Origin of the sequence: Marinobacter lipolyticus (assembly GCF_018424605.1) — a bacterium.
GTDB classification, from domain to species: domain Bacteria; phylum Pseudomonadota; class Gammaproteobacteria; order Pseudomonadales; family Oleiphilaceae; genus Marinobacter; species Marinobacter lipolyticus_B.
On the sequence record NZ_QTKT01000007.1, the window covers coordinates 57,672 to 169,982 of the forward strand.

Sequence of the window (112,311 nt, forward strand, 5' to 3'; positions counted from 1 at the left end):
ATCAACCTCCCCGCGTTCCTGCCCGGGCCGCGCCCCCAGCAGTATTTTCATGCCAAACGCTTTGGCCCGCTCAGCCACGCCCTGCCCCAGGTCACCATAGCCGATAATGCCCAGCGTGCGGCGTTCCAGTTCCATGATGGGGTGGTCCATCAGGCAGAACATGGGGCTGGTTGCCCAGCGCCCGGCTCTCACATCCCGGTCGTAGTCCAGCAGCCGGGTTGCCAGTGCCAGCATCAGCGCCATGGTATGCTGCGCCACCGTCGAGCGGCCATAGTGGGTGACGTTCATGACCCGGATACCGTGTTCTTTCGCCGCCGCCTGATCAACGTTGTTGAGGCCCGTCGCCACCACCGCGATGGTGTTCAGTTCCGGGCAGGCTTCAAAATGCTCCCGCTTGAGGACCACCTTGTTGACGACCACGGTATCAAAGCCACGAATCCGCTCCTGCACCTGATCCGGAGCCGTTCGATCGTGCTTGACCAGACCGCCGGTCACCTTTTCAAGCGACGACAGGTCGACGTCACTTCCGAGTGTATCTGCATCCAGGAACACCGCTTTCATTCGTTTCTCCTTCACCAAGACCGTCACAGATTAGGGTAGACTGAAACAAACCGCCAACAGAAGGATGGGCTGACGATGGAACACGAATTCTGGCACGAGCGCTGGGCGAAGAAGGAAATCGGCTTCCACGAGGGCACGATCAACCAGTACCTTTACGAGCACTGGCCGGAACTGGCCGGCAACGGCAAGGAGGCGGTACTGGTCCCGCTGTGCGGCAAGGCCCACGATATGTGGTGGCTGCACGACCGGGGCCACCCCATCATCGGCGTGGAACTCAGCGACATCGCCTGCAAGGATTTCTTCGAGGAAGCCGGCGAGAAAGCCATGGTGCGCCCGGGGGAGCCCTTCACCCGCTTCAAACACGACGACCTCGAGATCTGGTGTGGCGACTTTTTCCAGCTGGTGCCCGATGACCTCAAACACGTCCGCCTGGTTTACGACCGCGCTGCCCTCATCGCCCTACCGCCGCATATGCGCAAAGGGTATGTGGAACATCTGACGGCGGTGATCCCCGACGGCACCCGCATCCTGCTGATCACCCTCGACTACGACACCGAAATCAAGGGCCCGCCGTTCAATGTCAGCGACGACGAGGTGCGCGAGCTATATTCCGACGACTTCGAAATTGAACATATTCTGACCAACACTCTCGCCAAAGATCATCCTTTTACCAAGCGCAAGGGGCTTTCTGGGGCTACTGAGAGTGTGTTTCGTCTGGTCAAGAAGTAGCCTGGTCGGTTTGGGGGATCGGCGACTACGAGGGGATCCTTTTTTGAAAATGGCCGCTTAAACTCGCTGCGCTCAGACAGGCGGTCATTTTAAAAAAAGGATCCCCACATATCCGCCTCGTCTGACCAACTACGGTTACCTAGCAAAGACGACTACCACTAAGATTCTCCTTGGCTTTTTGTGGCCCCAGCCCTTTCCGATTTCAGAGTTTCCTACCCCCTACCTTTTGGTCTTTAAGTTGGCCTACCTGATTGAGTTTGCAGGAGTGTGGGGGTGGTCCTTTGTGCAAAACACCGCCTGTCTGAGCGCAGCGAGTTTAAGCGGAGTTTTGCACAAAGGACCACCCCCACGCTCCCTCCCCCTCAAACCGAAGCAACAGAATTTAATGAACCTTAACCGTAAAACCACTGTCGAAGTTCCCGAGCCTGAACTAAGCTCAAAATAACCAGACCGAGATCAAGCGCCCAGCGTACATCAGTCTGGAGTATCCAATTCTTCCAACCATAACTACTTACACCGCCCAGATTGGCGGAGCCAACTGCAACGGGGAAATTGCGTGAACTGAAAGCTGAAGAACAGCGAGCGAGGGGCCATCTATGAGCATACTGCAGCACTTCAAAGACCGGTATGAAGCGACTCAGGAAGAGGAATACTCTCTTGAGGAATACCTGGAGATCTGCAAACAGGACCCAACGGCATACGCCACTGCCGCGGAGAGGATGTTACTGGCGATCGGCGAGCCAGAGTTGATTGATACTTCCCGTGACTCCCGGCTGTCACGCATTTTTTCCAACAAAGTCATCAAACGTTACCCTGAATTCTCCGAGTTCTACGGCATGGAAGACGCCGTGGAAAACATCGTTTCCTTCTTCCGCCACGCCGCCCAGGGGCTCGAGGAAAAGAAACAGATTCTCTATTTGCTGGGCCCGGTGGGCGGCGGCAAGTCCTCCCTCGCTGAAAAGCTCAAGTTCCTCATGCAGAAGGTGCCCTTTTACGCCATCAAGGGCTCGCCGGTGAACGAATCGCCGCTGGGGCTGTTTGATCCGGCGGAGGATGCGAAGATTCTGGAAGAGGAATATGGCATCCCCTCCCGCTACCTGAAATCCATCATGTCCCCCTGGGCGGTCAAGCGCCTGCACGAATACGGCGGTGATATCAGCCAGTTCCGGGTGGTGAAGAAGTATCCTTCGGTGCTGGATCAGGTCGGCGTATCCAAGACCGAACCCGGGGACGACAACAACCAGGACATCTCCGCCCTGGTGGGTAAGGTCAACATCCGCATGCTGGAGGACTATTCCCAGGACGATCCGGACGCCTACAGTTTCAGCGGCGGCCTGTGCAAGGCCAACCAGGGGCTGATGGAATTCGTGGAGATGTTCAAGGCCCCCATCAAGGTGCTGCATCCTTTGCTGACCGCCACCCAGGAAGGCAACTACAACACCACCGAGGGCATGGGCTCGGTGCCGTTTGACGGCATCATTCTCGCCCACTCCAACGAGTCGGAATGGCAGACTTTCCGCAACAACAAGCACAACGAGGCGTTCCTTGACCGGGTCTACATCGTCAAGGTGCCCTACTGTGTGCGGGTAACCGAAGAGATCGAGATCTACAAGAAACTGCTCAAGCACAGCTCCCTGTTCGGCGCGCCCTGCGCCCCGGATACCCTGGACATGCTGGCGCAGTTCTCGGTGCTGTCGCGGATCAAGGAACCGGAAAACTCCAGCGTGTTCTCCAAGATGCGGGTGTACGACGGCCAGAACATCAAGGACACCGATCCCAAGGCGAAATCCATTCAGGAGTACCGCGACGCCGCCGGGGTCAACGAGGGCATGGACGGGCTTTCAACCCGCTTTGCCTTCAAGATTCTCTCCAAGGTGTTCAACTTCGATACCGCGGAAGTGGCCGCCAACCCGGTGCACCTGCTGTATGTGATCGAGAAACAGATCGAACAGGAGCAGTTCCCGCCGGAAACCCAGGAGCGCTACCTGCGCTTCATCAAGGAATTCCTGGCGCCGCACTACGTCCAATTTATTGGCAAGGAAATCCAGACCGCGTATCTGGAGAGCTACAGCGAATACGGCCAGAACCTGTTCGATCGCTACGTGACCTATGCCGACTTCTGGATTCAGGATCAGGAGTACCGGGACCCGGAGACCGGCGAAATCCTCGACCGCTCGTCCATCAACGACGAGCTGGAGAAAATCGAGAAGCCCGCCGGTATCAGTAATCCCAAGGATTTCCGCAACGAAGTGGTCAACTTCGTACTGCGGGCCCGGGCGAACAATCAGGGCCGCAATCCGTCCTGGCTCAGTTATGAAAAACTGCGCAGTGTGATCGAGAAGAAAATGTTCTCCAACACCGAGGACCTGTTGCCGGTTATCTCCTTCAATCCGAAGGCCAGCCAGGAAGATCAGAAGAAACACAAGCAGTTCGTCGAGCGTATGGTCGATCGAGGCTACACGGAGAAACAGGTACGGCTTCTGGCCGAATGGTATCTGCGCGTCCGCAAGTCTCACTAAGTCAGTGAAGGTTCACTGAACTGGAGTAAAGCTATGGGTATGACCCACATAGTCGACCGTCGGCTGAACGGCAAAAACAAGAGCGCAGTGAACCGGGAACGGTTCCTGCGCCGGTACCGCCATCACATCAAGAAAGCCGTGGCCGACGCGGTACAGCGCCGGTCCATCACCGACATCGAGCGCGGCGAGAAGGTCAGCATTCCCTCCCGCGATATCGAGGAACCCATTTTCCACCACGGCCAGGGCGGCAATCGCGAGGTGGTTCATCCCGGCAACAAGGAGTTCGTGACCGGAGACACCGTGCCCAAGCCACCCGGCGGTGGCGGCAAGGGTCAGGGCCAGGGACAGGCCAGCCCGGATGGCGAGGGTATGGACGAATTCGCCTTCCAGATCACCCAGGAGGAATTCCTGGAATTCCTGTTTGATGACCTGGAGCTACCCAACCTTGCCCGAAAGAAGCTCAAGGACACCGAGGCCTTCAAGTACGTACGCTCCGGGTTCTCCACCCAGGGTGTGCCGGCCAAACTGGATGTGGTGCGCTCATTGCGGGGGGCCCACGCGCGGCGGCTGGGCCTGGGTGGCGCCCGCAAGAAAAAAATCCGCGAACTGGAAGAGCAACTGGCTGCCCTGAAGTCCGCACCGGACGACCTTGACCCCGCCTTCAGCCACGAAGACCAGATTCAGATTCTGGAAGAGGAAATCACGCGGCTGAAAGCCAACGTGAAACGCATTCCATTCATTGACGAGATCGATCTGCGCTACCGCCAGCACCTGAAGCAGCCCAAGCCGGCCACCAGCGCGGTGATGTTCTGCCTGATGGACGTGTCCGGCTCGATGACCCAGATGCACAAGGACATCGCCAAGCGCTTCTTCATCCTGCTGTATCTGTTCCTGAAGAAGAACTACAAGAAGATCGATGTGGTCTTCATCCGCCACCACACCAGCGCCAAGGAAGTGGATGAGGAGGAGTTTTTCTATTCTCGGGAAACCGGCGGCACCATTGTCTCCAGCGCCCTGAAGCTGATGCACAAGATCATCGAATCCCGCTACTCCCCGGCAGAATGGAACATCTACGCGGCCCAGGCCTCCGACGGCGACAACTGGAACGACGATTCCCCGGTGTGCGGCAAGCTGCTGGCCGATAACATCCTGCCGCTGGTGCAGTACTTCGCCTATGTGGAGATTACCCCGCAGGACCATCAGATGCTCTGGTACGAGTACGAGAAAATACAGGAGCAGTACCCCCAGAGCTTTGCCCTGCAACAGATTGCCGATCCCGGAGAGATCTACCCGGTGTTCCGCCAGTTGTTCGAGAGGAAAGCCGCATGACTGACATCATCGACCGTCCCAACGCCCCGGACTTTGAGCCGCCCGGTACCCGGGAGCCCATTTCCACCAGTTCGGAATGGACCTTCGACCTGATCCGGCAATACGATGAAGAGATCGCCAAATGCGCGGCTGAGTTCGGTCTCGACACCTACCCCAACCAGGTCGAGGTGATCAGTGCCGAACAGATGATGGATGCCTACAGCTCCGTGGGCATGCCAGTGGGCTACAACCATTGGTCCTTCGGCAAACAGTTCCTCAGCACCTCCAAGGGCTACCAGCGGGGACAGATGGGCCTGGCCTACGAGATCGTGATCAACTCCAACCCCTGCATTGCCTACCTGATGGAGGAAAACACCCTGCCGATGCAGGCGCTGGTGATTGCCCACGCCTCCTACGGCCACAACTCTTTTTTCAAGAATAACTACCTGTTCCGCACCTGGACCGACGCCAGTGCCATCATCGATTACCTGGTGTTTGCCCGTCACTACGTGGCGGAGTGCGAAGAACGCCACGGTGTGGACGCGGTGGAAGAAATACTGGATTCCTGCCACGCGTTGATGAACTACGGCGTGGACCGCTACAAGCGCCCCGCACCGATCTCCGCTTCGGAAGAACTTCGCCGCCAGAAGGAGCGGGAAGAGTACCAGCAACGTCGGCTGAACGATCTGTGGCGCACCATTCCGAAGATGGGCGATGACGACGACCCGATCCACCGCAAGAAGCGTTTTCCGGATGAGCCGCAGGAGAACATTCTGTACTTTATCGAGAAGAACGCGCCGCTGCTGGAAACCTGGCAGCGGGAAATCATCCGCATCGTGCGCAAGCTCGCGCAGTATTTCTACCCGCAGCGGCAGACCCAGGTGATGAACGAGGGCTGGGCCACCTTCTGGCACTACACCCTGATTCACCGCATGTACGAGAAAGGCCTGGTGAACGATGGCTTCATGCTCGAGTTCCTGCAGAGCCACACCGCCGTGGTGTACCAGCCGCCGTTCGACAGCCCCTGGTACTCCGGCATCAACCCCTACACCCTGGGCTTCTCCATCTTCACCGACCTGCGGCGGATCTGCGAAAACCCGACCGAGGAAGACCGCCACTGGTTCCCGGATTTCGCCGACACCAACTGGGTGGAATCCCTGCATTTCGCCATGAAGAACTTCAAGGATGAAAGTTTCATCCAGCAGTTTCTGTCTCCCAAGGTGATGCGCGACCTCAAGCTGTTCTCGATCCAGAACGACGACCAGGAAGATTTCTATCGCATTACCGCGATCCACGATGACCCCGGCTACCGCATACTGCGTGAGAAGCTGGCGCGCCAGTACAACCTCAGCTATCGGGAACCCAACATTCAGGTGTGGAACGTGGACGTTCGGGGCGACCGTTCACTGACACTGCGACACATCCCCGTGGACCGGGTGCCGCTGGGCCAGGAAACCGAGGAAGTGCTGAGGCATGCCCATCGGCTGTGGGGCTTCGACGTGCATCTGGAAAGCGTTGATGAAGGGGTTGTGGTGGAGGAATACCACTGCCCGCCCCATGAGATCGAAGACGACTGAGCCATCGTCAGGCGTGGTTCAAAACTGCCACTCCAGCCCCGCATACACTGTCCGACCCGGTCCCGGCTCGAAGTAACCGCGCTGGTCGACCGGGCGGTCAGCGTTGGCGTTAATGCGAACGTTGGCAAAATAGTCTTCATCCAGCAGATTGCGGATGCCGGCGTACAAGCTGAGGTTCTGGTCCGCCAGCCGCAGGCTGTCGCCGGCGCGCACGCCCACCAGCCAGTAATCGCTGACCCGGGTCTGGTTACTGTTTTCCGCGTACAGGTCGCCCACATACTGCCACTCCAGCGCCGCAAAGCGACGGCCCTGCCCCCGCCACTCCAGTTCGGTGACCCAGTTCTCCCGCGGCAATCCGGGCAGGCGATTGCCACTGGCATCGTTGCCCTGTTCGTCGGTGAACTCGTCGAGCTGGTAATCAGCGATGGTCAGCGCCGAGGTCACCCGCCACGTGTAGGAAATGTCCCAGCCCAGCCCCAACTCGACCCCATCCCGGCTGGTACGGCCGGCATTCTCGTAAAAGGTGCGCCCGTCCTGCTCGAACGGCAGGATCTCGTCGTCCACGCGGATGGAGAACAGCGCCAAGTCGTAAGTTACGCCGCCACCGATCACACCCCGAAGCCCCACCTCGCGGTTGAGGGCTTGCTGGGGCTCGATATCCGGGTTGAAGCCGCCGCTGCCATCCGGATTGGCGAACTCGGTGAACGTCGGGGATTCGAACGCCGTCCCCACCGAGCCGTAGATCTGCTCACGCGGAGCCAACCGATAACTGACCCCGGCCACGCCACTGACCTCGCGGAACGTGCGGCTGCCGGAATCATCGCCATCTTCCAGCCGGTGATCGTCAATGGAGAGTCTGAGGCGGTCGATCCGGCTGCCCAGGGACACGCTTAGCCGGTCCGTCAGCGCCAGGTCGCCCTGGGCGAACACGGCGGCAGTGGTGGCGTTCTGGGTTTCATCCTGGGTCTGGCCCGTTACCTGGCCTTCAAAGGACACCTGATAGCGGCGGCGCTCATCGCGCTGCCGTTGCAGATCCGCGCCTACCATCCAAACCAACGGCAACCCTGCCAGCGTGGCCTCCTGCTGATAGGTGGAACCGATTCCGTAGAACTGCCGGTCGTAGGCCACCCGACTGGCGCCGGGAAACGGTAGCTGCTGGGCAAAGTCACGGCGGCTGAAGAAGGTATTAACGGTCAGTTGGCCCGGAACGGCGACCGCTTCCTCAAGCTGAAGTCCCAGTGTCTGCTGATCGACACTCTGGCCCGCATCCAGCTGCTTTGCCAGAAAGGTGGCCTGGTTGCGGTCCTCTTCCACCTGGGCCCGGGTCAGGCCGCCGGGGTCTTCGGATTCTGGGTTGTGCAGGGCGTTCAAAGTGGCCGTCAGACGCCTGCCGGGGGCCAACTCGTGGCTCAGCCGCCCGTTGAACAAACCCTTCTCCGCAGCACTCTGCTCGCGATGGCCATTGACGTTAAGCCACGACAGGGTGGCGATGGCACTGGTAGCAGCGTCTGCGCCATTGGCCTGGACAGCGGCCTTGCGATAATCGTCACTGCCACCGTCAAGGCGCAGGCGGGTACCCGGCGGCAGCTCATCGCCGCGCGCGGTGGTCACGTCCAGCACGCCGCCAGCGGCATTGCCATACTGCACCGACGACGGCCCGCGAACGACCTCGATACGCTGGGCCGAATCGAGATCCACCGCATCAATCTGCGACTGGCCATCCGGCAAGGTGTAGGGAATGCCGTCCACCTGCAGCCGTATGCCGCGAATACCGAAGGGCGCCCGGGCACCAAAGCCGCGGGTGGAGAGCCTGAGGTTCTGGGCAAAATTGTAGCGATTCTGGAAGAACAGGCCGGGCACGGTATTGAGGGATTCGTCCAGTTGCAGACGCTGCTGGCCCCGGCGAATAGCAGGCGCATCCACCACGGTGACGGCCGCCGGCGTTTCGTACAGATCGCGAACCAGCCGCGACGACGTCACCTCCAGCACCATGTCGTCAGGGTCTGCCCCGTTGCCCACCTCCTGGGCCACCACACTGCCCACCGACGAGGCGCCCAGCAGTATGGTGAACGCTCGCCTCGTGTGGCCCCGGTAACGGTCACGACTTTTTATCAAACTAGCCCCCAGCCAACCCTTGCATCATATCCACCAGCCACGGCACCACCAGCGCGGTGGCAAATGCGGACAACGCCATCGCCAGCCCGGAAAAAGCGCCCATGCGCGGGCTCACCTGGAACGCCCGGGCAGTGCCGATTCCGTGGGCCGCAACGCCCATGGCAATGCCCCGGGCGGTATCGTCTTTCACACCGATCCATTCGAACAGCTTGGTGCCAAGCACCGCGCCGGTGATGCCGGTGATCACCACCAGCACCGCCGTCAATGACGGCAGACCGCCGATTTTCTCGGCTATGCCCATGGCGACCGGTGCGGTGGCGGATTTGGGCGCAAGCGACATCTGGATCTCGGGCGAGCCGCCCAATAGCCAGGCCAGCCCAATGGAACTGGCGGCGGCAATCACCACGCCACAGACCAGCGAGAGGGTGATCGGCAACCACAGTTGTCGCAGCCGGGAAAACTGCTGATACAACGGAACTGCCAAGGCCACCGTGGCCGGCCCCAGCAGAAAGTGCACGAACTGCCCGCCTTCAAAGTACTCGTCGTAGGTCGTACCGGTCACCAGCAACGCCGCAATCAGCAGGGCAACCGAGGTCACCACCGGGTTGGCCAGCGGGTTTGAGCGGGTCCGCAGGTAAAGTCGATACGCCAGTCCGTAAGCAACCAGCGTCATGGTCAGCCCCAACAGGGGTGAAGCCGAGAGATAGACCCAGATATCCTTCAGGCCAGGCTCAGTCATCCCCCGGCCCTCCGTTTTCCAGCGGCCCGGCGAACCAGCGGCTGGTCACCTGCATGATCAGCGCGGTGGCAACCATGGTGATGATGGTGCTGAGCAACAGCGCCAGGGTAATCGGCAGCCATTCCTCGGCAATGCGACCGAAGTGCACCATCATTCCGACACCAGCGGGTACGAACAGCAGGGACAGATGGCTCAGCAGCGCCGATGAGGCCTGGTCCACCGCCGCCGGGGCGCGGCCGCGGATCAGCAGGGTCAGAAACAGCATGACCATGCCCAGCACCGGGCCTGGAATCGGCAGGCCAGCGAGCCGCACCGCCACCTCACCTACCAGTTGATAGACCAGTAACAGGGTAATGCCGTTAAGAAAATTCATGCCTGCACTCCGACGAATTCACCAGCGTTCCAGCCAGAGCATAGTCACTAACCCGCTGACTGGATACCCAACATCAGTCGGAAACCGCCGTCCCACAGGGCGGGCAAGTAGGTAACCGCGATCAGTGTCGTGCCCATCACCAGCACCGGCAGAATGAATCGGAAATTTCGTTGCCAGAAGGAGCCGTACAGGCTCTCCGGCGAGGTTGGCACCCCCACCACCTGACGGGTCAGCAGATGATTGAGCGCCACCGGCGGGGTCAGGTATCCCATTTCAAACGCCAGCACCGTCATCACCCAGAAATGCAGGGGGTTAATGCCGTTATTGAGGGCAATGGGCGCCAGTGTGGCGTTCACCAGCAGCACCGCGCCATAGGGGTCCATGATCATGCCGATGAATACCAGCAAGCCCATCAGCAGCGTCAGCGTCAGCCACACCGAGCCCAATTGTTCGGGGAACATCTCCAGCAGACCGGAGCGTTCGATCAGCCCCCCGACACTCACCGACAGCGCCATCAGCATCAGCAACGCACCGATCAGGGCGCTGGATTCGCGGGTGGCGCGCAGCACCGACGATACGAACCCGGTTGGCAGCGGCATACCGGCAGCCTGCAGCGCTTCATCGGCATCGGGATCCGCGGACCTGAGCACCCGACGCTCAAACGCCAGCACCAGCAGCAGGATCAACGGCAAAATCGCTGGCGCGGAGAACTCGTCCAGCCCCCGGTCCAGCAACACATTCCACAGCAGTATCACCCCGGCGAAAATGGCCACGTAAGGCATCAGCGGCACCAGCGCGCGCAGCATGCCGGGCACTGCCTCCCGCAACGGGGCGATGCGCCCTTGCGACGGGCCGCCGATCAGAAATACGTAAACCGCATACACCGAGGCCGTCAGCAGCAGTACCCTGGCGCCGGCGCTGAACAGTTCATCGGTGGTCACGCTGTTGTTGAGGGTGGCCACGATCACCACCAGCAGACAGGGGCGCAGCATGGTGCCCATGGACCCGGAGATGGCCGTGGTGGCCAGCGCCAGTTGCTCCGACGTCCCGGCGCGCCGCAGCTCCCGGTAAAGCGTGAGGCCCGCCGCCAGAATAAAAATACCGGACGCGCCACTGTAGGCGGTGGGCAAGGCCGTCAAAAGCAACACCGTCACACCCAGCCATTTCGGCGGCAATCGCCAGGGCCGCAGCACGTCAAATACCTTGCGGGGGAGATGCGTGCGGGCGAGCAACATACCCACCCACACATACAGGCCAAGATTCAGAAACAGCGCCGACAACTCCGCCATCATGGTCAGATAGACCGCAATGCCGTGGTAGAAGCCGTGAAATGCAAACTGGATTGAGGCAGAAATGCACATGACGCTGTACAGCGGCACGCTCAGCAAGGCCCTTGGCCAGCTTCCGCCTGGAGGCAGCTCGCCCCGCGGCTGACGTAGCTGCAACAGGGAGATCAGGGTGAGGATGCCGAACCCCGTCACCCAGATATCGTGCATGAACAGGTGCGCAAGGGGCATGCCCGCGTCGGCCTGGGCCAGCTCCTGCTGCCGGTAGATCCAGGTGGACGCGGTCAACAACCCGTTGGCCACCAGCTGTGACACCGTGGCCACCCGGTCATCGCGGCGGCTTTCCACGGGCCGCAGGGCAATGTGCTGGCGCCCCAGGGTTGCGGCGGCCGCGCAGAACAGCAGCATCAGCCCCAGCAGCACCCGGCGGTTGCCGGTTACCAGCAACACCGCCTGCGCCAGGCCGGTCTCCATCAGGGCGAACGCCTGAACGCCGGGGCCATTGAGCGACTGAAGTCGCTCCCACTTTTCCAGCTGTCTTTCGCAGGCGCGTGAGGTGGCCATCACCGAGGCACGGATCTGCTCCCGATCGATCTGGTCACCGAACACATCGGCAAAGGGATCGGCGGATTTTTCCGCCTGTTTGGCGGCAACGGCCAGGTCCACGGCGGCGTCCGGGTCAACCACCACCTGACAGTCCGGCGCACCAACCTGATCGATCACCCGCAGGTTGAAGTACTCAGGCCAGGTGGCACCGCCAATTTCCAGCAGGCGCGAGTGCAGGGTCTCGCCCACCGAGGCCAGCAGGGTGAGCACGAGAATGACCAGCATCGGCAGGCTGGCCAGTGTCTGCGGCCACACGCCGCTTCGCGACACCGGCTGAACACGGGATTCGGCGGTCATGGCTTATTCCACCGGATTGCTGCACTCCTCACGACTACCGTCAGTACGGCATCGGATTTTGCGCTGCAGAGTGAGCATATCGGCGCTGTAATACCCCTGTTCGCGCAGTTCCAGCCGTGCCTGCTGCATCAGGGCGTCGTATTCGCGGCGGTCCTGCGGGGGAATTTCAATCCACCATTTGTCCGGCACCTTGTCCTCTTCCATGCGGATACGGCTGATGATCTCATCGAAACCCTGATAGAAAGCCTCCCGCACGAACTGCGCCAACTCATTGGGAATAACTTCTTCGCGGCCGATCAGCTGCATGGTGATGTGGGTCAGCGGCAGATCAATAATGCCGCCATCGGGCTCCAGACCTTTGTGCAGCTCCAGCACTTCGTAGGCCGCGAGCGGCGCAGCCAGCACATCCACCACACCGGTGTTGAACATGTTGGGAGCATTGACGATGTCCGCCACCACCGGTGTTGCACCCACACCGGCGATCATTTCCGCCTGGGTGGGGTCGTAATCCAGCACCACCACCCGTTTGCCGGAGGCCTTGGCCAGGGTGTTGATGCTGCGATCATTGACAAACACATGGGCGGCGCCGCCGGGCGCAATGCCCATCACCACGTAACCGTTACTGACCATGCGGTCGGCACTTCGGGGGTCAGCCATCAGCTGCAGGCCCAGCCGCATCTGCTGCCGCTCGGGGAAACCACCAATGGAATCGAGGGTGCCGGTGTACTGGTTGAACAGCCGCGCTCGCAGCCCACTCATCAGGGCCGCGTCGCAGGTGCCGGATTTAAGCTCTTCCACCATCACCGATTCACTGGTGTAGGGCACCATGTCCACGTTGATGCCGTACTGCAGGATCTTGCGGCGCTGATCCTGGGCCGCCGCGTAAATGGGCCCGGAGCGGCCAAAAATGTCCCAGATGCACACCCGGTAGACCCGTTCTGCGTCCGGCTCCAGGCCGGTCAGTTCCTGCATGGCCTCAATCCGCTCGGCCAGCGGCAGGCTCTGGTCGTAGATCGTTTCCCGTAAACGGCTGTCGGACCAGGCCAACACCGGCACCAGCATCAGCATCAGCAGCAACAGGGCGAACCATGGCCGGCGCGCGGCAAAGTGACGATGAAATACGAAGGGAGATGGGGCGAGCGATGTCATTGTTATTATCCTGAGTTCGATGTTTCAGAAGCTCAGGGTATCAGCGATCGTTGCCCGCCCCTCTGTCTCTGGTGGCAGAGGGGCACGGGCATTTCTGTCAATCCGCGTGGGGCGACGCCGGCGCTTTCACCGAGGACTGGGGGATGATACTGCGACCATACATGGCCAGTACAAAGCCGATCGGGAACATCAGCACACCATAGACCGCGGCCGGAATGGACATGGCACTGGATTCCAGCAACGTCAGCGTGACCATCAGCGCGATGGTGCCGTTTTTTACCCCGAGTTCTACGGCCACCGCGAGAGACTCCCGCTGGGTCAGCCCGGCCACGCGACCGGCCAGCAATCCCAGCGCAATGCCGGCAACGTTGAGCAGGATCGTCGCTGGCCCGGCCTGTTTGAGCAGATCCCAGATCTGGTCGCGCACCCCGACGATCAGCCCGACAATCAGGATGGCCAGCACCACGCCACCGAAGATACTGACCACGCTTTCCGCTTTTTTGGCGAGCACCGGGTTGCGGGTGCGAACCACCATGCCCAGCGCGACCGGAAACAATACGATACCGACCAGCATGCCCACTGTCTTCCACACCGGCAGCACGATGGTTTCCTGGGTTCCCATGTAGAATTCCAGTGCTATGTTGGTGAACAGTGGCAGGGTCAGGATGGTGATCAGGCTGGCGCTGACGGTCAGCACAATGGACAGGGCAATATTGCCCCGCGACAGCAGCACGAACAGGTTCGACGTGGTGCCCCCCGGGCAGGCGGCAATGATCACCAGCCCCACCGCGATCGCCGGCGGCACCGCCAGCAGTGTAGCCAGCGCGAACGCGATCAGCGGCATCAGCAGAATCTGCGCCACGGTTCCCACAATCATGCCTTTCGGATACACCGCCACCAGGCGGAAATCCCGAACCGTCAGGGTCATGCCGATACCGATCATGATAATGAACAGGGCAATCGGTAACCCGGCAGAAATCAGCGGACTCGACTCCACAGTGCCTCCACATTGTTGTTTTAATGAAGTTAGTCGGCCAGCGAAGGTAGCACAAGGCCGCGATAAGTCGTGACAGAGATTTCGCAACAACATGTAACACGCCGGCCACGAAAGTATGAGGTAGCCTTCACGACATGCACATTCCTGCTACGCTGTAAAAAAACCGAACCATTGCACGGCTCAGATGTGTGTTTGGCTGTTGTAGTTGCGTATACTTGCGCTCCTCAACTAATAACAAAGCAAGCTTTTATTACGTTGACTGAACGCAAGGACGATCAAGAGGACACTGAATGAAACGCCTGGGCACACTGGATGCATCCTGGTTGGCGGTAGAGTCGGAAGACACGCCGATGCATGTGGGCAACCTGCAGATTTTCTCCCTTCCCGAGGGCGCTCCCGACACCTTTCTCAGGGACATGCTGGCACGCATGAAAGAGGATGGTGAGCTGGAGCCACCCTGGTGCTACAAACTGGGATATTCCGGCTTTCTGGGGCGCCTGGTGGCCCCCATGTGGAAGGCCGACAAACACCTGGACCTGGATTACCACGTTCGCCACTCTGCCCTGCCGCGGCCGGGCAGTGAGCGGGAACTGGGCATTCTGGTCTCGCGACTGCATTCCAACCCTCTGGATTTCTCCCGCCCGCTCTGGGAGTGCCACATTATCGAGGGCCTGGAAAACAACCGGTTTGCGCTGTACACCAAGATGCACCATTCGATGATCGATGGCATCAGCGGCGTCCGGCTCATGCAGCGGGTACTCAGCACCGACCCCAACGAAACCAACATGCTGCCGCCCTGGTCCGTACGCCCGGAACGCACCCGTGGCAGCAAGACCGACAGCGAGGCCAGCATCCCGGCCGCTTTCTCCCAGGCCATGGAAGCCCTCAAACTGCAGGCGGATATGGCCCCGCGGCTGTGGAACGCCATGTCGCGACTGATCCAGTCCGCCCGCCATCCGGAAGACGGTCTGACAGCGCCATTCACCGGCCCGGTGTCGGTACTGAACCATCGGGTCACTGGCCAACGCCGGTTTGCCACCCAGCATTATCAGCTTGAGAAGCTCAAGACGCTGGCACACGCGGCCCAGGGCTCCCTCAACGACATCGTGCTGTACCTGTGTGGCACCGCCCTCCGCCGTTTTCTTATCGAGCAGGACAATCTGCCGGACACCCCGCTGACCGCCGGCATTCCGGTCAACATCCGCCCGGCGGATGATCAGGGCACCGGCACCCAGATCAGCTTCATGATCGCCTCGCTGGCCACCGACCAGGCGGACCCGCTGACCCGCCTGTCACACATCAAACAGTCGACCCGACGGGCCAAGGAGCATCTGCAGAAACTGCCCCGCAAGGCGCTGACCCAGTACACCATGCTGCTGATGTCGCCCTACATTCTGCAGCTCATGTCTGGAATGGGCGGGCGCATGCGGCCGGTGTTCAATGTCACCATCTCCAACGTGCCGGGGCCGGAAGAGACGCTCTACTACGAGGGGGCAAAGCTGGAGGCGATGTACCCGGTGTCGTTGATTGCCCACGGCGGCGCGCTCAACATCACCTGCCTGAGCTACGCGGGGTCGCTGAACTTCGGCTTCACCGGCTGCCGCGACACCTTGCCCAGCATGCAGAAACTGGCGGTGTACACCGGCGAGGCACTGGAAGAGCTGGAAAGCCTGCTGTTGCCGCCGGCAGCCAAACCGGCACCGAAACCCCGCCGGGCACCCCGCAAAAAAACCACGCCCAAGAGCTGACCGCCTCCGCTCCCCCTACGGGGCCAGGCTAGTCAATGGTGGCCAGGTGTCGCTGCAAAGCGGCCGGATCGTTCAGCACGATCCGGCCATACCCCAAGGTCAGCAGCCCCCGCCTCTCGAAATCCTTGATCCATTTATGCACCCCCTGGCGGGTCATGCCCATCATGTTGGCAATGTGCTCGCGGGTAATCCAGATGGTCACCGGATCCGCCCCTGCCTCCCCGTTGCCCTGAATTTCCGCCAGAAACAGCAAACGGCGACCGATGCGAGCGGCAATGCCCCGCAAGGCATCGTCTTCGATGATAGACATGGCCGCCCATAACCGGCGGCTGACCATATCGAGGATAACCGGGTAGCACTGGGGATAGGTTGCCATGAGCTGACGGAAGGCATCGCCGGGTATCTCGATCAGCGTGGCGGTTTCGTGGGCCGTGGCGCCGTAAACCCGTTTCATGCCCGGAGAGAACACCGAATCCCCGAACCAGGTTCCGGCACTGAACATAATCAGCGTGGCCTCCCGACCGGCCGGGTTGACCGAACTGATTCGCACCACGCCGGAGGCGATCACGTTGAGGGTGGAGGTCGCCGAACCCCGACTGTATATCAGCTCGTCGGCGTCGAACCGGCGAATGCGGGCAATCGCCGCAAGATCCTCAAAAGCCTTCGCGGGAAAGCCGGAAAACAACGGGCAGTTGGTCAGCACAGTCTTGGTATCGGTCATGGGGCAATTGTAAACCAATTGACAGTCTTCACCGATCACTCTTACCTACACTCACAGAAAGCAAGGCATCGACCACAACAACATCCGACCGGAAATTTGCATCGTTTGCAGGAGAGGCACGCCATGTCAGCACAGCTTTCGATTCCCTCGAAAAAAGAGTCCGTCAGCGCCGAGGAATGGCAGCTGCGGGTGGATCTCGCCGCGGCCTACCGGCTGGTAGCCCTCTATGGATGGGACGATCTGGTATTCACCCATATTTCTGCCCGGATACCCGGGGACGAGCACCATTTCCTGATCAACCCCTACGGCATGATGTTCGAGGAGATCACCGCCTCGAGCCTGGTCCGCGTGGACCAGGACGCCAACAAGATCGATCCTGACGATTTCGACATCAACCCCGCCGGCTTTACCATTCACAGCGCCATTCACGCCGTACGGGAAGACGCCGCCTGCGTCATGCATCTGCACACCACCGACGGCATTGCCGTGTCGGCCCAGCAGGAAGGCCTGATGCCGCTGTCACAGCAGAGCCTGTTCGCGCTCGCCAGCCTGGCGTATCACGATTACGAGGGTGTGGCGTTGCGGGAGGACGAGAAAGCGCGGCTGCAAAAAGACCTCGGCAACGCCAGTTTCATGATCCTGCGCAATCACGGCCTGCTGACCACCGGCACCAGCATTGCCGATGCGTTCCTGGCCATGTACATCCTGCAAACCTCCTGCGAGATCCAGGTACGGGCGCTGTCCGGCAATCGTCCGCTGACGCCGATTCCTGGCGGGATTGTCGACACCATCAAACAGCAGGCGGATCAGGTCACCAAAGGGCTCGGCGGCAAACTGGCCTGGCCCGGGCTACTGCGCAAACTGGATCGCATTGACCCCAGCTTCCGCGACTGAGAGGAGATCCCCATGAGTCATCACACCGAGCCTCAGGCCAGCTTTACCCACATGAAGGATGGCAAACCCGAGGACTGGAAAATCATCGCCTCGTCTTTCGGAGAATTCGCCAAGGGCCTGCCAGAGCGCATTCTGGAACACCTGAAACTGCTGGAAGGGGATTGTGGTGGGTTTCCCGTGGATCGGCTGACCCACTGCCTGCAGACCGCAACCCTGGCGCACCGCGACGGAAAAGACGACGAGTATGTGGTGTGCGCGCTGCTGCACGACATTGGCGACACCCTCGGCTCCTACAATCACGCCGATGTGGCCGCTGTGCTGTTGGAGCCCTTTGTCAGCGAGGCCAATCACTGGATGGTGAAACATCACGCCATCTTCCAGGGTTATTTCTTCTTCCACTACCTCGGCATGGACCGGGACATGAGGGAGCAGTACCGGGACCATCCGCATTTCGAGCAGACCATCGAGTTCGTTCACAAATACGATTCACCGGCGTTCGACCCGGAAGCAGAAACACTGCCGCTGTCTTACTTCGAGCCGATGGTTCGGAAGGTGTTCGCCCGCCCGGTGCGCTCGCTCTACAAGGAAGCCGAAGGGGTCATGTGACCGCCGGGATCAGGCGCCCTCACTCTTCCAGTGGGCGGCGCCTACAAAGATGAGTTGCAGGAAGCGGGTGGTCCGCCGGCGGATCTGGTCGATCTGATAGTCATCGTCCGGTGACACCCCCAGCAGATCGGTCAGGCTGAACGCCACGCTGCGGACCACCAGGTCGCAGGTCAGTTCCAGGTCTCCGTCACTGAGATGTTCTGCCAGGCGTAGCCGGCGCAGATCGTTGGCCAGCTCGCTGGCGAAGAAGCGCATTTCGCTGCGAATGCCTTCCTGCACCGCGCGGCTCTCACCGGCCAGGCCCTGGGCCATAAAGAAGAAGAAACTGCGGTTGGCCTGCACGTGGTTGATGAAAATGCCCACCGACTCTTCCATCAACTTGTCGGCCTGCAGCACATTGTTGCGGGCCTCCCGCATCATGCGCCTGAGCACCAGGCCGAGTTCGTCCACCAGCTGTAAGCCCAGATCGTCCATGTTGCGGAAGTGGCGGTAGAAAGACGTGGGTACCACGCCCGCCTGACGGGTGACCTCGCGGATTCCAAGGCTGGCAAAATGACGGCCCTTGCCGACCAGCGTTAATGCCGCGCTCATCAATTTTTCCCGCGTCTCTCCCGGCTTGCGTCGCTGTTTTTCTGCCATGCCCTCACCGTACAGCCGTTTCCGTTATATCAGGTACACAAGTGTACACATTTCGGAAAAATAAAGTACACGATGCTTGTCATTTTGCGCCAACAACAAAATTACCAATTGCTCGCCAACAGCACCCTGTGTACAGTCGTACACATAAGTGAACAACTGTACACAACGGTACAGATGGAGAGAGCGATATGTTATCCAGAATCGAACGATCATCCGCACTGCAATGGCTGGGGAAGCAGCTTTTTAACCGGGAAGACCCGACTGCCTTCTTCGACCCGCTGTTGGAGCGCATCAACCCCATGTGGGTACAACAGTACACTCCTGCGCGTGTGGAGCGCGTTATTGACGAAACCGCAGACACCAAAACCTTTGTGCTCAAACCGGCGAAACGCTGGTCCGGTTTCGAAGCCGGTCAGCATGTGAACATCTGTATTGATATTGACGGTGTTCGCCGCAACCGCACCTTCAGCCTGTCCAGTGCCCCGGCGCAGTGGAACGACCAAAGCACCGTGACCCTGACCATCAAACGCCTGCCCGGTGGCCTGGTCACCAACTGGATGCACGATCATCTGCAAGCGGGGGATACCCTGGGTCTGGGCGAGGCCTTTGGCGACTTCCTGGTACCTGAGGCCAGCGAACCCCTGCTGTACATTGCCGGCGGCAGCGGCATTACACCGGTACTGAGTCAGCTGGAAACACTGGCCGCCTCTGATTATCGGGCGCCGGTCACCCTGCTGTACTTCGTGCGCACCCAGGCCGACATCATCGGCGCTGAAAAGCTCTACAGCCTGCGCCAGAACTGGCCCGCCTTCACCCTGAACGTGGTGGCGACCAACGAAAGCGAGCAACCGCGCTTCCTGCGTGAAAGCGATCTCGAAGAAGTGCCGGGCATCAAGGCACGGCGCTGCTACCTGTGCGGCCCCAAGGGCCTGATGGATCTGGCCGGCGATCTCCTGGACCGCCAGGGTATTGCCGAAGACCGCAGGCACAGCACCTTCTTTGCTGCGGCTCGGGCCGCGCTGGATACCGACAGCCTCGGCGGCGCCGTCCACTTCAGCCGCAGTGATCTGAACGTGTCGTCCGAAGGCGATGCCGTACTGCTGGACATTGCCGAGGCGGCAAAACTGTCACCCCGTTACGGGTGTCGCATGGGCATCTGCCATCAATGCAGCTGCAAGAAAACCAGCGGCACCGTTGTGAATCGTTTAACCGGAAAAAGCTCCGGGCCCGGAGAGGAGAACATTCAATTGTGCATATCCGTTCCCCAGGGCCCCGTCACCGTCGAGCTTTAAGTCAGCAAGTACAGGAGCACCATCATGAAACAGATGACCGAAGCACAGCTGAACGAACTGGAACAGGATCTCAACGCCATCCGCGACGAAGTGCTCGCCGATCTGGGGGAGCGCGACGCCAATTACATCCGCCGCGTGGTGCGTCTGCATCGGGCACTGGAAGTGGGCGGCCGGGTGATGATGCCATTCGGCTTCATTCCGCCGGTGTTCGTGGCGGCCACCGCCGCACTGGGCCTTTCCAAGATCATTGAAAACATGGAGATCGGGCACAACGTCATGCACGGCCAGTACGACTGGATGAACGACCCGTCATTGCACTCGCAGACCTATGAGTGGGATACGGCGTGCGACAGCGATTCCTGGCGGTTGACTCACAACTATGAGCACCACACTTACACCAACATCATCGGCAAGGACCGGGACTACGGTTACGCCCTGCTCCGCTTGAGCGACGATGAGAAATGGCGCCCGGCTCATAGCCTGCAGTTCGTTAATTACATCCTGTTGAGCGTGTTTTTCCAGTGGGGCGTGGCGCTTCACGAAATGGAGTTCGAGCGGGTTCGCCGTGGCGAAGTCAGCCTGAAGGAAAAGCTGCCGTTCTTTAAGGGCTTCCTGCGCAAGGGTGGCCGCCAGGCGTTCAAGGACTACGTGTTCTTCCCGCTGATCACCTTCCCGGTGGCGCCGATCGTGCTGGCGGGCAACGTGGGGGCCAACCTGATCCGTAACCTGTGGTCATCCACGGTGATCTTCTGCGGCCACTTCACCCAGGACGCGGAAACCTTTACCGAGGAAGAATGCGAAGGTGAGAGCAAGGGCCACTGGTACCTGCGCCAGCTGTCCGGGTCGTCGAACTTCTCGGGCAACCGCTTTGTGCACTTGCTCAGCGGCCACCTGAGCTACCAGATGGAGCACCATGTGTTCCCGGATCTGCCGGCCCATCGCTATCCGGAAATTTCCGAAAAAGTGCAGGCGGTGTGCAAGAAGCATGGCATTCACTACAACACCGGCAGCTTCGCCAAGCAATACGGCACCGTACTCAAGCGTATTTTCAGCTACTCGCTACCGGACCGAGTGCGCCAGCGCATTGCACCGCAAATGGCCTAATGCTGGCTCTGGCCGCCATCGGAGGTTTCCGGTGGCGGCCGGTTTCCTTCCGCACCATCGCAGGCAAGAAAACACACGGTATTGCGACCGGCAGACTTGGCCTGGTAAAGCGCCTCATCCGCCAGCGCCACCAGATTTTCAGGAACGACCCGGCGGCCCCCACTGGCCGTCGTCACGCCGACGCTGACGGAGACCGGTACCGGCCTGCCGCGCCAGTGGAAATTCAGTGATCGGCACACGGCCAGTCGGATGGACTCGGCCACCACAGTAGCGCCGCGACTGTCGGTGGCCGGCAGTATCAGTGCAAACTCCTCACCGCCATATCGGGCCACCGCGTCAGTATCCCGCCTTACCGCAGACTCCAGCGCTCGGGCTATCCGCTGCAGGCAGGCGTCTCCGGCCTGGTGGCCCAGGCTGTCGTTCAGGCGTTTGAAGTGGTCCACGTCAATCATCAGCAATGACAGCGGTCCCTGGCGACTGCAACGACTGGCTTCTTCCGCCAGCCGCTTATCGAAGTACCGGCGATTATAGACACCGGTGAGTCCGTCGGTGGAGCTGAGCGCCGCCAGTTGACGGTTTACCACTTCCAGTTCGGACGTGCGCGCCGCCACCCGTTGTTCCAGCTGCGTGGTCATGTCCTTCTGGATCTGCTGGTTCTCCAGCATCAGATGGCGCATGCGATCGGCCAGGGCGATGGACAGCAGCACCACCTCGAAGGCCGAGCCGATCTGGATCGCGTACTCGGTGATGAAGTTAGCCGGTATCAGACCAAACGTTTTGAAGGTGTACAGCATCATTCCCGCCAGCAGAGCGGTCCAGGCGATCATGAAGTAACGGGCCGGCTTGAAGCGACGGTACAGACACAAGGCACCGGCGACGAGAATGAACAGCACCGACACCGCCGCCATAAACGTCGTCACACGAATGACCGGCGCGTATGCGGGATAGACCAGCGCCGCCACTGCCATGACGGGAAAGAACAACAACAGGGCGCGAAACACCCGCTCCAGCCCCGGAGCATTCTGCTTAAGCGCCAGGAACGAGCGGGAAAAGCCAAGAATGCTGAACATCCCCATGGCAATCAGGAAGGACACCGCGCGGTTGTTCCACCAGGTGCTTTCCGGCCAGAGATGCTCGAACGCCAAGCCATTGAGCGTAAACTGCAGCAGACCGTAAAAACCGATGTAGGAAACGTACCACAGGTAGTTAACGTCTCGGATCGAAAGGAAAATCAGCAAATTGAACAGTGCCATGCACACCAGCAGACCGTAGTAGAGCCCCAGCACAAAACGCTCCTGATGGTCCGCGGCGCTGAAGTCGTCACTGCCCCAGAGCAACAACCGCATTTGTACAGCGCCACTGGTCTGCACCCGGAAGAACACATCCAGGCTCTCACCTTGAGGCAGCTCAAAATAGAAGTTGATGTTGTGGTGGTCCCGGGGGCGGGAGGTGAACGGCACCGAATCGCCGGCAATCTGCCGCTCTATGACGCCGTTTGGCTTCACAAAGAAGACTTCCATCTTATCTATAATCGGGTAGAGGCCCTCGATCACCCAGCGGTCATTGGCGCTGGCATGGTTTTCAATTCGGGTCTGGAACCAGTACACCGAGTCCGAGAAACCGAAATTGTAGGCCTCGTCCGGAGTTCCCGAGGAGGCAATCTCCGGCCATTGACGAATGATCGACGCGATATTGAGTGTGCCGGCGGCATCTTCGTAATAGGAAAGGTGGCGGGAAATATCGATCCGGCTGGCGTTCTCATCCAGAATCACCAGGAAGTCGTGCTCAAGGTCGGCTGATGCGGGCCCCACGAACATCAGCAGAACCAACACCAGCAGCGCGGTCAGTAGATGCAAAGCTGGCTCTCTTCTTGTTTTTTGATCCGCGGAACATCGGCGCCCCCGGATTCGCAAACTCGCGTCTATTTTAACGGATTTCGGGCCGCGTCAGGTTACGTGTTAGCGGAAGATTGTAACGGTTTACAGCTGCCGGTTCAGGCAATCTGCAAGAGCCGCAGCAGCTGCGGACGATGCTGATCCTGAATCACGTCCGCCAGGCTGTAGTTGTCCAGCGTCGCGAGAAAGGCGCCTAATGCCTCGGCAAAAATCGACTTGAGCCCACACACCGGCGTAATGCGGCAGGCGTTCTTCGACGAAAAGCACTCGACAATACTGAGATCCTGCTCGGTTTCACGTAACAGAATTCCCATATTGATATCGGCCGGCGCCATGTGCAGCCGCATGCCGCCCTTCTTGCCGCGAATGGTTTCAATGTAGCCTTTCTTGTTGAGCTGATGGACCACCTTCATCAGGTGGTTCTTGGAGATCTCGTAGCTGTCCGCAATTTCCTGGATGGTGGTCAGACGATCACCCTGCACCGCCAGATAGATCAATACGCGAATCGAGTAATCTGTGTAACGGGTGATATGCATTCAAACGCTCCGAGAGAAAAAGGTTGATACCACGAACCAGCAAACATATACGCAATAAACGTGAATACGGTTCTCCACCCGGTTAACAGCATCCGGACACCGCAGCGGTATCGAACCCGGTAACGAATCTGCGATACTCCCTCTATGCTGTCAAAGAACGATCCAGCCAGGGAAACCTGCCAATGACACACCCCAAGCTGACTGACCGTTTCGGCCGCACCGTCGATTACGTTCGCCTGTCCGTTACCGATCGCTGCGATTTTCGCTGTGTTTATTGCATGGCGGAGGAAATGACGTTTCTGCCTCGCCAGCAGATACTGAGCCTGGAAGAGATCGCCCGTGTTGCAAGAGCCTTTGTCTCCCTGGGCACGGAAAAGATCCGGCTTACCGGGGGGGAGCCCCTGGTGCGCAGAGACATACTTGAACTGGTCAAGGAAATTGGCGCTTACAACCTGCGCGATTTTGCCATGACGACCAATGGGAGCCAACTGCCGACCATGGCGGAGCCGTTGCGCAAAGCCGGGCTCAAACGGCTGAATATCAGCCTGGATTCCCTGGACCCAGAAAAATTCAGTCGCATTACCCGCACGGGTAGTCTGTCCCGGGTCCTTGAGGGCATTGATGCCGCCAAAGCCGCCGGCTTTGAGGGTATAAAGCTCAATACCGTGGTCATGAAAGGTGGCAACGATCAGGAGGTGCCGGACCTGGTGGAGTTTGCCCGCCGCAAAAACGTGGACATCACGTTTATCGAAGAAATGCCATTGGGCGAGATTTCAGAACATGACCGGGGGTTGGTGCTTTGCACCAGTGATGAAGTTCGCGGCATTATCGGCCGGTGCCATCAACTGACCCCCACTCCCGAGGACTCTGGCGGACCTGCCCGTTACTACCGCATGGCGGACAGCGATATCCGGGTCGGTTTCATATCGCCCCATTCCCACAATTTCTGCGCCACCTGTAACCGGGTCCGGGTGACGGTGGAAGGCCGCCTGTTACTCTGCCTCGGCAACGAGCATTCGGTGGACTTGCGCCACGTGCTTCGCGCTCATCCGGAGTCGGACCAGCCTCTGCGCCAGGCCATCATTGACGCCATGGACCTGAAGCCGGAGCGCCATCATTTTTCCAGCAATGGCGACGTTCAGATTCTGCGTTTCATGAACATGACCGGAGGCTGAGCTACGTCAGGCCCCGACCTCTCAGAAGCCGACGAAGCCAGCTTCAGCCCAATGGCGCCAGTGCGCTCTGCCCAGACTATAAAGAAAGTTTACAGCGCGTCGGTCAATTCGGTGTGGTCCGTGTGCTCCCAGTCGGTCTGGGCGATGTCGGCGTCGTCTTTCGCCACTCCCCGCGGCCAGATACGGTCGACCAGTATGCGAGGGCCGTCTGAGCGGGCGGCGCTGTCGTAGGCTCGTTTCAGGCGAATTTCCATAAATGCTCTCCCTTGCGTCAACAGATTACTAACCGTGAAACAAAATCCGCTTACATCCGCCACCCTAGCAAACCGCCGGCGAAAAGCCACAAGGCCTATTTATCTGGATCAACTCCCTGTAAGCCCCATGCCCGGCTTCCCATACCAGTAACCTTTCCAGGGCAGTGCTTCCACCAGCCGCAAGATGGAGCACCCAGGCGCGCCATATCCGGCAATTCCCACATCAGATCGTAACGCGAGCGGATAACGTGATGGTGCCGCTAAAGCGATACAGCTCGACGCCGCTCGGGTGTGCCAGGCCGCGAAACTCGCAGTTACCCGTAGGCAGACCCTAAAGCCAGACGGTAAATCAGGAGGGCGACCAGGTGCCGGGCTTTCAAAGCTTAAGCGTTTAAGCTCAGCGTTTCAGATCAGATGAGATCTTCATCCGCTTTTTTGGCCTTGCGGACATCCCGGGCAACGGCCCCGCAAATCACACCCAGCACCACCAGCGTGATCGCGGGCCAGATCAGTATGTAGGCTCCGTAAACCAGTTCGTTGGTCATTTTGCACCCTCCGGAATCATGGCGGAATCGTCGTCTACAGCGCCGCCGTCGTAGTCACCGACCCGCTGTTTGATCAGGTCGAAATCGAAACGCTCGTTGCTGGCCAGCGACATGACAGTGCAGACCAGCGCACTCGCGCCGTAGGCGGTCAAGGACGCCACCAGTACCATGTAGTCCCGCAGGAAACCGGTGGCGAAAACCAGCATGGCGATCAGCGTGAGCAACCCGGCCGCAAGCCCGACTGTCTTGCCCAGGAAGCCAAACACCATCATGCCGATCACAACCGCACCGCCAACGGACGCCAAGGCCTCAAACGTCAGCACTGTGAGCCCGGTCATTTCCAGCAACTCGAAACGGGCGACGCAGAACAGCGCCATGGCCACCACCACGGACCAGGTAAAGGCCGCATTGGTGACCCGTTCCCAGTAACAGCTGACGATCACCGGGAACACAATCGCGCCCCACAGCGCACCCACAAAGACCAGCATCACCAGAATATCGAGAGAGAAACTGGCGAACACCAGTCCCGCCACCGTGGCGACGATCATGGTGATACGCCCCACCAGCATCATCACTTTCGGATTGGGATTATTCCGGGCGATGTTCTTGCCATACACATCCGCCATCATGATGGTCGACAGTGCCGACAAGTCGGAGTCAGCGGTCGACGACAGCGATCCGATGACCAGTACGAAGAATAGCGCCACAAAGAAGGGCGACAGATAGGTGGAGACCATCTGTGGGATCAGATTGTTCATGTTGCCATCGATAGGCTCCATGCCCACCGACAGTGCCATCAGGCCAATCATGCCAAGGCCGATCACAATGGCGCCATAGCCAATGGTGGCCGTTACAAACGTCGATTTGATGTGCTTTTCGCGCACCGCGAACAGACGCTGGGAGATGGTCTGGTTACCGATAGCGTAAGCCAGCACCGCCACAAAGAACGGCGCGCCCTGATTCATGATGGCGTCTACCGAGAACAGGCTCGCCTGCTCATCCGTCATCCGGCTCAGACCCTCGACCATCACCCCGGTACCGCCGGCTGAAAACAGGACGGCAGGTATGATAATGATCGCGATGGCCATCAATGCCACCAGCTGGGCAAAATCCGTAAACACCGAGGCCCGGAAACCCGAGGTCAAAGTGTAGGCCAGCACACCGATACCGGCGACGATGACACCGGTCTCGAAGGAAAGTGGCGAAAGCACGGACACCAGTGCACCAGCGGCCGTGAAGTTCACCATCAGGCTGATGACACTGCCCAGAATATTGGAGCCCGCCAGAATCAGTTGGCTGGAGGCCCCATGGCGGGCGTGGATCAGCTCACCCAGGGTGTGGCCATTGGGCGCCAGTTTGCGGAACCGGCGACCGAAAGGATAAATAAACAGAATCATCAGGGCACCCCAGAGCCCGTAGTGAATAGGCCCGGACACGCCATAGGTATAGCCGGAGGTGGCCGCCGCATAGAAGGAAGCCGCCCAGATCCAGGTGGCGGTCATGCTGGCTGCGCCCATGCCAAAACCGACATGGTGCCCGGCAACCATGAAGCCGGAGGTGTCTTCCCTGTCTTTCCGGATCAGGAGCGTAAGCAGATAGGTACCGCCGTAAAAGGCGGCCAGAAGCAACAATACCGTGATTGTTGAAAATTGGGTAAAGCCAGTGTCGTTCAAATCACAACCTCGTTTTCGAAACAACAAACGTCCGCCGCGGCCCGAAGCGTAAAGCTTGGCCAGCAGGGGGGCGGGTGCAAGAAAATGTCGCGTTCAGGCAGCGATGCGGCCCCTGAGAGGGTCGGCTGAAACAGGTGCCCTGGCGAAGAATTGGAAGTTGCTAAGGAAAGCTGAGGTGGGGCAAAAGCCCGCCGAGATCTTTAGATGTCATCGTATTTTTCATCCTCTTAACCAGAAGCCATGCAAGCCAGATGAGAGAGCGCAAGACCATACGCAAAAACCCACCCGGAGTCCAGTCATTAGAGGACGTAAGATTAGCATGCAACACAGGTTGCACTTAATGTGCGGAATCAGATAATCCGCGAGAACCGCTGGCTCGCGCCTTCCTTCCGGTAAAGGTCGAAGATCTGGCAAATGGCGCGGATCAGCAGGCGGCCTGCCGGCAGAACCTGCAGCGTCTGACCATCGTCGGCGATCAGCTCGTCGCGAATCATCGGCTTCAGGCGCCGAAGCTCGTCGGTGAAATAGCAGTCCAGGTTTTCGCCCCGCTCATTGGCAAACTGCTGGCGATCGAGGCGGAACTGACAAATCAACTGGCCAATAACCCACCGCCGGATGCGGTCATCCCGGGTCAGGTTCACGCCCTTGGTGATGGCCAGCTGACCGGCATCGATGGCCGCTTCCCAGGACGGCAGATCATGATTGTTCTGGAAATAGGCATCGTCGGTCTGGCCAATGGCAGACACGCCGAGCGACACCAGGTCGCAATCGGAATGGGTGGTGTATCCCTGAAAATTGCGGTGCAGGCGACCTTGCCGCTGGGCGACCGCGAGACTGTCATCCGGTTTGGCAAAGTGGTCCATGCCAATGTATTCGTAACCCGCCTCCAGCAAACGGTTGATGGTGTTGTGGAGAATGGTCAGTTTCTGCTGCGGACTCGGCAGCGTATCGGCCTGAATGCGGGTCTGGGGGTAGAACCGATCCGGCAAGTGCGCGTAACTGAACACCGAAAGCCGGTCGGGCGACATCGCAATGACCGCCTCCAGAGTTTGCGCGAAACTTTCCGGAGTCTGGTGTGGCAGGCCGTAGATCAGATCCAGGTTGATGGAGCGGAAGCCAAGGCGACGGGCCTCCTCCAGTACGGCTTCGGTCATGGCCCGGGGCTGAATCCGGTTGACCGCTTTCTGCACCTGGGGATTCACATCCTGCACCCCGAGGCTGATCCGATTGAAACCCAGATCCCAGAGGGTTGACAGCGTGTCCTGATCCACCTCACGGGGGTCAATCTCCACGCTGTAATCCCGCTCTTCGTCCCGCTGCAGCCGGAACAGGTCAGCGTATCCAGCCATCAGATGCTCCATGACATCCTTCGGCAGGAAGGTCGGCGTACCGCCGCCCCAGTGCAGCTGCTTGACGGGCCGGTCGGTGCCGAATAACCGGGACTGGATGGCGGCTTCTTTCAGAACTCGCTCTACATAGGGCATTGCCTTGTCGCGCTTTTTGGTGATGACCTTGTTGCAGGCGCAGTAGTAACAGAGGTGCGCACAAAAAGGCAGGTGGGTATACAGCGACAACGGGCGGGCGCTGGCCTTGCTGCGGGCTGCCGCCTGCACCATGTCTTCGATCGGGTAATGCTGGTGGAACTCTACCGCTGTGGGGTAAGAGGTGTAACGCGGACCACTCAGATCGTAGCGACGGATCAGCGCGTCGTCCCAGGCAAACTGCGGGAGGGTTGAGGCGCGTGGGGAACTGGAAAGCATAGTCGGAGCCCTGAACGTTGGAAGCATGGTCATAGCGGAATTGCCGGGCATGGTATGGCAATCGGGCCGGCCGCTTCTTGATGCGGATCAGATCTTTGCGCACTGGACGTGATCAACACCTGACCTGAACCACCCCAGTGCCTTTGGCGTACTCTGATTACCCCTTTTGGGGAATCCTCGGTGTGGCCGCCAACCTCACTGCCCTGCATGCCCGCAATCAAAACGGAGCTCTGTTTCTGCCATGGCAAACCTGATCCTGATCCTCGGCGACCAGCTGACCACCGACATCAGCGCCCTCGATAATGCGGACCGCAAACACGACACGGTGGTGATGGCCGAAGTCCACGATGAGGCCAGTTACACCAATCACCACAAGAAAAAGCTGGTGCTGCTGTTCAGTGCCATGCGCCATTTCGCCCGTGCACTGCAAGCGGATGGCTGGCAGGTTCACTACCACCGGTACGATCCGGACAACGACGCCAGAAATCTGGAAGCGGTTGTCGCAGGCCAGCTCGCGCGCACCGGGGCTGACCGGGTGATCACCACCGAATGTGGCGAGTGGCGTCTGCACGAGCAGATCAGCCAGTGGCATGAACGGCTGGGGGTTGCGGTGGAAATACGCCCGGATCGCCGCTTTATAGCCAGCAAGCAGGAATTCGCCGACTGGGCCGAAGGCCGCAAACAGTTACGGATGGAATTCTTCTACCGCGAGATGCGCAAAAAAACCGGTTTGCTGATGACCGCCGAGGGCGGCCCCGAGGGTGGTCACTGGAACTTTGACGCGGACAATCGCCGTAAGTGGACCGGCAAGCCATCCGCTCCGGCGCCCTTTCGAGTGGAGCCGGACACGGTGACGAGGGAGGTGATCGACCTGGTGGACGAGCATTTTGGCGACCATTTCGGCACCACGGCGGATTTCCACTTTGCGGTGACCCATGAAGAGGCCGAGCAGGCGCTGCAGTATTTCATCGATTTCGCACTGCCGTGCTTCGGTGATTTTCAGGATGCCATGTCTGATGACGAGGACTGGCTGTTCCACTCCATTCTCTCTCCCTACATCAATTGCGGCCTGCTGGACCCGTTGGCGGTGTGCGAGGCGGCCGCACAGGCCTGGTACGCCGGGCGCGCACCCATCAATGCGGTGGAGGGGTTTATCCGCCAGATCCTGGGTTGGCGGGAATTTGTACGGGGTATCTACTGGTTGCACATGCCGGATTACGCCAGCGAGAACCGACTTGGCAACACCCGGGCCCTGCCCTGGTTCTACTGGACCGGGGATACAAAGATGCGGTGCATGCACAAGGCCATTGATGCCACCCGCCGCAACGCCTATGCCCACCACATCCAGCGGCTGATGGTAACCGGCAACTTCGCCCTGCTGGCCGGCGTCAAACCCGAGGAAATCTGCGACTGGTACCTCGCGGTCTACGCCGATGCCTATGACTGGGTGGAACTGCCCAACGTTCTGGGCATGGTCATGCACGCGGACGGCGGCTACCTGGGCTCCAAGCCCTACGCCGCCAGTGGCAAGTACATCAATCGCATGTCGGATCACTGCAAGCACTGCCACTACAACGTCAACAAATCCACTGACGAAGACGCCTGCCCGTTTAATGCCCTGTACTGGCATTTTATTGACCGCCACCGGGAGGATTTCGCCAGCAACCCCCGCATGGGCATGATGTACCGCAACTGGGAGCGACAGAAGCCTGCCCAGCGCTCCGCCTTGCTGCAACGGGCGGAGCGTTTGTTGGGGAACATTGAAAAGCTGTAACCTTAAGCGGTTCAGGCCCTGCTAAACTGAGTCCCATTATCATCCACTTATCGGATGCAGTCTGTGGATCTGGCATGCAAGGACTCCTGAAACCCTTATACACCGCCGCATTGCTTCTGGCCGCCTGGCCGACCGCAGCGGACCTTCACCTCTACACCTTTAACGCGCCGCCCTACCAGATTGTTGAGAGCGACAGCGCACTGGGCACCATCGTGCGTGGTGAAACCGTGGACACGGTGGTCTGCAGCGCCGGGCTGGCCGGGTCGGTGGTCATCATCAAGGCGGCGCCCCAGAACCGGTCGGTACACTCCCTTCGCCGCAACCTGATTGACGGTTACTTCGCCATCGATTCCTCTGATGAGCTGGACAAAGTCGGCACCCGCACGGCGCCCATCGCCCTTGAGAAGTGGTACTTTTTCTCCGCGGAACAGGGCGTCGATCCCCACACCGCACGGATCGGGGTGGTCAGCGGCAGTAACGAGGAGCTGTGGCTGAAAAACAACGGCTACGACGTCTTTCTCAGTGTCTCGAACGTCGAGCAACTGAACGCCCTGCTGCGCCGCGGGCGAATCGACACGGCGCTATTGGACAGCCGCGTTATGGAAACGCTGAACAGTGGGGCCGCGCAGCTGACCCTGCATCGCCAGTTCCTGCGCTACGCCCCCCTGCATATGTATTTCAGCGAAGCCTTTGCTGCCAACCACGCCGAATTTGTGGCCGACTTCAACCGCTTCATTCCGGATTGCGTGGAGAGTGGGTTCGCCCTGAATCCCCATGAAACCGAACTGATCGGTGGCCAGGCCAAGCTGCTGTTCGATGACCTGCGATCGCGGCTCAATCTGCGGGAGGCCATACGGCTGGGACCGCGGGTTGATTCGTTTGCGGACATTCTGACCCTCGATACCAAATGGCAGGCCTTGTCGCCTCAGGCAGCGCCGGCACTGGCCGAAGACATCCTGCGCCTGACAGCATCGGAGCAACTGGCGGCCTGGCAGGCGCGGCAGGAGGGCCTGGTAACGGAGGCCATGGTCATCAACAATCTCGGTACACTGGTTGCCATGAGCCGGCTGACGTCGGATTACTGGCAGGGCGACGAACCCAAGTTCCAGCAGATGGCGGATGGCAGCGGTCGTACGTTGTACCTCTCCCCCATTCGCTATGACACCTCTACCCGACGGTTCCAAGTGATCGCCAGCACGCCAATCCTTTCGGCTGAAACCGGTAAGCTGGAGGGTGTTCTCGCGGTCGGCCTGGATGTGGAAGAAGCGCTGTCGCGCCTCGATCGGAACTAGCCGGACACCCGTCAGGGCGGGCCGATCTCGCAGGCCAGCACCAGCGCCCAGAATTCGGAAAAGTCGTTCACCACCACATCCGGCTTGTCCGGGTGCTTATGGGTACCCGGGAAAATCTTGTTCAACCAGGGCTGGTCCCACTGGGCGCCGTTAAAGAAGACCGAGGTCATGCCCGCCCGCTTGCCGGCAATCACATCCGTGGTGCTGTCCCCCACGTACCAGACACTGGGATCGGGCGGATAATCCAGTTTCTGCACCGCCAGCAGCAACTGATCCGGGTGAGGCTTACGCAGCGGCGTGTCATCGCCGCACACGTCCACCTCGAACAGCTCGGTCCAGCCGGTGTCTTCCACCGCATCCAGCTCATGCTCGAAAAACTCGCGATCCCGGTTGGTGATCACCCCCACCTGGATGCCCATCCGCCTCAGCCCCTCCAGCACGTCCCGCACTTTCGGTTCAAAAGCTTTTACCGTGCCGTAATGGGTGCGGTAATGGTGGTTGAACGCCTTGTGGGCAAGCTGCTTGGCTTCCTGATCGTCGCCAAACAGCACCTCAAAGATGTCGGTGCGGGAAATTTTGCGGTCGGCCTTCACTTTCGGGTGCAATCGCGCGAACTCCCGCACGTAGGCCACCAGCTTCACGTCCTCCGGCGTCTTGCTGTCCTCCGGCGCCACCATCCGGTCCATCAGCTGCAGCTTGTGGAAATCCGGCAGCATGTCGTCTACCGCGTGGTACATGGCGTCGAGGGTGTCCACCAGTGTGGCGTGCCAGTCGAACAACACCACCGACGGCCGGATGAGTTTTACCACCGCCGGGTGCCAGTCCGCCTCGATACGCGGCTGGGGACGTTCCGGTGGCGGGAACGGTCGCGGGCGCACCTCGGCCGGTGCCTGGCGAAAGGCCGCCGGTGCCGATCGTTCCAGTAGCGCCAACAAATCCATCAGATCCTCAAAGCTGTCGAGAATGGCTTCCGGTGCATCCCGGTAGGAAAACCAGCTATCAATGCGCGCCGATTCCCAGCAGGCGCCGTTATAGAACACGCCGGCCACCCCGGCATGGCTGGCCGTCAGCATGTCCACATAGCTGTCACCCACGTACCAGGCGCGGCGGTCGGCCGGCAATCCGGCCTTTTCCAGCGCCTTGAGAATGACTTCCGGGTCCGGCTTGTATTCGGTGACATCGTCTGCGCAGACGGTGACGTCGAACAGATGCTGCCAGCGGCCCTCGTCCACGGTGCGCAGCTCCTTGTCGAGGAACTCCCGGTTGCGGTTGGTGGAAACCGCCAGGCGGATGCCCATGGCTTTCAGCGCGCTGAGGTACTCGTAGGCGCCGGGCTGAAACGGTTTGACCTGGCCGAAGTACTTGCGGTAGCAGGCGTTATAGGCCTTGTGGGCAATCAGCTTGGCGTCTTTGTCGTCGCCGAAAATGGCGTTGAAGATATCGGTGCGGGAGACCCGGCGCTCCGCCAGAATCCGCGGGTGCAGGCGCCGGAAAATGCGAATGTAGCGCACCAGGCGGGCATCATCGGCGGTGCGGCAGCGATGCTCCGGCAACAGCCTTTCCACCAGCCCCAGTTCTTCCAGCTGTGGCAGCATGTCTTCCATGGCGCTGAACATGGCGTCGTGGGTGTCGACCAGCGTACCGTGCCAGTCGAATATCAGTATCGATGGCGGCTGGATGTCGTCACTGAATCGGGCCATTAACAATCCCTCAGGGCATGAAAAACGTAAGACAGCGTATCTTCAGTAAAAACCATTTGAGCCTGATGCACAAAAAACCCCACTTGCCCGAGAAGACCTGCCCGGTCTGCAACCGCCCCTTTAGCTGGCGCAAAAAATGGGCCAGAGACTGGCACCGCGTGCGCTATTGCAGTGAACGTTGCCGCCGCAGCCGGGGTGAGACGTTATGACTACGGTGGTCTGGTTCAAGCGCGACCTGCGCACCCGCGATCACGCCCCACTGGTGGCCGCAGCCGCCCTCGGCAGGCCAGTGATCCCGCTGTATGTGATCGAGGACGACTACTGGCAGCAGCCCGATACCAGCGAGCGCCAGTGGGCCTTCATCCGCGAATCCCTTGAGGATCTGGACCGGCAATTACGGCGCGCCGGCAGCCGGCTTGTGGTGATGCGCGGGTCGGTACCCGAAGTGTTGCAGCGGCTGCGGTCTCGCCATGCCATAGCGCGGGTTTTCTGTCATCAGGAGACCGGAGGCCACTGGACCTTCGAGCGGGACCGGGCGGTGATCCATTGGTGCGCGGAGCACGGGGTTGAGTTTCGGGAATGGGCCCAGTTCGGCGTGGTACGGCGCCTGCAAAACCGGGATGTCTGGGACCAGGCCTGGAGCTCGCTGATGCAACGCCCGGTGCTGCAAGCGCCCGACACCCTGCCCGGCCTGGACGGCGACCCCGCCTTGGCCTGGGACGATGCCGCACCTGCCACAGCCCTCAGCGGCAGTTGCCCCGACCGCCAGTCGGGCGGCAGCGGCCGGGGCGAAAAGCTGCTCGCGTCGTTTCTTGAACGCCGCTGCGTTGGCTATCAGTACAATATGTCCAGTCCGCTGACCGCGGCTCGCGCCTGTTCCCGCCTCAGCCCGCACCTGGCCTATGGCACCGTCAGCCTGAGGGAAGTCTACCAACAGGCAAAAACCACCGGAGACCACCGCAACACCGTGCCGCGGAAAAAGAAAAGCCTGACCAGCTTTCGCGCTCGCCTGCACTGGCATTGCCATTTCATTCAAAAGCTCGAAGACGAGCCGGAACTGGAATTCCGCGCCATGCACCGGGACCTGGAAGGCCTGAAAACCGGCCCGGACGATTCCGAACGTCTGCAACGCTGGCAGGAGGGCCAGACCGGATGGCCTTTGGTGGATGCCTGCATGCGCGCCCTGCACCATACCGGCTGGATCAATTTCCGCATGCGCGCGATGCTGATGGCGGTGGCCGGCTATCAGTTATGGCTGCACTGGCGGGATCCGGCTCTGCACCTGGCGCGGCTGTTCACCGATTTCGAGCCGGGCATTCACTACCCTCAGGCCCAGATGCAATCCGGCCTGACCGGCATCAACGCGCTGCGCATCTACAACCCGGTGCTCCAAAGCCGAAAGCTGGACCCACAGGGCGAGTTCATTCGCCGCTGGCTTCCGGAACTGGCCGGGGTGCCGACCGAGATGATCCACACCCCCTGGCTGATGACACGCCCACAGCAAGCGCGGTTCGGCGGCAACACCTACATAGCCCCGGTGTGCGATCACGAACAGGCGGCTCGCGCGGCGCGCAAGGCGGTCGGCGACTTCCGCCGGCAACACGTCAGTGAGCGCGAAACCAGCCGGGTATTGGAGCGCCATGGCAGCCGCAAGGGGCCCGTACAGAGACGGCCCGGGCCTGCGAAAAGCCGTAACGTTGGCGGTAACCAGCAGCTATCGCTTTTTGACTGACCGGGATACCAGAAGTGCTCCGGCCGCCAGTATGAAGGCGACAAGCATGGGCCACAGCAGCGCCCACAGCTGATACATTTTCGGTAGCCACACCGGCGCCTTCACCAGGCCATCCACCTGCCAGGGCATCCACCAGAACGCGACCAGACTCATGCCGGTGGCCGCCAGCCAGCCCGCGGCCAGCGCAGGCGGATTCCGTCCGGTTTTTTGGGTGCGGGCTAATGTCCACAGGTAACGTAACACCAGCAACAGGGTTGCCACAGCCCCGGCCGTCATCAGCGGAGACAGATAGCCCGACAGCGCAAAATCCAGTTTATCCGCGGACAGCCCTTCCTTCATCGCCAGTTTCGCGAGCGCGCCGCTGGTGAAGGGCAGCCCGGCCAGAGACAGGCCCGGCAAGGCAATCAGCAGCCAGGTGACAGCCCTGGCCCCAGCGGCAGTGGGCATCGACACGCCAGCGGAGAGAAACAGACTGCCCTTGGCCAGGCCATGGTGCAGGGTATACAGGGCGATGACCGGAAACAGCACGGCGGCACGGCCGGGATCAGCCAGGGCGCCCCCCACCATCAGCACCATCAGCCCCATCTGGCTGATACTGGAATAGGCCAGTACCGTCTTTGGCCGACGCTGGCAGACGCCCAGCAACGCCGCACCAAGCGCAGCCACAGCCCCGGCCACCACCATCAGCGCGCCCCATCCGGGTAACGCCGCCTCGCCAAACGGCAGGGTGACCAGCCAGCCCAGCAACCCGGCCTTGATCATGGCACCGCTGAGCACCGCACTGGCCGGTGTGGGCGCAACCGGGTGGGCCAGCGGCAACCAGAAATGCAACAGTGGCAGGCCAGCCTTGACACCGAAACCGGCCACCAGCAGGCCAATCACCAGATTCTTCTGGGGCGCCGCTGCAATGGCGGCAGGCAGATCCGCCAGCATCTGGCTGTCGGCGGCGGCAGAGGCCAGTAACAGCCCGGCGAGAATCGCCATTTCACCGAATACCGCCATCACCAGATACACCCGGCCGGCGCGCAGCGCCTCACCGCTCCCCTCATGCACGATCAGGCCGTATCCCGCGAACGTCATCAACGCGAAAAAGCTGTAGAAGCTGGCAATATCCACCGCCAGTGTGAGGCCGATATTGCCGGCCAGTGTCAGCCCCCAGCACACACAGAACCGCCGCAGGTGATCGGCCTTCAGGTAACCCACCGCATACAGCCCCGCCACGGCCCATAACACGGCCGTCAGCAACAGGAACAGCCGCCGCAATTCATCCATCGCCCACAGGCCACCATTGAGCAGCCAGGGCATGTCCAGTTGCCAGCCGGGGTCGGAAAACACCGCCAGCAGCAGCGCCGGCAGTGGCAGCAGCGGAAGCGCAAAACGCATCACCCGCGCCCGGGTTGACGGCAACAGCGCCATGGCCGGATAGAGCAACGGCAAACAGACGGCCACGACGGCCGCCAAGGCTTCCGGGGGCATCACGGTGAGTACTCCCGCAGCACGATCAGTTCAGCCCACGACAACGGGCTGAACGGCAGCGACGCCAGCACGCCCGCCAGGATCGTCACAACGGCTGTCACCAACGTCGGCCAGTAAAGCCAGGCACTGGTTTCCAGCCGTCCCCAGCGGCGCTCATGGGGCCACTGCCGCGGGGGATCGCGGAACCACAGCCGGTGCAATATCGGCAGAAAGTAAGCGGCGTTAAGCAGGCTGCTGAGTACCAGTACGGCGATCACCCAGTCCATGCCTGCGTCCAGCGCGCCGGTGCCCATGGTCCACTTGGTGATAAAGCCCGCCAGCGGTGGCGCCCCGATCATCCCGAAGGCGCCGACGGTGAAGGCGAAGGAGGTCGCCGGCATTCGGCGCCCGGCGCCATCCATCTCATCGAGGCGGTGAATACCCAGGGTTTCGGCGTAATTGCCGGCACAGAAGAACAGGGTAATCTTCATGATGCCCTGGTGCAGCAGATGCACCAGCCCACCGGCGGCGCCGACCGGTCCGAACAGGCAGATTCCGAGAATGATGTACGACACCTGACTCACCGTGGAGAACGCCAGCAGACGCTTCAGGTCCACCTGCCACAAGGCCCGCACAGAGCCGTACAGGATGGTGAAGGCGGCCAGCCAGGCCAGCGGCTCCAGCACGCCCAAAACAGAGGAAGCCTCCACGCCATAGATGTTGTACACCACCCGCACAATGCCGAATGCCCCGGCCTTGACCACCGCCACCGCGTGCAACAGCGCGCTGACCGGGGCCGGCGCCACCATCGCCTGAGGCAGCCAGCCATGGAGCGGAAACACCGCCGCCTTTACCCCCAGCCCGGCCACCAGCAGCACGAAAATACCGATCAACGAAGTGTGCAATGCGGGATCATTCTCGGTGAAATGCCCGCCTTCGCGAAAGGGCAAGTCGCCGGCCACGCCCTGCAACCAGGCAATCGCCAGCAGCAGAACCGCACCCCCGGTCAGCGTATAGATCAGGTAGGTGCGCCCTGCTTTCAGGGCCTGTTCGGTCCCCCGGTGCACCACCAGTGGATAGGTGGAGAGGGTGAGCATTTCGTAAAACAGGAAAAACGTGAACAGATTACCCGCCAGGGCAATGCCCATGGTGCTGGCGACGCACAGGCTGAAGAAGCCGAAGAAGCGACTGCGGTTGGGGGAGTCCTCAAGATATCCGACGGCGTAAACGGTGGTCAGCAGCCAGAGCACGGCAGACAGGCCGGCAAACATCATCGACAGGGCATCGGCCTTGAGCACGAACGCCACACCGGGCGCCATGGTGAAGCTGACGCCATAATCCACGCCCCGGAACACACCCCACACCATCACCACCACCAACCCCAGCTTCACCAGGGCGGCGCCGAGGTTAACCGCCGTGCGCAGTCGATAGCCCTGTTCTGGCAGGGCAAAAATCACCACCGCAGCCAACAGCGACGTCATAAGCGCGAGGACCGGCAGCCATACACTCAGCATCATGGCGCCCCCGCCTCTTCGAAGGGCAGCGCCATCACCGACAACACCTGTTCAGAAGCCAGCCCCAACCCCAGTGACAGCAGCGCCAGAATCAGGGGTATCACTTCCAGGCTGCGAGGCGGGTGATAGAATCGGTCCGTCTCCGGGCGCTCCAGAAACGAGGCGCGGTAGATTCTGAAAACATAAGCCGCCGACAGCAGGCCTCCGGCCAGCAACACCGCGACCCACCACCACTGCCCGCTGCCCAGACTCGCCTGTAACAACAGCCATTTGGCGGTAAAGCCCCCGGTAGGCGGCAGGCTCATCAGCGACACCCCCGCCAGGCCGAAGGAGAACAGGGAAAACGGCAGGAAGCGGCTGACGCCGGCAAGCGCCTCAATGCGGCCGCTGCCAACCGAAAGGATCAGATTCCCGGCCGCCAGGAACATCGCAGCCTTGGCCAGCCCATGACTGATCACCTGCAGGGTGATGCCCTGCTGGGCCTGCAGCGACACCGCCTCCGAGACCGAGTAGGTCAGCGGAAATAACAGAAACAGATAACCAATCTGCGCCACGGAGGAGTACGCGACCACCTGCTTCAACTGCTGCTGCCGAAAGGCCAGCCAGCTGCCCCAGACCACTGCGGCACTGCCCAGCAGGCCCACCAGCTGAGCCGCTGCAAAGCTACCGATGGTCGCGCCAAATTCCAGCCATAGCCGGGCGGCGATGTAGAACGACGCCTTGACCACCAGCGCTGACAACAAGGCACTGACCGGTGACTTGGCGATACCATGAGCCGGCGGTAGCCATTGATGAAGGGGGAACAAGGCGGTTTTCAGCGACAGCCCGGTGACCATCAAAGCCAGCGCCAGGCCGGAGCCTGCCGGTGCGGGATTGTCGGCCAGCAGGGTCGCCACCCCGGCAATCGACAGCGAGCCGAACTGGCCATACAACAGGGCGACACCCAGCAGGTAAGCCAGTGACCCCAGCAATGCCGCCAGCAGGTAGCGCAAGGAGGCCCGCAGCGCGGCGGCCTTGCCTCCCAACGCCACCAACCCGACCGCGGAGAGACTGATCAGCTCCAGCCCGACGTAGAGATTGAACAGGTCGCCCCCCAGCCAGACCGCATTCAGCCCGGACCACAGGAACCAGAACAGCGGCCAGAAATAGCGGTGCCAGGCTTTATCCGGGTCAATATAAACGCCGGCGTGCCAGCCACAGGCGCTGGCCACCACCGCGGTGAGCAGAACGAACGTGACTGCAAGCCCATCCACCCGCAGCTCGATACCCAGCGGGGCGTCCCAGCCACCGAGACCGTAATAGAAACCGCCGTCGCGGGCGATGGTCAGCCACAGCCCCAACGAGACCAGCACCTGCACCAGAATGCCGAAGCTGGTCACCCACCGGCCCCAGCGGAAATCGGTCAGCAAGGTCAGCACCGCCCAGGCCAGCGGTGTAAACAGCAAACCCGCCATCAACCACAACGTCATCGCCGACCACCCGGCCGTTGCTCCGGCGACGGTTCTTCAAGCGTGGTCATTCCGGAGAGATGGTAATAACGCCGCATCAACACCACGGCGAGCGCGGTGGCGGCAATCGCGACGACAATGCCGGTGAGCACCAGGGCCTGGGGAATCGGGTCCGCACCACCCCGGTGCTGGGGTAGCCCCACCATCACCAGAAACACACCGGAGCCCATGATATTGAAGGCCAGCAGTTTGCGCAGCAGATGCGGCAACCGCAGCAGTCCGTACAGCCCCATGCCGAACAGCACGGCCCCCGCCAGGGCATACAGCAGCGATGCGGTCATGCGGGCCCGCCCTCTTCCGGATCTTCGGCGTCGTTGACCGGGGCCGAAACAAACAGCGCCAGCAACACCATGGCAATAGACAACGTCAGCACCGATTCGATCACCACAATCAGGGCCTTGGTCAGGCCCGGCGGGTACGCCAGAAACGCTTCGCCACCGATCGCACTGGCCACCGCCACCACCAGGAAAACCGAGAACCCCAAACCCAGGCCCAGGCGCAACAGCAACCCGGGGCGCAGAAAGTCCATGGGAATGCCGCCAAGACGCATCAGCACGCCGGTGGCCGCCACCACGGCCCCGGCCTGGAAGGCACCGCCGGGGCGCTCTGCTCCGGCCCACAGCAGATAGCCGGCCAACACCAGCATCAGCGGCACGAACCAGCGTTGAAGTGCGTAGAGCAACGTGTCCGACGTGCGCAGTTCCGGGTCTTCCAGGGAGGCGGTTTTCGCCATCGAAATACCTGCAATGCCGGCAATCACCAGCACGCCAATCTCGAGCAGGGTGTCGTAACTGCGGAAATTCAGCAGCACCGCGGTTACCGGATGCGCCACACCGCTGCGGTCCATGTTTTCCGACAGCAATCGAGGCAGATCTACCGGTGTCGGGTTGCCGGCAATGGCCCAGATGCTGGCCGCCAACGCACCCGACAGCGTCAGGCATAACAGCGTGGTGATCAGGGTGCGGACCCATCCAGCCATCATTCGCGTCCCCCGCGATTACGATCCCCAGGGCGAATGCCGCCAAGGTGACTGACCGCATCGAGCAACAGCACGCCGGTGAGCCCGGCGCCAATGGCGGCCTCGGCCAGGGCTATGTCCGGCGCCTGCAACCTTACCCAGGCAACCGCCATCAGCAGGCCAAAGGCGATGAACACCACCACGGCGCGGAACAGGTTGTGGGAAAACAGCGCGGCGCCGGCCGTCACCAGCAGGGCAAACACCAGCAAACCGTCCAGCAACCACTCAGTCATGGGGCTCCCTCGTCGCCGCCCGATCCTGCTCCTGGGCGCGCACGGCACGGGCAACCAGATGCGCGGACGTGGCGCTCGCCGCCAGCGCCACCACCCAGATCAGCGCGATTTTCATGGCTACCGCCAGCGACGGCGCAGAAAACAACAGGGCCAGCGCAATGAACCCCAGCCCCAGGTTATCGACTTTGGTGAGCGCGTGGATTCGCGTCAACGTATCGGTAAAACGGAACAGACCGAAGGTACCGATGGCAAAGAACGCGCACCCGATCATCAGCAGTATGCCCTGAACCCACGGCACCACGGCGTCCATCAGACGTTGCTCCGGTCAATACGCACCACCCGCGTGACGAATCCGACAACGGCCAGTACCGACAGCAGCGCCAGCACCAGGGCCACGTCCCGCAAGGGCGCTGCCGCCTGCGCCTCAGCAAGCACCAGCAACAGTGCCACGCCGGTGGTGGCAAACAGCTGCGAGGCCAGCATGCGATCCGAAGGCGTGGGCCCGCGCCAGATCCGTATCAGCGCGATCAGCAAGGTCAGCAGCAGGAACGCCGCCACGCCGTTCAGCAGCACCGTCATCCGACCTCACCCCCTTTCTCCCGCCAGTTGTCCGCCGGCAGACCGAATACGCCCGCAACTCTTCGCTCCACGGCGCGAACCTCCTCTTCGACCGGATCACGGGTATCCAGACAGTGCAAATCAAGCCGCGCGCCGTCCAGCGTCACACTGAGTGTGCCCGGCGTCAGCGAGAGCGCATTGGCGAGCAGCCAGCGCGGCCCGCCCTCGGGCAGCTCCAGGTCAAAGGTGAGATAGCCGGGGTTTGCCGGCAATGAGGGCGACAGCAGCCGGCGGGCAACATCGATGCCGGCGACGACAGAGCGGCCAAGAAAAAACAGTACAAACAGGAGAAACGGCACGATACGAATCCGGCGGGCGCCGGGGGGGAACAGATATACCGACACCATCGCGACCGGAACGACAACCGCCAGGCCAAATGCCAGACCAGACAGGTTCCCCTCGGTGAGCACCCACCACACCAGGAGAAGCAGAATCATCCGGGCAGGAATCGCTGTGACTGTCCGCATTGGTGCTCCTTGCCATGACCTGGAAACAAGCGGCCTTAAATTCCCACTGACGATCAAAAGACTACCACATCAGAGGCGGATGCGAATTCAGCAGCAAAGAATACGTGCCGGTAGACTGCCGTGACAACGCCCAGCAGCCCGTTTACATATGATCGATCTTCAACCTCGTAATGGTTGAAAAACCACATGTGATCTATAACTGTCTATCTGTGGCTCGACAGAAAAGGAGGACACACATGTCACGCCCACAAGACCTCTTTCCGACTCGACTTGAACGCAAACTGGGAATGTTTGAGCGACTGGACCCTGTAGTACATACCCCCCCTGAGCGCCTATCCGACGGCCCGCTGACTGCCGATCAGGTAAAAGAATTCGATGACCGGGGCTTTCTGTTCTTCGATTCGTTTTTTTCCAAAGACGACATGGATGGGTTTATCAAGGAGCTCAAGGATTACGAGGACGATGAAGACCTCAAGCTTTCGGAAGGCACGGTTCTCGAACCCGGCAAGGAAGAAATCCGCTCTATCTTTGGTATCCACGAAATTTCAGAACGTTTTGACCGGCTAACCCGCGACCCACAGTTGCTGGACATGACACGCCAGTTACTGGACAGCGAAGTGTACATTCACCAATCGCGGATCAATTACAAACCGGGCTTCAAGGGCAAGGGATTCAACTGGCATTCCGATTTCGAAACCTGGCACAGTGAGGACGGCATGCCGCGGATGCGCTGCCTGAGCTGCTCCATCGTAATGACGGACAACAACGAGTTCAACGGCCCGCTGATGCTTATTCCCGGATCCCAGAAATACTTCATTCCCTGTGTCGGGCTCACCCCGCAGGACAACTACAAGGAATCGCTCAAGTCCCAGTATCTCGGCGTACCCGACGCCGCCAGCCTGACCCGGCTGATGAACGAAAACTCCATTGAGGCACCCAAGGGGCCGCCGGGGTCACTGATCATTTTCGAGTGCAACACCCTTCATGGCTCCAACGTGAACATGTCCTGCTGGCCACGCAGCAACCTGTTTTTTGTTTATAACAGCGTACATAACACGCTGGAAGATCCCTACTGCGGCAACAAACCCCGGCCGAATTTTCTCGCCAACAGGAAGAACACTGACCCCCTTAAGCCGCTGTGACCGGGCCAAGGTGGCGCCCGGGTCTTGAGCACTGCTGTCTGGTCAGAGCAGTATCCTGACCAGCGCGCCCCGGCGTTGCTTCAGCGATCGCTCCGGGTTTCAGCCTGGTGTTCCAGCATCTGCTCCATCATCAGCTGCATCTGGTTCATACGCTGTTCTATCATCTTTAGCCGCTGCTCACTGTCCATGCCAGCACCACCAGACCGGTTACCCTGAGTTTTGTCCGGCTTGTTTTTACTCCGACCATTCATCATGCCGTGGCCATTCATCATGTCCTGGCCATCACCCATCTTCATGCCCTGGCCCATCATGCTGCCACGCATCATGCCCATATGCTCCTGCATGGACTCCATATGCTGCTCCCGGATGCGCTGGCGCTCGGCATCCGACGTGGCGTTTCCCATTTCCTGCATCATTCCCTGCATACGAGACATATTTTCATTCATTTGCTGCATTTGTTCCTGATTCATCATGCCCCCACCGGGCATTTGATCAGAATTGCCCTGCGCGAGGGCTGTGGCAGGTGCCGCCATGAGAACGGAGCACGCGACTATCCGCATAAATCTGTTCATGAGATCCCCCTTATCCGATACTTTTACCGGCGTCGTATTCAGTAAAGACCATGAAACTGAATCGAAGCTGACAAAAAGGCTTCTGGACCCCTTATCTGCCCATGAATTGACCTAAATCATCAGGCCGCGCAGGCCCTCACATGCCGGATCACAAAAGAACGATACCGAACCGCTTGACGACGGCCGCGAGTAAAACAAAACAGACGACCGTGACCGCGGCGCTGATGATCAGAGAAGCCCAGAAGCCAAACCGTGGCAGCAGGAACGGAAACGCCAGAAACATCGGCAACGTGGGGAGCACATACCAAAAGGTGTACCAGGCATGGTTACTGATTTTGGCCTCCGGCTGGTGCTCCAGATAAAGCCAGATCATGGCCAGAACGGTCACCATCGGCAAAGCCGCAATGAGCGCACCGATCTTGTCACTGCGCTTTGCTATTTCGGATATCAGAACCACCAGGGCGGCGGTGATGGCGTACTTGGTTATCAGCCATGCCATTGCGTTTTCCTTTTTTGCGGTTCGGGCGGCGAACATTTACCCATTTTAATTCCTCTCGTTGTGCTCAACGATGCTATCCTCCTGCAGGTAATTACACCAACACCTCGAATCGTGTTGATGTTCACCCTGTAACGCCGGATTCAAAACCTGAAAGCCATGATTACGGCCGTCCACCGCACCAGACTGCTCACCATTATCGTCATGTTATTTTCACTGGCAGGCATGTCATTGTCGGCGATCGGCGAGGCGTCGTCCCACGGCATCGCGGAGCTGACGGGTGCACCGGACACAGACCATGGCGACCACACTCACAGCCATGGGGAGGATGAGAGGCCCGACAGCCATTTACATCACGATTCCGGCAACCATACCCACGAATCCGCCGATCAGTTTGCGATTAATCTGATGTCCGAACAGGACACCTCTTTCCGGCAAGCGATTCCCTTCGCCGGAGAGTCTCCCCGCAGTGTTCGTTACCGCCTCGACCGCCCGCCAAAAACGTCTCCGATTAGCTGAGTCTCGCTGCACTGCAGCTGTCTTAAAATGAATAATTGGAGTCATCATGCTGTCAACTGTACCTGACGGTCGGGGGCGTGCGCGCACAGCCGTCCGCGGACACCGTCTTCTACAACTTTTCGCGGGCCTTGTTCTGCTCGGGATGAGCGCCGATGTACTGGCCCATGCCGTCGCACAGGGCGACAAAGGGTATATTCAGGAAATTACGGGCGTAAACCTGATCGCGTTTATCTACCTTGGGGCCAAGCACATGGTCACCGGCTATGACCACCTGCTGTTTTTGCTGGGGGTCATCTTCTTCCTCTATCGCATGCAACACATAGCCCTCTACGTGAGCCTGTTCGCGCTGGGGCACTCCACCACGATGCTGCTGGGTGTGTACTTCAATGTTGGCATCAACAGCTACCTCATTGACGCCATTATCGGCCTGTCCATCGTGTACAAGGCGCTGGACAACATCGGCGCCTACCAGCGCTGGTTTGGCTTCCAGCCCGACACCAGGGCCGCCACGCTCATTTTCGGACTCTTCCATGGCTTCGGCCTGTCCACCAAGATCATCGAATACGACATCTCGCCCGACGGGCTGATTCCGAACCTCCTCGCATTCAATGTGGGCGTAGAAATCGGACAGCTGATTGCGCTTGCCATGATTCTTATCGTGATGAGCTTCTGGCGTAAAACCGATGGCTTTCTCCGCCACGCCTACACTGCCAACGTAGCCATGATGAGTGCAGGCTTCCTGCTCTTTGGCTATCAGCTCACCGGTTACTTTGTCGCTTAATTCTGGAGACCTGCTATGTACAACACCGATATGCCCAGCCGTGAAGAATTGCCCAGCACTGCGAAGCTGCTGCGCTCGACCTTCATCGCCGCCATCGTGGCACTGATCCTGCTCGTTACCGTGGTGATGCCCGCGGAATACGCCATCGACCCCACCGGCGCCGGCCAGTTTCTGGGGTTGACGGAAATGGGTGAGATCAAGGAGCAGTTGGCAGAGGAAGCCACCGCTGACGAGAATGCCCAGATGGTTGCGGTTCAGTCCCCTGCCAGCCAGCCTGCTCCCGCGGTTGCAGAGCCGATCGCGGAGCCTGCTGCCGAACCGGAAGTCGCTGCGCAGCCAGAACCGGCCCCCGTGGAAGAAACGGCCTCCGCACCCGCGGAACCCCAGTGGCAGGATGAAGTCCGCGTGGTACTCACACCGGGCGAGGGCACTGAATTCAAGCTCACCATGGAAGAAGGCGCTGTTGCCCGGTTTTCCTGGGTATCCGAAGGCGGCCCCATCAACTTCGACACCCACGGCGACGGCAGTGGCCAATCCATTTCCTATGAAAAGGGGCGCGGCGTACCGGAAGACGAAGGCGAGCTGGAAGCCGCCTTCACCGGCAACCACGGCTGGTTTTTCCGCAACCGGAACGACCAGGACATTACATTGGTGCTTCGCACGGGCGGTGACTACGGTGAGCTGAAAAAGCTGCTGTGAGGACAGCCCCTCCCCGGAGAGAGCTTCCTTACGGCAAGCTCTCTCCGGGTGTTCCGGCTTGAAAATCCACCAAACCAGTATTATTCCCCAAGGTTCGTTACCCTCAGACGCAGCGCATTCACAATGACGCTGACCGATGAAAGCGACATGGCCGCTGCGGCAAAAATCGGGGACAGCAGAATGCCAAAAAACGGGTAGAGCACGCCCGCCGCGATGGGGACACCGGCAGCGTTGTAAACGAACGCAAAAAACAGGTTTTGCCGGATATTACGCATGGTTGCCAACGACAACCGCCGCGCCTCTACAATACCCATCAGGTCCCCGCGCAACAGGGTGATACCCGCGCTTTCAATGGCCACGTCGGTTCCGGTACCCATAGCCACACCGACATCCGCCGTTGCCAGGGCAGGCGCATCGTTAACGCCGTCACCCGCCATCACCACAACACGGCCTTCGTCTTTCAGGCGCTGAACGATCTCGCCCTTGTCTTCCGGAAGAACTTCCGCTTCCACTTCATCAATATGCAGTTTGCGGGCAACGGCCTCGGCGGATGTGCGGTTGTCGCCCGTCAGCATAACCACCCGGATGCCGTCTTTCTGCAGCGCCGAAATGGCCGCTTCGGTGGTTTCCTTGACCGGATCGGCGATGGCCAGCAAACCGGCGACTTTGCCATCGACGGCTGCGAAAATCACCGTGGCTCCATCCTTGCGAAGCTGCTCGGCTTCGGTCTCAAAATCCGCCGTATCGATCTTTTCGGATTCCATTAGCAAGCGATTGCCAATCAGTACCTGCTTGCCCTCGACCTTGCCGGTCACGCCCTTTCCGTTCGGGGAGTCAAAGCCTTCAGCATCCGGCAGCTGTAACTCCATCTCTTTGGCTTTGTCGAGAATCGCGCGGGCCAGCGGGTGCTCACTGCCTTTTTCAAGGGCACCGGCCAGGCGCATCAGTTCTTGCTCGCTGAGCCCGTCAGCCGGAACCAGCCTGGTCACCTGTGGCTTTCCCTCGGTCAGTGTGCCGGTTTTGTCCACCACCACGGTGTCGACCTTTTCCATACGCTCAAGCGCTTCGGCATCACGGATCAGAACGCCGCTCTGGGCGCCCCGCCCGACACCGACCATGATGGACATGGGTGTGGCCAGCCCCAGCGCGCAAGGGCAGGCGATGATCAGCACGCTCACCGCGGCAATCAGCCCGAACGCCATCGGCGGTGTTGGTCCGAAAAACGACCACGCAATAAAGGCAACAATGGCGATCACGATCACCGCGGGCACAAACCACCCCGCCACTTTGTCTGCAAGACCCTGAATCGGCGCGCGGCTGCGTTGGGCGCTGGCCACCATCTGCACAATCTGCGACAGCATGGTATCCCGCCCGACCTTGTCGGCCCGCATGATGAAACTGCCCTGCTGGTTGATGCTGCCGCCGATGACCTTATCCCCGGCTTTCTTGCTGACCGCCATGGGCTCACCGGTCACCATCGACTCATCGACATTGGAATTGCCTTCAAGCAATTCACCGTCCAGAGGCACCTTATCCCCCGGGCGAACCCGCAGGCGGTCTCCAACCTTGACCTGATCCAGCGACACATCCGATTCGCTGCCGTCATCGTCCAGTTTGCGCGCGGTCGCCGGAGCCAGGTCCAGCAATGCTTTGATGGCGCCGGAGGTTTTTTCCCGGGCTCGCAGTTCCAGCACCTGCCCCAGTAACACCAGCACCACGATGACCGCAGCCGCCTCGAAATACACGGCGACCGAGCCGTCGTCCTGCTGGAAAGCATCCGGGAAGATCTGGGGTGCCAGTGTCGCCACCAGGCTGTAGATCAATGCCACCCCGGTACCAATTGAGATGAGCGTGAACATATTCAGGTTACGACTGACCACTGACTTCCAGCCCCGGAAGAAGAAGGGCCAGCCGCACCAGAGCACCACAGGCGTTGCAAGTACCAGCTGGATCCAGTTTGAGGTTTGCGGCGCCATAATTTGATGCAGGCCAATAAGGTGCCCGCCCATTTCGAGCAAAAACACTGGCAAGGTCAGAACAAGACCAATCCAGAACCGGCGGGTCATGTCCGTGAGCTCCTCGGAGGGCCCGTCATCCAGGCTTACTTCTTCTGGCTCCAGCGCCATACCGCAAATTGGACAGTCCCCGGGCCCCTGCTGGCGAATCTCCGGGTGCATGGGGCAGGTATACACGGCACCCGGCGCTACCGGCTCTTCCTTTTTCTGCGCCTCACCGAGGTATGGTTCCGGATCCTCGTCGAACCGGGACTGGCAGCGTGATGAGCAGAAGTACCAGGTTTTACCCTGGTGTTGGCTCAGGTGCTCCGCTGTGTGCGGGTCCACTGACATGCCACAGACTGGATCCTTGACCGTGTGCTCGCCAGAATCCTTGTGTTGGTGTTCAGCCATACTGATCTCCCGTTTTGTCTGCCGGCCACGTCGAATACCGGTTAATGGTGATGATGGGCGTGAGAATCCCCACGGCCCAATTCCCGTGCCTGTTTCAGAAAAATCAGCTCTGCCACTGCAATAACGAGCATCGCTCCAACCGCTACGCCGATGACAAGAGGATCGGTATTCAGTTTGACCCAGACAAAACCGCCAAGGGCCAGCAAATCGAGCAGGATAGCCACGGTTGGCACCCAGACGTTGGCCTTGATGTCTTTGCGCAGATAACGCAGAACGCCCCAGTGAATGGCAATATCCATAATCAGATAGAACACGATACCCAGCGCAGCAATGCGGGAGAGATCGAAGAAGGCGGTCAGTGTCACCCCCAGCACCACGGTGTAGACCAGCGTGTGCTTCTGGATGCTGCCTGGCATGCCGAAGTGTTTGTGGGGGACCAGTTTCATTTCGGTGAGCATGGCCAGCATCCGCGATACCGCGAAAATACTGGCAAGAATGCCGCCCGCAGTGGCCATCATGGCAAGGGCAATTGTGAACCAGACGGCATATTCCCCCAGTGCCGGGCGCGCGGCAGCGGCGAGGGAGTAGTCCCGGGTTTCGATGATTTCGGCGAGCGACAGATTGCTGGCGACGGCAAAACCCACCAGGGTATAGATCACCACACAGGCAGCAATAGAAATAACAATAGCCCGCCCGACGTTTCGCTTGGGGTCTTTTACTTCAGAGCCGCTGTTGGTAATCGTGGTGAAACCTTTGAAAGCCAGTATCCCGAGTGCAGTTGCACCCAGAAAGTTGCCCATGGTTCCGGCTTCTCCCGGGCTGGAGAAATCCACCGAGATGCTGTCAGCGACCCAGATACCGACCAGTCCGAAAATCAGAATGCCACCGATCTTCAGAATGCCGATAAAGGAAGCCACACCCTGTACCATTCGGTTGCCCAGCAGGTTGACCAGAAACGCGGCAATGATCAGTGCCACACCGAGAATGGGCACCATGTGCCCGCTTTCGTCACCACCAAACAACTGCATGGTGTAGGAGCCGAAGGTCCTGGCCAGAAAACTCTGGGCGATCACCATGGAAAAATACATCAGCAAAGCATTAAACGCGGTTGGCAGTCGGTTACCGTATGCTTTGTGAAGGTACATACCGATGCCGCCCGCAGACGGCCAGGCATTGGAAATCTTAATATAGGAATAGGCGCTGAAGCTGGTAACCACCGCTGCGACAAGAAATGCCAGCGGGAATAGCGCACCGGTCATCTGCGCCATTTGCCCGGTCAGGGCAAAAATGCCAGCACCGATCATGACGCCGGTGCCCAGCATAACGGTTCCTGGCAGCGTGAGACTGCCCTCTTGATAGCGAGTTGCCCTGTCTTGCTCCCTGCTCATTGAGCCTCCCTTCAATGCTTTACAATAAAATTAATGGATCTCCATTACATCAAATCATAGACAAAAAGCGGGTCGCGGGAGCTACCCCGACCCGCTGCGAACCGCAATACAGTCAGAACATGACCCTGGCACCAACCACGGCAAACCAATCTTCGGTACTGCCGCCAGAATCTCTGGCCAAATCGGCGGTGTCGCTGAATTTGCGCTCATGCACCACACCGACGTAAGGCGAGAATGCACGGTCAAACAGGTCATAGCTCAGGCGCAAACCGACCTCGGTGGAATTCAGGCCCTTACCCACACCGATTTCCCGGTCTTCCGAAAAGGCCACCAGGCTTTCAAACGTGGCAGACACGATCCAATAGTTGGTGATCAGCAACTCGTACTCCGCCTCGAAATCCACCGACGCATCACCCTCATCGCTGACGTACAGGTTGGTGTCGATCTCGAACCAGTAAGGCGCCAGGCCGGTGAGCCCGAGCACACCATACACCCGGTCCTTTCCTTCCGGGGTATCCACGCGAATCCCCGCCTTGGCGTCCCAGAAATCGTCTACCGGCGTTTGGGCTACGAACTGGTTCTCCAGGGTTTCCCAGGCGTTGTGGGCTTCTTCCCACTCGCCCTCGAACAACCAGCGGAACTTGAGATCGTCGGTACCGTAGAAGGCATCGCCCTCAATCACTGCCAGTTCCTCATCGGAGTCGCTGTAGCGGTACTCCAGCTTTTCCGCCGACACGCCCCAGAAGGTTTTGGCGGTCTGGGTTTTCTTGGCCGGATCCTCCTGGGCAATCGCGGGCCCGGTCAGCACGGCCATTGCCAAGGACAGGCCGCACAGGGGTAGCGACAGACGCTTCATGATTCGCCTCCCTGTTGTCCGTTTTTCTTGCCGTCCGCCACCGTTCTGTCCGGACCGCCCTCAACCACGATCTTGCGAAACATGCCAGACGCGGCGTGGTACGACAGGTGGCAATGGAACGCCCACTCACCCGGCGCGTCCACTTCGGTTTCCATATATACCGTGGTGGCGGGTGCCACGCTGATCACATGCTTCAACGGGTTCCACTTGCCCTCACCCACGTCGAGAATCGACCACATACCGTGCAGGTGCATGGGGTGAGTCATCATGGTTTCGTTGACGAACTTGAAGCGAACCCGCTCACCGTATTGCAACACGATGGGGTCGGCGTCTTCGTACTTGATGCCGTTGATGCTCCATTCGTAGCGCTCCATGTTGCCGGTCAGCCGAAGCTCGATTTCGCGGGTTGGTTCGCGGTCTTCATACAGGGGCTTCTGAGCCTTCATATCGGCGTAGGAGAGAAACTTGCCACCGTTGCTGGCGGTAGGAATCAGGCCACTGCCCTTGGCATAGAACGGATCTTCCGGCAGGGAACTGTCACCGCCGTGATCCTTACCACCGTGGCCCATGGCACTGTGATCCATGCCGTTGTCCTTGCCCATGTCATCTTGGTTCATCTCGCCGTGATCCATGCCAGCCATGTCACCATGATCCATGCTGCCGTGATCCATGTGCCCGGCCATATCGGCCATGGTCAACAGCGGGGCCTCTCGCAGGTCAGGCACGTCAGCGGTCATGCCTTCCTCTGGAGCCAGGGTGCCGCGGGCGAAGCCGGAGCGCCCCATGGACTCGGCAAAAATGGTGTAGGCCTGCTCATCCTTGATGCGCACAATCACATCGTAGGTCTCCGCCACGCCAATCCGGAATTCATCCACGGTGACCGGCTGCACGTTATTGCCGTCGGCCTGCACCACGGTCATTTCCAGACCGGGAATGCGGATGTCGAAATAGGTCATGGCCGAGGAGTTGATGAAGCGCAGACGAAGGCGCTCACCCGGCTTGAACAGCCCCGTCCAGTTCTGTTCCGGCCCCTTGCCGTTGATCAGGCCGGTGAAGCCCTGCACGTCTTCGATATCCGCCTTCATCATGCGCATATCACCCCACATCATCCGGTCCATCAGCGTGGCCATGAAGCCCTTTTCACCGGACTCTTCGACGAAATCCCCCACGGTCTGCTGCTGACGGTTGTAGTAGTCCGCCGACATTTTCAGGTTGCGCATGATGCGGTCGCCGGAGTGCGGATGCTTATCGGTCAGCTGCACCACGTACTCCCGGTCGTAACGGAAGGGTTCACGGCCCTCCGGCTCGATCACAATCGCGCCGTAGGCACCGTTCGGCTCCTGGAAGCCGGAGTGGCTGTGGAACCAGTAGGTGCCGGCCTGCACAATCGGGAACTTGTAGGTGAAGGTTTCGCCGGGCTTGATACCCGGGAAACTGATACCGGGCACGCCATCCTGCTCAAACGGCAGAATCAGGCCGTGCCAGTGGATGGATGTCATTTCATCCAGATTGTTGGTGACATTGATGGTCACCTCCTCGCCTTCCTTGAACCGCAACACCGGCCCCGGAGACGCCCCGTTGTAGCCAATGCCTTCCTTGACGAAATCACCGGTGTCTATCTCGACCCGGTCAACGGAAATATCGTATTCGCCGGCGTTGGCCGCCATGGTGGCAAAACCCGCCAGCACCGCTATCAACAATGATTTCTTCATGGAGAACACCCGTTTATTCAACATCAAGATCGCCGACCATGCCTGCCTGGTAGTGGCCCGGCACGTTGCAGGCAAACTCAAGACTGGAGGCTTCACTGAAGGTCCAGATGATCTCCTTGCTCTCACCGGGCTCCATCAGCACGCTGTTGGGGTCGTCGTGTTTCATGGAATGGCCGTCGCCCATGTCCATTTCCATCATCTCGTGATCAATACGATCCCCTTTGATCACACCATGCTCTACCATCATCTGCATTTCGTCCTGATGGGCCTCGTGCATGTCTGCGGTGCCGATGTTGAATTCGTGCACCAGGGCCCCCTCGTTCTTCACGCGGAAGCGAACGGTTTCACCCGCTTTCACTGAGATGGATTCCGGCTCGTAATAGTTGTCCCGCATAGTCACTTCAATGGTGCGGGACACGTTCTCGGCCGTGCCGGGTTCGCCGACTGCACCACCACCGTGGTGGCCACCGTGTTCGCCGGCAGCGTGAACGCCGGAGGAAAACGCCAGAGCGAAGGCCGGCAGCAGCGCCTGTTTAAGAGTCGGATTCATCGGTATCTCCCTGGGGTTTTAAGCAAAGGGTTTTGAGTAATGGCCAATACTCTGCCCCAGCAACCTGAATCCTTGCTGAATTTTCCGGTGCACCGGTTTTCAGGTTACATTCAGCCAATGGCTCTACACTCAGGCAACTTCACGACGCGGGAACCTTCATGCGATTGCTTCTGGTGGAAGACGACACTCTGATTGCCGACAGCCTGAACCGCCAGCTGACGGCCGCTGGCTTCACGGTGGATCAGGCACCAACAGCGAAACAGGCAGAACAGCTGGGCAAACAGGAAGACTACCGTGCGGTGGTACTGGACCTGGGGCTGCCTGATGGCAACGGCCTGAGCGTGCTCAAGAACTGGCGCGCCGACAAGCTGGCCATGCCGGTGCTGATTCTGACCGCGCGGGGCGACTGGCAGGACAAGGTCAACGGCCTCAAGGCCGGCGCCGATGATTACCTGGCAAAACCCTTCCAGACCGAAGAGCTGCTGGCGCGGCTGAACGCCCTGATTCGCCGCAGCGAAGGCCGGGTAGAGGCCAAACTGGCCGCCGGTGGTTTCGAGCTGGATGAGTACCGACAGTGCCTGCAGACCCCGGACGGCCAGGAACATTCTCTCACCGGCACCGAGTTCCGCCTGCTGCGCTGCCTGATGAGCCGCCCCGGCCAACTGTTCTCCAAGGAGCAACTGCTGGAGCAGCTGTACAACCTGAACGACAGTCCCAGTGACAACACCATCGAGGCCTACGTGCGGCGGCTGCGGAAAATCACCGGCACCGACGTCATCACCACCCGCCGCGGCCAGGGGTATATTTTCAATGCCATGGATTAATCCCCGCGGCTCCATCCGCAAAAGCCTGCTCACGCTGCTATTGCCGGCCGCCATTGCGCTGATGGTTGCCGCCTGGATTGTTCACGGCCTGCTGCTGGAACGCATGGCCCGGGGATTTGTGGAAGACCGGCTGCAGGACGAGGTCGCATTTCTGGAGCACCAGTTACGTCAGTCCGGTTCTGACGAGATTCGTAATATCTCCGCCGGTGATTATTTTGAAGAGGTCTTCCATCACGCCTTTGCGATACGAGTCGGGGAACAGGTTCACAGCTCGCCCGAGCTTTGGGCGCCGGCATTACAACCACTGCTGGCTGAGGCGCGTAGCGGGTTCGTTCGCCAGACCCACACCGAGGCCAGCGCCGCGATCACGGATTTCCTGGCGTACCGAAAGGCCCTGAACCTGGAGGGGGAACCCGTAGTCATTGTGGTAGCAGAGGATCTGACGACCCTACAGCACAGTCAGCAGGAGCTGCATATCTGGACCGCCGTCGTCTCCGGTATATTGTTAATATTGCTGTTGCTGGCGATCTGGCAGGCCATCCGACTCTCCCTGCGTTCTGTCGCCCAGCTCCAACAGGGCCTGAAATCTCTGCAAACCGGTGACCGCCATCGACTCAATATGGACGCGCCGGCGGAGTTCCAGCCACTGATCCGCCAGCTCAATCTACTTATGGATACGTTGGATCAAAGGCTGACGCGATCCCGCGATGCGCTCGCGAACCTATCTCACAGCGTAAAGACCCCGGTGTCGGCCGTACGTCAGGTTCTGGAAGACGACACCCGCGCCCTGGACCCGGAAATGCGGCAGCACCTTGCCCAACGGCTGTCCGACATCGACCACCAGCTTGAGAGCGAGATGCGCCGCGGCCGTTTCGCCGGACCGCAGGCGGGCAAGGCGGCACAACCCGTCAGTCAGGCGCGAGACCTGCTGTGGATGATGGGACGACTGTATACTGATAAAAACTTTGAACTGGAAAGCACCCTGGGCCCGGACACTCGATGGCCAATTGAAGAGCATGACCTGAACGAGATCCTCGGCAACCTCCTGGACAACGCAGGCAAATGGGCCGCACGAAGTTCAGTGCTCACTCTGGAAGACAGCGGGAACCAACTGATGATCACGGTGGAAGACGACGGTCCGGGCGTCGATCCCAAGGAACTCCCATCCCTGGGCACCCGGGGTGTAAGGCTGGACGAACAGACACCCGGACACGGCTTGAGCCTGGCCATCGCCAGGGAAATCACAGAACGTTACGATGGGCGCCTGCGGTTCAGCAATCGCGCAACTGGCGGGTTAAGTGTTTGCGCCACCATGCCCAGAGAACGCCACGGGTAATCGACCATGAAAATCGGAGAAATCTCGAAAGCGACCGGAATTCCGGTGGAATCCATCCGTTACTACGAGAAAATCGGCCTGCTACCGGAGCCGGCGCGGCTGGACAGCGGCTACCGCGACTACCGCCAGAGCCACCTCGACCGGCTGCTGTTCATCCGGCGCTGTCGCAACCTCGACATGGCGCAGGATGAAATCCGCGAGCTGATCCGCTTTGCTGACCAGCCCGACGCCGATTGCAGCCAGGTGGATGCGCTGTTGGCACGCCACCTGAACCATGTACGAGAGCGCCTGCGGGAGCTGGCGAGCCTGGAGGAAACGCTGGAGCAGTTGCAGCAAGCCTGTTCGCAGGGCCGCACGGTCAGTGAGTGCGGCATCCTGGGCGGATTGACCGCCGAGTCCGGTGAGCAGTCTCCCGCTGACCATCACAACCACGTGCCGGGCACCCACGGAACCCGCTGAAGATTTCTGCTATCCGTGGTTGACTCTGTAGCAGCTACAGGGTTTTCAATGAGTACAATCTGATAACAGGAGGTATTCATGGCTTGTAGCTGCTCAGCTCCCGAACCCAAATCCCCCGCCCCGGGCTTTCGCAAAGCCCTGTGGGTCGCATTGTGGGTTAACCTGATCATGTTCCTGGTGGAGGGTGTTGCCAGCCTTCAGTCCGGATCGGTGTCGCTGATGGCCGATGCCATCGACTTCTTCGGCGACAGTGCCAACTATCTGCTTTCACTGTCTGTGCTGTCCATGGGTATGCTGTGGCGGGGCCGCGCGGCACTGGTGAAAGGCATGACCATGACCGTATTCGGCGTCGCCGTTCTGGGCCGCGCCGTGTGGGTGGCCCAGAGTGGCATCACACCGGAACCCCTGACCATGGGCGCCGTAGGCCTGCTGGCCCTGGCCGCCAATATGGCGGTTGCCATTCTGCTGTTCCGATTCCGCGAGGGCGATTCCGACATGCGTTCGGTGTGGCTGTGCAGCCGCAATGACGCCATCGGCAATGTGGCGGTGATGGTGGCCGCGCTGGGCGTATTCGGCACCGGTACCGCCTGGCCGGATCTGGCGGTGGCCGCGGTGATGGGTGGCCTGGCGATCACCTCGGGCATCAGTGTGGTGCGCCACGCCCGCAGCGACATCCGGGAAGCCCGCGGCGCTCAGGCTTCGGGCTTTACGGGAGAACCAGCGCCACCATCACCGGAATGAACGCCAGCGCGAACAGGGTACTGAGCAGCGCGGTGCCCGCTGCCTGCCTTGGTGCGGTATCCAGCAGCGTGGCGATTACCACGGTGTTGGCGGCAATCGGGGTGATGGAAATGAGGAAGATGGCCTGGTAGACCGCCAGGTCATAGATGCCGAACAGGTTAGCGTCCAGCCACCAGAACAGCAGGGCCACCACCGGCCAGGTCACGAACTTGCCGAGGAACGCCAGGCCGGTGAACCGCAGGTTGCCGGCCAGGCCGCGGAAACTGAGGATGCCCATGCCGATGATCATCATGCCGAGAATGCTGTAGGCGCCCCGCAGGTTATCGAACAGCGGGGTAAACACCTCTGGTATGGACAGGCCGGAAAGATTCAGCACCACCGCCAGCATGAACGCGTAAACCGACGGCAGGCGCGCCACCCGCACCAGGGAATCCTTCAAGCTGTAGCGCCCTCTGGCCGCCAGGTAAAACCCCACTGAATTCTCGAACAGGGTGGTGCCGAGCATGCACACAATGTACAGGGCCAGGCCCTCCTGCCCGAACAGCAACAGCGCCACCGGGATACCGAAGTAACCGGTATTGCCGGTGCCCACGGAGAGCGGCATCAGGCTGGCGCTGCCGTCGCGGATAAAGCGGCGGGCCAGCCAGTGGTGCGCCACGCCAATGACCGAGCACAGGCCGAAGGTGAGCAGCGGCAACAGGATGACTTCCGGAGACAGGGGCGCCGCCATTACTCCCGAGAACACCACCGACGGGGTCATGATGTACAGCATGATGCCGGCGATATGCTTACCGCTGGCTTCCAGGTAACGGCCGGAAAGCCAGCCCAGGATCACGGTGACATACAGGGGAAGCAGTTTGTAGAAAAGGGCCAGCGCGGCTGCCATGGCTACTCCGATCAGGGCGGTGTCAGAATCCGGGCGGGCAGTCTATCATCACCGGGGGAGCCGCGCTTTTATTGACCCGGCCAATAACGCTTAATGATTCAAGTCATTTAACATGTTTTTGACTTACTGGAATACTGTCCTTTTCTGAACAGAAGCGAGTTCACGTGCGATGAAACTCCCTACCGGATCCTCTCTGTCGTCCGCCCCCTGCTACCTGGGCAAGCGTAACCCGGACATCATTGAAACCCCCTCCGCCCCGGCGCGGCAGGCACTGATCAATGGCTTGAGCCGGGTATTCGGCATCCATCTGAACGACGAAGCCAGCACCCCGGACCAACGTTTTCTGCGAGAACTGTCGCAGCTGTTCCAGCAACAGCGCGTAGAAGCAGAACACAAGCTGGAACGCCACGACCAGCCCTGGGGCCACGTGTATCTTATTCAGTACGGCATCCTGCGCCTGTTCCGGGAAGCTCCAAACGGCCAAACCGCCATTCACCATTTTTTCGCCGAAGGCGACATGGTCTGGCCGGTCTTCGGCCGCAGCCGCACGGCGCGAAATACCCTGTGCCTGACTTCAGTGACACCGGCAACGCTCTGGGTCGCTGACTTTTCCGCCTTCCGCTCCGCGTTGCAGGCCCAGGGAGACGGCGCCTGGTCCGGGTTTGCACTGGCGCTGACGGAAGAACTGGCGGAACTCACCAGCATGCGGGAATTTCGCAAACAGACGATGTCCGCGCGGGAGCGCTATCTGTTGCTGCTGGATGAGTATCCCGAGCTGATCAAGCGGGTTCCTGATAATCAGCTGGCGTCGTGGCTGGGCGTGGTGCCCGCCACCTTTTCACGGATCAAGAGTGCATTGAAAGCGGGTCAGAAATAAAAAAAGGGCAGGCCTGAACGGCCTGCCCTTGCTGCATCGCGCCAAGCGGATCAGCCGTGCAGTTTCACTGCCAGCTCGGCCACATGCTTGCCCTGATAGCGAGCGATGTTCAGCTCCTTCTCGCTGGGCTGACGTGAGCCGTCTCCGCCGGCAATGGTGGAAGCGCCATAGGGCGTGCCGCCGTTCATTTCAGAGATATCAAAGAAGTCCGGAATACCGTAGCCCAGCGGCACGATGACCATGCCGTGATGTGCCAGGGTGGTCCAGAACGAACTGATGGTGTGCTCCTGTCCACCGCCGGTGCCGGTGGAGGTGAACACGCTGGCTACCTTGCCGTGGAGTTTGCCTTCAGCCCACAGGCCGCCGGTCTGATCCAGGAAGGTGCGCATCTGCCCCGCCATGTTGCCGAAGCGGGTTGGCGTGCCGAAAATGATCGCATCGTAGTCGGCCAGCTCTTTCGGATCGGCTACCGGCGCTGACTGGTCGGCCTTGCCACCGGCATTGAGAAACGCCTGATCCGCCATGGTTTCCGGCACACGTTTTACCGTCACCTCCGCCCCGGACACCGATTTAGCGCCTGCGGCGATGGTGTCCGCCATGGTTTCGATGTGGCCGTACATTGAATAATACAGAACAAGAACTTTAGCCATGACCTGAGACCTCCTGCGTCTTCAGTAAGTGATGCAGGCAGGTTACCGCGGCCCTTGCGCCACGAAAACCGGAAGATTTCCGCAGGGATGTTCAGTTTTTTCGAACAATTTCACAGAACCGTCATCCGACAGCCGTTGTGTACAGGTGTACGCTCAAGTACCTTAGAGCTCATTACACACAGGAATTCCATCGGAACCCCATCGCAATGAGCAACCCCGACACTGCCGCCCCGAATATTCACCATCGGATTGAAGAGTGGCTCAACAGTGCAACTCACGGGCTGGGTGCCGTACTTAGCGTGATCGGCACCGTGGCGCTGATCGTTGCCGCCAGCCAGCTTGGTGATGTCTGGAAAATCGTCAGCTTCAGCATCTTCGGCGCGTCACTGATCCTGCTCTACCTGGCGTCGGCGCTGTATCACGGCGCTCGTCATCCGGAGCTCCGCGCACTGTTTAAAACCCTAGATCACTGCGCCATTTTTTTGCTGATCGCCGGAACCTACACCCCTTTCCTGCTGGTCAACATGCGCGGCACCACCGGCTGGACGCTGTTCGCCGTCATCTGGTCACTGGCCATTACCGGCGTGGTGCTCAAGGTAATCTTCAGGAACCGTTTCAAGCTGGCGCGGGTCGGCATATACCTCGCCATGGGCTGGCTGATCACCTTTGCCTCGTCGGACCTTGTCGCCAGCCTGAGTGAGACCGCACTCCACCTGACTATCGCCGGCGGCGTGGTCTACACCGCGGGGGTCATCTTCTACCTGGCCGACCGCATCCCGTACATGCATGCCATCTGGCACCTGTTCGTGATTGGCGGCAGCGCCCTGCACTTCAGCGCGATTTATTACGGGGTATTGCCCCACGCAGCTCCGGTCTGAAATAGCCGCGCAGGGCCTCCCTGATCACTCGTCGTGGGGAATCGGGTCCGGGCTGCGATCCCAACCCACCAGCGCCAGTGTCGCCACCACTCCCAGAAGCAGGCCCTGCCAGGGTTCGAAGAAGGCCAGGGCCGCGCCAATCAGCACCACGGTCCCCCGCGACGCGTTATCCCGGGGGATGGACATGGCGATGTAGGCACAGGCGAAACCGGTCAGCACCAGGGTCAACGACAGCGCCACCCCCAGCAGGGGTTTTAGCCCCGTCAGCAGCGGCAACAGGAAATAGATAAAGGGCAACCCCATCAGGTAGTAAGACGCCAGACCACTGTGCAGACTGCCGACGGCATTGGGGCCCTGCTTCCAGCGCTGAACCACAATCACATGCACCCCGGTCCAGACCGCCCCCTGGGTGGGGAAGAACGGCGCGAAGATGCCCATGATGGCGTTGCGGATCGACAGCGAGAAATGGGTACGATTGAGGTTGATATCAATGTGCTCGTCCTTGCGCGCCTTCAGGCCATCACGCAGCACCTCATTACCGGTGACCAGGTCACCGAACAGGATGATGTAGGCGATCAGCGCCAGTGGAATGCTTTGCAGAAACATCTCCTGGGAAGGCCAGCCGATCATCAATGGCGATGCCTTTGCCAGCGCCTCGCCCAACGGCGGCACCAGAATCCCCCACTGGATATCGAAATTGACCTCGCCCACCAGCGGGCCGACGATGGCCGCGGCCAGAAACCCCGGCAACAATCCGAGCGCGCCCAGCAGGAAGAAGAAGCGGTTGCGCTCCTTGAGCCTCTGCATCGGGACGGAGAAGGTGAAGATCAGACAAATGGCACAGGCAAGCCCGGTCGCGATGGGCTGCTCCAGCAGAAAGCGCTCGGCATCGTCGACGAACACCCGCTTGAGGGCGGCAATGGCAGCCCCCAGAATGATGCCGGCCTTGAGGGTATCCGGCAGCCAGATCACAAATCGTCGCCCCAGCCCGGTGATACCGAGCACCAGCACCAGGCTGGCAAACACCAGACTCAACGCGGTCATCGCCTGAAAGCGACTCGCCGGGTCTTCGTAGCCACCGATCACGAAGGCCAGAATCAGTGGCAACGCGGGTGTAATCCACCCGGCGGCGTAGGGTTCGCCGAACACAATCACCGCCGAGGCGATCAGGCTGGCGTGGATGAATGATAGCGCCACGGCTTCTTCAAAGCTCAGGCCAAAGAACGCGGTCATCACCGGAATCAGTGCCAGGCCGGTGGCGGCAGAGACAAACAGCCCCTGCAGGAATTCCGGCCAGCACAGCCGCGTGTGGTAAAACGGAAGACGGAAGGTAAACGGACCCCACCGCCAGCCTGCTAGTTCTGGTCTGTCTGCCATGCCGGGTACTCGCTTGTTGGTTTTGTTATTGGTGACTTGATTATGGAAAGGGGGCACCCATTGCGCGAATGAATCTTTCTGATCAGGCCGAATAAGCAGGATTTATTGAGCGCCCGTCGCGGGAGCTACCTCCAATGCCCCCAACGTTCGCAGCCACCTACCTCCTATTGATTACAACCTATAAGAGACTGTTTTAAATAGCTTTTATTTAGCTCAACGGTGGAAAAGAAGGCCGACGGTGATCGCCTTCCGATGGGAAGCAGGGTTTTTGATTATTCTCAATTTTCGCCGCGCACACGGCGACTACAGTCACTCCATATCCCAATATCCATGATATGGAGAGCATTATGGACACACCCACCATCGCCACCCGCGGGGAACAAAACCGGGCCCTGGGGCTGTCGACCCTGGCGTTCACCCTGTGCTTTGCCGTGTGGACGATTTTTTCCATCATTGGCATCCGGCTAAAGCAGGAATTCGGGCTCAGCGATACCCAGCTCGGCCTGCTGATGGCCACCCCCATCCTCACCGGCTCCATCAGCCGGCTGTTCCTCGGCATCTGGACCGATCGCTTTGGCGGCCGCCTGGTGTTCAGCGTGCTGATGCTGGTGACCGCCGCCTGTGTCTACGCGCTCACCCTGGCCAACAGCTACAACATGCTGCTCGCTGGCGCGCTTGGCGTTGGCCTTGCGGGCGGTGCGTTCATTGTCGGCGTCACCTACACCTCGGCATGGTTTGAGCCCGGCAAGCAAGGTACGGCCCTGGGTATTTTCGGCGCCGGCAACGTGGGCGCGGCCGTCACCAATTTCGGTGCGCCTTTCCTGCTGGTAGCGTTCGGCTGGGAACAGACCGCCCAGATCTACGCCACCATTCTGGCCATCATGGGCATTCTCTTTCCGCTGATTGCCAAAGAGGACCCACTTGCGTCCCAGCGGGCCGCCCGTCGTTCCCAGTCGTTTTTCCAGCAGCTCAGCCCGCTGGCCGACCTGCGGGTATGGCGCTTCTCGTTGTACTACTTCTTCGTGTTCGGGGCCTTCGTCGCCCTCGCGCTGTGGCTGCCCCACTACCTGATCGAAGTGTACGGCCTGGACATCAAGACCGCCGGCATCGTGGCCGCGCTCTACACCATTCCGGCATCACTGTTCCGCATACTGGGGGGCTGGATGTCTGACCGTTATGGCGCGCGACGGGTCATGTACTGGACGTTTATTGCCTCTACCGTCTGCACCTTCCTGCTCAGCTACCCGCCCACGGAATACCGGATCCAGGGCATCGACAGCACCATCAGCTTCAGCCTTGAGCTGAACCTGATCGGCTTTATCCTGCTGACGTTCGTGCTCGGCTTTTTCATGTCGCTGGGCAAGGCCGCGGTGTTCAAACACATACCGGCCTATTACCCGAACAGCGTCGGCGCCGTGGGCGGCGTGGTCGGCATGATCGGCGGGCTCGGTGGTTTCCTGCTGCCGCTGACCTTCGGCATGCTCAATGACGTTATTGGCATCTGGCAAAGCAGCTTCATGCTGCTGTTTGTGATCGTTGGCTGTGCCCTGGCCTGGATGCATTACGCCATCCGCAGTGCAGAGCGGGTTGAATGGAGTGCACAGGAAGAAAAGACCGACCTGCCCGAACTGTCCACCCCCAGCGCTTTTGTGCTGGAGGAATGGAAGCCGGAAGATAAGACCTTCTGGGAAACCAAGGGCAAAAAAATCGCCACACGCAACCTGTGGATTTCCATTCCCAACCTGTTCCTGGCCTTCGCCGTGTGGACCATCTGGAGCATCCTGGTCGTCAAGATGCCCAGCCTGGGCTTCACCTACAGTTCCAACCAGCTGTTCTGGCTGGCTGCGCTGCCGGCGCTGTCCGGCGCCACTCTGCGGATCTTTTACAGCTTCATGGTGCCCATTTTCGGCGGGCGACGCTGGACGGCCATTTCCACCGCCTCGCTGCTGGTGCCCTGCCTGTGGATCGGCGTCGCGGTGCAGGATACCGACACACCCTATCTGATCATGCTGATCCTCGCCCTGCTGTGCGGTTTCGGCGGCGGCAACTTCGCCTCCAGCATGGCCAATATCAGCTTTTTCTTCCCCCAGGCACAAAAAGGCGGTGCTATGGGCCTCAATGCCGGCCTCGGCAACCTTGGGGTATCCGGCATGCAGTTGCTGGCGCCGCTGATCATCGCCACCAACGCATTTGGACCGATGGTGGGTGACCCGCTGATCATTCAGGACGGCACCCGTGCGGGGGAACCCCTGTGGCTCCAGAACGCCGCGTTTCTGTGGGTACCGCTGATTGTTATTGCCGCGGTGGCAGCCTGGTTCGGCATGAACGACATCGCCGATGCCAAAGCCAGCTTCCGCGAACAGGCAGTGATCTTCCGGCGCAGGGACAACTGGCTGATGTGCTGGCTGTATCTGGGCATGTTCGGCAGTTTCATCGGATTTGCCGCCGGCTTCCCGCTCCTTTCAGGCATGCAATTTCCGAACGTGGATCCGGTCAAGTACGCTTTCCTGGGCCCCCTGGTCGGCGCTCTGGCACGGCCAGTGGGAGGAATGCTGGCGGACAAGCTCGGCGGCGCGAAAGTCACGCTCTGGACCTTTGCGGTAATGATTGCCGGCGTGTTCGGCGTCATGTCGTTCCTGCCGGGCAAGGTCAGTGACGGCAACTTCTGGGGCTTCTTCGGCTGCTTCCTGCTACTGTTTGTCGCCACCGGCATTGGCAACGGCTCCACCTTCCGCATGGTACCGGTGATTTTCCGCAACCTGCTGATGAGCGAACTGCCGGGCCGTCCCGAGGACGCCGGCAAAGCCGCCAATCGCGAGTCCGCTGCGGTCCTGGGCTTTATTTCCGCCTTTGCCGCCTACGGAGGCTTCTTCATTCCCAAGGCTTATGGCACGTCCATCGACCTGACCGGCGGCGTCTTCGCGGCACTGCTCGCCTTCGTGGCCTTCTACGCCAGCTGTCTGGTGGTGACCTGGTGGTATTACGCCAGAAAGAACGCCCCCTCGCCCTGTTGAGCGCCCACCGACGACTCCCTCGCTGCCTGTCGGGGGAGTCGGTCTCGGGTATAATGCACCACCTCAACAGAAGGAGAGCCTGATGACCCGCTGGCTGGTAAAAACCGAACCGTCCGAATGCAGCATTGCTGACTTTGCGGCTGCCGACAACCAGACCATTCCCTGGGACGGCGTGCGCAATTACCAGGCCCGCAACTTCCTGGCACAGATGCAGGAGGGCGACGAGGTGCTGGTCTACCACTCCAGCTGCAAACGCATTGGTATTGCCGGCATTGTCCGGGTGGTTCGCTCGGCCTACCCGGACCCATCGCAGTTTGATCCGGATTCCCCCTATCACGACTCGAAAAGCACGCCCGAGAAGCCTCGCTGGCAGGCGGTCGATCTGGCCTATGTGCGCACGCTGCCGCACCTGCTGCCGCTGGACACGATCAAAGCCATGCCGGGGCTGGACGGATTTCCGCTGATCCGGCGAGGCAACCGGCTGTCAGTCATGCCGGTCACCGACGAGCAATGGCACATTCTGCTGGCCAACGCCTGAGTAAAATCCAGACTACCCAATCCCCGCCCAGCCCTTTAGAATTCCGCACCTGCGAATTATCTGGAGCCGTTGTTTGCCATGTCATCCGAATTAAGCCCTGCCTCCGGTTTCGAGCAACTGCGCCGCATTGAATCCAGCAAGATTTTTCAGGGCGTGGTTATTGCCATCATTATCCTGTCAGCGCTGACCATCGGCGCCAAGACCTACGATGTGCCGCCGCTGGTCGAGCAGAGCCTCAGCGTTCTTGATAACGCCATCACCCTGTTCTTCCTGATCGAGATCCTGTTCCGCTTCGGTGTGTGCAATGACAAGAAGCGCTTTCTGTTCGACGGCTGGAACCTGTTCGACACCCTGGTGGTGATCGGCAGCCTGATCCCGCTGGACAACTCCGAAGCGGTGCTGCTGGGACGCCTGCTGAGAGTATTCCGCGTGTTGCGCCTGGTGTCGGTGGTGCCGGAGCTGCGCTTCCTGATCAACTCCCTGCTCAAGGCCATCCCGCGCATGGGCTACATTGCGCTGCTGATGTTCATCATCTTCTACATCTACGCCGCCATGGGCTCGATGTTCTTCGCCAAGGTTGATGAGGAACTGTGGGGTGACGTCGCCATTGCCATGCTGACCCTGTTCCGGGTCGCCACCTTCGAAGACTGGACCGACGTCATGTACGCCACCATGGACGTCTACCCACTGAGCTGGATTTTCTACCTGACCTTCATCTTCCTCACCGCGTTCGTATTCCTCAACATGATGATTGGCGCCATTCTTGAGGTGATGAGCGAGGAGCAGAACGCCCAGCAGGCGCAGAAGGCCCATGATGAGCGGGATGAGATTGCCCGCCAGCTCAGGGGTGTGCAGGAACAGCTGCAGGCGTTGACGAAGCAGGTATCGGAACGTTCCGGGGACCGCTAGGCCCCCGAAGCGCCTGGCTCAGGACTGAAACTCAGAACGGCTTGGTCATCGCCAGATGGAAAATCGCCATCACCTGGACCAGTGCCAGCACCGTTGCCACCAATCGCACCGGCAGGCTTTTGGTCTGCTTCAGCGCAAACACCCCCGCCACGATGTAACCGATCAGCAGGAAAACCTTGGCGGTCAGCCAGCCGTGCACAAACGGCATCCAGGGCGTTACGAACAGCAGGCTGATGGCCGCCGCCAGCAGTACCGTGTCATTGGCGTGGGGAATCCAGCGTAGCGGTGTTTGCCGCCAGTCAGGTTTGCCAACCGCATCCAGTAACAGACGCAGGGCAAGAAGTACCACCGTCAGGTAGGCGGTGGTCATGTGCAGGTGCTTGAGAATCAGGTACGCGCTCATAGGTCATTCCATTGTTAATCAAAACGATAGCCGCATTGTACGCAAAGATACCGCTTACTGGGTATGTTCTTCTCTTAAACATACATTTATTATGATTTTTATTGTCACACCCTCAGTGGAGTTGCAGTCATGCAGGCCATCCCGACCACCGAACCCGTCGCTGCCACCGCGAGTGTCGGCCAGCTTTTCGGCTACCCGTTTCGCATTTTCTTCCTGTCGATGACCTTGCTGGCGCTGCTCGCCATACCGCTCTGGGTGTTACAGGTCAGCGGCGTGGTCACCCTGCCTCTGGCGATGCCGGGGCTGTTCTGGCACCAGCATGAAATGCTGTTCGGGTTTCTCTCGGCTGCCATCGCCGGCTTCCTGCTGACCGCAGTGTGCGTGTGGACGCAGACCGAGCGCACACACGGCCCGCGGCTGGTGCTGCTGTGGTCTGTGTGGCTGGCCGGCCGCCTGCTTCTTGCGCTCGGAGCGGAACTTCCGGAGTGGCTGGTACACGGCGTTAATCTTGCGTTCCTGCCACTGGTAATGATTGATGCGGGCTGGCGCATCTGGCGGGTACGACAGAAACGCCAGCTGATGATATTGGTTATCCTCGGCCTGCTCTGGCTGATGCAGATCGGATTTGTAACGCGGCTCGACCCCACCTACAGCCACGGCGCGCTGATCATGGCCCTGGCGCTGATCAGCGTGATTGGCGGTCGCATTACCCCGGCTTTCACCAGCGGGTGGCTGCGACAGCAGGGGCGCGATGGCGCTGCCGTAAAAACCAATCCGGCCCTGGACATGGCCACTTTGCTCAGCATGGTTCTGTTGCTGGCCGCTCTGGTCACCGGCTGGCAGACGGCCACCGCGATGCTGGCATTGATATCATCAGGGCTGATGCTGGTGCGCCTGGCGCGCTGGAAAGGCTGGCTGGCCCGCAAGGAACCGCTGCTGTGGATTCTGCACCTGTCGATCCTGTGGGTACCGATGGCGCTGTTGCTGTTGGCCGGCTCCGTTCTCGCTGGCTGGCCCACCTCGGCCTGGACCCACGCCGCGGGCACCGGTGCGGTCGGCTGCCTGATTCTGGGGGTGATTGCTCGCGTCTCTCTTGGTCACACGGGACGCCCCCTGGCATTGCCGGGGGGCATGGTGGCCGCGTTTTTCGCCATCCATCTGGCGGCCCTGATCCGGGTGATGACAGCATTTGACGTCCTGCCCTGGCACGCCGGCATCGGCATCAGTACCCTCGTTTGGCTGCTGGCCTATGGCATGTTCCTACTCCGTTATACCCGCATTCTCGCCAGCCCCCGGCCAGACGGCCGCCCTGGCTGACGCTCGACTCCTTTCATTTTTCCGCCCGCTTTCCACCAGCGTTCCGCACCGGAGGCGTTTGACCTCCGGCTGCAGACGCTTCTCCGGAACAGGCAATCATCAACTAATGGTCAATAGCCAACACTGAAATTCCCGCTACAGTATAAGAAACCATTTTGTAACAGGGATAACCGCACAATGCCCCCAGAACAGTACCCGGACCACTTCGATAAAGAAGACCTGATCAAATGTGGTCATGGCCAGTTGTTTCCCGGCGCCATGCGCCTGCCCATCGACGAGATGCTGATGGTGGATCGCATCACCCACGTGGGCACCGATGACGGCCTTTACGGCAAAGGCAGCCTGGTAGCCGAACTGGATATCGATCCGGAGCTGTGGTTCTTCAAGGTGCACTTCGAAGGCGACCCGGTCATGCCCGGCTGCCTGGGGCTCGACGCCATGTGGCAGCTGGTCGGGTTCTACCTGGCCTGGACCGGCGGCGAAGGCAAGGGCCGGGCGCTGGGCGCCGGAGAAGTGAAGTTTTTTGGCCAGGTGCTGCCCACCAACAAAAAGGTGCGCTATTACCTGGACATCAAACGCCTGATCAAGCGCAAACTGACGATGGCCATTGCTGATGGCCGCATGGAAGTGGATGGCAAGGAAATCTACACCGCCAAAGACCTGCGGGTGGGTCTCTTCACCTCCACCGATGATTTTTAGGAGCTAACAAGATGCGTCGCGTTGTCGTTACCGGCATGGGGATTGTCTCCAGCCTTGGCACCAACCAGAAAGAAGTCACCCGGTCGCTGAAAGAGTCCCGCTCGGGCATCGGTTTCAGCGAGGAGGCGAGAGATAACGGCCTTCGCAGCCACGTCTGCGGCCAGATCAACCTGGACCTCAAGGAGCTGATTGATCGCAAACTCTGGCGCTTCATGTGCCCGGCTTCCGGCTACACCTACCTGGCCATGCTCGAGGCCATCGCGCAGGCGGGGCTGACCGATGAACACATCAAGGCCGACACCACCGGCATTATCTTTGGCCAGGGTGGCGCTTCCACCGTCGAGCTGCTCGACTCCATTGATACCCACCGCGACCGGGGCATTCGTCGCGTCGGACCCTATCGCGTACCACGCACCATGGGCAGTGCCATCAACGCATCCATCGCCACCGGCTTCGGCATCCGCGGCATCAACTACGGTATCACCTCCGCCTGCGCCACCAGCGCTCACTCCATTGGCCATGCTGCCGACCTGATCGCCCTCGGCCGTCAGGACGTCATGTTTGCCGGCGGCGGCGAGGATATTCACTGGACCCTGAGCCTGCTGTTCGACGCCATGGGCGCGTTGTCGACCAAGTACAACGACACGCCGGAGCTGGCGTCGCGCACCTACGATGCCGACCGCGATGGCTTTGTCATTTCCGGCGGCGGGGGCGTGCTGGCACTGGAGGCACTGGAGCATGCAGAAGCCAGGGGCGCCAACATTCTCGGCGAGCTCGTCGGCTTCGGCGCCACATCCGATGGCGCCGACATGGTCGCCCCCAGCGGTGAAGGTGCGGTGCGCTGCATGAAGCAGGCGATGAAAAACCTGGACGGCGAGATCAGCTACATCAACACCCACGGCACCAGCACACCGGCCGGGGACGTCACCGAACTGAAAGCCCTGCGGGAAACCTTCGGCGACAGGATTCCGCCCGTGAGCTCCACAAAACCCCTGTGCGGCCATGCCCTGGGCGCCGCCGGCGTGCACGAGGCCATTTACAGTCTGATCATGCAGCGGGAGGGCTTTATCGCCCCGTCGGCCAACATCCAGACTCTGGATAAAGGCGCGGAAGGCTACCCGATTGTGCGCGAGCGCATGGACAACCAGAAGCTGGACCTGGTCATGAGCAACAGCTTCGGCTTTGGCGGCACCAACGCCACGCTGGTGTTCAAGAAGTTCGAAGGCTGATCAGGACAGCCTGACAGAGCGATATTCAGCCGGGGAGGTACCCATCCAGCGCTTGAACGCCCGGCTGAATGCGCTCAGTTCCGAGAATCCGAGCTGCTCGGCAATCTCTACCAGCGGCTTGGTTCTGTCCTGCATGTAGGTAAGTGCCTGCTTGCGGCGCACCTCCTCCAGCAGACGGGCAAACGTTCGCCCCTCACGACGCAGTTTCTTATGCAGCGTATAGCGGCTCATATGCAGCTGGGACGCCACCACCTCAACACCCACCTTGCCCCGGGCAAGTTGGTTACTGATTAGCGAGCTCACCCTCATACTCAATGTCGCCCTCGCCACCTCTGCCTCAAGAGGCTTCGATGCCATGCGTTGTACCTCCTGAACCGGGCTCGTGGCCCAATAAGCCAAAGAAACAGCGTACACATGTTAGCCGAAAACATTCAATACGACCTTTGCGCAGGATCAAATGAACATCGTCTAATTGCAAAGCATAGGCCACGCCGGTTGCATTGAGGTTGCAGCGCCCTTAGTGCCCCATGGGTCGATTAAGGTATAATCACCGCCGCGCACAATTTAATACCTGACTATTTTACTCTGGTATTGTATAATCGCTCGCCAGAAGCATCGGATTCAGCCCGCCTGAACAACCACCGGGCACCAGAAATCCGACATCCAAAAAGCGATTGCAGGGCGTACTCACTGGATGAGCGACCACTGCAACACCCGAACCGATGACATCCGCCCGGCGCATCCGAAGCGACGGAGCCGGCGACACCAAGGGCCTCGGGCCCACGATGAGAGAATACGGAGCGACGATCATGGCGACCACCGATAAAGAGGTGAACGAGCTGATCAAACGGGAATACGAACACGGTTTCGTGACTGAAATCGAATCCGACACGTTCGAACCCGGCCTGAACGAAGACGTAATCGCCCGCCTTTCTGCGATCAAGAAAGAGCCGCAGTGGATGCTGGACTGGCGCCTGAAAGCCTATCGTCGCTGGCTTGAAATGGACGAGCCCGACTGGGCCCACGTTGGCTATCCCAAGGTGGATTACAACTCCATTTCCTACTATTCCGCGCCCAAGCGCAAAGAAGACATGCCCCAGAGCCTCGATGAAGTGGACCCTGAGCTGCTGAAAACCTACGAGAAGCTGGGCATTCCGCTGCACGAGCGCGAAAAGCTGGCGGGCGTGGCCGTTGACGCGGTGTTCGACTCTGTTTCTGTGGCAACCACCTTCAAGGAACCGCTGGCCAAGGCCGGCGTGATTTTCTGCTCCATATCCGAAGCCATCCAGGATTATCCGGAACTGGTGCAGAAATACCTGGGCACCGTGGTGCCCCACGGCGACAACTTCTTCGCCGCCCTGAACTCCGCAGTGTTCTCCGACGGCACCTTTGTGTATGTGCCCAAGGGCGTGCGCTGCCCGATGGAGCTGTCCACCTACTTCCGTATCAACGCCGCCAACACTGGTCAGTTCGAGCGCACTCTGATCATCGCTGAGGACAGCAGCTACGTCAGCTACCTGGAAGGCTGCACCGCGCCGATGCGCGATGAGAATCAGCTACATGCGGCGGTGGTCGAGCTGGTGGCGCTGGACGACGCCCAGATCAAATATTCCACCGTGCAGAACTGGTATCCGGGCGATGAAAACGGCAAGGGTGGCATTTTCAACTTTGTTACCAAACGCGGCGCCTGCATTGGCAAGAATTCCAAGATCTCCTGGACCCAGGTGGAAACCGGTTCCGCGGTCACCTGGAAATACCCGAGCTGCGTGCTGCGGGGCGACAACAGCGTAGGCGAGTTTTATTCCGTGGCGCTGACCAACAATTTCCAGCAGGCTGACACCGGCACCAAGATGGTTCACCTGGGCAAGAATACCTCCAGCACCATCATCTCCAAGGGTATCTCGGCGGGTAAGAGCTCCAACGCCTACCGCGGGCTGGTGAAGTTCGGCCCCGGCGCGGAAGGTGCCCGCAACTTCACCCAGTGCGATTCGCTGCTGATCGGTGATCGCTGCGGCGCCCACACCTTCCCGTACATCGAGAGCAAGAATAAGTCCGCCATCGTCGAGCACGAGGCCACCACCTCCAAGGTCAGCGATGAGCAGATGTTCCTTTGCCGCCAGCGCGGCATCGAGCCGGAACAGGCGGTGTCGATGATCGTGAACGGCTTCTGCAAGGAAGTCTTCAAGGAGCTGCCGATGGAATTTGCCGTGGAAGCCGGCAAGCTGCTGGAAGTCAGCCTCGAAGGCTCCGTTGGTTAAACGCGGACAACCGAATTCATACTGTTTAAAGAAGAGAGAACCCGACAAATGCTCAGCATCAAGAACCTGCACGCCTCCGTCGAGGGCAAAGAAATCCTCAAGGGCATCAACCTGGAGATCAAGGCCGGGGAAGTTCACGCCATCATGGGCCCCAACGGCTCCGGCAAGAGCACCCTGTCCCAGGTACTGGCGGGCAACGAGGCATTTGAGGTAACCGAGGGTGAAGTCACCCTGAACGGCGAGAACCTGCTGGAACTGGAAACCGAAGAGCGCGCCCGCGAAGGCATCTTCCTGGCGTTTCAGTACCCGGTGGAGATCCCCGGCGTCAGCAATCTGCAGTTCCTGCGCACCGCGGTGAATGCCATGCGTCAGCACAAGGGCGAAGGTGAAATGAACGCGGCGGAATTCATGAAGTTGGCGAAAGAGGTGTCCAAGCAGGTGGATCTGGACCCGGCGTTCCTCAAGCGCGGCGTCAACGAAGGCTTCTCCGGCGGCGAGAAGAAGCGTAACGAGATCATGCAGGCACTGCTGCTTCAACCAAAGCTGGCGATTCTGGACGAAACCGACTCCGGCCTCGACATCGACGCCCTGCAGGTGGTGTCCAACGGCGTGAACGCGCTGCGGGCCGAAGATCGCGCCATTTTGATGGTGACCCACTACCAGCGCCTGCTGAACCACATTGTGCCGGACTACGTGCACGTGCTGGCCGGCGGCAAGATCGTCAAATCCGGCGGCCGTGAGCTGGCCCTTGAGCTGGAAGAGCGCGGTTACGGCTGGCTCGGCATCAAAGACGAAGAAGCAGCCAACTCAGCCAACTGAGGGAGAGCGGAATGAAACCAGCACCAACTTTATCCGCCGCGTTCCTTCACCCGGCCGGGCAATTACTGCCTGAGCCGTTGCTGGCGCTGCGTAAACAACGGGGTACGGCGTTGGTGGATATGCCACTGCCCACTCGCAAAACTGAAAACTGGAAATACTCCAGCAAGTACCTGAAGCTCACGGACGACATGGCCATTTCGCTGCCTGCCGACGGCAAGTCCGGCAGCAGCCTCGCGGTACCGGGCTACAGGGTGGTATTTCTCAACGGCGTCATGATGCCGGAAGCCAGTGATTATCCGGACCTCAACGGCATCACCATCGAGCGCTTCGGCGATCTCGACGACGACACCGCCGCTACCCTCGCCGACCGCATGGACAGCACGCTCGACAACAACGCCGTGCAAATGGCCCGCCTGAATTCCGCGCGCTTCGAGGACGGCCTGCTGATCCGCCTGGCACCGGATGCCGTGCTGGACCAGCCGCTGTTCATCGTTCATGAAGTCACCGCCGACGCCAGCGGCTCGGCGTATCCGCGCATCTTTGTAGAGGCCGGGCGCCACAGCCAGATCACCCTGGTGGAGGAATACATCTCCAGCGGCGGCGAATCGGTCATGGTTAACACCGTAACCGAGTTCACCCTGGCCGATGGCGCCAATGTGACCAGCATCCGCCTCAACACCGAGGGCGACAATGTGCAGCACATCGGCGCTACCGGCGTCCGCCAGCAGCGCAGCTCCCGTTTCGAGAGCCATTGTGTCGGCTTTGGCGGGCCGCTGCGTCGGCACGATCTGCAGGTGCGCCTGGAAGGCGAAGGAGCCGAGTGCAAGCTCAATGGCGTGGTGGTCACCCAGGGCAAGCAGCATTACGACAACCACACCACCATCGAACACGTCGCCGCCCACTGCAACAGCGAGGAAACCTACCGCAACATTGCAGCGGATCAGTCCCACGCCGTGTTCAATGGCCGCATCCACATTCATCAGGATGCCCAGAAGTCCAACGCGGACATGAACAACAAGAACCTGCTGCTGTCCAATGGAGCAGAGATCGACACCAAGCCGGAGCTGGAAATTTACGCCGATGACGTCAAGTGTGCCCACGGCGCCACCATCGGCCAGCTCGACGAGGTTTCGTTGTTCTATCTGGTATCCCGTGGTATCGGCCGGCGGGAAGCGAATGTGCTGCTGACCATGGCCTTTATCAATGAACTGGTAGAGCAGATACCGGTGGAACAGGTGCGGGAGACCGCCCATAGCCGGCTGAACCAGTTCTTCGACCAGACCTTCGAGGGGGCGTAAGCGGTTATGACCGATCTGTCCGTGGCAAGAACAGCGCAGCAGTCCGCGTTTGACGTGGACGCCATTCGCCGGGACTTTCCAATCCTGTCGCAGCAGGTCAACGGCAAGCCGCTGGTGTACCTGGATAATGGCGCTTCCGCCCAGAAGCCGGTGGCGGTGCTGAATGCCATGGATCGCTATTACCGGGAAATGCACTCCAATGTGCACCGGGGCGCCCACACCCTGGGCGACCGGGCAACGGCCGCGTTTGAAGGTGCTCGGGAAACCGTCCGTGACTTCCTGAACGCCGGCAGCACCCGGGAGATCATCTGGACCCGCGGTACCACCGAAGCCATTAACCTGGTGGCCAATGGCCTCGCGCCACGGCTGAAAGCCGGCGACGAGATCCTGGTCAGCCACATGGAACACCACGCCAACATCGTGCCCTGGCAGATGATTGCCGAGCGCACCGGCGCAAAAGTGGTGCCCATTCAGGTGACGCCGGAAGGCGAGCTGGATCTGGACTCCTTCAACAGCCTGCTCAACGAGCGCACCCGCATTCTGGCCATCACCCACGTGTCGAACGTGCTGGGCACGGTAAACCCGGTCGCCCCGCTGATTGAACAGGCGAAAGCCCGTGGCGTGCTGACCCTGCTGGATGGTGCCCAGGCGGTGCCCCATTACCGCCCGGATGTGCAGGCGCTGGGCTGTGATTTTTACGTGTTCTCGTCCCACAAACTGTTCGGACCGACCGGCATCGGCGTGCTCTACGGCAAGGCGCAGCTGTTGGAAGAGATGCCGCCGTACCAGGGTGGTGGCGAAATGATCGAGCGGGTGTCGTTCGACCGCACCACCTGGAACACCCTGCCCTACAAGTTCGAAGCGGGCACCCCGGCGATTGCCGAAGCCGTTGGCCTGGGCGCCGCGATTGAGTACCTCGGCCGCCTCAACCGGCCCGCGATGGAAGCGGCAGAAGCCGCCCTGCTGGCTCGTGCCAACGAACTGGTGGCCACCGTCCCGGGCATGGAGGTGATCGGCACCGCGAAACACAAAGTGCCGGTGATGTCCTTTAAAATTGCCGGCCTGCACCCCAGCGATATTGGTACGTTGCTGGATCAGCAGGGCATCGCTATTCGCACCGGCCACCACTGCGCCATGCCGTTAATGGATTTCTACGGAGTTCCCGGTACTGCCCGGGCCTCCTTTGCGTTTTACAATACGCTGGACGAGGTGGACCAGTTGTTCACCGCACTGCAGAAAGTCCAGCGCCTGTTTGCCTGATGGAGGTGGAATAATGACAGCCGAAGTCTTCACCCCGACCGTCGCCGTCACCATGACGCCCAGCGCGGTCAGACACGTGCGCAAACAACTGGACAAGAAGCCGGAGGCCAAAGGTATCCGGCTCGCCATCCGTAAAAGTGGCTGCTCCGGTTTCAAGTATGAAACCCAGTGGGTCGAGGAAGTCGCCACTGACGACAAGGTGTTTCACATTGATGGCGTCGACGTGTTCGTGAAAGAGGAACACCTGCCACTGGTGAACGGGATCGAGATTGATTTCGTCACCGAAGGCGTGAACTCCATGTTCCAGTTCCGTAATCCCAACGCCACCGCCGAGTGCGGATGCGGTGAGAGCTTCACCGTCGCGTAATCCGACGTCACAGATCAAAACAGCGAGGCCAGTACAGGCATGCAAGAACGGGAAGTTGTCCTGACCAAACGCGAGGTGGAAGCCCGCCTTGTCCCCGCCGGAACCGAGATCATGATTCCGTCGGACACCTTTGTGACCATCACACAGTCACTGGGCGGCACCTTCACCGTGGCGGTCAACGGCAACCTTGCCCGCATCGAGGGCCACGACGCCGATGCGCTCGGCAAACAACCGCTGGAAAGCAGCTTCGACACGCCGGAAGACGGTACCGTCAACGAGAATCAGGTGTGGGAATCCATGCGCAACTGCTACGACCCGGAGATCCCGGTCAACGTGGTGGACCTGGGCCTTATCTACGAGTGCAAGATCGAGAATGGCACGGACGACGGCAATCATGTCTACGTAAAAATGACGCTTACCGCCGCTGGCTGTGGTATGGGACCGGTGATCACCGAAGACGTCAGGCGCAAGCTTGAACATGTGCCCAATGTCGATAAGGTCACCGTAGACCTGACCTTCGATCCGCCGTGGAGCAACGACATGCTCACCGACGAAGCCAAGCTTGAACTGGGAATGCTGTAATGACTGCCAGCGAACAGACTTTTCTAGACAACCCGCTGGGGAAAGACACCACCCTGGAAGACGTTCTCGACGGCTTCGAGTTTCTCGATGACTGGGAAGAGCGTTATGCGTTTATCATCGACCTGGGCAAACAGCTGCCCTCATTTCCCGACGATGCCCGCATTGAAGAGAACTACGTGCACGGATGCCAGAGCCAGGTCTGGCTGATTCACCACTACGACGAGGACAGCGGCAAGCTGTTCCTGCTGATCGATTCAGACGCGATGATTGTGCGCGGGCTGGCCGCCATCATCCTGGTGGCCCTGAACGGCAAGACCCCGCGGGACCTGCTGGCCACCGACATCGACGAACTGTTCGAGAAACTGGATCTGTTCCGCCATATCTCCCCGACCCGGGGCAACGGCCTGCGGGCCATGGTGGGCAAGATCCGTGATACCGCTGCCCGGGTGGCCGCCGCCTGATTACCAGATGATGGCCACATCATCCCGCTGAATATTGATCTCGCCGCCCGACAGCGGCATCTCGCCATTGCTGAAATCCGGATGCACATTGCGCAGGGTCACGCGGGTCTGGCTGTCTGACAGCTCGGGCGTGCCGCCCAGGGAATCGAAAAACTGCTGGCTGCGATACAGGTTCAGTTCGTCTCCGGGGCGCAGACCGGCGGTTGCACCGGACGCGAGCGTGACGCGATTGCCATCCACGCGAGTGACGCGGGTGATAAACGGCTGACACGCCAGCGCTTCCTGAACCGCAGAACTCATTTCCGCCATCACCTCGCCCACGGCCTGACCATAGGCCGTTTCCTGAAAGCCGGCGGAAGCAAAACCGGACGACGCGCCCGGACCGGCGTTCCATTGCGCTTCGGTGGCAAACCGCTTCTGGTAGACCGGTGCGCCGCTGAAGCCGTCGAAGACCGTCATGTCCGCCACAAAGCGCCGATTCTGGTTGGCCATGCCAATACCACGCTGCATCCGGTCCAGCACCGACGTACCCCAGGCCGAGGGATCGGAAACCCCGAGGTCACGAATAACGCCGGCAACCACGAACTGGACATCCATCTCCCTCGCAACCTGCATCACATTGGTCAGACTATTATCAAAATTCTGCTGCGTCGGTGCGTTCAGAAGATCCTGAAACAGCCGCGAAGTGGTGGCACCAAACACTTGCAAGCGGCCGGTCTCCCGCAGGTCCGACTGCAGCTGCTGCGGCAAGATTTCGCCGGCATCGTCGATGCGACCCACGCGCGCCTGATCCGGATACAGAATTGGGAAACCGGTCACCGCCACCCGTTTCTTCAGATCCGCCGCACGGCCGACACCACAGCTCGGGCCCTCTGACACGTCGGCGCGAACGGTGACCCGCAGCAGGTCACCGCGCCGGTATTCATCAACAATGCGGGCATCCCGCGCCCGGGCCGATGAAGCCACCTCCAGCCGGGACTCGGTCAGCACACCGTTCTCCATGGTGTCGTGGCTTTGGATGTTCGCTTGGTATTGAAGCGCCACATCCCTCAGGGCTGCCTCGCGCGCTTTTTCACGGGCCGCCTCCAGATCGCCGTTGTAGATGGTGGCGTGTCCGATGCCTTCCAGCACCACGGCCTGTGCCGCCGGAGTCGCCACCACGGCGACCAGCAGGATCAGGATAAGCGCCAGAAACGGCAGAAAACGCACACTGGTCATGGGCTGTCGGTCACTCATTCAGACATTCGTTCGGTCAAGGTTCATTCAGGCTTCAATCAAGATAGTAAAGGGAATCAACGTTGCGGCTCTGAACATCGCCCACGCTGTCGTTGCCCGGCGGCATGGGAATCGGGCACAGATCCCGCACCTTTTCATCGGACACTTTTGCCGCACAGGCCAGAAAGCGGGGGGCCAGTTTCAGTTCCATCACGGTCTCGAACACGCCATCGCTGTGTTCTTCGACCGCAATTGTCTCGGCACCACGAATATAACTGTCCACATAGGTCCGGAACATATCATTGCGGAGCACGAAATCGTTCACCGTGGAGCTGCCGAAAATCACCGTGCCATACACCCGTTCGGCGAGGTTGCGATAGGCATCGAGCTGTGAGGCACGCCGTGCCAGCAGACGTTTACGGGTGTCCACCGAATCTGCTGCAGCATTTTCGTAGGTTCCGAAGCCACTCACTCGCACCGTGATCGGCTCCGGATGCCGCTCGAGCTCGTCGTCCTGATGAATCGACACCGGCGCACAGGCGGCTACCGCCAAGGCAAGCACAGGCATCATCATCCAGCGCAAGGTCATGAGCACTCTTTGCATAAAATCGTGTTCCTGCCGCATACAATCGTGGTCCCGGGATTCCGGGGTCATGGTTTCTCTGAGGAGTTCCTATGAAAAAATCACGCCATGTTTTCTAACCCTTTGATTAGCTGAAACTCAGCCTGCTCACCGGCAATTCTCCCTCGCCCGGGCGGCAAAAAACCACCGCTATTTACATCAGGAAAACAAACCGTTACCGCTTCACTCATGAGAAACCATTGGAACTTCTCTAACCTGACAGGCGTGTAATAAATGACGTGCTGAACCAACACAAAAAACAGGAAACCCTATGTCCGGAAATCGCCTGACCAAGCTGTCGCTCGCCATTGGTCTGTCTGTTACCACCACCGCCGCTCTTGCCAGTCCACAGGCGTTTATGTCCTCCCGCTCATTTGCCATGGGCGGAACCGGCGTGGCCGTTGCGCACCCCGCAGCGGCCGGCATGTCCAACCCCGCCATGCTGGCGGCTGATCACCACCAGTGGTCCGATGATTTCGGCCTGATCCTTCCGTCGGTGAACGCTCGCATGGCAGACGAAGAGGAAACCATCGATCAGATCGATGATATCCAGGACACCATCGACCGCTTTGAGGACCTGGACCGCGGCTCCAACCCGGCTGAGGCCCAGAACGCCGCCGGAGAGCTGCGCCGGCAGCTCAACGAGTTTGACCGCGACACCGTGCGTACCGACGTTGGCCTGGGCCTGGCTGTCGCCATTCCCACCGACTCCTACTCGGTTGGCTTTTTCACCAGCGCCAATTTGCAGGCGACCGTGCGCGGGGAATTCGATGAAGACGACGACGCCTTCCTGGCGGCCCTTGAGAACGCCGATGCCGCCACACTTGAGGCCGCCGACCTTGACCGTGACCTGCAATCCCGTGGGCGGGTGCTGGCGTCCGCTGTGGTGGAAGCCGGGGTGAGCTTTGCCCGCTCGCTGGAACTGGACAATGGCAACTCACTCCAGCTGGGCGTGTCGCCCAAATACGTCCAGCTGCGCACGTTTCAGTACACTGAAACCGTCGCCGGCTTCGAGGACGACGACTTCGACGAAGACGACAACGAAACCACCAAGAGCGGTTTCAACGTGGATTTTGGCGCCGCCTATGCCTTTGGTGAAGAGCAGCGGTGGAACGCCGGCGTGGTGGTCCGAAACCTGATTCCCATGGAGCTGGACTCCGCCGCCAGCGACGACCCGCGCAAGATGGAAGAGGAGTACACCCTGGAGCTGAACCCGATGGTCACCGCCGGCATCGCTCACAAAGGCCAGTTCCATGTGCTGACCGCTGAAGTCGATCTGACGAAGAAAGAAGGGTTCGGGTACGCCGACGACACCCAGTGGCTGGCCGTGGGCGCCGAGTTTGACGCGTTCCGCTACGCCCAGCTGCGCGCAGGTGTGCGCCAGAACCTGGCGAGCAACGACGACAACGACGGCATCGAGGAAAAAACCCAGTTCACCGCCGGTATCGGCCTGTCGCCCTTCGGTGCCCGCCTGGACATCGGCGCACTGATCAGCGATGCCGACGTGGGTGCCGCCATCGAGCTCGGCGCCGCGTTCTGACGCCCTGCCCGGCGTTGCCGGGCAAACTGGCAGCCTACAAAGCCCGGTTCGCAGGAACCGGGCTTTTTTTGCACCGGTTTGCCTCTACCGCCGCCAGCGCCGATAATCCCGGAACATTTCCGGCATTGGAGCATTCCCGGGCATATGGAAACCTTTCTGGTGGGCGGCGCAGTACGCGATGAACTTCTTGGTCTTTCCGTCAAAGACCGGGACTGGGTCGTTGTGGGGGCCACTCCAGACGAGATGCTCCGGCGCGGCTTCAAGCAGGTGGGGGCGGATTTTCCGGTCTTCCTGCACCCGCAAACCCGGGAAGAATACGCCCTCGCCCGCACCGAACGGAAAGCCGGCCGCGGCTACCATGGCTTCACGGTGTACAGCGCACCGGATGTCACCCTGGAGGACGACCTGCGCCGCCGGGACCTGACCATCAACGCCATGGCGCGTTCCGAATCCGGGGAGCTTGTCGATCCTTTCCACGGACAGGCCGACCTCCAGGCCCGCCAGTTGCGTCACGTGTCCGAGGCCTTTGCCGAAGACCCGCTGCGCATCCTGCGCACCGCCCGCTTTGCCGCCCGCCTCGCCCCGATGGGCTTTCGCGTGGCCGACGACACCATGGACCTGATGAGGCAGATGGTCGCCGACGATGAGGTCGACCACCTCGTCGCCGAGCGGGTGTGGCAGGAAATCCAGCGCGCCCTCCATGAAAACGAGCCCGGCACCTTCTTCCAGGTACTGTTCGACTGCGGCGCCCTTGCCGTTCTCATCCCCGAGCTCGCCGATCGCGAGACGTTTAACCGTTCCCTCGCCGCCCTTCGCTGTGCGGGCGAACAGAGCGAAGACACCGACGTACGCTTTGCCGCGTTACTGTCGCCACTGCAACAGGCGCAGGCCAGCGCCCGCGCCAAAGCTCTGAAAGCGCCCAACGAATGCCAGGATCTTGTGCGCCTGACCAACTTGCTGAGCAATCGGATTAGCCACCAGAGCGCAATCGGTACCGACGAGGAAGCCCTGCTCGGCGCCCTTGACGACACCGATGCCTGGCGACGCCCAGAGCGGTTCCAGCGCCTGCTGAAGGCTCTGTTCTGCGCCCTGCCAGAAGAGTGTCACGACGCCGTCTGTCGGCTCAGAGACGCCGAACAGGCCGCCACCGGCGTGGAAGCCAAAGCGTTGATGGCGCAGGGTTACAAAGGCAAAGCGCTGGGCGAAGCAATCCGGCAGGAGCGCCGGCAACGTATAGCCAGACTCATTCAACAGCAGCAGGCCTGAGCCATGAGCAGATCCCCCGTCGCCCTGATAACCGGCGCCGCCCACCGCCTGGGCGCCCGCACCGCAGAGGTGATGCATGCCCGCGGGTGGAACGTGGTAATCCATTACCGCTCCCGCGGTGAGCAGGCGCAAACCCTGGCGGACCGGCTTAACGGCGAACGCCCGGGCTCTGCAACGACAGTGCAGGCGGATCTGAGCAAACCCGAGCAAGTGACCGCCCTGGCCGGCGCGGCGATCTCCGCCTGGGGCCGGCTGGATGGCCTGGTCAACAACGCCTCAGTGTTCTACCCCAACCCCACCGAGGCCGCGACCTTGGACGACTGGCACACCATCATGAGCGCCAACCTGCAGGCGCCCTTCTTTCTTGGCCAGGCCTGCCTGACGGCGCTGCGTGAGACCGGGGGGGCCATTATCAACCTCATCGACATTTACAGCGAGAAGCCCCTGGCCGACCACCCGCTGTATTGCAGCAGCAAGGCCGGCCTCGCGGCCCTGACCCGCTCCTGGGCGAAAGACCTGGCGCCGGCGATTCGCGTCAACGGTGTTTCCCCCGGCGCCATTCTCTGGCCGGAAGGCGAAGGCGAGGTGGATGAGGAACACCAGCAGGCCATCCTGTCCAAAACCCCCTTGGCCAGAACCGGAAACCCCGACGACATCGCGGCCACCATTGCTTTCCTGATCTGCGATGCGCCCTTTATCACTGGCCAGATTATTGCCGTCGACGGTGGCCGTAGTTTGAACATGTAGTGCTTGGCCGCCCGGGCGAAGTTGGGCGGATTGGCCCAAAACACGCTGTGAATACCTCCCTGTACGCTCGGCTCCGCCATCCATGGCTCCGCACGGTTTTGGGCCAATCCCCCCAACCCCGCCCTGATTTGGAAGGCATCCTCTACCACTTTCATCGCTTTGGTCGCTTTCCTCCTTTCCGATACAATGTCGGTAATGACTTCCCTGCAGGCGCGGAGCATTGTCACCGCGCCTCCCGAACCGGAGAAAAATTATGCGTGATGTCGTCATTGTTGCCGCCAAACGGACTGCCGTGGGCAGTTTCGGCGGAGGCCTGTCGAGCCTGCGTGCCGACCAGCTCGGCTCAGCCGTTATCAAGGCCCTGTTGGATGAGACCGGTATACCCGCCGAGCAAATCAACGAAGTGGTACTGGGGCAGGTGCTGACCGCGGGTGTCGGCCAGAACCCCGCCCGTCAGGCGTCGATCAACGCCGGCGTACCCGCGTCTGTGCCGGCCATGACCATCAACAAGGTGTGCGGCTCCGGCCTGAAAGCTGTTCACATGGCGGTGCAGGCAATTCGTACCGGCGATGCCGAACTGATGATTGCCGGCGGCCAGGAGAGTATGAGCCAGGCACCACACGTGCTGCCGAATAGTCGCAACGGTCAGCGCATGGGTGACTGGAGCATGGTCGACACCATGATCAAAGACGGACTGTGGGATGCCTTCAACGACTACCATATGGGCATCACCGCCGAGAACATTGTCGAGAAATACGGCATCAGCCGGGACGAGCAGGACGAGTTTGCCGCCGCCTCCCAGCAGAAAGCCGTGGCGGCCCGTAACGCCGGTTATTTCGACAGCCAGATCGTGCCGATCAGCATCCCCCAGCGCAAAGGCGACCCGCTGGTTATCGACAAGGACGAGAATCCCCGTGACGGGGTGACCGCTGATGGCCTTGGCAAGCTGCGACCGGCCTTCAAGAAAGATGGCACGGTGACCGCCGGCAACGCATCTTCACTGAACGATGGCGCCGCGGCGGTCATCGTCTGCAGTGCCGAAAAGGCACAGGAGCTGGGCCTGACGCCGCTGGCGACCATCAAAGCCCACGCCAATGCCGGCGTGGATCCGACCATCATGGGCACCGGCCCGATCCCGGCGAGTCAGCGCTGCCTCAAGCTTGCGGGCTGGAGCGTGGACGACCTGGATCTCATGGAGGCCAACGAAGCCTTTGCGGCACAGGCCATCTCGGTGAACCGGGATCTCGGCTGGGATACCAGCAAGGTCAATGTGAACGGCGGCGCCATCGCCATCGGCCACCCCATCGGCGCGTCCGGCTGCCGCATACTGGTCACCCTGCTGCATGAGATGCAGCGACGTGACGCGAAAAAAGGACTGGCCACGCTGTGCATCGGCGGCGGTATGGGCGTAGCCCTCGCCGTCGAGCGCTGAGCCCATGCTGCATGTGGTGCTGTACGAGCCGGAGATACCGCCGAATACCGGCAACATCATCCGTCTCTGTGCCAACACCGGCTGTCAGCTGCATCTGATTGAGCCTCTGGGGTTTACCCTGGAGGACAAGCAGATGCGTCGGGCGGGGCTGGACTACAGCGAATACGCCACGGTGAAAGTGCACCGGAATTACCCGGCGTTTCTGGACAGTGAGCGCCCTGCACGGCTGTTCGGCCTGACCACCAAGGGCAGCAACCCGTATCACCAGGCCAGGTTCCGGGACGGGGATTACCTGATGTTCGGCCCGGAAACCCGGGGGCTGCCGGCAGATATTCGCGAATCGCTGCCCGCGGAACAGCGCCTGAGAGTGCCCATGCGACCGCAAAGCCGCAGCCTCAATCTGTCCAACACCGCCGCCCTGGTGGTCTACGAAGCCTGGCGCCAGATGGAGTTCGAAGGCGCCGTCTGAGCCGCAGTCGCCAGGCATAAAAAAACCGGCATTCGCCGGTTTTTTAGTTCGCAGCTAACTGAGGCGGTCTCAGTGCGTCTGCTCTTCTTTCGCGTCACCCGCGCCTTCTTCCTGCTTGCGCTTGAGCGCCTGGGCATAGATGGCGTCGAAGTTCACCGGCGCCAGCATCAGGGCCGGGAAGCTGCCTTTGTTCACCACGCCGTCGATGGCTTCGCGGGCATAGGGAAACAGAATGGTCGGGCAGTAGGCGCCGAGCATCTGGCCCAACTGCGGCCCTTCAATGCCCTGCAGCAGGAATACACCGGCCTGCTGAATCTCGACAATGTAGGCCACCTTCTCACCCATCTTGGCGGTCACCGTCAGGGAAAGCACCACTTCGTACTGGTTGTCGCTGACCTTGTTGTGAGAGGTGTTCAGGTCCAGATTCACCTGCGGCTTCCACTGCTCCTGGAACACCACCGGGGAGTTCGGTGATTCGAAGGACAGATCCTTCACGTAGATACGCTGCAGCGCGAATTGCGGCTGGTTCTGGTTTTCGCTGCCCGCGGCGCCTTGCTGGTTCTCAGCCATGTTCAATCCTTTTCGTATTATTCAGTGTTTTACTTCTTGGTCAGGGGAAGGTTACTGCTTTTCCAGTCTGCAATGCCACCATTGAGACGGACCACGTTCTCATATCCTTCCGCTTTCAGCTGTTTGACCGCCATGGCCGAGTGCTGGCCCATCTTGTCGGCCACAATGATCTGCTTACCCTTGTACTTTTTCAGCTCGTTGGCGCGGCTCTTAATGGCGTTCAGCGGGATATTCACCGAGCCGGTAATACGGCCCTCGCCGAAATCCTTGCGGTCACGGATATCCACCACTACGGCTTCATCCCGGTTGATCAGGCTTACCGCACCCTGCGCTGAAATTTTCTGCCCGCCACGGCGGGACTCCAGCACCAGAATCGCCAGCAGAAACGCTACAAACAGCGACACCAGAATGTAGTGGTTGACGGCAAATTCAATAAACCTGTCCATGAAAACACCCAGTTAATTAGTTTGGCGGGATTATACACACCCTGTTGCGGTGACAGAAGGCAGACCTACGTGGCCTGACGGAATGAAAACGGTTAGAATCTGCACGTCTCTTTTCAAACTTCAAAACCATACCGGATCAAGTGATGACTGCGACGCGTAAGCCGACTGCACTGATAATTCTGGACGGCTGGGGCCACCGTGACCCGGCTGACGACAATGCCATCAGCAACGCCAATACCCCGTTCTGGGACCAGCTCTGGCAGCACCAGCCGAAAACCCTGATCAACACCTCCGGTATGTTCGTGGGCCTGCCCCAGGGCCAGATGGGCAACTCCGAAGTGGGTCACATGAACCTCGGCGCCGGCCGTGTGGTTTACCAGAGCCTGACGCGCATCGACAAGGATCTGGAAGACGGCACCTTTGCAGAGAATCCTGTACTGTGCACCGCCATCGACAAGGCCGTGGGCAGCGGCCGGGCGGTTCACCTGATGGGCCTGCTGTCGCCGGGCGGCGTACACAGCCATGAAGAACACATTCTGGCTGCTGCGGAAATGGCTGCGGCCCGCGGGGCAAAAGAAGTCTACATTCACGCCTTCCTGGATGGCCGCGACATGCCGCCGCGCAGCGCCAGGCCATCGCTGGAAAAGGCCGCCGCCAAGCTGAAGAGCCTGGGCGTCGGGCGTGTCGCCTCCATCGTCGGCCGCTATTACGCCATGGACCGCGACAACCGCTGGGACCGGGTCGAAGCCGCCTACAACCTGATGACCCTGGGCGAGGCCGAGTTCACCGCGGCGGACCCGGTCTCCGCCCTGGAGCAGGCCTACGAGCGCGGCGAGAACGACGAGTTCGTCAAGCCCACCCGAATTCACAGCGCCGGCGAAGCGGAAGGCACCATCAACGACGGCGACGCCGTCCTGTTCATGAATTTCCGCGCCGACCGTGCCCGCGAGATGACCCGCACCTTTGTGGAGCGGAACTTCGAGGGTTTCGATCGCCGCAAGCACCCGGAGCTGGCGGATTTTGTCATGCTCACCGAGTACGCCGCCGACATCAAAACCTCCTGCGCCTACCCGCCGGAGCAGCTGGTGAACGGCCTGGGGGAATATGTCTCGAGCCTGGGCAAAACCCAGCTGCGGATTTCCGAAACTGAGAAATACGCCCACGTTACCTTCTTCTTCAACGGCGGGCTGGAAACGCCCTTCGAAGGGGAGGACCGCATTCTGGTGCCGTCACCCAAAGTCGCCACCTACGACCTGCAGCCGGAGATGAGCGCACCGGAGGTCACTGACAAACTGGTCGAAGCGATCAAGAGCGGCAAGTACGACCTGGTGATCTGTAACTACGCCAATGGCGACATGGTCGGCCACACCGGCAAGCTCGACGCTGCCATCAAGGCCGCCGAGTGTCTGGATCACTGCGTCAAACGCATCGTCGAAGCACTCGACGAAGTCGGTGGCGAGGCACTGATTACCGCCGACCACGGTAACTGCGAACAGATGACCGATCCGAACTCCGGCCAGGTCCATACCGCCCATACCATTGGCCCGGTGCCTCTGGTTTACACCGGCCCCCGCCATGTTCACCTGAAAGACGACGGCAGCCTGAGCGATGTGGCTCCGACCCTGCTCAACCTGATGGGGCTTGACCAGCCAGCGGAAATGACCGGGCACAGCCTGGTAGATATCGATTGACTGAGCGGTGCCTGCCCCGTTGGCTGCTGACAGCGGCACTGCTTTGCGGTGCCCTGCCGGCACTGGCCGAGGAAGAAGTGACGCCGGCTCAGATCAAGGCGCTGAAGGAACAGATCGCCGATATTGATGAGTGGCTGGCAGACGCCGAAGACGATCGCTCGTCCCTGGAACAACAGCTGGCCGATATCGAACGGGATATCGGCCGGCTGACCCGGGAACGGCGAGACCTTCGCCGCCAGGCAGAAGAACAGCTGCAACGCCTGAAGACGCTGGAGAAGCAGGAAACCACCCTTACCCGCACCCTTGAAAGCCAGCGCGAAAGCCTGAAAAAGCAGATCCGCGCCGCCTGGATGGAGGGGGACGCCCCTGCGGTGAAAGTCCTGCTCAACGAGATTGATCCGGACAAAATCGCCCGCACCATGACCTACTACGAGTATCTGAGCCGCGACACCGTGCGGCGGCTCGAGGTGTTCAATGAGAATCTCCGCCAGTTGCGCGCCACCCGCCAGGATGTTCAGGCCACCCGGGTTCGCCTGAGCAAGCTGGAGCAGGACGTCGAGCAACGCCAGCAACAGCTGGGCGCGAACAAATCGAAGCGGGAAGAAACCCTGGCAGCACTGAATGCCCAGATCAGCAATCGCCGGGGGGAACGGCAGGAACTGGTCTCTGACCGCGAGCGCCTGGAAAAGCTGTTGCGGGAAGTGGAGGAAGCCATTGCCAGCATTCCCGCTCCCAACGAGTCAAAACCGTTCAGGTCACTGCGGCAAAAACTGCCATGGCCAGCCCGGGGCCGCGTGTTCAGTGACTTTGGAACCCCCTACGCCGAAGGCAAACTGCGCCGCAACGGGCTGCTGATGAACACCGCCGAAGGGGCGGACATCCGCGCCGTGCATTACGGCCGGGTGGTGTTTGCCAACTGGCTGCGGGGCTTTGGACTGATCACCATTGTGGATCATGGCGACGGCTACATGACCCTGTACGGCCACAGCAGCAGCCTGTTCACCAGCCCCGGTGACTGGGTAGACGCAGGCCAGCCCATTGCCGCCGCAGGCCGAACCGGTGGCACCAACGATCCGGCGCTGTATTTCGAAATCCGACACAACGGCAAGCCGGTCAATCCGCGCTCGTGGCTGGCCAGGTGAGCCCGGTCTCGTCCGGCACGGCCAAGGGCTGACAAACCCCGACAGTACCGCCATACTGTCCGAACGGGCAGAAAACTGTTCAACCATCGGAATAAACACAGGATAAGTGAATGAGACGGGCCAGAAGTACACAACACGCCGCAACCATCCGCGCACTGACTCTGATTACCTGCTTTATTGCACTTCCGGGCCTTGTCCAGGGTCAGGAAGCCGATGACCGGACAGAAGAACTGCTGCAGGGCGTGCAGAATGGCGAGCGGGTGCAGATCCAGCTGCCCGATCCGGAAGAACAGCTTCCGCTGGAGGACCTGCGCAAGTTCACGGAAGTGTTCGCCCGCATCAAGGATGCCTACGTTGAGGAAGTGGACGACCGGACATTGCTGGAGAGCGCCATCAAGGGCATGTTGTCCGAACTTGACCCGCACTCAACCTACCTGGCTCCGAAAGATTACGAACAGCTCGAAGAAAGTACCTCCGGTGAATTTGGCGGCCTGGGCATCGAAGTCGGTATGGAAGACGGGTTCGTCAAAGTGATTGCGCCGATCGACGACACCCCCGCACAGAAAGCCGGCGTTCAGGCCGGCGACCTGATCATCAAGCTCGGCGACAAGCCGGTCAAGGGTATGTCCCTTGAGGAAGCCGTCAAACTCATGCGGGGCAAACCCGGCACGGTGCTGAGCCTGACCATCATGCGCGAGGGCGAAAGCGCGCCCATCGTCATCGATGTGGAGCGAGCCATCATCAAGGTTACCAGCATCAAGTCCCGGCTGATTGATAACGGTTATGGCTATGTGCGCATCACCCAGTTCCAGGCAGACACCGGCACCCAGTTTGTCGATGCGCTGACCGCCCTGGAGGAAGACTATGGCAAGGACCTCGACGGTCTGGTGATCGACCTGCGCAACAACCCGGGCGGCATTCTGCAGGCCGCGGTAGAAGCGGCTGATGCCCTGCTCGACGAAGGCCTGATTGTCTATACCGAAGGTCGTATCCAGAGCTCCCGCCTGCGCTTCAACGCCAAGGCCGGCGACCTGATGGAAGGCACCCCGATTGTGGTGTTGATCAACGGCGGCTCGGCCTCGGCGTCGGAAATTCTGGCCGGTGCGCTGCAGGATCATCAGCGCGCGGTGGTGATGGGCACCCAGTCCTTCGGCAAGGGCAGCGTACAGACCGTTATTCCTCTGGACGAGACCCATGCCATCAAGATGACGACCGCCCGCTATTACACGCCAGATGGCCGTTCCATCCAGGCCAAGGGCATCAAGCCTGACATCGAAGTCAAACCCGCCGAACTCCAGGAACTCGATGGCCAGCCCTTCTTCACCGAAGCGGATCTCAGTGGCCACCTGGAAGGCCAGGGCGAAGGCGAAGAGACCACGGCCGAGGAACAGCAGAACGCCTCGGCTGCCGAACGGGATTACCAGCTGCGTTCAGCACTGAACCTGCTCAAGGGACTGCGGATCCTGGACAGACGCGAGAACGGATCGGATCAGGCCAGCAGCACGGATTAATGCCCTTGAACAAGCTCCTTACCCTGGTTGCCACCGCAGTGCTGGCAACCTCCGTCAGTGCGCAAACGCCCGTCGAGCAGAACGACGGGCAGATGCCACCCACCATTGCCATCATCATCGATGACATGGGGCACAACCTGCACGAGGGCACACGGCTGGTGAACCTGGAACAGCCGATCACCCTCGCCTTTCTGCCCTATCGCCGACATACCGAGACGCTGGCAAAGCTTGCCCACCAGCGGCACAAGGAAATCATGTTGCACGCCCCCATGGCCAACACCCGCAATTTCGGGCTGGGCCCGGGCGGGCTAACGCCCGACATGGACGCGCAAAGCCTGAAAACCACGCTGCGCCGGGCGCTGCAGTCGATTCCCCACGTCAAGGGCGTGAACAACCACATGGGCAGCCTGCTTACCCAACAGCTGGCGCCCATGGACTGGGTTATGTCCGAGCTGGACCGCTACCCGGTCTATTTCGTCGACAGCCGCACCATTGCCTCCTCCATCGCCGGTGAGGTTGCCGACGCCTACCGCATCCCCACCCTCACCCGGGACGTGTTTCTGGACCATGAACAGACCGAGGAATACGTGGACAGGCAGTTCAGACTGCTGATCAAGCGGGCGAAGGAGAACGGAAGCGCCGTTGGCATCGGCCACCCACACACGGTGACCGTGGACTATCTGGAGAAGCATCTGCCGCTGCTGGATGAGCAGGGAATTGCGGTGGCCACCGTAAGCGGCCTGTGGGCGATGAGGAACAACAACCGCCCGATGTTTGCGGAAGGCGAAAAGCAGACCATTCGGCCCGCTTACGCTAAAAGTGAGTAATGTTTCGATGCCTGGTCTTGGCTTGTCGGATTACGGCGTAGCCTAATCCGACCTACGGTTTACTCGCGAACTTCAATACCTTGCGCTTTCATAAAAGCCTTCGCTTCCGGAATCGTGTGCTGGCCGAAATGAAAGATCGACGCCGCCAGCACCGCATCCGCCCCGCCCTCGGTTACACCGTCAGCCAGATGCTGTAACTCGCCTACGCCGCCGGAGGCAATCACCGGTACCGACACCGCATCGCTGACCGCACGGGTGAGCCCGAGATCAAAACCGATCTTGGTGCCATCCCGGTCCATACTGGTCAGCAACAACTCGCCGGCGCCCAGCTCGGTCATTTTCCTGGCCCATTCCACCGCGTCCAGGCCGGTAGGCTTACGGCCGCCGTGAGTAAAGATTTCCCAGCGCGGGGCCTCCCCCTCCGCCGACACTCGTTTGGCGTCGATGGCTACCACAATGCACTGGCGCCCGAAGCGTTCGGCCGCCTCGCGGACAAACTCCGGATTGAACACAGCCGCGGTGTTGATGGAGACCTTGTCAGCGCCGGCGTTCAGCAGCTTGCGGATATCGTCTACGGTGCGCACGCCACCGCCCACGGTCAACGGAATGAACACCTGGCTGGCCATGCGCTCCACGGTTTCGTAGGTGGTGTCGCGGCTTTCGTGGCTGGCGGTTATGTCCAGGAAGGTGATCTCGTCTGCGCCCTGCTCGTTGTACTTGCGGGCCACTTCCACCGGGTCGCCGGCGTCGCGGATATCCACGAAGTTTACGCCTTTGACCACGCGGCCCTTGTCCACGTCGAGGCAGGGAATGATGCGTTTGGCCAGTGCCATCGTCGGTATCCTTATGCCTTGAGGCTGTCGCAGTAGGCCTGGGCCTCTGCCACATCCAGCGTGCCCTCGTAGATGGCGCGACCGGTGATGGCGCCAAGGATGCCCTTGTCAGCCACGGTGGCCAGGCGCTTGAGGTCGTCCATGTTGGTAACGCCACCAGAGGCGATTACCGGAATGCCGCCGGCTTCCGCCAGCGCCGCCGTGGCTTCCACGTTCACGCCCTGCATCATGCCGTCGCGGCTGATGTCGGTGTAGACGATGGAATCCACGCCGTCGTTGGCAAAGCGCTTGGCCAGATCGGTGGCCATCACTTCCGACACTTCGGCCCAGCCGTCGGTGGCAACGCGACCGTCTTTGGCGTCCAACCCCACGATGATGTGGCCCGGGAATTTCTTGCACATCTCGGTGACGAACTCGGGCTCTTTCACGGCTTTGGTACCGATAATGACCCACTGCACGCCGGCCTTCAGATAGGCCTCAATGGTTTCGGCAGAACGGATGCCGCCGCCGATCTGGATCGGCAGGTCCGGATACTTGCGGGCGATGGCCTGAACAATTTCGCCGTTCACCGGCTCACCGGCGAACGCGCCGTTCAGATCCACCAGGTGCAGGCGGCGGGCGCCGGCTTCCACCCAGCGGGTCGCCATATCAACCGGGTCGTCACCAAATACGGTGGAATCGTCCATGCGACCCTGGCGCAGGCGAACGCATTTGCCGTCTTTCAGATCAATGGCGGGGATAATCAGCATGTTCCGGTCCAGTCAGTAAAGTTTTTCAGTAACTGCAGCCCCGCCCGGGCGCTTTTCTCCGGGTGGAACTGCGCTGCAAAAATATTGTCTTTCGCCACCGCAGCGGCCAGATCCACACCGTAGTGGCTGCGGCCGGCAATCTCGGCGTTGCCCTCGGCCTCGGCGTAGTAGCTGTGCACGAAGTAGAAACGGTCGCCGTCTGGAATGCCGTGCCAGAGCGGATGATCGATGGTCTGGTAGACCTCATTCCACCCCATGTGAGGCACCTTCAGGCGCTCACCGCGCTCGGTCAGGTTGTCGCCGAAATAGCGCACCTGTGAGGGGAACAGCCCGATGCAGTCAACGCCACCGTTCTCTTCGCTGCGGGACATCAGTGCCTGCATGCCCACGCAGATGCCCAGGAACGGACGGTCCTGCGACACTTCACGCACCAGGGTATCGACACCCAGGCGGCGAATCTCGGCCATGCAGTCGCGGATGGCGCCAACCCCGGGCAAGATAACCCGGTCGGCTTCGCGGATGGTGTCGGCGTTGTCAGTGACCAGTACGGTGGCGTCAGGGGCAACGTGCTCGACCGCCTTTTTGGCAGAGTGCAGGTTGCCCATGCCGTAGTCGATGATGGCAACGGTTTTCATGATTGATGCGGTGTCCTTGGATGACCGTTTACAGAGAGCCTTTGGTCGACGGGGTAATGCCCGCCATGCGCTCGTCCATCTCGATAGCCATGCGCAGTGCACGGCCGAAAGCCTTGAATACCGTTTCGATCTGGTGGTGGGTATTCTTGCCCTTCAGGTTATCGATGTGCAGGGTCACCATGGAATGGTTCACGAAGCCGTGGAAGAATTCCTCAAACAGGTCCACATCAAAACCGCCGACGGCACCACGGGTATAAGGAACGTCCATCATCAGGCCAGGACGGCCGGAAAGGTCGATCACCACTCGGGACAGCGCCTCGTCCAGCGGCACATAGGCATGGCCGTAGCGACGGATGCCTTTCTTGTCACCCACCGCCTGCTTGAAGGCCTGCCCCAAGGTGATACCGATGTCTTCCACGGTGTGGTGGTCATCGATGTGCAGGTCACCTTTGGAGACAATGTTCAGATCCACCAGCCCGTGGCGGGCGATCTGGTCCATCATGTGCTCCAGAAACGGCACACCGGTGTCGAAGGACGACTGTCCGGTACCGTCCAGATTGATCTCAACGGTGATCTGGGTTTCGAGGGTATTTCTTTCTACCCGAGCCTTGCGTTCGGCCATGGGGACTCCAAGTCATGAATGGGCAAAATGCCGGAAACTGATGATTCGCGGATTATACCTTTTCTGAATCCCGGAGTCCCACAATGGGCTTTATGGCGTTGATAGCCGACTCGCTCAGAAGGCTTTCTTCAGGTTGTTCATGTAGGTGTCCACCAGGCTGTTGAACTCATGCTTGATGACCGGGCTGATGGCCAGCTTCAGCAGGCTCGGCAGCGGCACGGTAAGCTCGGCGCTGGTCTGGAATTTCACCGCGGTGGCCTTGTCGCCTGCGGCTTTCACCGTCCACGACCCACGCACCACACCATTACCCTCGCCTTTCACCGGCTCCCAGGTAATCCTGCCGTTGTCTTTGTCGGCGGCGTATTTACAGGCGTACACGGACTGGATGGCGTGCTTGTCGACGCCCACTTTTTCCATTTCCCAGCGGTAGGTGTTGTCGCCCAGGTCGACCAGCTTGTCCACTTTCGGGAAGTGACTTGCAGAACGGGGCACATCGGCCAACAGATCGAACACTTCGTCGTAACCGCCCGGTATTTCGAGTTCCCGGTTCAGCTCGATCGATACGGTGATAGCCACAGCCAGCTCCTTTTTATCGTTGTAACGTAGTCATGATGACAGTGTGAAAATCAGAGCGCCTATTTTGGCCTATCACTAACGTATTGTCATACATCGGCGCTTTTATTTTGTTACCCCTGCGTTATCCTTAGGTCAGTTTACATTGCGGCGCCCGAACGCATAAAAAATGGAAGGAAGCCTGAATTATGAAAGCTGTTCGCTATATTGCCCTCGGTATTGTTGGCCTTATTGTGCTGGCGATTGCCGCCGTGGCGATCGCCGTCATGGTGATCGATCCCAACACCTACAAGCCGCAAATCGAGAAAGCCGCTGAAGATGCCACCAATCTTGACCTGATCCTCGAGGGCGACATCGGCTGGTCGTTCATTCCCCTGGGCCTCGAGCTCAATGACGTGGAAGCCACCCTGGAAGGCGAACGCTTTGTGCGCCTGGATCAACTGGTGGCCCAGGTGAATTTCTGGTCACTGATCACCATGTCGCCGCAGGTGAACACCTTCCTGCTTGACGGCCTCGATGCCCGCCTGAACGTGGACAAGGACGGCAACGGCAACTGGACACGGGTCATGCCGGAAGGCGATGCAGCGCCGGAAGAAGAAACCGCAGCTGCTGAAGAAGAGCCGGCCGCGCCCGAGACAACCGACGATGCCGCCGCGGACCGCGAACCGCTGAACTTCAACGTCGAGAACGTGCAGATCAGCAACGCCCAGATTCACTACAATGACGAGAGCACCGGCCAGTCTGTCACCCTCGAGGACTTCACGGTCAACGCCAGCGAAATTACCCTTGGCAGCAGCTTCCCCCTGGATGTCAGCTTCCACTTCGAAACCAACCAGCCCCAGTTCGCCGTGGACGGCCGGCTCAATGCCCGCCTTGCCGCCAACGAAGCCCTCAACGAATTCGGCATCTCGGATCTGGAAGCGGTGTTCGACATGAATGGCGAACCCTTTGGCGGCAATGCCGTTACCGCCGAACTGGCTGGCGCCATCGAAGCCAATCTGGAGAACGAAACCGCCACCATCAATGGTTTCACCGCCAGCCTCGCGGACCTGACCCTGAATACCGATCTGGCGGTCAACGGCTTCGGTGACAACCCGGAGCTCAAGGGCACCGTAAGCATCGACCAGTTCTCCCTGAAGAAGCTGCTGGCGGCACTGGGACAGCCCGCCATTGAAACCGAAGATCCAGAGGTGCTCGAAGCCGTCGCGCTCTCCACCAACATTGGCGGCCCGGCGGGCACCGTGGAACTGAGCGACCTGTCGATCACGCTGGACGACACCACCTTCACCGGCGGCGGCAGCTACACTTTGAGCAACAGCGCGGTGGCCCTCAACCTTCAGGGTGATGCCATCAATGCTGACCGCTATCTGCCGCCAACCGCGGAAGAAGGTGAATCCGGCGCGGGTGAGTCGTCCCAGGACGACGAAAGCAGTGGGCAAACCAGCTCGGCGCCCGCCACCGCAAGCGCCGCAGAGGAATCCGACCTGTTGCCTTTGGAAACGCTGCGCACCCTGCTGCTGGACATCGACCTTGGCCTGGGCGAACTGATCATCAGCAACCTCAACATCCAGGAGATCAAATCCTCGATTACCGCCAAAGAAGGCCTGATGAAAGTGGACGAATTCAGCGGCAAGCTCTACTACGGCAGCTTCGATGCCAACGTGACCCTGGATGCCCGCAGCAACAACCCGAGCTGGGCCATCGGCTCCAAGGTAACAAACGTGCAGACGCTGCCGCTGCTTACCGATCTGGCCGAAATCGATATGCTTTCCGGTGGCGCCAACCTCAATGTCGACATCAAAACCACCGGCAACCGGGTGTCCACCCTGAGAGAGAACGCCAACGGCGAGATCAGCTTCAACCTCGCCGAGGGCGAGTTCCGCCAGATGAACCTGACCCGCATGGCCTGCCAGGGCATTGCACTGGCCAACCAGGAAAGCCTGAGCGCCACCGACTGGGGTACCACCACGCCGTTTAACGACATGAAGGGCACTCTGATCATCGACGGCAACACCCTCAACAACACGGATCTGGTTGCGGCCCTTGCCGGCATGCGCTTGGAGGGCGATGGCACTGTCGATCTGCAACAAACGGAACTGGACTACGAAATCGGCCTGAGAGTCGTTGGTGAGATTCACCGCGACGAAGCCTGCCGCGTCACCGAGTATGTCAAAGACGTGGTCATCCCCGTGGAGTGCCGCGGCAACTTCTCTGAAGACCCAGCGGGACTGTGCTCCTTCGATGGCTCGCGTTTCCGTGACACCCTGAAGGACATTGCAGCCAACGCCGCACGAGCGAAGGTGCAGGAGGAAACCGAACGCGCCAAGGCCAAGGCGGAAGAGAAGGTTCGCGAGAAAATCGACGAGCAGCTGGGCGAGGAAGGCGAAAAGCTTAAAGACGCCGTGAAAGGCCTGTTCAACCGATGAGCGACCGCTTTGCCCGGGACCTACTGGCATGGTATGACCAGCACGGCAGGCACGACCTGCCGTGGCATCACAACCGCAATGCCTACCGGGTGTGGGTGTCGGAAATCATGCTGCAGCAAACCCAGGTGACAACCGTCATTCCCTACTTCGAAGCCTTTATGCAGCGCTTTCCGGATGTGCAGGCGCTGGCCGCTGCGCCCGAAGACGACGTGCTCAGCCACTGGTCCGGCCTTGGCTACTATGCCCGCGCCCGCAACCTGCAAAAAGCCGCCAGAACGGTAGTAGACGAGTTCGGCGGTGAATTTCCCGCGGATCAGGGCCAACTGGAGTCCCTCACCGGTATTGGCCGCTCCACGGCCGCCGCCATTCTGGCCCAGGCCTTCGGCAAACGCGCGGCGATTCTCGATGGCAACGTCAAACGGGTACTGGCCCGCTACCATGCGGTGCCGGGCTGGCCCGGGCAAACCAGCGTGCTGAATGCGCTGTGGACCCACGCCGAGCACCACACCCCCGACAGCCGCGTGCGCGACTACACCCAGGCCATCATGGATCTCGGCGCCATGGTGTGCACCCGCTCCCGACCGAAATGCGAGCAATGCCCGCTGCAAGACGGCTGCACCGCCTACGCGAAGAGTGAGGTCAGCCTGTACCCCGGCGCCAAGCCCAAGAAAGCCAAGCCGGAGAAGACCACCTGGATGCTCATCCTTGAAGACGATCAGGGCCGCATACTGCTGGAAAGACGCCCGCCCAGCGGCATCTGGGGCGGCCTGTGGAGCCTGCCGGAACTGGACCCGGCACTGGGTGCGGACGAACTGCCGGAGGCCTGCGGGCAAACCTTCGGCTTCGACTGCGGCGACGCCGAACTGATGAGCGGCTTCCGCCACACCTTCAGTCACTACCACCTGCACATCCAGCCCGCCCGGCTCCAGGTTGCCGCGGCATCGGCCGTGGCCGACCACAGCCAGCAACGCTGGCTGCACCGGGATGAAGCCCTCACCCTCGGCCTGCCGGCACCGATCCGCAACCTGCTGACCAATCCCGAACAGGCCACCCTGATCTGACCCGTGGCAGATCTGTTATCATCGCTCCGTCAGTCATAGCACGTCAGTCACAGCGCCGCGTTAACCGGCGCCCGATTCAACAGGAACCGATATGAGTCGCACCGTTTTCTGCCGCAAGTACCAGCAAGAACTGGAAGGCCTGGACTTCCCCCCGATGCCCGGCAAGAAAGGCCAGGAGATCTGGGAAAACGTCTCGAAGAAAGCCTGGGAAGAATGGCAGCACCAGCAGACCATGCTGATCAACGAAAAGCACCTGAGCCTGATGGACCCGAACACCCGCAAATACCTGCAGGCGCAGATGGAGCGCTTCTTCAACAATGAGCCGTTCGAAAAGGCCGAAGGCTACGTGCCACCGGAGCAATAAGCGCGATTGATCAAAGCCTGATCAACCGGCAAAAGATCCGGAAATTTTTGGCTCACAGCCTTGACTCAAAACAGTGAAACCGGTTTAATAGCGCCCCGTTGCACAGCAGACGTGTAGCACGCCCGGATAGCTCAGTTGGTAGAGCAGGGGATTGAAAATCCCCGTGTCGGTGGTTCGATTCCGCCTCCGGGCACCATTAAGAATTCTGATGAAGCCCGCCTTGTGCGGGCTTTGTTGTTTCTGGTTTTCGGGAAAAGCACTTTCGTAAAACAGCCCTCTATTCAGGCAGCCTTGCGAAAACCCTCTACCCGCACCACCTTGTCCCGCTGTCGCTTATACTTGCTCTTGTCCTCAACCACCCGCATTCGGTATTTCGGGGTTTTCAGGTCGCGCTTGGCCGCGCTTTCCTGAGTGGGTTTTGCCTGTTTTCTGGCCATGATAATTTTTCCTTTTGTCGCTATCCTGTCTTTGCGATGGCAGTTTAGCACTTCCATCTGACTCTTCAGCATCGGGACCATAAGCAATGTCACTCACGCTCTGGCTGACCTTTACGGTGGCCGCTATTCTGATCAGCCTCTCGCCGGGAGCCGGCGCGGTGAACACCATGAGCAACGGGCTGCGCTATGGCGTACGCCAGTCGATGCCGGCCATCCTTGGATTGCAGCTGGGCTACGGTGCGCAGATCCTGCTGGTGGGTGCGGGACTGGGTGCGCTGGTGGCGTCGTCGGTGTGGGCACTCGCCATCATCAAGTGGCTGGGTGTTGCCTATCTCATCTGGCTGGGCGTTCAGAAATGGCGGGAACCGGTCGGTGTTGGCGCCGTCGAGGACCAGCCACTGGCGAGTGGCCGCAGCCGTTTCTGGCAATCGGCGCTGGTGAACCTGACCAATCCCAAGGCCACGGTGTTTCTGGTGGCGCTGTTTCCGCAGTTTCTGGTGGCCGGCCAGCCCCATGGGCCGCAACTGGTCGCCATGGGGACAACGCTGATTCTGGTGGACTGCCTGGTCATGCTGGGTTACGCCCTGCTCGCCAGCCAGCTGTTCCGGTTTATGACCACCCCTGAGCGCCAGCGACAGATGAACCGTGTGTTCGGCGGTTTGTTTGTCACCGCCGCCGTCGCCCTGGCCAGCTTCAAACGCAGCTAGTCTTCCGCCTGCTCCGAATTTTCCGATTCGCTGCGCCCGACGTTCTTCGGGCGCAGCTCCTCTTCAATCCAGGTACGCACTTCTTTCTTATCCCGGCGCCGGGTTAGCTGTTCGGTATAGATATTCTTGGGGTAAATTTCCGAATCGCCATTGTGCCGCAGGTAGAAGCGACGCCGAACGCCAATCGGATGCTTGCTGGGGCCGTGGACCACGGCCGCCCGCAGTTCCATTTCCTGCACGCATTCCAGCAACTCGCCCGCACCGTCATCCTCACTGCGGTGGCCAAGAATGATGTCGCGGAAACTGCCCAGAACCAGATAGCCGCCGGGCTGGATCGGCCCCTGGCGCAGACTCTCCTGGATATTGCGGTCGTCAGCGGTCACCCGGTCGTACTTGGTGACTGTGAAAAGCGTCTCTTCGCCTTTTTCGTTCTTGGTGACTGCCTGCACGCATTGCAGGTGCACCGGCTCCTGCCCCATATTGACCAGCAGGCAGGGCGCGTCGGGGCTTTCATTCTGGGCGTGGTGAATCACCAGGTAGGCCCTGTTACCCCGTTTGTACTGCAGAAAAAAGAGCTGGAAATAGACCACCCATACCAGTGCCATAATGGCGCTGCTCACGGATCCCAATATATCCATATGCACTCTCCCTTTTTCTCTGGATCGTAAACAGTATTGGCGCTGCTTTGCCAATTGCAAATGAATGCCCGTTAACCGCAAACTGGCCCTGTCGCTTCCGACATTCCGATTCCACAAGGATCACTTATGCTTACTGCCCTGCTTGCAATTGCAGCCGGCCTCGCCCTGCTGGTGTGGAGTGCCGACCGTTTTGTGGAAGGGGCGGCCGTAACCGCAGGCCACTTCGGAATGCCGCCACTGCTGATCGGTATGGTGGTGGTGGGCTTTGGCACCTCGGCGCCGGAAATGGTGGTCTCGGCCCTTGCCGCTACCCAGGGGAACCCGGGGCTGGCGCTGGGCAACGCCTATGGTTCGAACATCACCAACATTGCGCTGATTCTCGGCATCACCGCGCTGATCAGTCCGATTGCGGTGCACTCCCAGGTGATGCGCAAGGAGCTGCCGATTCTGGCGCTGATCACCCTGCTGGCGTTCTGGCAACTGTGGGATGGCATGCTGAGTTTCGTCGACGCGCTGGTACTGATCGCGGTGTTTTTCGGCTTGCTGGCCTGGTCTATTCGCCAGGGCATGACCCGGAAAACGGACGCCTTGGGCATTGAGGTGGAGGCAGAACTCAAGGTGCATGACATGCCCGTGCGCAAAGCCGTGCTCTGGCTGATCGTGGGCCTGCTACTGCTGATTGTCAGTTCCCGCGTTCTGGTGTGGGGTGCGGTGGATCTGGCCTCGGCATTCGGTGTCAGCGATCTGATCATCGGCCTCACCATTGTCGCGGTGGGCACCTCGCTGCCGGAGCTGGCGTCATCGGTGATCGCGGCACGCAAGGGCGAACACGATCTGGCCCTTGGCAACATTCTTGGCTCCAACCTGTTCAACACCCTCGCCGTGGTGGGCATTGCCGGACTTATCTCCCCGATGGCGGTAGCGCCCGAGGTGCTGAGCCGTGACCTGGTGGTGATGGCAGCGCTGACCCTGTCCCTCTTTGCGCTCGGCTACGGGTTTCGTGGCCCGGGCCGCATCAACCGCATCGAAGGCGGCCTGCTGCTCGCCTGCTTCGTCGGGTATACGGCTTATCTGGTGACCACCGCCTTCTGATCCGCCCGATGGAGTGCCGCGATTATTGCAGCAGGCATTCGCGGCTGAGGGCCTGGGCCACTTTCCGCCGCTGGCGCCGCAGGCTGTTGCCCCGGTCGTTGCTGTAGCCGGCACGAAGCTGTTGCTGAATGCGATCGAGGCGCTTGCGATACCCGGCACACTGTTTTTCATTGGCGGCCGCGACCTTCGGACTGTTCGTTGAAGGCCGGCTACGGGACGGCGTATCCAGACTGCGGCTTACGCTTTCGCGAATTTTGCTGACCCGTCGCCCCTGTTCCAGGTTTTCTGACATGGGCACCACCGAGGGCGGCTTCAGGGTTACGGCCTGATGGGTCTGATTAGCGGGCCTGGTGTCGGTGTAATGCACCACGCCCTGCTTATCGGTCCAGGTGTACAGGCCGGCAAGGGCGGGTGATGACAATAATGTGGATAACAGTAATAGCGCCATAGTCCCTGGCATAGGATTCCACTCCCTGTGGGTTCCAGATTAGGCCGTGCACTATAGCAGATTTACTGACTGATTTACTGATCCAGCAACTCGATCCAATGCTGGACCGGGACAGAGGACTTGGTTTCCAGGTGCATCTGGCAACCGATGTTGGCGGTGACGATACGATCAGGATTGTCGACGGTCAGCGCGGCGAGTTTGTTACCCAGCAGCCGCTGGCTGAGTTCCGGCTGGAGTACCGAATAGGTGCCGGCCGAGCCGCAACACAGGTGTTTGTCTTTGGTGGCCGCGAGGGTTACCCCTGCCCGGGTCAGCACCTGCTCCACCACGCCGCTCTGTTTCATCGCGTGCTGCAGTGTGCAGGGGCAATGGAACGCCACTTTGCCGGGATTCTGGGTTACCTTGAGTTTGTCCAGGTCCTGTTGCAGCAGGAACGCGCCCAGATCGATGGTCAGTTCACTGACCCTCTGGGCCTTGGCGGCGTAGACCGGGTCGTCTTTCAACAGGTGACCGTAGTCCTGCACCATGGCACCGCAACCGGAGGCGGTCATGATGATGGCTTCCGCCCCCGCTTCGATGGCGGGCCACCAGGCGTCGATGTTCTGACGCATGCGCTCGAGGCCTTTCTCATGTTCAGAGAGGTGGTAATTGACGGCGCCACAGCAGCCGGCTTCCGGCGCTTCCACCATGGTGATGCCGAGGCGATCGAGCACGCGGGCAGCGGCGGCGTTGGTGTTGGGGGTGGCTGATGGCTGCACACAACCGGCCAGCGCCAGTACCACGCGGTTATGGCTGGCGCTGGGCCAGGGGCTGGCCTCTTTTCTGGGGGGTACCTTGGTGCGCAGTGCCTGCGGCAAAGCCGGACGGAATGTTTGCCCGAGGCGCAGCAGGAAGCCAAACAGTTTTCGGTTGGGGATCACCCGGGCGAGGGCCCAGCGTACCCACTTTTCTTTTGGCGGCCGCGGCATTTCCTGTTCCATCAGGCCACGGCTGATGTCCACCAGTCGGCCATACTGCACGCCGGAGGGACAGGTGGTCTCGCAGCTGCGGCAGGTGAGGCAGCGATCCAGGTGTTCGCGGGTTTTTTCGGTGACTTCCTGGCCCTCAAGGAACATTTTCATCAGGTAGATACGGCCGCGGGGGCCGTCGCGCTCGTCATTGAGCTCCTGGTATGTGGGACAGGTGGCGGTGCAGAAGCCACAGTGGACGCAGGCCCGCAGGATGGATTCGGCCTCCTGTCCTTCTTTGGTATTGGCAAATTGCTGTACTAGATTCGTTTGCATGGTTTACCTATAAGTTCGGTGCTCAAGCGCCTGCCTGCCCCTGTTCTGAAACACGCTACAAGCACATCCATGTGCGCTTGGGCTCCGCCATCCATGGCTCCGCACAGTTTCAGAACAGCGCCAGCCAGGCGCTTCCCGGACATCTCCGTTGACTACAACCAGCTGTAAAGCCGTCCCGGGTTGAATATGCCGTCAGGGTCGAACGAGTTTTTTACCCGGCGTTGAATGCCTCGCAGCGCCTCTGGCAGATGGTGCATAACCTCGCCTTCGCGATCACCACCACGGAACAGGCTGACTTGGCCGCCGGCTGCTTTCGCCAGGGCTTCCATCTTCCTGATCTCACCGGCGCCCCGATACCATCGCTGTGAGCCGGCCCAGTCGATCAGCCAGGGGCCCTCGAGCGCCGGGGTGACGGCGGTGGAGCCGATGGAGAAGCGCCATAACGGATCGTCACCGGTGAAGAAGTCGTGCTGCATGTCCTGGATCTGGCGCCAGAAGTGTTCGCCGCTTTCCATCACCTCACCGCTCCATTTTTCGGCAGTGGCTTCCACCGCAGAGCGGGCGCCGGACAGGCGCAGGTACACTTTGCCATCGTGCCAGCAGGCGGCGGTGATGGGTTTTGGTTCGGCGGCGCGGCTGTTCATGTAATGGATGACGTCTTCCATCGCCATGTCCTGCACCAGGGTCAGGGTGGCGGCGGGTTTGGGCACCACTTTCATGCTGATTTCGGTCATCACGCCGAGGGTGCCCAGGGCTCCGGCCTGCAGGCGGGAAACGTCGTAACCGGCAACGTTTTTCATGACCTGGCCACCGAAACGCAGGTGTTCACCTTTGCCGTTGATCAGCCGCACACCAAGGACCTGATCACGCACCGAGCCGGCCCAGGGGCGGCCGGGGCCGGAGAGGTTGCAGGCCAGGGTGCCGCCGATGGTGGCACCGTCTCCGAAATGGGGCGGCTCAAAGTGCAGCACCTGCCCTTCTTCGGCCAGGATGGCTTCGATTTCAGTCAATGTGGTGCCGGCCCGTACAGTGAGCACCAGTTCCACCGGGTGGTAGTCGACGATGCCGCTGTGCCCGGCCACGTCGAGCGTACCGGCGTCCGGGTCGGCGGTACGGCCCATGAAGGCTTTGGTGCCGCCACCGACAATGTTGAGTTTGTGCCCGGCATTGCGGGCCTGGAGCACCTGCTCCTGAAGTTGTTGGGAAATATCAGCCATGGGCGGCTTCCGTATGGTCGTGCTGGTGTTGTTTGTGTTCCAGTGAGCGGTATTCCTGGCAGAACCGCAGGGCGGGAACGCCCTTGCCGGGGTTGAGAATGCCGGCGGGGTCGAACGCGGCTTTGACGTCGTGGAACTGTTGCAGTTCCTCATCGTTGAACTGCACCGCCATCTGGCGGATTTTTTCCACGCCCACGCCATGCTCGCCGGTGATGCAGCCGCCCACTTCCACGCAGAGAGAGAGGATGCTGCTGCCGAAAGCTTCGGTGCGTTCAAACTCGCCCGGCACGTTGGCATCGAACAGGATCAGCGGGTGCAGGTTGCCGTCACCGGCGTGGAAGACGTTGGCCACGCGCAGGCCGAACCGTTCGGACATCTGCTCCATCTGCGTCAGTACGTTGGCAATTTCCCGACGCGGGATGGTGCCGTCCATGCAGTAGTAATCCGGAGAGATACGGCCCACCGCCGGGAACGCGGACTTGCGCCCCTTCCACAACAAGGCGCGCTCCTCCTCGCTCTGGGAGGTGCGCACGGAGGTGGCGCCCAGTTTGCGGAACACCTCTTCCGCCTGGGCAATGTGCTCAACCACTTCTTCTTCGGTGCCATCCACCTCACACAGCAGCAGTGCCTTGGCATCTCGCGGGTAGCCCGCCTGGGCAAAATCGTCCGCCGCCACGATGGCGTGGCCGTCCATCATTTCCAGGCCGCCGGGTATGATGCCGTGGGCAATAATGCCGCCCACCGCATCACCGCCCTTCTGCACGCTGTCGAAACCGGCCATGACCACCCGGGCCACCTCCGGCTTGGGCAGCAGCTTGACCTTCACTTCGGTCACCACGCCCAGCAGGCCTTCGGAGCCGGTCATCAGCGCCAGCAAATCCATGCCGCAACTGTCGAGGCCGTCGCTGCCAACGGTGACCACATCGCCCTCGGCGGTCACCATTTCCACGCTGAGGATGTTGTGCACGGTCAGGCCATACTTCAGGCAGTGCACGCCACCGGAGTTCTCGGCGACGTTGCCGCCGATGGTGCAGGCGATCTGCGACGAGGGGTCCGGGCCATAGTAGAGCCCGTATTGCGCGGCTTCGTCACTGATTGCCAGATTACGCACACCGGGCTGGAGCCGCGCGGTGCGGGCCAGCGGATCGATCTCGATGATGCGGTTGAACTTGGCCAGCGACAGCACCACGCCCTCCTTGTTGGGCATGGCGCCGGCACTGAGCCCGGTGCCGGCGCCACGGGCCACCACCGGCACCGCGTTTTCATTGCAGATGCGCATCACCCGCTGCACCTGTTCCACGGTTTCCGGCAGCACCACCAGCAACGGCATCTCGCAATACATGGACATGCCGTCGCATTCGTAGGGCTTCATGGTTTCGTCATCGGTGATGACGAAGTCCGGGTCGATGAACGCCCGGAACTGCTCAGCCAGCTCGGCTTTGCTGACTTTTGGCTTGGTAGTCATATCAGTCTCTGGGTATGAGTTGCTTGAGCTTTGACAGCGCTTAGCCCCGCTTGGTTTCAAAATGGTCGAGACCGGCCTGGGCACAGTCCATATCCTGCTGCGGTGTGCCGGAACTCAGGCCGATACCACCGACCACCTCGCCGTCGACTAGCACCGGCAGGCCACCGCCCACCGAGCTGAGGCGCCCGCCCACCTCGGTGTGAATGCCGAACGCCAGGCTGCCGGGCACATTCGCCTTGTTGTAATCGTGGGTGGCTTTTTTCGCCGCGGCGGCGGTGAAGGCCTTGTCCTGTGCGATGGTGACGCTGGTGATCTTGCCACCGTCCATGCGCTCGAAGGCGATCAGGTTACCGGACTCGTCCACCACTGCAATACACATGGGCACGCCAATGTCGCGGGCTTTTTCGGCCGCGCCTTCGATCAGTATTCTGGCATCGGCCAGATCGAGCCGGTTGATGGTCAGCATAGTCTTCTGCTCCTGTGATTCAGCAATCGTCGGTTAGCCATAAACGAGATTGGGCAGCCAGGTCACCACGCCCGGTATCAGCACGCAGATGAACAGGCCAAAGGCCTGGATCGCGAGGAAGACCAGCGAGGACTTGAAGATGGTGCCCATGGAAATATCCGGCGGGCACACGCCGCGGATATAGAACAGTGCATAGCCAAAGGGCGGACTGAGGAACGACATCTGCATATTCACCAGATACAGCACCCCGAACCACAGCACCACGTCTTCGCCGGCCACTGCGGGGAATCCGAGCAGCCCGGGAAATTCGAGCGCTTCCACAATGGGAATGAAGATCGGCACCGCCAGCAGCAGGATGCCCACCCAGTCCAGGAACATGCCCAGCACCACCAGCAGCACCATCAACAGTAGCAGCACACCGTAGGGTGACAGGCCGATGCCGAGGATGGATTCGGTGATGAAGTCCTGGCCGCCCTGCAGGATGTAGAAGCCGACAAACACCGAGGCGCCGAACATGATCCACAGCACCATGGCAGAGGCTTTGGCGGTGGTCACCGAGGCATCCCGCAGGGTGGCAATGGAGAACACCCGGTGTTTCATCGCCACCAGAATCGCGCCGAACGAACCGATACCGGCGGCCTCGACCGGTGTCGCAATGCCGCCAAACAGCAGCCCGAGCACCAGGAACACCAGAATGAGCGGGGCAATCAGGTCTTTCAGCAGCAACAGCTTCTGCTTGAAGCCGATACGCTCCTCTTCCGGCACCGGCGGCCCCAGCTTTGGATTGATCTTGGCGCGGATTCCGACATACAGCACGTAAAGACTGGAGAGAATCAAACCCGGAATCACCGACCCCAGGTACAGTTCGCCCACGGATTGCTGCGCCACCACGGCATAGAGAATCGCCAGAATGGAAGGCGGAATCAGGATCCCCAGCGTACCGCCGGCCATGATCGACCCGAGGGCAATCTTGTGGTCGTAACCCCGCTTGAGCATGGCCGGCAGGGCGATGATCCCCATGGTGACAACCGCAGCGCCGATTACGCCCACCATGGCCGCCAGGATGGTCGAGGCTACAATCGTGGCGATGGCCAGGCCGCCGCCAATGCCGCCCATCCACTTGTAGACCACGTTGAACATTTCCTCGATCAACCCGGCCCGCTCCAGCATGGAGGCCATGAAGATGAACAGCGGAATGGCCGCCAGATCCGAGTTGGTCATCATCGGGAAGATGCGGCTCGGCACGATGTTGAGCATCAGCGAATCGCCGACCAGATAGATGAAGGCGATGCCCAGACCACCGGTCACGAACGCCAGCGGCAGCCCCATCATCAGCGCCACCAGCAGTGACCCGAACATCAGGTAGGTCAGCGTGCCGATATCGACATCGGACAGCACCCCGGAGAATTTGAACAGGAATTTCTCATCACTGAAGGGGTCGTAGAACACGATATTGATGACTTCCACCAACATCACAAAACACAGGACCACCGTGGCAATGATCATCAGCCAGGTGCCCAGCTTTCCGGTCAGGTTGCCGGAGCCTTGAGGATTAACCGTTGTTGACGTCATGCGCGCTGCTCCCGGCCAAGATAAACGAAGGTGGCGATGTCTTTAATCAGCTTCGACAGGCCCGCCAGCAATAACAGAATGGAGCCCAGCAGCATCATGGCTTTGACCGGCCAGTATTGGATGCCCCAGGTTTCCACCGTGCGTTCGTCCATGGAGTAGGAGTTCTGGAAAAAGGTCCAGGAGGTGATGATCAGCGCAAGCGCAAACATGAAAAAGAACATCGAGGTGAAGATGTCCATGCCCACCCGGCCGCGGGGCGGCAGGAAGTTGTAGACCACGTCCACCCGCACATGGGCGCCGTGCAGTAACGCAAAGGCGCCGGCCAGCAGGTACTGCATGCCGAACAGCAGAAAACTGGCTTCATGTACCCATATGGTGGGCTGGTTGAAAATGTAGCGCATGACCACTTCGAAAAAGTAGAAGACCACCGCGTTGACCGTCCAGAACGAGATGAACAAGCCGGACTTCTCACTGATCCAGTCGACGGATTTGGTGAACCAGTTACCCTCGTAGGTGTAACCGATGGTGCCTTTCATTTCCGCTTCAATCTGCTGAAGTTTCTGATTGGCTTCGGCGTTCAGGTCAATTGCCTGCTTGCCCCGTTTTGCCGACCACCGGTCCAGGGCCATCATGATCAGCGGCATTACCGCCAGCCAGCCCCAGTAGAACCAGTGGGGCAGCACAAAGCCAAAGGCGCTCAGATCAGACATGTTGTTACTACCTCAATCACAGCGCGGGGAAGGGAGCGAATGCGTTGTCACAGCACTCCCTGCCCTTCCCCGCTTTATGGCTGCTATCAATGTGAAGGCTTACATGCCCTTGATGTCTTCCTCGTCGATGTAGCCGACGGTGTCGTTCATCATGTAATCCAGCTGCATTTCGAAAATGGCCTTGGCGTCCTCGTCCTTGTTTGCCCAGTTGTACCAGATCGGAATGGCCTTCTGACGGAATGCCTCCATGTCTTCCTGGCTCAGGCGTGTGACCTGGTTACCGTCGGCCTTGAATTTCTCCATCGCCTCAATATTGCGCTTCTGGATGGTGAGGTAGTGGGTCTGGGAATAGCTGCGCACCTGTTCTTCCACCAGGGCCTGCAGCTTGGGATCAAGATTGTTCCAGGCCCGCAGGTTGACGGTCAGGTCCATCAGATCCACCGGCTGATAGATGGACATCACACCTGGGGGGCCAAACATGATGTAGTCGGTGACCTGGGAGAAACCCAGCTCATAGTTCACCGCCGGGCCAACGTAATCCGCCGCGTCGATGGTGCCCTTCTCCAGCGCCGGGAAAATATCGGAGCCGGGCAGGCTGACGGTCGACACGCCAAACTGCTGGAAGACCTCGGCCACCATGCCACCCGGCACCCGCATCTTCATGCCTTTCATGTCCGCCAGGCTGTTCACCGGCTTCTTGGAATGAATGATGTTGGCATCGTGCTGGATCGGCCCAACGTAGAACAGGCCGTACTTCTTGTAGATCTCACGGGTCTTTTCCAGCATGCCCAGTGAGTAGAACATGGTGTCCCACTGGTGGGGCTGGTCCGGGCCGGCCGGGTAGGACGACAGGAACACAGAGGCCGGAATTTTGCCGGACCAGTACAGCGTGAACGGGTTCATGCCCTGCAGTACGCCGTTGCGGACCGCATCAAACAGTGCGTTGTTGTCCGCCGCAACCGATTTGGCCGGGTACGGCTTGAAGATCAGCTCACCATTGGATTTCTCCTCGATGCTCTCGCACCATTCCTCAAACAGGTCATAGCCGACGGTGCCGGCGTCCCAGACGGACTGGATTTTCCAGGTGGTGGCAGCGTGCGCCTGTCCGGCGCCCATGAACATGGCGCCGCAGAGCGCGGCTCCCACAGCCATGGTTTTGAGAAAACTCCTGCGGGGTGGCGTAGCGCCCGCATCACAGCGACTTTCGATGGTTTCGTTGATGTTCATCGACACATCTCCGTTGACTTTGTTGTTATCAGAGTAAGGCCAACACCAGCAGAGGCCGGCATTACTAGGATATTCGTCGGCCAACCGCGATTCGTCCAGCCAATTGCCAACTGGTCGGACCAGTTTTTCAGGGGGATGAAATGGACGAAATCGCTCTGGTAGGCCATAGTTAGCGGGCTGGGAAGCGATCACGCAGATGGACTTTTGACACTCAGGGCAACCAGCAACTGGTCCGACCACCAGAACCCGACGGGCAGATCAGATGGGCATATCACAGGAAATATCCTACCGGCTGGAACGGCTGATTCTCGACGGCGGCCTCGCCCCCGGCCAGAAAATCCCCTCGGAGCGGCAACTGGCCGCGCGCCTTGGCGTATCCCGGGCCATTATTCGCGAAGCATTGCATGAGCTGCAGGGCCGCGGTGTGATTCAGACCCACCACGGCAAAGGCTCGTTTGTGGCCAGCATCCTGCCGGCCACGGAGGATCTCGATGATCGCAGCCCGCTGGCCCACCTGTTCGCCGGGCATCCGCGCACGCTGTACGATCTGCTCGAAGTGCGGGAACAACTGGAAGGCCAGGCGGCGCTGTTGGCCGCCCAACGCGCCACCGCCATGGACAGACATCGCATCACCAAGGCCTTCCGGGTACTGGAGAGCACCGATCCGCTGAGCAACGCCCGCCCGGACCATGGCTTCCACCAGGCCATTGTCGAAGCCTCCCACAACCCGATTCTGGTCCATGTACTGAACGGCCTGAAGAACATGATGCTGCTGACGGTGCAGGCTTCGGTTGCCAACCTGAACCCACGGGAAGAAATGCGTCGTTCCATCATGCGGCAACACAAGCAGATCTATCAGGCCATTATGACCGGCAAGCCAACTGCCGCCCGCAAGGCGGCCATGGCCCACGTACGTTTCGTGGGGGATTCCATGCGCACACTGGAGCGCCAGGGCGCCAAAGTGATCCGGGTATCCCTGAGCGCCGACGCAACAGGCCGGGGTCTGACGCCTTCCGCCTGAAGCGGCAAAAAACTTGCATTGACCACACAGTGCGACACAATGACGTGGCGGCATCTGCAGCGAATTGCCCGAAAACCGGCGACAAGAAGTCTTGATTTCCGCTGCCACAGTCCGTAAAACATGCGCCTTTGAATGACAGCCCCAGGAGTCACCCATGGCGGACCAAGCGCCTTTGATCTGCAGGGATATTCACAAAACCTTTGATCAGCTCGAAGTACTCAAAGGAATTTCACTGGAAACCCGAAAAGGTGATGTGGTTTCCCTGATCGGCAGTTCCGGCTCCGGGAAGAGCACTTTTCTGCGTTGCATCAACCTGCTGGAAACACCCACGTCCGGCGACATTATCGTGCACGGCGACCCAATAAGGTTCACCACCAACCGCAGGGGTGAACGGATTCCCGCCGACAACAAACAGGTTGAACTGATCCGCGCCAAACTCTCGATGGTGTTCCAGAGCTTCAATCTGTGGTCCCACATGACGGTGCTGGAAAACATCATCGAGGCGCCGGTCAACGTATTGAAGGTACCGAAAAAGGAAGCGATTGAACGCGCCGAGGCCTACCTCAATAAGGTCGGCATTTACGAACGCAAGGACTATTATCCGGCCCAGATGTCCGGCGGCCAGCAGCAGCGTGCCGCGATTGCCCGGGCGCTGGCGATGGAGCCGGAGGTCATGCTGTTTGACGAGCCCACCTCCGCACTCGACCCGGAACTGGTCGGCGAGGTGTTGAGGGTCATGCAGGGTCTGGCCGAGGAAGGCCGCACCATGATCGTGGTCACTCACGAGATGGCATTTGCAAGGGATGTGTCAAGTCAGGTCCTGTTTTTGCATCAGGGCGTGATCGAGGAACAGGGTACACCGGAAAAGGTGTTTGATAACCCGGACTCGGAACGCATGAAGCAGTTCCTGGCTCCCAACTTCTGACACTCGGTGCTATCTTGAACCGGTGTAGAGGTGAAAAAGCTTGGAAAAAGCTTTGATAAAAAATAAAGCCCGAAAGGCAAACCACTGGAGAAGTGACACATGAAGAAACTGATAATTGCAGCAAGCTGTGCCCTGGCCATGGCCAGCGGCGTAGCCCAGGCGCAGGAAAGCAGCAGCGTGGCGGAAGGCACCGAACCGAGACACCTGCGCATCGCATTTGACGTTCCCTACGAGCCTTTTGAATATAAGGACGAAAATGGCGAGCTTACCGGTTTTGAGGTAGAACTGGCTGATGCTATGTGCGAGCAGATGAACGCAAGCTGCCAGTTCGTGATTCAGGCATGGGATGGCATGATTCCTGGTCTGCTGGCGCGCAAGTTTGATCTGATCATGTCCTCCATGTCGATCACTCCCGAGCGCGCCGAACGCGTCCTGTTCTCCGAGCCGTACTACAACACCCCGGGCGGCTGGTTCGGCCCCGAAAGCTTCGATACCGATGTGACCGATATGGAAGCGATGGAAGGCAAGACCGTCGGCGTTCAGCGCGGCACCACCATGGACACCTACGTCACTGAGGAAATGGGCGGCGTGGTTAACATCAAACGCTACACCACCGCTGACGATATGGTACTGGACCTCGAAGGCCAGCGCCTGGACGTGGTTTTCGTAGATTACCCGGTGGGTGAGCAGACCGTACTGAACAAGGAAGGCTTCAAGGAAGTGGCGGAGCCGGTCAAACTGGGCGAAGGCGTTGGCGTGGCTATGCGCAAGCGCGATGGCGAGATTGCCCGCGAGGTGAATGAGGCACTGCGCATCCTCAAGGAAAATGGCACCTACGACGCCATCATGGAAAAGTACTTCGCTTACGACATCAAGATGTAAAACTGCTTCAGGGGCGGCCCTTACGGCCGCCCCTGCTTACCGGACATTCCCATGCTTGATTTGAAAGGCTACGGCCCGGCCCTGATGGAAGGGGCAGTGGTTACCATTGAACTGGCCTTCCTCTCCCTAGCCGTTGCCATTGCCCTTGGGCTGATCGGCGCCTCCGCCAAGTTATCGGACAATCGCTTCGCCAAAGGGGCAGCGACCGCCTATACCACGCTAATCCGGGGCGTTCCCGACCTGGTGATGATGCTGCTGTTCTATTACGGCGGCCAGGTGGCGGTGAACATGCTGTCGGACTATATCTGGGAAACCTACGAAATCGACTTTTTCTTTCAGTTCGACCCCTTTATTTCCGGTGTGGTCACCATCGGACTGATCTTCGGTGCCTACATGACCGAGACCTTCCGCGGCGCCTTTCTGGCGGTGGAATCCGGTCAGATCGAAGCCGCCCGCGCTTACGGGTTTACCCGCTGGCACACCTTCCGTCGCATCATGTTTCCCCAGATGCTGCGCCATGCCCTGCCGGGTATCGGCAACAATTGGCAGGTGCTGCTGAAAACCACCGCACTGGTCTCTATCATCGGCCTGACCGATATGGTCCGGGTGGCGGAAGAAGCCGCGAAGGCGGAACGCATGCCGTTCCATTTCTTTATCCCGGTGGCGTTCGTGTACCTGGCGCTGACCGCGGGTTCGGAGCTGTTTATTAAGTGGCTCGACAAACGTGCCAATGTTGGCGTGGTTCAGGGAGGTTGATGCATGCCTG

General features: G+C 60.2%; 112 protein-coding genes and 1 tRNA gene (2 of these 113 running past the window's edge). 57 read left to right on the forward strand and 56 right to left on the reverse strand.

Annotated elements, in window-relative coordinates:
- Positions 1-561, reverse strand: the 5' portion of a protein-coding gene (locus DYI22_RS11035) for a D-2-hydroxyacid dehydrogenase (protein ID WP_213478106.1). 375 nt of this gene lie to the left of the window's left edge; 561 of the gene's 936 nt are visible here — the first part of the coding sequence; it begins with the start codon at positions 559-561; the stop codon falls past the left edge of the window.
- 75 nt (positions 562-636) lie between these two features.
- Between DYI22_RS11035 and tmpT the strand changes: the two genes are divergently transcribed.
- From tmpT to DYI22_RS11055, 4 genes are all read left to right on the forward strand, one after another.
- Positions 637-1,290 (forward strand): thiopurine S-methyltransferase, encoded by a 654-nt coding sequence (tmpT, locus tag DYI22_RS11040; protein WP_213478107.1) that lies wholly within the window; start codon positions 637-639, stop codon positions 1,288-1,290.
- Between the two features lie 596 nt (positions 1,291-1,886).
- Entirely contained in the window at positions 1,887-3,809 is a 1,923-nt protein-coding gene (locus DYI22_RS11045) for a PrkA family serine protein kinase (RefSeq protein WP_213478108.1), read from the forward strand.
- Between the two features lie 39 nt (positions 3,810-3,848).
- The gene (locus DYI22_RS11050; RefSeq protein ID WP_228300986.1) at positions 3,849-5,138 is read left to right on the forward strand and encodes a YeaH/YhbH family protein; all 1,290 of its coding nucleotides are present in this window, start codon (positions 3,849-3,851) and stop codon (positions 5,136-5,138) included.
- Complete coding sequence (locus tag DYI22_RS11055; protein WP_213478110.1) at positions 5,135-6,694, forward strand: SpoVR family protein; 1,560 nt, start codon at positions 5,135-5,137, stop codon at positions 6,692-6,694. The genes DYI22_RS11050 and DYI22_RS11055 overlap by 4 nt, the downstream gene beginning before the upstream one ends.
- Before the next feature lie 18 nt (positions 6,695-6,712).
- On the opposite strand, the gene DYI22_RS11060 is transcribed toward DYI22_RS11055, so the two are convergent.
- The 6 genes from DYI22_RS11060 to DYI22_RS11085 form a co-directional block, all read right to left on the reverse strand.
- Positions 6,713-8,809, reverse strand: coding sequence for a TonB-dependent receptor family protein (locus DYI22_RS11060; protein WP_228300975.1), 2,097 nt, complete (start codon positions 8,807-8,809; stop codon positions 6,713-6,715).
- Position 8,810: 1 nt separating this feature from the next.
- Positions 8,811-9,548, reverse strand: a complete 738-nt coding sequence (locus DYI22_RS11065) for an LrgB family protein (protein ID WP_213478111.1) — start codon at positions 9,546-9,548, stop codon at positions 8,811-8,813.
- The gene (locus tag DYI22_RS11070; protein ID WP_213478113.1) at positions 9,541-9,921 is read right to left on the reverse strand and encodes a CidA/LrgA family protein; all 381 of its coding nucleotides are present in this window, start codon (positions 9,919-9,921) and stop codon (positions 9,541-9,543) included. The genes DYI22_RS11065 and DYI22_RS11070 overlap by 8 nt, the downstream gene beginning before the upstream one ends.
- A 47-nt stretch (positions 9,922-9,968) precedes the next feature.
- On the reverse strand, positions 9,969-12,110 hold the full coding sequence (locus tag DYI22_RS11075; protein ID WP_213478115.1) for a TRAP transporter large permease subunit: 2,142 nt from the start codon (positions 12,108-12,110) through the stop codon (positions 9,969-9,971).
- A 3-nt stretch (positions 12,111-12,113) separates the two neighbouring features.
- The gene (locus tag DYI22_RS11080) at positions 12,114-13,259 is read right to left on the reverse strand and encodes a putative solute-binding protein (RefSeq protein WP_213478116.1); all 1,146 of its coding nucleotides are present in this window, start codon (positions 13,257-13,259) and stop codon (positions 12,114-12,116) included.
- 97 nt (positions 13,260-13,356) lie between these two features.
- Positions 13,357-14,256, reverse strand: a complete 900-nt coding sequence (locus DYI22_RS11085) for a bile acid:sodium symporter family protein (RefSeq protein ID WP_213478117.1) — start codon at positions 14,254-14,256, stop codon at positions 13,357-13,359.
- A 290-nt stretch (positions 14,257-14,546) separates the two neighbouring features.
- On the opposite strand from DYI22_RS11085, the gene DYI22_RS11090 reads away from it, so the two are divergent.
- Positions 14,547-16,004, forward strand: coding sequence for a WS/DGAT/MGAT family O-acyltransferase (locus DYI22_RS11090; RefSeq protein ID WP_213478118.1), 1,458 nt, complete (start codon positions 14,547-14,549; stop codon positions 16,002-16,004).
- Positions 16,005-16,032: 28 nt separating this feature from the next.
- Here DYI22_RS11090 and DYI22_RS11095 read toward each other — a convergent pair whose 3' ends face one another.
- Complete coding sequence (locus tag DYI22_RS11095) at positions 16,033-16,725, reverse strand: Crp/Fnr family transcriptional regulator (RefSeq protein WP_213478119.1); 693 nt, start codon at positions 16,723-16,725, stop codon at positions 16,033-16,035.
- A gap of 123 nt (positions 16,726-16,848) precedes the next feature.
- Here DYI22_RS11095 and DYI22_RS11100 point away from each other — a divergent pair, with 123 nt between their 5' ends.
- Positions 16,849-17,619, forward strand: a complete 771-nt coding sequence (locus tag DYI22_RS11100) for a class II aldolase/adducin family protein (protein ID WP_213478120.1) — start codon at positions 16,849-16,851, stop codon at positions 17,617-17,619.
- A gap of 12 nt (positions 17,620-17,631) precedes the next feature.
- Entirely contained in the window at positions 17,632-18,225 is a 594-nt protein-coding gene (locus DYI22_RS11105; protein WP_213478121.1) for an HD domain-containing protein, read from the forward strand.
- Between the two features lie 9 nt (positions 18,226-18,234).
- Here the strand turns inward: DYI22_RS11105 and DYI22_RS11110 are convergent, their stop codons facing one another.
- Positions 18,235-18,864: a TetR family transcriptional regulator gene (locus DYI22_RS11110; RefSeq protein WP_213478122.1), complete on the reverse strand. Its 630-nt coding sequence runs from the start codon at positions 18,862-18,864 to the stop codon at positions 18,235-18,237.
- Between the two features lie 188 nt (positions 18,865-19,052).
- Between DYI22_RS11110 and DYI22_RS11115 the strand changes: the two genes are divergently transcribed.
- Both DYI22_RS11115 and DYI22_RS11120 read left to right on the forward strand, forming a co-directional pair.
- Entirely contained in the window at positions 19,053-20,156 is a 1,104-nt protein-coding gene (locus DYI22_RS11115) for a ferredoxin reductase (protein WP_213478123.1), read from the forward strand.
- A gap of 24 nt (positions 20,157-20,180) precedes the next feature.
- A complete protein-coding gene (locus DYI22_RS11120) occupies positions 20,181-21,260 on the forward strand; it encodes a fatty acid desaturase family protein (protein WP_213478124.1) in 1,080 nt (359 codons plus the stop codon).
- Here the strand turns inward: DYI22_RS11120 and DYI22_RS11125 are convergent.
- Positions 21,257-23,116, reverse strand: a complete 1,860-nt coding sequence (locus tag DYI22_RS11125) for a diguanylate cyclase (RefSeq protein ID WP_213478125.1) — start codon at positions 23,114-23,116, stop codon at positions 21,257-21,259. The two genes, DYI22_RS11120 and DYI22_RS11125, sit on opposite strands and share 4 nt — an antisense overlap.
- A gap of 137 nt (positions 23,117-23,253) precedes the next feature.
- Entirely contained in the window at positions 23,254-23,691 is a 438-nt protein-coding gene (locus tag DYI22_RS11130; protein ID WP_213478126.1) for an RrF2 family transcriptional regulator, read from the reverse strand.
- A gap of 182 nt (positions 23,692-23,873) precedes the next feature.
- Here DYI22_RS11130 and moaA point away from each other — a divergent pair, with 182 nt between their 5' ends.
- On the forward strand, positions 23,874-24,866 hold the full coding sequence (gene moaA, locus DYI22_RS11135; protein ID WP_213478127.1) for a GTP 3',8-cyclase MoaA: 993 nt from the start codon (positions 23,874-23,876) through the stop codon (positions 24,864-24,866).
- 89 nt (positions 24,867-24,955) lie between these two features.
- Here moaA and DYI22_RS11140 read toward each other — a convergent pair whose 3' ends face one another.
- The 4 genes from DYI22_RS11140 to hemN form a co-directional block, all read right to left on the reverse strand.
- Positions 24,956-25,120, reverse strand: a complete 165-nt coding sequence (locus DYI22_RS11140) for a DUF488 family protein (RefSeq protein WP_228300977.1) — start codon at positions 25,118-25,120, stop codon at positions 24,956-24,958.
- Between the two features lie 410 nt (positions 25,121-25,530).
- Positions 25,531-25,665: a putative transporter small subunit gene (locus DYI22_RS11145; protein ID WP_213478128.1), complete on the reverse strand. Its 135-nt coding sequence runs from the start codon at positions 25,663-25,665 to the stop codon at positions 25,531-25,533.
- Entirely contained in the window at positions 25,662-27,338 is a 1,677-nt protein-coding gene (locus DYI22_RS11150; protein WP_213478129.1) for a sodium:solute symporter family protein, read from the reverse strand. Before DYI22_RS11150 ends, DYI22_RS11145 begins: the two co-directional genes overlap by 4 nt.
- 350 nt (positions 27,339-27,688) lie before the next feature.
- Positions 27,689-29,098, reverse strand: coding sequence for an oxygen-independent coproporphyrinogen III oxidase (gene hemN / locus DYI22_RS11155; RefSeq protein ID WP_213478130.1), 1,410 nt, complete (start codon positions 29,096-29,098; stop codon positions 27,689-27,691).
- A 241-nt stretch (positions 29,099-29,339) separates the two neighbouring features.
- On the opposite strand from hemN, the gene DYI22_RS11160 reads away from it, so the two are divergent.
- Positions 29,340-30,872, forward strand: coding sequence for a cryptochrome/photolyase family protein (locus DYI22_RS11160; protein ID WP_213478131.1), 1,533 nt, complete (start codon positions 29,340-29,342; stop codon positions 30,870-30,872).
- Positions 30,873-30,946: 74 nt separating this feature from the next.
- The gene (locus tag DYI22_RS11165) at positions 30,947-32,164 is read left to right on the forward strand and encodes a hypothetical protein (RefSeq protein ID WP_213478132.1); all 1,218 of its coding nucleotides are present in this window, start codon (positions 30,947-30,949) and stop codon (positions 32,162-32,164) included.
- 11 nt (positions 32,165-32,175) lie between these two features.
- Here DYI22_RS11165 and DYI22_RS11170 read toward each other — a convergent pair whose 3' ends face one another.
- Entirely contained in the window at positions 32,176-33,864 is a 1,689-nt protein-coding gene (locus DYI22_RS11170) for an HAD family hydrolase (RefSeq protein ID WP_213478133.1), read from the reverse strand.
- A 65-nt stretch (positions 33,865-33,929) separates the two neighbouring features.
- Here DYI22_RS11170 and DYI22_RS11175 point away from each other — a divergent pair, with 65 nt between their 5' ends.
- Positions 33,930-34,073: a DUF2256 domain-containing protein gene (locus tag DYI22_RS11175; RefSeq protein WP_228300978.1), complete on the forward strand. Its 144-nt coding sequence runs from the start codon at positions 33,930-33,932 to the stop codon at positions 34,071-34,073.
- Entirely contained in the window at positions 34,070-35,596 is a 1,527-nt protein-coding gene (locus DYI22_RS11180) for an FAD-binding domain-containing protein (RefSeq protein ID WP_213478134.1), read from the forward strand. Before DYI22_RS11175 ends, DYI22_RS11180 begins: the two co-directional genes overlap by 4 nt.
- On the opposite strand, the gene DYI22_RS11185 is transcribed toward DYI22_RS11180, so the two are convergent.
- From DYI22_RS11185 to DYI22_RS11225, 9 genes are read right to left on the reverse strand one after another with little or no spacing between them, the layout of a single operon-like run.
- Positions 35,579-37,072: a complex I subunit 5 family protein gene (locus DYI22_RS11185; protein ID WP_213478135.1), complete on the reverse strand. Its 1,494-nt coding sequence runs from the start codon at positions 37,070-37,072 to the stop codon at positions 35,579-35,581. The two genes, DYI22_RS11180 and DYI22_RS11185, sit on opposite strands and share 18 nt — an antisense overlap.
- A complete protein-coding gene (locus tag DYI22_RS11190) occupies positions 37,072-38,568 on the reverse strand; it encodes a complex I subunit 5 family protein (RefSeq protein WP_213478136.1) in 1,497 nt (498 codons plus the stop codon). The genes DYI22_RS11185 and DYI22_RS11190 overlap by 1 nt, the downstream gene beginning before the upstream one ends.
- The gene (locus DYI22_RS11195) at positions 38,565-40,034 is read right to left on the reverse strand and encodes a complex I subunit 5 family protein (protein ID WP_213478137.1); all 1,470 of its coding nucleotides are present in this window, start codon (positions 40,032-40,034) and stop codon (positions 38,565-38,567) included. Before DYI22_RS11195 ends, DYI22_RS11190 begins: the two co-directional genes overlap by 4 nt.
- Complete coding sequence (locus DYI22_RS11200; RefSeq protein WP_213478138.1) at positions 40,031-40,354, reverse strand: sodium:proton antiporter; 324 nt, start codon at positions 40,352-40,354, stop codon at positions 40,031-40,033. Before DYI22_RS11200 ends, DYI22_RS11195 begins: the two co-directional genes overlap by 4 nt.
- Positions 40,351-41,055: an MnhB domain-containing protein gene (locus tag DYI22_RS11205; protein ID WP_213478139.1), complete on the reverse strand. Its 705-nt coding sequence runs from the start codon at positions 41,053-41,055 to the stop codon at positions 40,351-40,353. The genes DYI22_RS11200 and DYI22_RS11205 overlap by 4 nt, the downstream gene beginning before the upstream one ends.
- Positions 41,052-41,324, reverse strand: coding sequence for a Na(+)/H(+) antiporter subunit B (locus DYI22_RS11210; RefSeq protein ID WP_213478140.1), 273 nt, complete (start codon positions 41,322-41,324; stop codon positions 41,052-41,054). Before DYI22_RS11210 ends, DYI22_RS11205 begins: the two co-directional genes overlap by 4 nt.
- The gene (locus tag DYI22_RS11215; RefSeq protein WP_213478141.1) at positions 41,317-41,634 is read right to left on the reverse strand and encodes a cation:proton antiporter; all 318 of its coding nucleotides are present in this window, start codon (positions 41,632-41,634) and stop codon (positions 41,317-41,319) included. Before DYI22_RS11215 ends, DYI22_RS11210 begins: the two co-directional genes overlap by 8 nt.
- Entirely contained in the window at positions 41,634-41,903 is a 270-nt protein-coding gene (locus DYI22_RS11220) for a monovalent cation/H+ antiporter complex subunit F (RefSeq protein ID WP_213478142.1), read from the reverse strand. The genes DYI22_RS11215 and DYI22_RS11220 overlap by 1 nt, the downstream gene beginning before the upstream one ends.
- Complete coding sequence (locus DYI22_RS11225) at positions 41,900-42,409, reverse strand: Na+/H+ antiporter subunit E (protein ID WP_213478143.1); 510 nt, start codon at positions 42,407-42,409, stop codon at positions 41,900-41,902. Before DYI22_RS11225 ends, DYI22_RS11220 begins: the two co-directional genes overlap by 4 nt.
- Positions 42,410-42,645: 236 nt before the next feature.
- Here DYI22_RS11225 and thpD point away from each other — a divergent pair, with 236 nt between their 5' ends.
- The gene (thpD, locus tag DYI22_RS11230) at positions 42,646-43,551 is read left to right on the forward strand and encodes an ectoine hydroxylase (protein WP_213478144.1); all 906 of its coding nucleotides are present in this window, start codon (positions 42,646-42,648) and stop codon (positions 43,549-43,551) included.
- Positions 43,552-43,631: 80 nt separating this feature from the next.
- On the opposite strand, the gene DYI22_RS11235 is transcribed toward thpD, so the two are convergent.
- Positions 43,632-43,985 (reverse strand): hypothetical protein, encoded by a 354-nt coding sequence (locus DYI22_RS11235; RefSeq protein ID WP_228300979.1) that lies wholly within the window; start codon positions 43,983-43,985, stop codon positions 43,632-43,634.
- A 286-nt stretch (positions 43,986-44,271) separates the two neighbouring features.
- Complete coding sequence (locus DYI22_RS11240) at positions 44,272-44,622, reverse strand: DUF3147 family protein (protein ID WP_213478146.1); 351 nt, start codon at positions 44,620-44,622, stop codon at positions 44,272-44,274.
- A 156-nt stretch (positions 44,623-44,778) separates the two neighbouring features.
- Between DYI22_RS11240 and DYI22_RS11245 the strand changes: the two genes are divergently transcribed.
- From DYI22_RS11245 to DYI22_RS11255, 3 genes are read left to right on the forward strand one after another with little or no spacing between them, the layout of a single operon-like run.
- On the forward strand, positions 44,779-45,138 hold the full coding sequence (locus DYI22_RS11245) for a hypothetical protein (protein ID WP_213478147.1): 360 nt from the start codon (positions 44,779-44,781) through the stop codon (positions 45,136-45,138).
- Between the two features lie 46 nt (positions 45,139-45,184).
- The gene (locus DYI22_RS11250; RefSeq protein WP_213478148.1) at positions 45,185-45,919 is read left to right on the forward strand and encodes a HupE/UreJ family protein; all 735 of its coding nucleotides are present in this window, start codon (positions 45,185-45,187) and stop codon (positions 45,917-45,919) included.
- Between the two features lie 15 nt (positions 45,920-45,934).
- Positions 45,935-46,618 (forward strand): hypothetical protein, encoded by a 684-nt coding sequence (locus DYI22_RS11255; RefSeq protein ID WP_213478149.1) that lies wholly within the window; start codon positions 45,935-45,937, stop codon positions 46,616-46,618.
- Positions 46,619-46,698: 80 nt separating this feature from the next.
- Here DYI22_RS11255 and DYI22_RS11260 read toward each other — a convergent pair whose 3' ends face one another.
- From DYI22_RS11260 to DYI22_RS11280, 5 genes are all read right to left on the reverse strand, one after another.
- Positions 46,699-49,026 (reverse strand): heavy metal translocating P-type ATPase, encoded by a 2,328-nt coding sequence (locus tag DYI22_RS11260; RefSeq protein ID WP_213478150.1) that lies wholly within the window; start codon positions 49,024-49,026, stop codon positions 46,699-46,701.
- Between the two features lie 41 nt (positions 49,027-49,067).
- Complete coding sequence (locus DYI22_RS11265; RefSeq protein ID WP_213478151.1) at positions 49,068-50,414, reverse strand: APC family permease; 1,347 nt, start codon at positions 50,412-50,414, stop codon at positions 49,068-49,070.
- A 112-nt stretch (positions 50,415-50,526) separates the two neighbouring features.
- Entirely contained in the window at positions 50,527-51,270 is a 744-nt protein-coding gene (locus DYI22_RS11270; protein ID WP_213478152.1) for a copper resistance protein B, read from the reverse strand.
- Positions 51,267-52,982 carry a copper resistance system multicopper oxidase gene (locus DYI22_RS11275; RefSeq protein WP_213478153.1) on the reverse strand — a complete coding sequence of 572 codons (1,716 nt, stop codon included), beginning with the start codon at positions 52,980-52,982 and terminating at the stop codon, positions 51,267-51,269. Before DYI22_RS11275 ends, DYI22_RS11270 begins: the two co-directional genes overlap by 4 nt.
- A gap of 13 nt (positions 52,983-52,995) precedes the next feature.
- Complete coding sequence (locus DYI22_RS11280) at positions 52,996-53,532, reverse strand: cupredoxin domain-containing protein (protein WP_213478154.1); 537 nt, start codon at positions 53,530-53,532, stop codon at positions 52,996-52,998.
- A 158-nt stretch (positions 53,533-53,690) separates the two neighbouring features.
- On the opposite strand from DYI22_RS11280, the gene DYI22_RS11285 reads away from it, so the two are divergent.
- The 4 genes from DYI22_RS11285 to DYI22_RS11300 all read left to right on the forward strand — a co-directional run bounded on the left by DYI22_RS11285 (position 53,691) and on the right by DYI22_RS11300 (position 56,892).
- Positions 53,691-54,356: a response regulator transcription factor gene (locus tag DYI22_RS11285; RefSeq protein ID WP_213478155.1), complete on the forward strand. Its 666-nt coding sequence runs from the start codon at positions 53,691-53,693 to the stop codon at positions 54,354-54,356.
- The gene (locus DYI22_RS11290; RefSeq protein WP_213478156.1) at positions 54,343-55,692 is read left to right on the forward strand and encodes an ATP-binding protein; all 1,350 of its coding nucleotides are present in this window, start codon (positions 54,343-54,345) and stop codon (positions 55,690-55,692) included. The genes DYI22_RS11285 and DYI22_RS11290 overlap by 14 nt, the downstream gene beginning before the upstream one ends.
- Positions 55,693-55,698: 6 nt before the next feature.
- Complete coding sequence (gene cadR / locus DYI22_RS11295; protein ID WP_213478157.1) at positions 55,699-56,151, forward strand: Cd(II)/Pb(II)-responsive transcriptional regulator; 453 nt, start codon at positions 55,699-55,701, stop codon at positions 56,149-56,151.
- A gap of 78 nt (positions 56,152-56,229) precedes the next feature.
- Positions 56,230-56,892, forward strand: coding sequence for a cation diffusion facilitator family transporter (locus DYI22_RS11300; RefSeq protein ID WP_213478158.1), 663 nt, complete (start codon positions 56,230-56,232; stop codon positions 56,890-56,892).
- On the opposite strand, the gene DYI22_RS11305 is transcribed toward DYI22_RS11300, so the two are convergent.
- Complete coding sequence (locus tag DYI22_RS11305; protein WP_213478159.1) at positions 56,858-57,778, reverse strand: AEC family transporter; 921 nt, start codon at positions 57,776-57,778, stop codon at positions 56,858-56,860. The two genes, DYI22_RS11300 and DYI22_RS11305, sit on opposite strands and share 35 nt — an antisense overlap.
- 169 nt (positions 57,779-57,947) lie before the next feature.
- On the opposite strand from DYI22_RS11305, the gene DYI22_RS11310 reads away from it, so the two are divergent.
- Entirely contained in the window at positions 57,948-58,655 is a 708-nt protein-coding gene (locus DYI22_RS11310) for a Crp/Fnr family transcriptional regulator (RefSeq protein WP_213478160.1), read from the forward strand.
- A 50-nt stretch (positions 58,656-58,705) separates the two neighbouring features.
- Here DYI22_RS11310 and wrbA read toward each other — a convergent pair whose 3' ends face one another.
- Positions 58,706-59,305 carry an NAD(P)H:quinone oxidoreductase gene (gene wrbA, locus DYI22_RS11315; RefSeq protein ID WP_213478161.1) on the reverse strand — a complete coding sequence of 200 codons (600 nt, stop codon included), beginning with the start codon at positions 59,303-59,305 and terminating at the stop codon, positions 58,706-58,708.
- Between the two features lie 206 nt (positions 59,306-59,511).
- On the opposite strand from wrbA, the gene trhA reads away from it, so the two are divergent.
- Positions 59,512-60,183, forward strand: a complete 672-nt coding sequence (gene trhA, locus DYI22_RS11320; RefSeq protein WP_213478162.1) for a PAQR family membrane homeostasis protein TrhA — start codon at positions 59,512-59,514, stop codon at positions 60,181-60,183.
- A gap of 24 nt (positions 60,184-60,207) precedes the next feature.
- On the opposite strand, the gene DYI22_RS11325 is transcribed toward trhA, so the two are convergent.
- On the reverse strand, positions 60,208-61,560 hold the full coding sequence (locus DYI22_RS11325; protein ID WP_213478163.1) for a hypothetical protein: 1,353 nt from the start codon (positions 61,558-61,560) through the stop codon (positions 60,208-60,210).
- A gap of 347 nt (positions 61,561-61,907) precedes the next feature.
- Between DYI22_RS11325 and DYI22_RS11330 the strand changes: the two genes are divergently transcribed.
- The 3 genes from DYI22_RS11330 to DYI22_RS11340 all read left to right on the forward strand — a co-directional run bounded on the left by DYI22_RS11330 (position 61,908) and on the right by DYI22_RS11340 (position 66,021).
- A complete protein-coding gene (locus tag DYI22_RS11330; protein ID WP_213478164.1) occupies positions 61,908-64,574 on the forward strand; it encodes a nitrate/nitrite transporter in 2,667 nt (888 codons plus the stop codon).
- Between the two features lie 82 nt (positions 64,575-64,656).
- Positions 64,657-65,112, forward strand: coding sequence for an EVE domain-containing protein (locus DYI22_RS11335; RefSeq protein ID WP_213478165.1), 456 nt, complete (start codon positions 64,657-64,659; stop codon positions 65,110-65,112).
- A 78-nt stretch (positions 65,113-65,190) separates the two neighbouring features.
- Positions 65,191-66,021, forward strand: a complete 831-nt coding sequence (locus DYI22_RS11340) for an ion transporter (protein ID WP_213478166.1) — start codon at positions 65,191-65,193, stop codon at positions 66,019-66,021.
- A gap of 31 nt (positions 66,022-66,052) precedes the next feature.
- Here the strand turns inward: DYI22_RS11340 and DYI22_RS11345 are convergent, their stop codons facing one another.
- Entirely contained in the window at positions 66,053-66,424 is a 372-nt protein-coding gene (locus tag DYI22_RS11345) for a SirB2 family protein (protein WP_213478167.1), read from the reverse strand.
- A gap of 129 nt (positions 66,425-66,553) precedes the next feature.
- Between DYI22_RS11345 and DYI22_RS11350 the strand changes: the two genes are divergently transcribed.
- The 3 genes from DYI22_RS11350 to fabB all read left to right on the forward strand — a co-directional run bounded on the left by DYI22_RS11350 (position 66,554) and on the right by fabB (position 69,669).
- Positions 66,554-67,741: an NnrS family protein gene (locus DYI22_RS11350; RefSeq protein WP_213478168.1), complete on the forward strand. Its 1,188-nt coding sequence runs from the start codon at positions 66,554-66,556 to the stop codon at positions 67,739-67,741.
- A gap of 177 nt (positions 67,742-67,918) precedes the next feature.
- On the forward strand, positions 67,919-68,440 hold the full coding sequence (gene fabA, locus DYI22_RS11355) for a bifunctional 3-hydroxydecanoyl-ACP dehydratase/trans-2-decenoyl-ACP isomerase (protein WP_213478169.1): 522 nt from the start codon (positions 67,919-67,921) through the stop codon (positions 68,438-68,440).
- Between the two features lie 11 nt (positions 68,441-68,451).
- Positions 68,452-69,669, forward strand: a complete 1,218-nt coding sequence (fabB, locus tag DYI22_RS11360) for a beta-ketoacyl-ACP synthase I (protein ID WP_213478170.1) — start codon at positions 68,452-68,454, stop codon at positions 69,667-69,669.
- Here the strand turns inward: fabB and DYI22_RS11365 are convergent, their stop codons facing one another.
- Positions 69,670-70,026 carry a helix-turn-helix transcriptional regulator gene (locus DYI22_RS11365; RefSeq protein WP_213478171.1) on the reverse strand — a complete coding sequence of 119 codons (357 nt, stop codon included), beginning with the start codon at positions 70,024-70,026 and terminating at the stop codon, positions 69,670-69,672.
- Positions 70,027-70,478: 452 nt separating this feature from the next.
- Here DYI22_RS11365 and sufB point away from each other — a divergent pair, with 452 nt between their 5' ends.
- The 7 genes from sufB to DYI22_RS11400 are packed head-to-tail and all read left to right on the forward strand — an operon-like array spanning position 70,479 to position 76,714.
- Positions 70,479-71,927, forward strand: a complete 1,449-nt coding sequence (gene sufB, locus DYI22_RS11370; RefSeq protein WP_213478172.1) for a Fe-S cluster assembly protein SufB — start codon at positions 70,479-70,481, stop codon at positions 71,925-71,927.
- A 48-nt stretch (positions 71,928-71,975) separates the two neighbouring features.
- Positions 71,976-72,746 (forward strand): Fe-S cluster assembly ATPase SufC, encoded by a 771-nt coding sequence (sufC, locus tag DYI22_RS11375; protein ID WP_213478173.1) that lies wholly within the window; start codon positions 71,976-71,978, stop codon positions 72,744-72,746.
- An 11-nt stretch (positions 72,747-72,757) separates the two neighbouring features.
- Positions 72,758-74,044 carry a Fe-S cluster assembly protein SufD gene (sufD, locus tag DYI22_RS11380; protein ID WP_213478174.1) on the forward strand — a complete coding sequence of 429 codons (1,287 nt, stop codon included), beginning with the start codon at positions 72,758-72,760 and terminating at the stop codon, positions 74,042-74,044.
- Between the two features lie 6 nt (positions 74,045-74,050).
- Positions 74,051-75,304, forward strand: a complete 1,254-nt coding sequence (locus DYI22_RS11385; protein ID WP_213478175.1) for a cysteine desulfurase — start codon at positions 74,051-74,053, stop codon at positions 75,302-75,304.
- Between the two features lie 13 nt (positions 75,305-75,317).
- Positions 75,318-75,671: a HesB/IscA family protein gene (locus DYI22_RS11390; RefSeq protein WP_213478176.1), complete on the forward strand. Its 354-nt coding sequence runs from the start codon at positions 75,318-75,320 to the stop codon at positions 75,669-75,671.
- A gap of 39 nt (positions 75,672-75,710) precedes the next feature.
- Positions 75,711-76,253 (forward strand): putative Fe-S cluster assembly protein SufT, encoded by a 543-nt coding sequence (gene sufT, locus DYI22_RS11395; RefSeq protein WP_213478177.1) that lies wholly within the window; start codon positions 75,711-75,713, stop codon positions 76,251-76,253.
- A complete protein-coding gene (locus DYI22_RS11400) occupies positions 76,253-76,714 on the forward strand; it encodes a SufE family protein (protein ID WP_213478178.1) in 462 nt (153 codons plus the stop codon). The genes sufT and DYI22_RS11400 overlap by 1 nt, the downstream gene beginning before the upstream one ends.
- Here DYI22_RS11400 and DYI22_RS11405 read toward each other — a convergent pair whose 3' ends face one another.
- Both DYI22_RS11405 and DYI22_RS11410 read right to left on the reverse strand, forming a co-directional pair.
- Positions 76,715-77,950, reverse strand: coding sequence for a flagellar assembly protein T N-terminal domain-containing protein (locus tag DYI22_RS11405; RefSeq protein ID WP_228300980.1), 1,236 nt, complete (start codon positions 77,948-77,950; stop codon positions 76,715-76,717).
- Between the two features lie 34 nt (positions 77,951-77,984).
- A complete protein-coding gene (locus DYI22_RS11410) occupies positions 77,985-78,518 on the reverse strand; it encodes an LPP20 family lipoprotein (protein ID WP_213478232.1) in 534 nt (177 codons plus the stop codon).
- 304 nt (positions 78,519-78,822) lie between these two features.
- Here DYI22_RS11410 and traF point away from each other — a divergent pair, with 304 nt between their 5' ends.
- The 5 genes from traF (at position 78,823) to trmL (ending at position 84,005) form a co-directional block, all read left to right on the forward strand.
- Complete coding sequence (traF, locus tag DYI22_RS11415) at positions 78,823-80,091, forward strand: conjugal transfer protein TraF (protein ID WP_213478179.1); 1,269 nt, start codon at positions 78,823-78,825, stop codon at positions 80,089-80,091.
- Positions 80,092-80,235: 144 nt separating this feature from the next.
- On the forward strand, positions 80,236-81,357 hold the full coding sequence (locus tag DYI22_RS11420) for a multifunctional CCA tRNA nucleotidyl transferase/2'3'-cyclic phosphodiesterase/2'nucleotidase/phosphatase (protein ID WP_213478180.1): 1,122 nt from the start codon (positions 80,236-80,238) through the stop codon (positions 81,355-81,357).
- A gap of 3 nt (positions 81,358-81,360) precedes the next feature.
- A complete protein-coding gene (locus tag DYI22_RS11425) occupies positions 81,361-82,104 on the forward strand; it encodes a pteridine reductase (protein ID WP_213478181.1) in 744 nt (247 codons plus the stop codon).
- A gap of 253 nt (positions 82,105-82,357) precedes the next feature.
- Positions 82,358-83,536 carry an acetyl-CoA C-acetyltransferase gene (locus DYI22_RS11430; RefSeq protein ID WP_213478182.1) on the forward strand — a complete coding sequence of 393 codons (1,179 nt, stop codon included), beginning with the start codon at positions 82,358-82,360 and terminating at the stop codon, positions 83,534-83,536.
- Positions 83,537-83,540: 4 nt separating this feature from the next.
- A complete protein-coding gene (gene trmL, locus DYI22_RS11435; RefSeq protein ID WP_213478183.1) occupies positions 83,541-84,005 on the forward strand; it encodes a tRNA (uridine(34)/cytosine(34)/5-carboxymethylaminomethyluridine(34)-2'-O)-methyltransferase TrmL in 465 nt (154 codons plus the stop codon).
- Between the two features lie 69 nt (positions 84,006-84,074).
- On the opposite strand, the gene secB is transcribed toward trmL, so the two are convergent.
- Positions 84,075-84,575 carry a protein-export chaperone SecB gene (gene secB / locus DYI22_RS11440; protein WP_213478184.1) on the reverse strand — a complete coding sequence of 167 codons (501 nt, stop codon included), beginning with the start codon at positions 84,573-84,575 and terminating at the stop codon, positions 84,075-84,077.
- Positions 84,576-84,604: 29 nt separating this feature from the next.
- Positions 84,605-85,021, reverse strand: coding sequence for a rhodanese-like domain-containing protein (locus DYI22_RS11445; RefSeq protein WP_213478185.1), 417 nt, complete (start codon positions 85,019-85,021; stop codon positions 84,605-84,607).
- Between the two features lie 143 nt (positions 85,022-85,164).
- Between DYI22_RS11445 and gpmM the strand changes: the two genes are divergently transcribed.
- From gpmM to DYI22_RS11465, 4 genes are all read left to right on the forward strand, one after another.
- Entirely contained in the window at positions 85,165-86,712 is a 1,548-nt protein-coding gene (gene gpmM / locus DYI22_RS11450; protein ID WP_213478186.1) for a 2,3-bisphosphoglycerate-independent phosphoglycerate mutase, read from the forward strand.
- Positions 86,709-87,854 (forward strand): murein hydrolase activator EnvC family protein, encoded by a 1,146-nt coding sequence (locus DYI22_RS11455; RefSeq protein WP_228300981.1) that lies wholly within the window; start codon positions 86,709-86,711, stop codon positions 87,852-87,854. Before gpmM ends, DYI22_RS11455 begins: the two co-directional genes overlap by 4 nt.
- Before the next feature lie 110 nt (positions 87,855-87,964).
- Positions 87,965-89,365 carry a S41 family peptidase gene (locus DYI22_RS11460; protein ID WP_228300982.1) on the forward strand — a complete coding sequence of 467 codons (1,401 nt, stop codon included), beginning with the start codon at positions 87,965-87,967 and terminating at the stop codon, positions 89,363-89,365.
- Between the two features lie 38 nt (positions 89,366-89,403).
- Positions 89,404-90,192, forward strand: a complete 789-nt coding sequence (locus DYI22_RS11465) for a divergent polysaccharide deacetylase family protein (RefSeq protein WP_323132904.1) — start codon at positions 89,404-89,406, stop codon at positions 90,190-90,192.
- Positions 90,193-90,251: 59 nt separating this feature from the next.
- Here DYI22_RS11465 and hisF read toward each other — a convergent pair whose 3' ends face one another.
- From hisF to DYI22_RS11490, 5 genes are all read right to left on the reverse strand, one after another.
- Positions 90,252-91,025, reverse strand: a complete 774-nt coding sequence (gene hisF, locus DYI22_RS11470; RefSeq protein ID WP_213478188.1) for an imidazole glycerol phosphate synthase subunit HisF — start codon at positions 91,023-91,025, stop codon at positions 90,252-90,254.
- An 11-nt stretch (positions 91,026-91,036) separates the two neighbouring features.
- The gene (hisA, locus tag DYI22_RS11475) at positions 91,037-91,774 is read right to left on the reverse strand and encodes a 1-(5-phosphoribosyl)-5-[(5-phosphoribosylamino)methylideneamino]imidazole-4-carboxamide isomerase (RefSeq protein WP_213478189.1); all 738 of its coding nucleotides are present in this window, start codon (positions 91,772-91,774) and stop codon (positions 91,037-91,039) included.
- On the reverse strand, positions 91,768-92,409 hold the full coding sequence (hisH, locus tag DYI22_RS11480) for an imidazole glycerol phosphate synthase subunit HisH (protein WP_213478190.1): 642 nt from the start codon (positions 92,407-92,409) through the stop codon (positions 91,768-91,770). The genes hisA and hisH overlap by 7 nt, the downstream gene beginning before the upstream one ends.
- 28 nt (positions 92,410-92,437) lie before the next feature.
- Positions 92,438-93,031 (reverse strand): imidazoleglycerol-phosphate dehydratase HisB, encoded by a 594-nt coding sequence (gene hisB / locus DYI22_RS11485; protein ID WP_213478191.1) that lies wholly within the window; start codon positions 93,029-93,031, stop codon positions 92,438-92,440.
- A 114-nt stretch (positions 93,032-93,145) separates the two neighbouring features.
- Entirely contained in the window at positions 93,146-93,607 is a 462-nt protein-coding gene (locus DYI22_RS11490) for an SRPBCC family protein (protein WP_213478192.1), read from the reverse strand.
- Between the two features lie 185 nt (positions 93,608-93,792).
- Between DYI22_RS11490 and DYI22_RS11495 the strand changes: the two genes are divergently transcribed.
- The 4 genes from DYI22_RS11495 to DYI22_RS11510 all read left to right on the forward strand — a co-directional run bounded on the left by DYI22_RS11495 (position 93,793) and on the right by DYI22_RS11510 (position 97,651).
- Entirely contained in the window at positions 93,793-96,030 is a 2,238-nt protein-coding gene (locus DYI22_RS11495; RefSeq protein WP_213478193.1) for an AsmA family protein, read from the forward strand.
- Positions 96,027-97,091 (forward strand): A/G-specific adenine glycosylase, encoded by a 1,065-nt coding sequence (gene mutY / locus DYI22_RS11500; protein ID WP_213478194.1) that lies wholly within the window; start codon positions 96,027-96,029, stop codon positions 97,089-97,091. The genes DYI22_RS11495 and mutY overlap by 4 nt, the downstream gene beginning before the upstream one ends.
- Positions 97,092-97,182: 91 nt before the next feature.
- The gene (locus tag DYI22_RS11505) at positions 97,183-97,455 is read left to right on the forward strand and encodes an oxidative damage protection protein (protein WP_213478195.1); all 273 of its coding nucleotides are present in this window, start codon (positions 97,183-97,185) and stop codon (positions 97,453-97,455) included.
- Between the two features lie 120 nt (positions 97,456-97,575).
- A tRNA-Phe gene (locus DYI22_RS11510) sits at positions 97,576-97,651 on the forward strand.
- An 85-nt stretch (positions 97,652-97,736) separates the two neighbouring features.
- Here the strand turns inward: DYI22_RS11510 and DYI22_RS11515 are convergent.
- Complete coding sequence (locus DYI22_RS11515) at positions 97,737-97,892, reverse strand: hypothetical protein (protein ID WP_213478196.1); 156 nt, start codon at positions 97,890-97,892, stop codon at positions 97,737-97,739.
- A gap of 86 nt (positions 97,893-97,978) precedes the next feature.
- Between DYI22_RS11515 and rhtB the strand changes: the two genes are divergently transcribed.
- Positions 97,979-98,599, forward strand: a complete 621-nt coding sequence (rhtB, locus tag DYI22_RS11520) for a homoserine/homoserine lactone efflux protein (protein ID WP_213478197.1) — start codon at positions 97,979-97,981, stop codon at positions 98,597-98,599.
- On the opposite strand, the gene DYI22_RS11525 is transcribed toward rhtB, so the two are convergent.
- Positions 98,596-99,237 carry a hypothetical protein gene (locus tag DYI22_RS11525; protein WP_213478198.1) on the reverse strand — a complete coding sequence of 214 codons (642 nt, stop codon included), beginning with the start codon at positions 99,235-99,237 and terminating at the stop codon, positions 98,596-98,598. The two genes, rhtB and DYI22_RS11525, sit on opposite strands and share 4 nt — an antisense overlap.
- A gap of 126 nt (positions 99,238-99,363) precedes the next feature.
- Between DYI22_RS11525 and DYI22_RS11530 the strand changes: the two genes are divergently transcribed.
- Entirely contained in the window at positions 99,364-100,329 is a 966-nt protein-coding gene (locus DYI22_RS11530; protein ID WP_213478199.1) for a calcium/sodium antiporter, read from the forward strand.
- Between the two features lie 22 nt (positions 100,330-100,351).
- Here DYI22_RS11530 and DYI22_RS11535 read toward each other — a convergent pair whose 3' ends face one another.
- The 8 genes from DYI22_RS11535 to dctP all read right to left on the reverse strand — a co-directional run bounded on the left by DYI22_RS11535 (position 100,352) and on the right by dctP (position 108,642).
- Positions 100,352-100,789, reverse strand: coding sequence for a DUF4124 domain-containing protein (locus DYI22_RS11535; protein ID WP_213478200.1), 438 nt, complete (start codon positions 100,787-100,789; stop codon positions 100,352-100,354).
- A gap of 62 nt (positions 100,790-100,851) precedes the next feature.
- Positions 100,852-102,060, reverse strand: coding sequence for a glycolate oxidase subunit GlcF (gene glcF, locus DYI22_RS11540; RefSeq protein ID WP_213478201.1), 1,209 nt, complete (start codon positions 102,058-102,060; stop codon positions 100,852-100,854).
- 152 nt (positions 102,061-102,212) lie between these two features.
- A complete protein-coding gene (gene glcE, locus DYI22_RS11545; protein WP_213478202.1) occupies positions 102,213-103,277 on the reverse strand; it encodes a glycolate oxidase subunit GlcE in 1,065 nt (354 codons plus the stop codon).
- The gene (locus tag DYI22_RS11550; RefSeq protein ID WP_213478203.1) at positions 103,270-104,742 is read right to left on the reverse strand and encodes an FAD-linked oxidase C-terminal domain-containing protein; all 1,473 of its coding nucleotides are present in this window, start codon (positions 104,740-104,742) and stop codon (positions 103,270-103,272) included. Before DYI22_RS11550 ends, glcE begins: the two co-directional genes overlap by 8 nt.
- A gap of 40 nt (positions 104,743-104,782) precedes the next feature.
- Positions 104,783-105,208: a GlcG/HbpS family heme-binding protein gene (locus DYI22_RS11555; RefSeq protein ID WP_213478204.1), complete on the reverse strand. Its 426-nt coding sequence runs from the start codon at positions 105,206-105,208 to the stop codon at positions 104,783-104,785.
- A gap of 33 nt (positions 105,209-105,241) precedes the next feature.
- Entirely contained in the window at positions 105,242-106,780 is a 1,539-nt protein-coding gene (locus DYI22_RS11560) for a TRAP transporter large permease (RefSeq protein WP_213478205.1), read from the reverse strand.
- On the reverse strand, positions 106,777-107,490 hold the full coding sequence (locus tag DYI22_RS11565) for a TRAP transporter small permease subunit (protein ID WP_213478206.1): 714 nt from the start codon (positions 107,488-107,490) through the stop codon (positions 106,777-106,779). The genes DYI22_RS11560 and DYI22_RS11565 overlap by 4 nt, the downstream gene beginning before the upstream one ends.
- Positions 107,491-107,589: 99 nt before the next feature.
- Positions 107,590-108,642: a TRAP transporter substrate-binding protein DctP gene (gene dctP / locus DYI22_RS11570; protein ID WP_213478235.1), complete on the reverse strand. Its 1,053-nt coding sequence runs from the start codon at positions 108,640-108,642 to the stop codon at positions 107,590-107,592.
- 337 nt (positions 108,643-108,979) lie between these two features.
- Between dctP and DYI22_RS11575 the strand changes: the two genes are divergently transcribed.
- The 5 genes from DYI22_RS11575 to DYI22_RS11595 form a co-directional block, all read left to right on the forward strand.
- Entirely contained in the window at positions 108,980-109,738 is a 759-nt protein-coding gene (locus tag DYI22_RS11575) for an FCD domain-containing protein (RefSeq protein WP_213478207.1), read from the forward strand.
- Positions 109,739-109,892: 154 nt separating this feature from the next.
- Positions 109,893-110,663, forward strand: coding sequence for an ABC transporter ATP-binding protein (locus DYI22_RS11580; RefSeq protein ID WP_213478208.1), 771 nt, complete (start codon positions 109,893-109,895; stop codon positions 110,661-110,663).
- 99 nt (positions 110,664-110,762) lie between these two features.
- Positions 110,763-111,545 (forward strand): transporter substrate-binding domain-containing protein, encoded by a 783-nt coding sequence (locus DYI22_RS11585; protein ID WP_213478209.1) that lies wholly within the window; start codon positions 110,763-110,765, stop codon positions 111,543-111,545.
- Between the two features lie 51 nt (positions 111,546-111,596).
- Complete coding sequence (locus tag DYI22_RS11590) at positions 111,597-112,301, forward strand: ABC transporter permease (RefSeq protein ID WP_213478210.1); 705 nt, start codon at positions 111,597-111,599, stop codon at positions 112,299-112,301.
- A 3-nt stretch (positions 112,302-112,304) separates the two neighbouring features.
- Positions 112,305-112,311 carry the beginning of an ABC transporter permease gene (locus DYI22_RS11595; protein WP_213478211.1) on the forward strand. The gene runs 716 nt beyond the window's last position, so 7 of the gene's 723 nt are visible here — the first part of the coding sequence; the start codon lies at positions 112,305-112,307; its stop codon lies beyond the right edge, outside the window.

What these genes read in the sequence shown, in the direction of transcription:
- tmpT (WP_213478107.1), top strand. Translation starts at nt 637, where the DNA reads ATGGAACACGAATTCTGGCACGAGCGCTGGGCGAAGAAGGAAATCGGC.
- DYI22_RS11045 (WP_213478108.1), top strand. Translation starts at nt 1,887, where the DNA reads ATGAGCATACTGCAGCACTTCAAAGACCGGTATGAAGCGACTCAGGAA.
- DYI22_RS11050 (WP_228300986.1), top strand. Translation starts at nt 3,849, where the DNA reads ATGACCCACATAGTCGACCGTCGGCTGAACGGCAAAAACAAGAGCGCA.
- DYI22_RS11055 (WP_213478110.1), top strand. Translation starts at nt 5,135, where the DNA reads ATGACTGACATCATCGACCGTCCCAACGCCCCGGACTTTGAGCCGCCC.
- DYI22_RS11065 (WP_213478111.1), bottom strand. Translation starts at nt 9,548, where the DNA reads ATGACTGAGCCTGGCCTGAAGGATATCTGGGTCTATCTCTCGGCTTCA.
- DYI22_RS11070 (WP_213478113.1), bottom strand. Translation starts at nt 9,921, where the DNA reads ATGAATTTTCTTAACGGCATTACCCTGTTACTGGTCTATCAACTGGTA.
- DYI22_RS11075 (WP_213478115.1), bottom strand. Translation starts at nt 12,110, where the DNA reads ATGACCGCCGAATCCCGTGTTCAGCCGGTGTCGCGAAGCGGCGTGTGG.
- DYI22_RS11080 (WP_213478116.1), bottom strand. Translation starts at nt 13,259, where the DNA reads ATGACATCGCTCGCCCCATCTCCCTTCGTATTTCATCGTCACTTTGCC.
- DYI22_RS11090 (WP_213478118.1), top strand. Translation starts at nt 14,547, where the DNA reads ATGAAACGCCTGGGCACACTGGATGCATCCTGGTTGGCGGTAGAGTCG.
- DYI22_RS11095 (WP_213478119.1), bottom strand. Translation starts at nt 16,725, where the DNA reads ATGACCGATACCAAGACTGTGCTGACCAACTGCCCGTTGTTTTCCGGC.
- DYI22_RS11100 (WP_213478120.1), top strand. Translation starts at nt 16,849, where the DNA reads ATGTCAGCACAGCTTTCGATTCCCTCGAAAAAAGAGTCCGTCAGCGCC.
- DYI22_RS11105 (WP_213478121.1), top strand. Translation starts at nt 17,632, where the DNA reads ATGAGTCATCACACCGAGCCTCAGGCCAGCTTTACCCACATGAAGGAT.
- DYI22_RS11110 (WP_213478122.1), bottom strand. Translation starts at nt 18,864, where the DNA reads ATGGCAGAAAAACAGCGACGCAAGCCGGGAGAGACGCGGGAAAAATTG.
- DYI22_RS11115 (WP_213478123.1), top strand. Translation starts at nt 19,053, where the DNA reads ATGTTATCCAGAATCGAACGATCATCCGCACTGCAATGGCTGGGGAAG.
- DYI22_RS11120 (WP_213478124.1), top strand. Translation starts at nt 20,181, where the DNA reads ATGAAACAGATGACCGAAGCACAGCTGAACGAACTGGAACAGGATCTC.
- DYI22_RS11130 (WP_213478126.1), bottom strand. Translation starts at nt 23,691, where the DNA reads ATGCATATCACCCGTTACACAGATTACTCGATTCGCGTATTGATCTAT.
- moaA (WP_213478127.1), top strand. Translation starts at nt 23,874, where the DNA reads ATGACACACCCCAAGCTGACTGACCGTTTCGGCCGCACCGTCGATTAC.
- DYI22_RS11140 (WP_228300977.1), bottom strand. Translation starts at nt 25,120, where the DNA reads ATGGAAATTCGCCTGAAACGAGCCTACGACAGCGCCGCCCGCTCAGAC.
- DYI22_RS11145 (WP_213478128.1), bottom strand. Translation starts at nt 25,665, where the DNA reads ATGACCAACGAACTGGTTTACGGAGCCTACATACTGATCTGGCCCGCG.
- hemN (WP_213478130.1), bottom strand. Translation starts at nt 29,098, where the DNA reads ATGCTTTCCAGTTCCCCACGCGCCTCAACCCTCCCGCAGTTTGCCTGG.
- DYI22_RS11160 (WP_213478131.1), top strand. Translation starts at nt 29,340, where the DNA reads ATGGCAAACCTGATCCTGATCCTCGGCGACCAGCTGACCACCGACATC.
- DYI22_RS11165 (WP_213478132.1), top strand. Translation starts at nt 30,947, where the DNA reads ATGCAAGGACTCCTGAAACCCTTATACACCGCCGCATTGCTTCTGGCC.
- DYI22_RS11170 (WP_213478133.1), bottom strand. Translation starts at nt 33,864, where the DNA reads ATGGCCCGATTCAGTGACGACATCCAGCCGCCATCGATACTGATATTC.
- DYI22_RS11175 (WP_228300978.1), top strand. Translation starts at nt 33,930, where the DNA reads ATGCACAAAAAACCCCACTTGCCCGAGAAGACCTGCCCGGTCTGCAAC.
- DYI22_RS11180 (WP_213478134.1), top strand. Translation starts at nt 34,070, where the DNA reads ATGACTACGGTGGTCTGGTTCAAGCGCGACCTGCGCACCCGCGATCAC.
- DYI22_RS11185 (WP_213478135.1), bottom strand. Translation starts at nt 37,072, where the DNA reads ATGCCCCCGGAAGCCTTGGCGGCCGTCGTGGCCGTCTGTTTGCCGTTG.
- DYI22_RS11190 (WP_213478136.1), bottom strand. Translation starts at nt 38,568, where the DNA reads ATGATGCTGAGTGTATGGCTGCCGGTCCTCGCGCTTATGACGTCGCTG.
- DYI22_RS11195 (WP_213478137.1), bottom strand. Translation starts at nt 40,034, where the DNA reads ATGACGTTGTGGTTGATGGCGGGTTTGCTGTTTACACCGCTGGCCTGG.
- DYI22_RS11200 (WP_213478138.1), bottom strand. Translation starts at nt 40,354, where the DNA reads ATGACCGCATCGCTGCTGTATGCCCTGGCGGGGGCCGTGCTGTTCGGC.
- DYI22_RS11205 (WP_213478139.1), bottom strand. Translation starts at nt 41,055, where the DNA reads ATGATGGCTGGATGGGTCCGCACCCTGATCACCACGCTGTTATGCCTG.
- DYI22_RS11210 (WP_213478140.1), bottom strand. Translation starts at nt 41,324, where the DNA reads ATGACTGAGTGGTTGCTGGACGGTTTGCTGGTGTTTGCCCTGCTGGTG.
- DYI22_RS11215 (WP_213478141.1), bottom strand. Translation starts at nt 41,634, where the DNA reads ATGGACGCCGTGGTGCCGTGGGTTCAGGGCATACTGCTGATGATCGGG.
- DYI22_RS11220 (WP_213478142.1), bottom strand. Translation starts at nt 41,903, where the DNA reads ATGACGGTGCTGCTGAACGGCGTGGCGGCGTTCCTGCTGCTGACCTTG.
- DYI22_RS11225 (WP_213478143.1), bottom strand. Translation starts at nt 42,409, where the DNA reads ATGCGGACAGTCACAGCGATTCCTGCCCGGATGATTCTGCTTCTCCTG.
- thpD (WP_213478144.1), top strand. Translation starts at nt 42,646, where the DNA reads ATGTCACGCCCACAAGACCTCTTTCCGACTCGACTTGAACGCAAACTG.
- DYI22_RS11235 (WP_228300979.1), bottom strand. Translation starts at nt 43,985, where the DNA reads ATGTCTCGTATGCAGGGAATGATGCAGGAAATGGGAAACGCCACGTCG.
- DYI22_RS11240 (WP_213478146.1), bottom strand. Translation starts at nt 44,622, where the DNA reads ATGGCATGGCTGATAACCAAGTACGCCATCACCGCCGCCCTGGTGGTT.
- DYI22_RS11245 (WP_213478147.1), top strand. Translation starts at nt 44,779, where the DNA reads ATGATTACGGCCGTCCACCGCACCAGACTGCTCACCATTATCGTCATG.
- DYI22_RS11250 (WP_213478148.1), top strand. Translation starts at nt 45,185, where the DNA reads ATGCTGTCAACTGTACCTGACGGTCGGGGGCGTGCGCGCACAGCCGTC.
- DYI22_RS11255 (WP_213478149.1), top strand. Translation starts at nt 45,935, where the DNA reads ATGTACAACACCGATATGCCCAGCCGTGAAGAATTGCCCAGCACTGCG.
- DYI22_RS11260 (WP_213478150.1), bottom strand. Translation starts at nt 49,026, where the DNA reads ATGGCTGAACACCAACACAAGGATTCTGGCGAGCACACGGTCAAGGAT.
- DYI22_RS11265 (WP_213478151.1), bottom strand. Translation starts at nt 50,414, where the DNA reads ATGAGCAGGGAGCAAGACAGGGCAACTCGCTATCAAGAGGGCAGTCTC.
- DYI22_RS11270 (WP_213478152.1), bottom strand. Translation starts at nt 51,270, where the DNA reads ATGAAGCGTCTGTCGCTACCCCTGTGCGGCCTGTCCTTGGCAATGGCC.
- DYI22_RS11275 (WP_213478153.1), bottom strand. Translation starts at nt 52,982, where the DNA reads ATGAAGAAATCATTGTTGATAGCGGTGCTGGCGGGTTTTGCCACCATG.
- DYI22_RS11280 (WP_213478154.1), bottom strand. Translation starts at nt 53,532, where the DNA reads ATGAATCCGACTCTTAAACAGGCGCTGCTGCCGGCCTTCGCTCTGGCG.
- DYI22_RS11285 (WP_213478155.1), top strand. Translation starts at nt 53,691, where the DNA reads ATGCGATTGCTTCTGGTGGAAGACGACACTCTGATTGCCGACAGCCTG.
- DYI22_RS11290 (WP_213478156.1), top strand. Translation starts at nt 54,343, where the DNA reads ATGCCATGGATTAATCCCCGCGGCTCCATCCGCAAAAGCCTGCTCACG.
- cadR (WP_213478157.1), top strand. Translation starts at nt 55,699, where the DNA reads ATGAAAATCGGAGAAATCTCGAAAGCGACCGGAATTCCGGTGGAATCC.
- DYI22_RS11300 (WP_213478158.1), top strand. Translation starts at nt 56,230, where the DNA reads ATGGCTTGTAGCTGCTCAGCTCCCGAACCCAAATCCCCCGCCCCGGGC.
- DYI22_RS11305 (WP_213478159.1), bottom strand. Translation starts at nt 57,778, where the DNA reads ATGGCAGCCGCGCTGGCCCTTTTCTACAAACTGCTTCCCCTGTATGTC.
- DYI22_RS11310 (WP_213478160.1), top strand. Translation starts at nt 57,948, where the DNA reads ATGAAACTCCCTACCGGATCCTCTCTGTCGTCCGCCCCCTGCTACCTG.
- wrbA (WP_213478161.1), bottom strand. Translation starts at nt 59,305, where the DNA reads ATGGCTAAAGTTCTTGTTCTGTATTATTCAATGTACGGCCACATCGAA.
- trhA (WP_213478162.1), top strand. Translation starts at nt 59,512, where the DNA reads ATGAGCAACCCCGACACTGCCGCCCCGAATATTCACCATCGGATTGAA.
- DYI22_RS11325 (WP_213478163.1), bottom strand. Translation starts at nt 61,560, where the DNA reads ATGGCAGACAGACCAGAACTAGCAGGCTGGCGGTGGGGTCCGTTTACC.
- DYI22_RS11330 (WP_213478164.1), top strand. Translation starts at nt 61,908, where the DNA reads ATGGACACACCCACCATCGCCACCCGCGGGGAACAAAACCGGGCCCTG.
- DYI22_RS11335 (WP_213478165.1), top strand. Translation starts at nt 64,657, where the DNA reads ATGACCCGCTGGCTGGTAAAAACCGAACCGTCCGAATGCAGCATTGCT.
- DYI22_RS11340 (WP_213478166.1), top strand. Translation starts at nt 65,191, where the DNA reads ATGTCATCCGAATTAAGCCCTGCCTCCGGTTTCGAGCAACTGCGCCGC.
- DYI22_RS11345 (WP_213478167.1), bottom strand. Translation starts at nt 66,424, where the DNA reads ATGAGCGCGTACCTGATTCTCAAGCACCTGCACATGACCACCGCCTAC.
- DYI22_RS11350 (WP_213478168.1), top strand. Translation starts at nt 66,554, where the DNA reads ATGCAGGCCATCCCGACCACCGAACCCGTCGCTGCCACCGCGAGTGTC.
- fabA (WP_213478169.1), top strand. Translation starts at nt 67,919, where the DNA reads ATGCCCCCAGAACAGTACCCGGACCACTTCGATAAAGAAGACCTGATC.
- fabB (WP_213478170.1), top strand. Translation starts at nt 68,452, where the DNA reads ATGCGTCGCGTTGTCGTTACCGGCATGGGGATTGTCTCCAGCCTTGGC.
- DYI22_RS11365 (WP_213478171.1), bottom strand. Translation starts at nt 70,026, where the DNA reads ATGGCATCGAAGCCTCTTGAGGCAGAGGTGGCGAGGGCGACATTGAGT.
- sufB (WP_213478172.1), top strand. Translation starts at nt 70,479, where the DNA reads ATGGCGACCACCGATAAAGAGGTGAACGAGCTGATCAAACGGGAATAC.
- sufC (WP_213478173.1), top strand. Translation starts at nt 71,976, where the DNA reads ATGCTCAGCATCAAGAACCTGCACGCCTCCGTCGAGGGCAAAGAAATC.
- sufD (WP_213478174.1), top strand. Translation starts at nt 72,758, where the DNA reads ATGAAACCAGCACCAACTTTATCCGCCGCGTTCCTTCACCCGGCCGGG.
- DYI22_RS11385 (WP_213478175.1), top strand. Translation starts at nt 74,051, where the DNA reads ATGACCGATCTGTCCGTGGCAAGAACAGCGCAGCAGTCCGCGTTTGAC.
- DYI22_RS11390 (WP_213478176.1), top strand. Translation starts at nt 75,318, where the DNA reads ATGACAGCCGAAGTCTTCACCCCGACCGTCGCCGTCACCATGACGCCC.
- sufT (WP_213478177.1), top strand. Translation starts at nt 75,711, where the DNA reads ATGCAAGAACGGGAAGTTGTCCTGACCAAACGCGAGGTGGAAGCCCGC.
- DYI22_RS11400 (WP_213478178.1), top strand. Translation starts at nt 76,253, where the DNA reads ATGACTGCCAGCGAACAGACTTTTCTAGACAACCCGCTGGGGAAAGAC.
- DYI22_RS11405 (WP_228300980.1), bottom strand. Translation starts at nt 77,950, where the DNA reads ATGAGTGACCGACAGCCCATGACCAGTGTGCGTTTTCTGCCGTTTCTG.
- DYI22_RS11410 (WP_213478232.1), bottom strand. Translation starts at nt 78,518, where the DNA reads ATGACCTTGCGCTGGATGATGATGCCTGTGCTTGCCTTGGCGGTAGCC.
- traF (WP_213478179.1), top strand. Translation starts at nt 78,823, where the DNA reads ATGTCCGGAAATCGCCTGACCAAGCTGTCGCTCGCCATTGGTCTGTCT.
- DYI22_RS11420 (WP_213478180.1), top strand. Translation starts at nt 80,236, where the DNA reads ATGGAAACCTTTCTGGTGGGCGGCGCAGTACGCGATGAACTTCTTGGT.
- DYI22_RS11425 (WP_213478181.1), top strand. Translation starts at nt 81,361, where the DNA reads ATGAGCAGATCCCCCGTCGCCCTGATAACCGGCGCCGCCCACCGCCTG.
- DYI22_RS11430 (WP_213478182.1), top strand. Translation starts at nt 82,358, where the DNA reads ATGCGTGATGTCGTCATTGTTGCCGCCAAACGGACTGCCGTGGGCAGT.
- trmL (WP_213478183.1), top strand. Translation starts at nt 83,541, where the DNA reads ATGCTGCATGTGGTGCTGTACGAGCCGGAGATACCGCCGAATACCGGC.
- secB (WP_213478184.1), bottom strand. Translation starts at nt 84,575, where the DNA reads ATGGCTGAGAACCAGCAAGGCGCCGCGGGCAGCGAAAACCAGAACCAG.
- DYI22_RS11445 (WP_213478185.1), bottom strand. Translation starts at nt 85,021, where the DNA reads ATGGACAGGTTTATTGAATTTGCCGTCAACCACTACATTCTGGTGTCG.
- gpmM (WP_213478186.1), top strand. Translation starts at nt 85,165, where the DNA reads ATGACTGCGACGCGTAAGCCGACTGCACTGATAATTCTGGACGGCTGG.
- DYI22_RS11460 (WP_228300982.1), top strand. Translation starts at nt 87,965, where the DNA reads ATGAGACGGGCCAGAAGTACACAACACGCCGCAACCATCCGCGCACTG.
- hisF (WP_213478188.1), bottom strand. Translation starts at nt 91,025, where the DNA reads ATGGCACTGGCCAAACGCATCATTCCCTGCCTCGACGTGGACAAGGGC.
- hisA (WP_213478189.1), bottom strand. Translation starts at nt 91,774, where the DNA reads ATGCTGATTATCCCCGCCATTGATCTGAAAGACGGCAAATGCGTTCGC.
- hisH (WP_213478190.1), bottom strand. Translation starts at nt 92,409, where the DNA reads ATGAAAACCGTTGCCATCATCGACTACGGCATGGGCAACCTGCACTCT.
- hisB (WP_213478191.1), bottom strand. Translation starts at nt 93,031, where the DNA reads ATGGCCGAACGCAAGGCTCGGGTAGAAAGAAATACCCTCGAAACCCAG.
- DYI22_RS11495 (WP_213478193.1), top strand. Translation starts at nt 93,793, where the DNA reads ATGAAAGCTGTTCGCTATATTGCCCTCGGTATTGTTGGCCTTATTGTG.
- mutY (WP_213478194.1), top strand. Translation starts at nt 96,027, where the DNA reads ATGAGCGACCGCTTTGCCCGGGACCTACTGGCATGGTATGACCAGCAC.
- DYI22_RS11505 (WP_213478195.1), top strand. Translation starts at nt 97,183, where the DNA reads ATGAGTCGCACCGTTTTCTGCCGCAAGTACCAGCAAGAACTGGAAGGC.
- DYI22_RS11515 (WP_213478196.1), bottom strand. Translation starts at nt 97,892, where the DNA reads ATGGCCAGAAAACAGGCAAAACCCACTCAGGAAAGCGCGGCCAAGCGC.
- rhtB (WP_213478197.1), top strand. Translation starts at nt 97,979, where the DNA reads ATGTCACTCACGCTCTGGCTGACCTTTACGGTGGCCGCTATTCTGATC.
- DYI22_RS11525 (WP_213478198.1), bottom strand. Translation starts at nt 99,237, where the DNA reads ATGGATATATTGGGATCCGTGAGCAGCGCCATTATGGCACTGGTATGG.
- DYI22_RS11530 (WP_213478199.1), top strand. Translation starts at nt 99,364, where the DNA reads ATGCTTACTGCCCTGCTTGCAATTGCAGCCGGCCTCGCCCTGCTGGTG.
- DYI22_RS11535 (WP_213478200.1), bottom strand. Translation starts at nt 100,789, where the DNA reads ATGCCAGGGACTATGGCGCTATTACTGTTATCCACATTATTGTCATCA.
- glcF (WP_213478201.1), bottom strand. Translation starts at nt 102,060, where the DNA reads ATGCAAACGAATCTAGTACAGCAATTTGCCAATACCAAAGAAGGACAG.
- glcE (WP_213478202.1), bottom strand. Translation starts at nt 103,277, where the DNA reads ATGGCTGATATTTCCCAACAACTTCAGGAGCAGGTGCTCCAGGCCCGC.
- DYI22_RS11550 (WP_213478203.1), bottom strand. Translation starts at nt 104,742, where the DNA reads ATGACTACCAAGCCAAAAGTCAGCAAAGCCGAGCTGGCTGAGCAGTTC.
- DYI22_RS11555 (WP_213478204.1), bottom strand. Translation starts at nt 105,208, where the DNA reads ATGCTGACCATCAACCGGCTCGATCTGGCCGATGCCAGAATACTGATC.
- DYI22_RS11560 (WP_213478205.1), bottom strand. Translation starts at nt 106,780, where the DNA reads ATGACGTCAACAACGGTTAATCCTCAAGGCTCCGGCAACCTGACCGGA.
- DYI22_RS11565 (WP_213478206.1), bottom strand. Translation starts at nt 107,490, where the DNA reads ATGTCTGATCTGAGCGCCTTTGGCTTTGTGCTGCCCCACTGGTTCTAC.
- dctP (WP_213478235.1), bottom strand. Translation starts at nt 108,642, where the DNA reads ATGGCTGTGGGAGCCGCGCTCTGCGGCGCCATGTTCATGGGCGCCGGA.
- DYI22_RS11575 (WP_213478207.1), top strand. Translation starts at nt 108,980, where the DNA reads ATGGGCATATCACAGGAAATATCCTACCGGCTGGAACGGCTGATTCTC.
- DYI22_RS11580 (WP_213478208.1), top strand. Translation starts at nt 109,893, where the DNA reads ATGGCGGACCAAGCGCCTTTGATCTGCAGGGATATTCACAAAACCTTT.
- DYI22_RS11585 (WP_213478209.1), top strand. Translation starts at nt 110,763, where the DNA reads ATGAAGAAACTGATAATTGCAGCAAGCTGTGCCCTGGCCATGGCCAGC.
- DYI22_RS11590 (WP_213478210.1), top strand. Translation starts at nt 111,597, where the DNA reads ATGCTTGATTTGAAAGGCTACGGCCCGGCCCTGATGGAAGGGGCAGTG.